Here is a 115,343-nt window from a genome sequence, read left to right on the forward strand (position 1 = left end):
CTGAACTTTGGCGAATACGGTCTGCAAGCTACGGAACCGGCTTGGATTACGAACCGTCAAATCGAAGCGGCTCGTATTGCGATGACTCGTTACATCAAACGTGGTGGTAAAGTTTGGATTAAAATCTTCCCAGACAAACCAATCACTCAAAAGCCTCTCGAGGTTCGGATGGGTAGCGGTAAAGGTAACGTAGAAAAATGGGTTGCAGTTGTGAAACCAGGTAAGATCATGTTTGAACTTGCTGGTGTACCGGAGGATATTGCTCGCGAAGCAATGCGTCTTGCCGCTCACAAACTGCCAATCAAAACGAAGTTTGTGAAACGTGAAGAATTGGGTGGTGAAGCAAATGAAAGCTAGTGAATTTCGCAACCTAACCTCTGCTGAAATCGAGCAAAAGATTGCCGGATTTAAAGAAGAACTCTTTAACCTCCGCTTTCAACTCGCTACCGGTCAGCTGGATAACCCGACTCGAATCCGTGATGTGCGGAAAGAAATAGCTCGTGCTAAAACCATTATCCGTGAAAGAGAATTGGGAATCGGTTAATTAGGGATCGGATGTCTAATCCGTCCGTAATCAGGAAGGAGGCCAACAATGAGCGAAGAACGTAACGCACGTAAAGTGCAAACAGGTAAAGTAGTCAGTGATAAAATGGATAAAACGATCGTTGTTGCTGTAGAAACTTACAAAAAACACGACTTGTACCATAAACGTATCAAGGTTACTAAAAAATTCAAAGCGCATGACGAAGAAAACACTGCGAAAATCGGTGACACGGTGAAAATCATGGAGACTCGTCCGCTTTCGAAAGATAAACGCTGGAGACTTACTGAAGTCGTAGAAAAAGCGATTATCATCTAATGCATCAGCAGCATAGCTGAAAGGAGGAATACTAAATGATTCAACCATTTACACGTTTGGCTGTGGCCGACAACTCCGGTGCGAAGGAACTGATGTGTATCCGCGTACTCGGCGGTACGGGACGTCGTACAGCTCAAATCGGTGATCTGATCGTTTGTTCGGTAAAACAAGCAACACCAGGCGGCGTTGTCAAAAAAGGTGATGTAGTTAGAGCGGTTGTTGTTCGTACGAAACGTTCTGTACGTCGTAAAGACGGTTCCTACATCGGTTTTGATGAAAATGCAGCGGTTGTTGTAAAAGACGACAGAAGCCCACGTGGAACACGTATTTTCGGACCTGTTGCTCGTGAACTCCGCGAGAAAGACTTCATGAAAATCGTTTCCTTGGCCCCAGAAGTTATCTAAAGCTTAATCTCGTGATGTTAGAAACAGGAGGTGTACGAAATGCCAAGAGTGAAAAAAGTTCTGGAATCCCATAACAATAAACTTCATGTTAAAAAAGAAGATACAGTTATGGTGATCAGCGGTAAAGACAAAGGTAAAAAAGGCCGTGTCATCGCTGCTTATCCTCGTGAGAACCGCGTCCTTGTGGAAGGTGTTAACATGATTAAAAAACACCAGAAGCCTAACCAGCAAAATCCGCAAGGCGGCATTATCGAGAAGGAAGCTCCGATTCACGTTTCCAACGTAATGCACATCGATCCGAAGAGCGGAAAAGTAACCCGTGTAGGTTACAAAGTGTTGGATAACGGAAAGAAAGTGCGCGTTGCAAAACGTTCCGGAGAAATTATCGACTAATTGAACCGAATGAGAAAGGAGGTCTATGATTCATGGCAGCAAGAATGAAAGAACGTTACCTTAACGAAATTGCTCCTGCTTTGATGCAGAAGTTCAACTATACAACGGTAATGCAAGTGCCGAAAATCGAGAAAATCGTTATCAACATGGGTGTGGGCGATGCAGTTCAAAACTCTAAAGTGTTGGATTCCGCAGTAAACGATTTGCAACTGATCGCAGGTCAAAAACCTGTAATCACTCGTGCTAAAAAATCTATCGCAGGTTTCAAACTGCGTGAGAACATGCCTATCGGTGTGAAAGTAACATTGCGCGGCGAGCGCATGTACTTCTTCCTCGATAAACTGTTCAACGTTACGCTTCCTCGTGTCCGCGACTTCCGCGGTGTATCGAGCAAAGCTTTCGACGGACGTGGTAACTACACACTGGGTCTGAAAGAACAATTGATCTTCCCAGAGATCGAGTATGATAAAGTAGACAAAGTCCGCGGTATGGATATTGTCATCGTAACAACGGCGAAAACAGACGAAGAATCCCGTGAATTGCTCACGCAACTCGGAATGCCTTTCGTAAAATAATGTTGCTATAACGTTTCCGGGTGTCTGGAAAGACTCCCTTTTCTCCGAAATTATTTAGGAGGTGTCAGGCTAAGTGGCAAAAACTTCGATGAAAGTTAAACAACAACGTACACCAAAGTTTAAAGTACGTGCTTATACACGCTGTGAGCGTTGCGGACGTCCACATTCGGTACTGCAGAAGTTCAAAATTTGCAGAATTTGCTTCCGTGAATTAGCTTATAAAGGCCAGATCCCTGGCGTGAAAAAAGCAAGCTGGTAAAAAGTCCTGAACGGGAAGGAGGTTAACTCACAATGACTATGTCTGATCCAATTGCAGATATGCTTACTCGTATTCGTAACGCGAACACAGTTCGTCACGAAACGGTAGAAATGCCTGCTTCGACAATGAAAAAACAAATCGCCGACATCTTGAAGCGTGAAGGTTTTATCCGTGACGCTGAAGTTATCGATGATAACAAACAAGGGATTATCCGTGTTTTCCTGAAATACGGTCAAAATAACGAGCGTGTTATTACTGGTCTGAAAAGAATCAGTAAACCTGGTCTTCGTGTTTACACGAAAAGCAACGAAGTACCTCGTGTACTTGGTGGTCTGGGTATCGCTATTATCTCGACATCCAAAGGTATCATGACGGACAAAGAAGCTCGTCAATCAAAATCCGGCGGAGAAGTCGTCTGCTACGTTTGGTAATATAACGTCACAAGATAGGAGGTGCAACATATGTCTCGTATTGGTCGCAAACCAATTACAGTACCAAGTGGTGTGGACATCACACTGGACAACACCGTTATTACGGTAAAAGGACCAAAAGGATCTTTGACTCGTGAACTTCATAAAGACATGAAGGTTACAGTTGAAAACAACGAAATTACAGTTGTGCGTCCTTCCGATAACAAAACTCACCGTTCTTTGCACGGCACAACGCGTAGCGTTGTAAACAACATGGTGAGTGGTGTTACTGAAGGATTCGCAAAATCTCTGGAGCTGGTTGGGGTCGGATATCGTGCAAGCAAATCCGGAGATAAAATCGTTCTGAACGTTGGGTACTCTCACCCGGTTGAAATTACACCGGAAGCGGGAATCGAATTCGAAGTTCCTTCGAATACGAAAATCATCGTTCGCGGAATCGATAAAGAGCGTGTAGGTGCTTACGCTGCTAAAATCCGTTCCGTTCGTGAACCTGAGCCGTACAAAGGTAAAGGTATCAAATATGAAGGCGAGCGTATCATCCGTAAGGAAGGTAAAGCCGGTAAGAAGAAATAAGATTTTTCTTACCGCCTTTGCGCGGTTTTCGGCTTGCTTGCTTCTTGTGTTTCTAATATACCCCGTGGCTTCCGGTTTGAAGCCAGCGAGGTAACCTGAAAGGAGTGAATCCCTGAGATGATTACGAAACAAGATAAAAACAAGGCTCGTCTGAAAAGACACCTGCGTGTTCGTAAGAAAATCCAAGGAACGGCAGCACGTCCTCGTTTGAACGTATTCCGTTCTGGTAAACATATGTATGCTCAAATCATCGATGATGTAGCTGGTGTTACGATTGCTTCCGCGTCTACTGTAGACAAAGAATTGAGCGGCGACATCAAAAACGGCGCATCTGTTGAATCTGCTCGTAAAGTTGGCGAACTCGTTGCTAAACGTGCAAAAGACAAAGGCGTTTCTAACATCGTATTTGACCGTAGCGGTTATCTGTACCATGGTCGTATCGCAGCATTGGCTGCAGCGGCTCGTGAAGCAGGACTTGAGTTTTAAGATATTTTTCAAAAGGAGGTTAACGACTTGCGTGTAGATCCGAATACTTTGGAACTGACTGAAAGAGTTGTAAATATTAATCGCGTAGCTAAAGTAGTAAAAGGCGGACGCCGTTTCAGCTTTAGCGCACTGGTTGTAGTCGGCGACGGCAACGGCTGGGTTGGAGCTGGTATCGGTAAAGCGGGCGAAGTACCTGATGCAATTCGCAAAGGTATTGAAGACGCTAAGAAAAACCTTGTACACGTTCCACTCGTAGGAACTTCGATTCCTCACTTGGTAACAGGTAAGTTCGGCGCAGGACGCGTTCTGTTGAAACCAGCATCTGAAGGTACTGGTGTTATCGCTGGTGGTCCTGTACGTGCGGTTCTCGAACTTGCTGGTGTAGGTGACATTTTGACAAAATCTCTGGGTTCTTCGAATTCCATGAACATGGTCAATGCGACTTTGGAAGGTTTGTCCCGTTTGAAGCGTGCTGAAGACGTGGCAAAACTGCGCGGCAAATCCGTCGAAGAGCTTCTGGGTTAAGGAGGGAATCTCATGGCTAAATTAGAAATTACCCTCGTCCGCAGCTTGATCGGACGTCCGGAGACGCAAAGAACAACTGTGAAAACATTGGGCTTGCGCAAAATCAACAGTAAAGTGGTTCAAAACGACAATCCTGCCATTCGTGGTATGATTAACAAAGTAAGCCACTTGGTCGCTGTTAAAGAAGTAGAAGCTTAAAAAAGGGTTAATCCCACAAATCTTTAAGGAGGTGCAACGAACGATGAAGTTACATGAGCTTTCACCATCTCCTGGATCCCGCAAAGAACGTAAACGTCTTGGTCGCGGTCCAAGTAGTGGTACAGGTAAAACATCAGGTCGCGGTCACAAAGGACAAAACGCTCGTTCTGGCGGTGGAGTACGTCCAGGCTTCGAAGGTGGACAAAATCCATTGTATCGTCGCTTGCCAAAACGTGGTTTTGTAAACCCAACTCGCAAAGAATATGCAGTTGTGAATACTGAAGACCTGAACAGTTTTGCTGCGGGTACTGAAGTAACTCCAGAATTCTTGATGACGAACGGCGTAGTTAAAAACGCTAAATCCGGAATCAAAATCCTGGGTAACGGTGATGTCACTGTGAAGCTGACTGTTAAAGCTAACAAGTTTTCTCAATCTGCTATTGAGAAAATTGAAGCTGCCGGCGGTACAACTGAGGTGATTTAATGTTCAAGACCCTAAAGAATATCTGGCGGGTTGAAGATCTGCGCAAAAGGGTATTATTTACCCTTTTTGTACTGATCATTTACCGCATCGGCTCCTTTGTCCCCGTACCGGGAGTTAACAAAGATGTGTTCGAAGCGACAAATTCTGCGGGTAAAGAAGTTTTTGGACTTCTCAATACGTTCTCGGGTGGAGCGCTCTTTCAGTTCTCGATATTTGCGCTCGGGATCGTGCCTTACATCACTGCGTCTATCATAGTGCAGCTGCTTTCCATGGACGTTATTCCAAAATTAGCGGAGTGGGCTAAGCAGGGGGAACAAGGTAAGAAAAAATCTGCACAACTGACCCGTTATTTAACGGTAGGTCTGGCATTGATTCAAGCGTTTGGTACGTCGATCGGATTCAACCGCTTGTACAATACAGAAATGGTGCCTAATGCAACATTTGCAGATTATATCTTGATCGCGATTGTACTTACGGCCGGTACTTCATTCCTAATGTGGCTTGGTGAGCAGATCACCGAGAAGGGCATAGGAAACGGGATTTCGATTTTGATCTTTGCGGGTATCCTATCAACGGTGCCTAACATTATCAAACAAACAATCGAATCTGACTTCATCCAAGCTGATCAACTGTTCATGAACATTCTTAAAGGGGTAATCGTTGCAATTGTTATTGTACTGATTATCATAGGTGTCATTTACATTCAGCAGGCGATTCGGAAAATTCCTGTACAGTACGCTAAACGCGTCGTAGGTAACAAAATGTACGGTGGACAGAACACACATATCCCGCTGAAGATTAATGCAGCAGGTGTTATCCCTGTCATCTTTGCTTCATCTCTGTTGATGTTCCCATCGATCATCGCCAACTTCTGGGCTGATCGTGCATGGGCACAGTGGATCGGAGCCAATCTCACTACTCATAAACCTCTGGGTATGTTACTGTATGTAGTGATGATTTTCGGATTCACATTCTTCTATACTTTTGTACAGATGAATCCACAGCAGATGGCTGACAACATGAAAAAGAACGGCGGTTACATCCCAGGCATTCGTCCGGGTAAAGCAACCGAGAAATATCTGACCCGTGTCATGACTCGTTTGACAACGGCAGGTGCCATCTTCTTGGCAGTAATTTCCGTTCTGCCTGTAATCTTGGGGGCACTTTCTGGTTTGCCTCAATCTGCGCAAATTGGAGGAACGTCTCTCCTGATCGTTATCGGTGTTGCGCTGGATACGATGAAGCAAATCGAAAGCCAATTGATCAAACGCCACTACAAAGGTTTTATCAATAAATAGGCAATAGGTACCGGTCAAGTTAAGATTTACTTGCCGGCACCTATTGTGCTGTTTGTTGATGTAGGGTAGTCTTGGAGGGAGTGACATAACGTGAACATCCTATTCATGGGCCCTCCGGGGGCAGGAAAAGGAACGCAAGCAGACGTCATTGTGAAAGAGTTCGGTATTCCCCATATTTCAACAGGCGATGCATTTCGTCTCGCGATTAAGCAGGGAACTCCCATTGGCCTGAAAGCCAAGGAATATATGGATCAAGGATTGCTAGTACCAGATGATGTAACGATCGGCATCGTTGAAGAACGTTTGCAGCAGCCTGATTGCAGAGAAGGATTCCTCTTGGATGGTTTTCCAAGAACCCTGTCTCAAGCAGAAGCGCTCGATGGTATTCTGGATCGACTGAACTCAGGTCTCGATCATGTAATCAACCTGAAAGTGGACCGCAACAAATTGCTCGCCCGTCTGACGGGTCGTCGCATTTGTAAGAACTGTGGCGCCACCTATCATGTCGTATTCAATCCGCCTAAGCAGGAAGGTATTTGTGATAAATGCGGCGGTGACTTGTACCAACGCTCTGATGATAATGAAGAGAGCGTAGGCACACGTCTCGACGAATATATCAACAAAACAGCACCACTCCTCACATTTTATGAGAACAAAGGCCTTCTTCGTCAAATGGACGGAGAGCAGGATATCGATCAAGTTTCTCATGAAATCGTGTCCCTGCTGCGAGGTTAATTGAATGATCATTGGTAAGTCCGAAACGGAACTGGGCTTGATGAGGGAAGCGGGGAGAATTGTTGCGGAAACGCATCGTCTCTTGGCAGAGCATATCGCTCCCGGTATTACGACTGGAGAACTTGACCATATGGCCGATCAATACATCCGCAGTCAAGGAGCTGTGCCGTCTTTCAAAGGTTATAACGGTTTCCCTGCCAGTGTGTGCGCTTCAGTGAATGAAGAGTTGGTGCATGGATTTCCCGGCAAACGAAAGTTGAACGAGGGCGATATCGTTACGTTTGACATTGGCGCGCAGTACCAGGGTTATCACGGAGATTCCGCCTGGACATATCCAGTCGGCCGTATTTCCGAAGAAGCCCGTCGTCTTCTGGACGTTACCGAGGCTTCGTTATACGCAGGTCTGGCGCTGGTTAAACCGGACGTTCGCTTGTTTACAATATCTCATGCGATTCAGAAATATATTGAAGATGAAGGGTTCTCGGTAGTACGTGAATATGTCGGTCACGGCATAGGAGCGGATCTGCACGAAGAACCACAGATTCCGAACTATGGTCTTCCTGATCGGGGACCACGGCTTAAAGCGGGCATGGTGCTGGCCATAGAGCCGATGGTTAACGCAGGCAGACGGTATGTGAAAACGTTGGAAGATAACTGGACTGTCGTCACTGTTGATGGATCGTTATGCGCCCACTTTGAACACACCGTAGCAGTTACACCAGAAGGCATGGAAATTTTCACAAAACTGAATGCGTAGGTGATAAGGCATGAACAATCAGTCTAATCCGCAGCTCGGTCAACTTGTGAAGATCCGTAAAGGCCGCAATGCGGACCAAGCCGCAGTAATTGTTGCTATAGCGGACAGCAGGTTCGTATATATTGCGGATGGAGACAAACGTAAGTTTGATCAACCCAAGAAGAAGAATATTCTTCATCTTGAACTCCAACCGATGATTAGCAGAGAGGTCGTAAACAGTTTAAACGAGAGTGGTCGGGTGACAAACGGAAAGCTCCGCTATGCGGTTCATTCGTTTCTGGAATCCACCAACATTCAAGCTGAAGAGAAAGGAGACTGACTAATGGCCAAGGAAGATGTCATTGAAGTGGAAGGTACGGTTCTCGAGCCGCTACCGAATGCAACGTTCAAGGTTGAGCTTGAGAACGGTCATCAAATTCTCGCTCACGTTTCTGGCAAGTTGCGGATGCACTTTATCCGTATCCTGACTGGAGACAAAGTGGTTGTTCAGTTATCACCTTATGATTTGACAAAAGGTCGTATAACTTACCGTAAATAGTAGTAGACAGTTGCAATGAACTGTGAAGCTTATGAAGCGGGTTTTGCCCGGCAAAACTTGCGAAAGCTTCGAAGCCGGTTCTATATTAGTAGAACAAGGTCAATGCTTACGAAGAGAGTTTTGCTAAGCAAAACTTTGAGGAGGTAATTCACATGAAGGTAAGACCTTCGGTCAAGCCGATTTGCGAAAAATGCAAAGTCATTCGCCGCAAAGGGAATGTTATGGTTATCTGTGAAAATCCGAAACACAAACAAAAACAAGGTTAAAGAAGGGGGTGTAGCGTAAAATGGCACGTATAGCTGGTGTGGATTTGCCACGTGATAAGCGCGTTGAGATCGCCTTGACTTATATTTTCGGAATCGGTAAAACGACTTCCCAGAAAATTCTGAGCACAACAGGCATCAATCCGGACACTCGTGTTCGTGATTTGACGGAAGATGAAGTCAGCAAATTGCGTGAAAGTATCGACAAAGAGGTCAAAGTAGAAGGTGACCTGCGTCGTGAAATCTCTTTGAATATTAAACGTTTGACGGAGATCGGTTGTTACCGTGGAGTTCGTCATCGTCGTGGTCTGCCTGTTCGTGGACAACGTACGAAAACGAATGCTCGTACTCGTAAAGGTCCTCGTCGTACTGTAGCGAACAAGAAGAAATAATAAGGGGGGATAAGAGAAAATGGCTAAACCGAAAAAAGTCGTACGTACTAAACGTCGTGACCGTAAAAATATTGAATCTGGCGTGGCACATATCCGCTCCACATTCAATAACACTATCGTTACCATTACGGACCCTCACGGAAACGCAATTTCGTGGGCAAGCTCCGGCGGCCTCGGATTCAGAGGTTCCCGTAAATCGACTCCGTTTGCTGCACAAATGGCTGCTGAGACTGCTGCCAAAGCTGCAATGGAACATGGGATGAAAGCCGTTGAGGTTATGGTTAAAGGACCGGGCGCAGGCCGTGAAGCAGCGATCCGCTCTTTGCAAGCTGCTGGTCTTGAAGTTAACCTGATCAAAGACGTAACTCCAGTCCCGCATAACGGATGCCGTCCTCCAAAACGTCGTCGTGTCTAATGAGATTTGCCCCTGCGTGTGGTATATTTCCGCCACAATCTGCTAATAATGGTTGTTTAGGCATACTACTACATGTTTTCGCAAGAGAAGGTAAATGTTTCATAGAGGACCGACGTTTTGAAGGAGGGGTATTGCAGTGATTGAAATCGAAAAGCCGAAAATTGAGACGGTAGACGTCAACGATGATGGCACCTATGGGAAATTCGTAGTAGAACCGCTAGAGCGCGGATACGGTACGACGCTTGGAAACTCGCTTCGTCGCATCTTGCTCTCGTCACTGCCGGGTGCGGCAGTGTCTTCGGTTCAAATCGATGGCGTTCTGCATGAATTTGCTACAGTTCCTGGCGTTATGGAAGATGTTACGGAGATCATCCTTAACCTGAAAGCTTTGTCGCTCAAAATTCACTCGGACGAGGAGAAAGTGCTCGAGATTGATGCTGAAGGCGAAGGAGCAATTACGGCTGGAGATATCCGTGCTGACTCCGATGTGGAAATTCTTAACCCGGATTTGCACATTGCTACGCTCGGACCAGGTTCGAGACTTCACATGCGTATTTTTGCCAATCGCGGTCGCGGCTACGTCCAGGCAGATCGGAATAAACGCGATGACCAGCCGATCGGCGTCATCCCAGTCGATTCCATCTTCACCCCGATCAGCCGCGTAAACTACGCTGTGGAAAATACGCGTGTCGGCCAAGTAACCAACTATGACAAGCTCACGTTGGAAGTTTGGACTGACGGAAGTATTCGTCCTGAAGAGGCTGTAAGCCTTGGCGCTAAAATTTTGACCGAGCATCTGATGCTCTTCGTGGGTCTTACAGACGAAGCGAAAGATGCAGAGATTATGGTCGAAAAAGAAGAAGACAAAAAAGAAAAAGTACTCGAAATGACGATCGAAGAGCTGGATCTCTCTGTTCGTTCTTACAACTGCCTCAAACGTGCCGGTATTAATACCGTGCAAGAGCTGACTACGAAAACAGAAGAAGACATGATGAAAGTCCGTAACCTCGGACGCAAGTCTTTGGAAGAAGTTCAAGAGAAGCTTGAGGAACTTGGTTTGGGACTCCGTACAGAAGAATAGACAGCCGAGTGCTTGAAGTGAAGGAGGGAAAACAATGGCATACCAAAAGTTGGGCCGTAATTCCAGCGCACGTAAAGCTTTGTTCCGTGACCTGGTAACCGACCTGTTCTTATACGAACGCATTCAGACAACTGAAGCGAAAGCAAAAGAGGTTCGCTCTATTGCTGAAAAACTGATCACTAAAGCGAAAAAGGGAGATCTTCATGCCCGTCGCCAAGTGGCAGCTTATGTTCGCCGCGAAACAATCGATGGTGAGCAAGATGCAATCCAAAAACTGTTTAGCGAATTGTCCGGTCGTTACGCTGAGCGTCCAGGTGGGTACACTCGTATCCTGAAACTGGGACCTCGTCGTGGTGACGCTGCGCCTATGGTTTACTTGGAACTGGTTGACCGCGCGTAGAACAGATGAGATGAGGAAAGGGGACAGAATCGTTGATTCTGGTTTAACCCTTTTTTTCTCTTCATTTCGGATTTCGTGCTGTAATAGAAGCTCCGAAAGGGGCTTCTTTTGCTGTTCGGGATAGGCACATGTATAGTATGGAACAAAGGTGTGGTATTGATGCGCAACTTGTGTATGACGTTAACTTATGATGGCACTGCCTATTACGGCTTTCAGGTTCAGCCGGGAGGGAATACCATTCAGGACCATCTTGAAGATGCCATTCGTGCTTTAACCGGTGAGAAGGTTAAAATTACGGGTTCAGGCAGAACGGATGCAGGCGTTCACGCACGCAGACAGATCTTCAATTTTCCTACGGAATCCCAGATCCCGATTGAACGATGGTGTATGGCGCTCAACTCCAGATTGCCATCCGATATTATCGTTATTGATGCGGTTGAAGTACCAAACGAATTTCATTCTCGCTATGCTGCGAAAAAGAAAACGTATCGGTATACCGTCAATGCGAATCAATTCCCGGACGTGTTTAATCGGAGGCTGCAATATCATCACCATGCCAAGCTGGACATTGCGGCAATGCAGGAGGGGTTACGTCATTTTATTGGTACGTATGATTTCACCTCCTTTGCTTCACGCAAGTCTCAGAAAGACAATCATGTACGTTCGGTATACGAAGCATGGATAGAAGTGGACCGTTCTATGTGTAGGGACCATCCGCGCGATCAGGGTGTCATTCACATCTATGTGAGTGGTAACGGCTTTTTGCAGCATATGGTTCGTATCATTGTAGGTACACTGCTGGAGGTCGGAGAGGGCAAACGGAAAGCCTCTGACGTACCGAATATGATTGCTGCTTGTAATCGTTCTGCTGCAGGACCTACTGCGGTTAGCTGCGGTTTAATGCTCTGGGACCTTGAATACAAAAAAGATTAAATTTGCGAAGTGAAATGCTTAATTAACACTTGCGATTTAAGCTCCTATCATGTAATATAAAAGTTGTGTTTTCTTAATGGCTTTCCCACAGCCCCAATTAAGAGGGTCACAATGAAAGAACTATCCAACAACACCTAAAGTTATCACTTAATGAATGAAGATAAATGAATATAATGATGTTGAACATTTTAAGGAGGAACTTTTCATGCGTACCACGTACATGGCGAAGCCTAACGAAGTTGAGCGCCAATGGCACATCATTGATGCCGAAGGCAAAACGCTCGGACGTTTGGCGAGCGAAGCAGCTGCTTTGATCCGCGGCAAACATAAGCCACAATTCACTCCACATGTGGACACTGGCGATTTCGTTGTTATCATCAATGCAGAGAAAATTGTATTGACTGGTAAAAAAATGCAAGGTAAAAAATACTACCGTCACTCGATGCACCCAGGTGGTTTGAAAGTAACTACTGCTGAAGAGATGGTTAAAAACAAACCGGAACGTATGTTGGAATTGGCTGTTCGCGGTATGCTTCCTAAAACTCGCATGGGCGAGAAAATGAAGTTGAGACTTAAAGCGTACAGAGGCACTGAGCATCCACATGCAGCACAAAAACCAGAAGTTTATGAACTTCGCGGTTAATTAAAAGGAGGACAGTTTCATGGCACAAGTACAATACTATGGGACAGGTCGTCGTAAACATTCGGTAGCTCGTGTTCGCCTTGTACCGGGTGAAGGACGCATTGTCATCAATAAACGTGATATTAATGAATACTTCGGTTTGGAAACACTCAAACTGATCGTAAAACAACCACTGAACCTGACAGAAACACTCAGCAACTATGATGTTCTTGTTATCGCTCATGGTGGCGGAATCTCCGGTCAAGCCGGTGCGATCCGTCATGGTATCTCCCGCGCTCTGTTGAAAGCAGATCCGGAATACCGTGCTTCCCTGAAAAAAGCAGGATTCCTGACTCGTGACCCACGGATGAAAGAGCGTAAAAAATACGGTCTCAAAGCCGCACGTCGCGCACCTCAGTTCTCCAAACGTTAATATGCATTACAAGCCTTTGGCCTCGGTCAAAGGCTTTTTTGTATTCTAGAGACCAATAAGTATAATAAATGCTCTTAACATCAGATGATGAATCAAAGAGGCTTCAGGTTCCTCTGTAACGGTTAAGGTTTCTTCCTCTAGGTAGTACTCCATTTAATTTACCTCTCCGTTATCCACTAATTTAATTCGCAGTTTAGAACCTCGTAATGGTTGTAATCATACATTTTTCATGATTAATTTCATCAGTTTTTCTTATGGTTTTGATAAATAGCCCTTACAATTGAAGAATTCGATTCCGCTTTTATTTCATTATTAGATCCTTCTCATTATTCTAAATTGCTTCGGTTATATAGAGATCTTCTATACCTCGTTTTATCAAATCGGCTCGATAAACCCAGTAGTAGCAAAGGATTTCAATGATGAGTGGATGATGACAGGGGGGGATTGATGATGCAACACATGGATGATTTTATCCACAAATCAATTAAATGCATTATTAAGACCAAATTATTTTTCAAGATGAACAGCAAATAAATGGGCTTAAACTGATGTATTTTACCATATGGCAGGCATTGACATCCCCCATGAAAGAATTATACTATACATAATTCATATTAGATTAGTCGGCTTTAGTGATTTTTGAAATGCAGAATGGGGGAAATGCAGACATGAACTTGTTGGAGAAAGAAGAACTTGCACGGACGAAAGCTGAGGAGTTGGAAAACGCAAGTCCAGAGGATATTATTCGTTACGCTATTGAGACGTTTCCAAATATCACTTTTGCATGCAGCTTCGGTGCAGAGGATGTTGTACTTGTAGATATGCTTCAGAAGATCAGCCCATCTACGGATATATTTTATCTAGATACCGATTTTCATTTCAAGGAAACTTACGAAACTCGTGACAAAATGAAGGAGAAATACAATCTTGATTTTGTACGTGTATCACCTAAAATTACTCCTGAAGAGCAGGCAGCTCAACATGGAGATGAATTGTGGAAGTCTGATCCTAATGCTTGTTGTAATATTCGGAAGGTTGAGCCGCTGACACGTATTCTATCCCAGTACGATGCATGGATTACCGGTATTCGGAGAGATCAAGCACCGACGCGTGCAAACTCCAAGAAGGTCGAATATGATGCCAAGTTTGGTCTGATGAAGTTCAACCCGATTGCCCACTGGACTTCAGAGGATGTATGGGAATACATTCGTACCAATAATGTTGTGTACAACCCGCTGCATGATCAGAATTACCCGAGTATCGGTTGTGAGTATTGTACACGTCAAGTTATGCCTGGAGAAGATCCACGTGCGGGACGCTGGTCTGGAAATGAAAAAACGGAATGTGGTCTTCATAAATAATTGAGTCAGAGTAAGTAGTGGATTTTATAATGCACTGAATTCATTCTTGATGTTATAAAAAATGGTGAAACAGGGAGCTGACAAGATGACTTCGATTCTGCCTCATGGAGGTACGCTGATTCAGCGTGTCGTACAAGGAGAGGAACGGGAACAACTATTACGAGAGAGTGAGAAACTGTCCTCTTTACGTATTAACAGCTGGACAATTTCGGATTTGGATCTCATTGGTGTGGGTGCATTCTCACCGCTTCAAGGTTTTATGAATGAAGAAGACTATCTTTCCGTTATATCTCGCATGCGTCTTGCAGACGGAACAGTCTGGAGCATACCCATTACGCTGGCTGTAGATGAGCAGCAGGCTACTTCACTCCAGATCGGTGAGACTGTCGCACTTATTGGTGATGATGATGGAATAACCTATGGATTGCTGGAAGTGAAGAGCATTTACAAAGTAGATCAGGGTGAGGAAGCACGTCGTGTCTTCAAAACGGATGATCCAGAACACCCGGGTGTGAAGAAACTGCTGGAACGACCTGCAACATATGTAGGAGGTCCAATTCAAGTCCTTAACCGCCCCAAGCCGGCCAAGTTCGAACAGTTCTATTATGATCCTGCTGAGACACGGAAAACGTTCCAGGATAAGGGCTGGAAGACGGTTGTCGGTTTTCAGACGCGTAATCCGGTCCATCGTGCCCATGAGTACATTCAGAAAAGTGCAATGGAGATTGTGGACGCGTTGTTCTTAAATCCGCTTGTAGGCGAAACGAAGTCTGATGACGTACCTGCTGATGTACGGATGAAGAGTTATCTGGTTTTGCTCGAGAACTATTATCCGGCTGATCGTGCATTCCTCGGCGTATTCCCGGCGGCTATGCGGTATGCTGGTCCAAGAGAGGCCATTTTCCACGCAATGGTACGTAAAAATTATGGTTGTACTCACTTTATTGTAGGCCGCGACCATGCAGGTGTGGGTGACTACTATGGAACGTATGAAGCGCAGGAGATCTTTACTAACTTCACCCCGGAAGAACTCGGTATCACACCTTTGTTCTTTGAACATAGTTTTTTCTGCACCAAGTGTGGCAACATGGCATCAAGCAAAACCTGCCCGCATGATAAAGAACACCACATGGCTCTGTCTGGCACCAAAGTACGTGGCTTGCTGAGAGACGGCCAATGCCCTCCACCAGAATTTACGCGCCCTGAGGTAGCTGAGGTGCTGATTGAAGGGATGGCGGAGCAAGTCCGCTCCTAACGGTATATTTGTCCATCTTGTCCCATATAGATGATTAGAGTCATTTATAGGGACGAGGTGGTTTTTTTATGCGTAAAAATATGGGGAAGCACTTTGTAATCTGGATTAGGTTACGCACCATGAAGAGGATCATGTTAAGCCTCTGTTTGCTGGCGATGTTTGTGGCAGTGGTGACGTATGAGTTGCCCTCCTCTAAAATGTCCGGTTACTGGGGGCTGCCATTAGCGGGAAAAGTCATAGCCATTGATGCAGGACATGGTGGGCCCGATGGGGGAGCAGTGAGTAAGCAGGGAGTCATTGAGAAAGATATCAATTTATCCATTGCGCTGTACGTACGAGATTATCTGCAGCAAGCAGGAGCCTTGGTTGTCATGACCCGAGAAATAGACACCGATCTGGCTGCTACAGACACCAAGGGCTACTCCAAACGCAAAACGGAAGACCTGAAACAAAGAGTAAGAAGAATCGAGGATAAACAGGCAGATCTCTTTATCAGCATCCATATGAACAGTGTTCCATCGAACCGCTGGAGTGGTGCTCAAGTTTTTTATACACCTAACCATCCTGATAATGAAGGGTTGGCCAATCTGCTTCAGCAAGAAATGATTCGTAATCTGGAAAATACAGATCGAATCGCAAAAACGGTAAATACCGTTTATTTGCTCCAGGCTTTAAAAATTCCCTCTGCACTGGTGGAGGTGGGTTTCCTTTCTCACCCGGAAGAGGCGCGTCTGCTTGCTGATGAGGCCTATCAGCGCAAAGTAGCTGCATCCATCTACAACGGAATTCTTCGTTATTCCTCAGGAGAACGTCCTAAAAGTTAGTCACAACGAGAAAGGTAATGATATAATTGGATTAGCATACCTAATTACATGCCAATAGATAAAGCTGAGGTGCTGTCTGATGTTATCAAAAGAACAGATACTTGAACTATTGCAGCCATTGCAGGAACCGCAATTGGGCTTAAGTTTGACTGAACTGCAGTGGGTCCGTGATGTCATGGTTAAAGAAAATCATGTTGCTCTTACTATGGTGACGCTGGAGAACCGCACAGAGGATACAACTGCTCTAAGCGATGCCGCGCGCAACCTGTTGTCCCAACACGGAGTGAATGATGTACATATTCGTCTGCGTGCAGCGTCAGAGCATGAGCGTGAGAGCCTGAACATCGGACAAGCGGATCATGAGGAAGACCAGGACGAAGTGCTTGTCAAAGGCCATGCAGCAGGTCTGGACGGACATGAGTTGCTAAGTCCTGAATCCGGCGTACGTTTTATTGCTGTTGCTAGTGGTAAAGGCGGCGTCGGCAAATCGACGGTAACCGTTAATTTGGCAGCGGCTCTGGCACGTCAAGGTAAAAAGGTTGGCCTAATTGATGCAGATATATATGGCTTCAGTGTGCCTGATATGATGGGCATTGAGGAATATCCAGTCGTTGAGGACGGGGTTATCCAGCCTGTTGAACGTTTCGGCGTAAAAGTCATGTCGATGGGATTCTTTATTCGGGAGAATAACCCAGTGATCTGGCGTGGACCTATGTTGGGGCGGATGTTGCGCCAATTCTTTACCGATGTAAATTGGGGAGAGTTGGATTATATGCTGCTTGATCTGCCTCCGGGTACGGGGGACGTTGCACTAGACGTACATCAGATGCTGCCACACAGCAAAGAAATCATCGTTACCACACCGCATGCAACCGCTGCTTTTGTAGCTGCACGTGCAGGTGCTATGGCTATTCAGACGGAACATGAGCTGCTTGGTGTCGTAGAGAACATGGCGTATTATGAATGCAGCAAATGCGGGGAGAAAGATTATGTATTTGGCCGAGGCGGTGGGGGTACTCTTGCCGAGAGTCTTCATACAGAGCTGCTTGCGCAGATTCCATTGGGAGCACCGGATAATCATATTTCGGAGCCGGATTTTTCTCCATCTGTGTATAAAGCAGAGTCAAGCATCGGAGCAATCTACGACGAGGTTGCCCAGTCTGTTGATGCCAAGTTTTAAATTTTCTATATGTGTAAAGTATAAAATGGCCCACATCCATGGATGCGGGCTTTTTTTCAACATGTGATATTTTTTAATTTTCAAGTATTATGGGCTTATGATCCTCCATTACTTCCGTCGCCGCCACTGTTACCATCACTACTACCGTCACTGCTACCGCTTCCGCCATCTCCATTCTCGCCTTTACCTCCCTGTTTGCCGCCCTGTTCTGTTTTAGGTTGTAATTCATCCTGAACTACCTTCTTAAGCAAAGTCAGTACTTCCATCCGAAATAAAGGATTCTGCATGACTTCTTGCATAACGGTCATCGTTTGTTTACGATACTCAGGAGTTTTGGTCATATCCATGAACATCTTGGATACTTCCGGAGATTTCATGACATCTTCAATCGATTTTTGATATGTTGGGTCTTTGATCAATTGCATATGCAGTTGTTTGCTTTGCGCATTGATTACTTTGGCGAATTCGCCTGCGAATTGAGGGTCTGTCATGATTTTCTCGAATTCCTTCTTGTACTCTGGAGCAGTGATTGTATCTTTTACAGCAATACGTATTTGTTCCGAAGATTGCATAGGCATTAACATTTTCATTCCCACTGATCCAGAGCCACCGCCTGCACCACCACCTTGGCCGGCGCCCCCACTTTCTCCCCCTCCGGAAGAACTTTGTCCTGTAAGAGCTTCTTCAACCGCTTTTTTTCCTTCGTCACTTTTGAGAATATCCACGACCATCGTTTTCATCTCTTTATAACCGCCCTGAGGAGGCGAATAATTCTGATCTGAGCCACAGCCAGCGAGCATGACGGATAGTCCAAGTACGACACAGCATAACTGCCACAAAGGCCGTTTCATGTGCACAACCCCTCCTTGATTAGATACTGGATGTAGTATGTGATGGGAAACCGCTAAATATGTTGAATGATGATGGTTTTTTGCTGTGAAGGTTGGTAAAATAAACTCTCGGGGGTGGAAAACATTTGAATTTACGTAAATGGTTTTTCCTATTTTGGTCAGCTTTGCTTATTGGGGCTGCAGGATCATTAGTGACGGGTCTAATTATGATGTTGGTTAATGGAGAAAAAACGAATGGGATGACCGATTTTTTAATTTATCTCCTGATCTTGTTTGGTTCCGGTATTATGATTAGCGTGTATTCGCAAATGGGTTTTTTCGCATACTTGATATTGAACTATATGGGCAAAGGTGTATTTTCGAAACGCAGTTGGCAGATTGTACAGATTGTTCTAACGGTTTTGGCATTGCTTGATGTCATGTTTTTACGTTTGTTTGTTGGTGGGGAACGGGAACGACTTTCCGATATTGTGCTTGGAATCATTATTTTGGCAGCTGGAATTGTTACCGCTTACGTAAAAGTGAAACAGACACATGTTTCGGCGCTGGTACCTACACTCTTTTTCATGGTGGCTGTTACCGTGGTGGAGACGATCGGTGTGTTGCGAATTGATGTAAATGCGGCTACCATCTTTATTGTGGTTCCACTGTTAATCTGTAATGCATACCAAATGCTGATATTGCACAGGCTGGTAGATGGGTCCATGGAGCAACGGGTGAGTGGGAAGACCGAGGTACAAGAAAGTCATGCGTAGCGATTATTTGAAAAAATAACGCCAAAAAGAGCTAACCTAGTTAGCTCTTTTCATTTATGGCGCTTCAGCACCTTTTTACAGGGCATGGGGAAGTTCAAAAGGTAGGTATGGAGTATTCCACTGCAATACCCTTAGTTTAACATTTACTGTACACTGGCTTGGTCGCGCACTTCCGTACCTTTGACACTTGAATGGTTAAGCAGCTCGGAAACCGTCACAAATTCATACCCTTGATTTTTTAACTTGTCGATTATGACGGGTAATGCTTCATGGGTTTGTTTCGAGGAATCACTGGCGTGCAGCAGCACAATGTCACCCGGATGTGCCTTGCTGACTACACGATCAACAATAGTCTGTACACCTGGGTTCTTCCAATCCTGCGAATCGGTGTCCCATTGGACTACTTGATAATTCAGACTGTTGGCAACCTGGAGAACACGTTTGTCAAAGTCGCCATTAGGCAGACGCAGCAATTTCGGTTCTTTTCCCGTTAAATCGGTTAAAATGCTATGAGCTGTCGAAATCTCCTTGCGGATCTCCTCTTCAGTTAGACTGCTGTAATTATCATGCTTGTGACCGTGGCTGCCGATTTCGTATCCTGCGTCTTTAATGGCTGTTACAATTTCGGGGTGTGTTTTACTCCAGGGGGAGGACAAGAAGAACGTTGCCTTCTGTACCTTATTATCTTGGAGGACCTTCAGAATAGGCTCTGTCCTTTTATCTCCCCAGCTAATGTCAAAGGTGAGTGCAATAACCTTCTTCTCGGTTGGAACGCTGTATACGGCGGATGGTGCATCCTCCGAGAATACAGAAATATTGCCGCTCTCCAGATAAATAATCCCGATAGCAAAGACGGCAGCAACCAGCACAATCAGGAAACGTTTGATTTTTTTGCCGCTAAATACATAGAACGAGTTCATTTCAATAAGCGCCCCTCTCCCATAAGAAATGCTTGTTTACTCTCCAATGTATGCTCGTACCTCGCAGTTATTCGTATCAGACGTTTGTTTGTCCAACATCTTGGTTTCACAGGAGGATATTATGTTAAAATTCAGTACATTTCTTAGAGCTTTAGGTTCCATTCGTGGTGCATTAATCTGGTCGATCGTATTGTTTGTTGTTGGAATAGGCACGGGATGGGTAAGTACAGGACCACTTGAGGATATATTGTTGAATCAGATCGGGGGACTGAGGGAGGTTAGTGAGCGGCTGGAGCAGGGGAGCAATGTGCAATGGAACTTCTTCCTCTTTATCTTTTTCAATAATGCCATCAAAAGTGTACTCGTAATCTATGCCGGTATTTTCTTTGGCATTCTGCCTGTCGTTTTCCTGCTAATCAATGGCATGGTTATCGGTTTTCTGGTACACACCACAATGAATTATGGGGCCAGCTTCTTTGATATTGTTGTGAAAGGACTACTTCCACATGGCATTATTGAGATTCCGGTAATTATTATCGCTTGTGCATTCGGTCTAAAGTTTGGTGGGTTGGTTCTTAAAAGTCTTGTTCAATTTGGCGGGGAGAAACGAAATACGATTGGCAGACACTGGAGTTCCTTTATGCGCACCACGGTAACTGCATCCTTCTGGATTGTTATTTTGCTTTTTGTTGCTGCGATTATCGAAAGTACACTTACCTACAGCCTCGTTCGTGGATAAATTTGTATGGGATGACATTCATAAATTTTCAGAAAGTTGACCATAACAATAAAACGGGTTTCAGTAGCAAGCACAAAAGGACAAACAAAGATGATCCTGGGTTTGCTACTAAAACCGGCGCTGTCCGATATATAGCCTGAATTAAAAGGGCACGAATATGACACACACTGGGACACGCCATTATCCATATGCAGAAAAAGGAGAACTCTAATGCTGGGTATGCTGTTTAACGAGAAGGAATGCAAGGAATTGGATTATGTATTGCGCAAAGAGCTCGATGAAATGTTGTTCGACTTAAGTGACAACCGTCTCGATCAAGAAATTAAATACGCCATTGCGAGTCGCTACAAGACTGTGTTCCGTATGTATGCACGCTTTGCGCCACCCAAAGAGCTATCCAAATATGCTAGAGGCGGTAAATTAAAAAAATCCAAGCCATAATGTTGTGGTTAGCGGGATACTAAAGTTCAATACTGAAGTTCACCATATAAGAGGTGCGGCCCGTAAGCGCTGTACCTCAGACACCATGAATCAGGAATAGGTAGAATAGGCGGCTTTGAAAAGGGATATGAAGCAATTTGTCGAAAAAGGGTTGACCTTTTTTGTTCAATATGATAAATTAATTTTCGTTCCTTTTTTAAGGAAAAGTTAACCGTAACAAGCGCTGGAATAAAGCGATTGAAAATAAATCGAAAAAAGTGCTTGCAAAGTAAACTTAAACATGATATATTATAAAAGTCGCCGCTGAAAATACGGTGACGAGGAAAATCGAGACAAATTGAATGTTTGATCTTTGAAAACTGAACAACGAGTGAGTAATGATCTTGCTTGCAAGATCGACGCTGAGAAATCGGTACAAGCCTTCGGGCTGTATGATTTCGAAGTAACAATGAGATTTTTAATCTCGTCAGTTTCAAAATGAGCTTATCGCTCTTTTCAATACCACCGATGATTTTCATAGCCTCTAACGATGCTTCTGAAATTCATCTTTATTGGAGAGTTTGATCCTGGCTCAGGACGAACGCTGGCGGCATGCCTAATACATGCAAGTCGAGCGGACTCGATGAGAAGCTTGCTTCTCTGATGGTTAGCGGCGGACGGGTGAGTAACACGTAGGCAACCTGCCCTCAAGCTTGGGACAACTACCGGAAACGGTAGCTAATACCGAATAGTTGTTTTCTTCTCCTGAAGGAAACTGGAAAGACGGAGCAATCTGTCACTTGGGGATGGGCCTGCGGCGCATTAGCTAGTTGGTGGGGTAACGGCTCACCAAGGCGACGATGCGTAGCCGACCTGAGAGGGTGATCGGCCACACTGGGACTGAGACACGGCCCAGACTCCTACGGGAGGCAGCAGTAGGGAATCTTCCGCAATGGGCGAAAGCCTGACGGAGCAATGCCGCGTGAGTGATGAAGGTTTTCGGATCGTAAAGCTCTGTTGCCAGGGAAGAACGCTTGAGAGAGTAACTGCTCTCAAGGTGACGGTACCTGAGAAGAAAGCCCCGGCTAACTACGTGCCAGCAGCCGCGGTAATACGTAGGGGGCAAGCGTTGTCCGGAATTATTGGGCGTAAAGCGCGCGCAGGCGGTCATTTAAGTCTGGTGTTTAATCCCGGGGCTCAACCCCGGATCGCACTGGAAACTGGGTGACTTGAGTGCAGAAGAGGAGAGTGGAATTCCACGTGTAGCGGTGAAATGCGTAGATATGTGGAGGAACACCAGTGGCGAAGGCGACTCTCTGGGCTGTAACTGACGCTGAGGCGCGAAAGCGTGGGGAGCAAACAGGATTAGATACCCTGGTAGTCCACGCCGTAAACGATGAGTGCTAGGTGTTAGGGGTTTCGATACCCTTGGTGCCGAAGTTAACACATTAAGCACTCCGCCTGGGGAGTACGGTCGCAAGACTGAAACTCAAAGGAATTGACGGGGACCCGCACAAGCAGTGGAGTATGTGGTTTAATTCGAAGCAACGCGAAGAACCTTACCAGGTCTTGACATCCCTCTGACCGGTACAGAGATGTACCTTTCCTTCGGGACAGAGGAGACAGGTGGTGCATGGTTGTCGTCAGCTCGTGTCGTGAGATGTTGGGTTAAGTCCCGCAACGAGCGCAACCCTTGATCTTAGTTGCCAGCACTTCGGGTGGGCACTCTAAGGTGACTGCCGGTGACAAACCGGAGGAAGGTGGGGATGACGTCAAATCATCATGCCCCTTATGACCTGGGCTACACACGTACTACAATGGCCGGTACAACGGGCTGTGAAGCCGCGAGGTGGAACGAATCCTAAAAAGCCGGTCTCAGTTCGGATTGCAGGCTGCAACTCGCCTGCATGAAGTCGGAATTGCTAGTAATCGCGGATCAGCATGCCGCGGTGAATACGTTCCCGGGTCTTGTACACACCGCCCGTCACACCACGAGAGTTTATAACACCCGAAGTCGGTGGGGTAACCGCAAGGAGCCAGCCGCCGAAGGTGGGATAGATGATTGGGGTGAAGTCGTAACAAGGTAGCCGTATCGGAAGGTGCGGCTGGATCACCTCCTTTCTATGGAGAATCGTTTCCTGTAACGGAAACATTCAAATACAAAATCTAGCCAGGTCGGCTAGTTACTCACTCGTTGCTCAGTTTTGAGAGCTCAAACTCTCAAACGTTTGGTGGCGATAGCGAAGGGGTTCCACACGTTCCCATCCCGAACACGACCGTTAAGCCCTTCAGCGTCGATGGTACTTGGACCGCAGGGTCCTGGGAGAGTAGAACGCCGCCAAGCGTAAACCCATTACGGGTTTCAATATGATATATAATGTGGGCCCTTAGCTCAGTTGGTTAGAGCGCACCTCTGATAAGGGTGAGGCCGGTGGTTCGAGTCCACCAGGGCCCACCATGTATACCTTAAAAATCTAATATGGGGCCATAGCTCAGCTGGGAGAGCGCCTGCCTTGCAAGCAGGAGGTCAGCGGTTCGATCCCGCTTGGCTCCACCAACAAGATTTTACAAGCTTGTTCTTTGAAAACTAGATATCGAAACGAAATTTTGCGATTTAGAACATTCCTTTTTAAGCTGAACTTGTGTAAACAAGTTTCAATAAATAGTGAAAACTGCATTGCGATGGTATCGAATGGGAGTGACTTTTGGCTTTGCGTAAGCAAAACAAGGGAAGCGAGCAGTCGAAACCGGAGCAATTATGGTTAAGCTACTAAGAGCACACGGAGGATGCCTAGGCGCTAGGAGCCGATGAAGGACGTGGCGAACAACGAAACTGCCTCGGGGAGCTGTAAGCAAGCTTTGATCCGGGGGTGTCCGAATGGGGAAACCCAGCTGGGGTAATTTCCAGTTACTCATAACTGAATACATAGGTTGTGTAGAGGCATACCAGGGGAACTGAAACATCTAAGTACCCTGAGGAAGAGAAAACAATAGTGATTCCGTCAGTAGCGGCGAGCGAACGCGGAGAAGCCCAAACCAGAGAGCTTGCTCTTTGGGGTTGTGGGACATCTCACATGGAGTTACAAAGGAGCCGGTTAAACGAAGAGGTCTGGAAAGGCCCGCCAAAGAAGGTAAAAGCCCTGTAGTTGAAAGCCTGCTCTCTCCGAGATGTATCCCGAGTAGTGCGGGGCACGTGAAACCCCGTATGAATCCGGCAGGACCATCTGCCAAGGCTAAATACTTCCTAGCGACCGATAGTGAAGCAGTACCGTGAGGGAAAGGTGAAAAGCACCCCGGAAGGGGAGTGAAATAGAACCTGAAACCGTGTGCTTACAAAAAGTCAGAGCCCGTTTTAGGGGTGATGGCGTGCCTTTTGTAGAATGAACCGGCGAGTTACGTTCCCGTGCAAGGTTAAGGTGAAGAGCCGGAGCCGCAGCGAAAGCGAGTCTGAATAGGGCGAATGAGTACGTGGACGTAGACCCGAAACCGGGTGATCTACCCCTGTCCAGGGTGAAGGTGCGGTAACACGCACTGGAGGCCCGAACCCACGCACGTTGAAAAGTGCGGGGATGAGGTGGGGGTAGCGGAGAAATTCCAATCGAACTCGGAGATAGCTGGTTCTCCCCGAAATAGCTTTAGGGCTAGCCTCGGAAAACAGAGTCGTGGAGGTAGAGCACTGATTGGGTGCGGGGCCCGCAAGGGTTACCAAGCTCAGTCAAACTCCGAATGCCATAGACTTACTTCCGGGAGTCAGACAGTGAGTGCTAAGATCCATTGTCAAAAGGGAAACAGCCCAGACCATCAGCTAAGGTCCCCAAGTGTGTGTTAAGTGGGAAAGGATGTGGAGTTGCACAGACAACCAGGATGTTGGCTTAGAAGCAGCCACCATTGAAAGAGTGCGTAATAGCTCACTGGTCGAGTGACTCTGCGCCGAAAATGTAACGGGGCTAAACACACCACCGAAGCTATGGCTTGATGCTTTGCATCAGGGGTAGGGGAGCGTTGTATAAGGATTGAAGGTGTACCGTAAGGAGCGCTGGACATTATACAAGTGAGAATGCCGGTATGAGTAACGAAAAGATCAGTGAGAATCTGATCCGCCGAAAGCCTAAGGGTTCCTGAGGAAGGCTCGTCCGCTCAGGGTAAGTCGGGACCTAAGGCGAGGCCGAAAGGCGTAGTCGAAGGACAACAGGTCGAAATTCCTGTACCACCGTAAGCCGTTATGAGCAATGGGGGGACGCAGCAGGGTAGTGACGCGGACTGATGGATGTCCGTCTAAGCAGTGAGGCTGATGTGTAGGCAAATCCGCACATCGTAAGGCTGGACTGTGATGGGGAGCGAAAATTATAGTAGCGAAGGTCATGATCTCACACTGCCAAGAAAAGCCTCTAGCCAGGTGATGGTGCCCGTACCGCAAACCGACACAGGTAGGCGAGAAGAGAATTCTAAGGCGCGCGGAAGAACTCTCGTTAAGGAACTCGGCAAAATGACCCCGTAACTTCGGGAGAAGGGGTGCCCCGGTAGTGTGAATAGCACGAGGGGGCCGCAGTGAAAAGGCCCAAGCGACTGTTTAGCAAAAACACAGGTCTGTGCGAAGCCGTAAGGCGAAGTATACGGGCTGACGCCTGCCCGGTGCTGGAAGGTTAAGGGGAGCGGTTAGGAGCAATCCGAAGCTGTGAACCGAAGCCCCAGTAAACGGCGGCCGTAACTATAACGGTCCTAAGGTAGCGAAATTCCTTGTCAGGTAAATTCTGACCCGCACGAATGGCGTAACGACTTGGGCGCTGTCTCAACGAGAGATCCGGTGAAATTTTAATACCTGTGAAGATGCAGGTTACCCGCGACAAGACGGAAAGACCCCATGGAGCTTTACTGCAGCTTGATATTGAATTTGGGTACGATCTGTACAGGATAGGTGGGAGCCTTTGAAGCGTGAGCGCCAGCTTGCGTGGAGGCACCGTTGGGATACCACCCTGATCGTATCTAGGTTCTAACCTGGTACCGTAATCCGGTGCGGGGACAGTGTCAGGTGGGCAGTTTGACTGGGGCGGTCGCCTCCTAAAGAGTAACGGAGGCGCCCAAAGGTTCCCTCAGAATGGTTGGAAATCATTCGAAGAGTGCAAAGGCATAAGGGAGCTTGACTGCGAGACCTACAAGTCGAGCAGGGACGAAAGTCGGGCTTAGTGATCCGGTGGTACCGCATGGAAGGGCCATCGCTCAACGGATAAAAGCTACCCTGGGGATAACAGGCTTATCTCCCCCAAGAGTCCACATCGACGGGGAGGTTTGGCACCTCGATGTCGGCTCATCGCATCCTGGGGCTGAAGTAGGTCCCAAGGGTTGGGCTGTTCGCCCATTAAAGCGGTACGCGAGCTGGGTTCAGAACGTCGTGAGACAGTTCGGTCCCTATCTGTCGTGGGCGTAGGAAATTTGAGAGGAGCTGTCCTTAGTACGAGAGGACCGGGATGGACGTACCGCTGGTGTACCAGTTGTTCCGCCAGGAGCACCGCTGGGTAGCTATGTACGGAAGGGATAAGCGCTGAAAGCATCTAAGCGTGAAGCCCCCCTCAAGATGAGATTTCCCAGTATGTAAGACCCCTTGAAGACGACGAGGTAGATAGGCTGGGGGTGGAAGTGCAGCAATGCATGGAGCTGACCAGTACTAATCGGTCGAGGGCTTATCCAAGATATGCAGGTTGTAAGTTGCAAATTTCGTTTCGGATCTAGTTTTCAGAGAATAAACTCTGAGATGTAAGCTAAGCTATGCGTTTGGTGGCGATGGCGGAGGGGTTCCACACGTACCCATCCCGAACACGACCGTTAAGCCCTCTAGCGCCGATGGTACTTGGACCGCAGGGTCCTGGGAGAGTAGGACGCCGCCAAGCGAACTCTTTCATCTTACATAGAAAACAGGCTCTGCATGTTAGCGTTGTATGATGAATTGCATTTGCCCTGCAAATGCATATTATTCCCTGATAGCTCAGTTGGTAGAGCACTCGACTGTTAATCGAGTTGTCACAGGTTCGAGCCCTGTTCGGGGAGCCATTTGCTCTCATAGCTCAGTAGGTAGAGTGCATCCATGGTAAGGATGAGGTCACCGGTTCGATCCCGGTTGAGAGCTTTGGAAATGGGGCCCGTTGGTCAAGGGGTTAAGACACCTCCCTTTCACGGAGGTAACAGGGGTTCGAATCCCCTACGGGTCATAGGATGGAGGCTTAGCTCAGCTGGGAGAGCATCTGCCTTACAAGCAGAGGGTCGGGGGTTCGATCCCCTCAGCCTCCACCACTTAACTTAATGGGGATTAGCCAAGCGGTAAGGCAACGGACTTTGACTCCGTCATGCATAGGTTCAAATCCTATATCCCCAGCCATTTTAATTTTTAGTTTGAGTCATTAGCTCAGTTGGTAGAGCACCTGACTTTTAATCAGGGTGTCGAAGGTTCGAGCCCTTCATGACTCACCATGATATGCGCGTGTGGCGGAATTGGCAGACGCACTAGACTTAGGATCTAGCGTCTTTGACGTGGGGGTTCAAGTCCCTCCACGCGCATCCTTTATAAGCGGACGTGGCTCAGCGGTAGAGCATCGCCTTGCCAAGGCGAGGGTCGCGGGTTCGATTCCCGTCGTCCGCTCCAATATTTTGCGCCCTTAGCTCAGCTGGATAGAGCGTTTGACTACGAATCAAAAGGCCGGGAGTTCGAATCTCTCAGGGCGCGCCATTATTTTCATAAGTATCGGGATGTAGCTCAGCTTGGTAGAGCACCTGGTTTGGGACCAGGGGGTCGCATGTTCAAATCGTGTCATCCCGATTTTTATTTGCGGGTGTAGTTCAATGGTAGAACTTTAGCCTTCCAAGCTAATAGCGTGGGTTCGATTCCCATCACCCGCTTCATGATTCATTGAAAAGCCTCTGTATACAGAGGCTTTTCTTTTATTTATTGAAACAACACCTCATTAAAATACCGATCTCCTCTATATTCAGATGATAAGTGCAATAATTCCTCGAACCTCTGCATTCATTTCTGCTAAAAGAAACAAAAAATTATAAATACACTCTTTAATTTATTGCGTCAGTGTGATAAAGTATACAAAAGCTTGCTTTGCCGGTCATGTTTCTTTATGTTTCGTCTGGTTTGTAACAATGGAAATCATGCAGATATGAATACATTCAGGTGCAATGAACATTACCAGTCTAACTGTATATTTATGAAAAATTAAGAATAGGTATGAGTTATTCGAGGTATGAAAAGTACGTGAAAAAGGTATCATGCGACAGCATTTGACCATTAATCGAAGCAGAACAAGAAAATGAATAATAAAGCGTGTTTTTGTGCTGTAAATCAGGGTAAATCCCCATTTTTACTAGTAGAAAAATAAAGATTTTCGTACCATTTTATTGTATGATGTTATGAAGGTGTCAAATTTACGTGTACGAATGGAACGATCAGATGGGAGGATAAGCATGACTGAAACTATGGTAACCGCCAGCAAAAGCCAATCCAACAACCTGCTTCGGCGAGACGTGCGGTTCCTGGGCAACATACTCGGAGAAGTTCTTGTCCATCAAGGAGGCACGGAGCTTCTCGATATCGTTGAGAAGATTCGGGAAACGAGCAAATCGTTGCGTGCAGAGTTCTTGCCAGAACTTTATGCAGAGTTCAAAACGATGATCCAGGAATTAGACTCGGAAAATCGCCATCAGGTGATTCGAGCTTTTGCGATTTATTTTCAATTAGTTAACATTGCTGAACAAAACCATCGGATCCGGCGTAAACGGGATTATGAACGTTCTGCAGGGGATGCTGTGCAGCCAGGATCGATTGAAAAAGCAGTACAAGATCTGAAGGAACGCGGATTGTCTCACACGGAAGTAGAGGATATTCTAGACGAGTTATCGCTGGAATTGGTGATGACAGCTCATCCAACCGAAGCCATGCGTCGGGTTATACTGGACATCCACAAACGGATATCCGAAGATGTCATGTCACTTGATAATCCTACGCTGACGTTGCGTGAACGTGAACAGTTGCGGGAGAAGCTGTTGAACGAAGTCATTACACTATGGCAGACTGATGAGCTTCGTGACCGTAAACCGACTGTGCTTGATGAAGTACGGAACGGAATGTATTACTTTCATGAAACGTTGTTCCATGTACTTCCGGATGTATACCAGGAGCTTGAACGCTGCCTGAATAAATTTTATCCTGACCATGACTGGCATGTGCCGACGTATTTGCGGTTCGGTTCCTGGATCGGTGGAGACCGGGATGGAAATCCTTCGGTAACTTCAGATGTAACATGGCAGACACTGTTAATGCAGCGTAAGCTCGCTTTACGTGAGTATCAACGGATTATGATTGAACTTATGGGACATCTCAGCTTCAGCACGAACATCATCCACGTATCGGATGAGCTGGTGCAGTCGATTGAGCAAGACCGTAGTTGTGTAACGTTGAAAAAAGTGGATATGTGGCGGAATGAAAAAGAGCCATATCGTATTAAATTGGCTTATATGATTGCCAAGCTGAACAATGTTCTGGATGAGAACAAAGTAGGACAGCCTGACCGCTATGACAGCGCTCAAGGACTGATGGATGATCTGATGATTATCGATCGCAGCCTGCGTCATCACTTTGCAGACTATGTAGCAGATACGACCATTCGCAAAATGATTCGTCAAGTGGAGCTGTTCGGTTTCCATACAGCTGCATTGGATGTGCGTCAGCATAGTAAAGAGCATGAAAATGCGATGTCGGAGATTTTGGCCAAAATGAACATCGTAGAAGATTATGCTCGTTTGACGGAAGATGGAAAAATCGATTTACTGGCTCGTTTGCTGGATGATCCTCGTCCACTGACTTCCCCTTATCATCAGTACACAGAGGGGACCAAAGAATGTCTGGATGTATTCCGTACGATCAAACGTGCTCAGAGTGAGTTTGGGGCCGGTTGTATCACAAGCTACCTGATTAGTATGACCCAAGGAGCAAGTGATCTGCTTGAGGTTATGGTATTTGCCAAAGAAGTAGGTTTGTTCCGCAAAGAACATAACGGTGAAGTGGTATCTACGCTTCAAGCGGTTCCACTGTTTGAAACGATTGATGATCTTCATGCCGCTTCGGAAATTATGGAGAAGCTGTTCAACCTTCCGGTATATCGCGCAAGTGTGAGCGGGCGGAATGAACTGCATGAAATCATGTTGGGCTACTCGGACAGCAACAAGGATGGCGGGGTTGTTACAGCCAACTGGGAGCTGCGTGTAGCGATGAATGCCATCACCGATGTTGGTAATAAACACGGCGTTAAGCTGAAGTTCTTCCATGGTAGAGGTGGGGCGCTCGGACGTGGAGGCATGCCTCTCAACCGCAGTATTCTTGCTCAACCACCACACACCATTGGTGGGGGGATCAAGATTACAGAGCAGGGTGAGGTTATCTCTTCCCGTTATTCCCTTCAGGGAATTGCATACCGCAGTCTTGAGCAGGCTACATCAGCTTTGATTACAGCTGCATTAAACGGTCTGGAGCCGCAAGAGTCGGCATCAGAGCGTCATTGGGATAGCATCATCAAAGATATTTCCGAAGTATCCCTGACCAAATACCAGGATCTTATTTTCCGTGATCCAGACTTCTTTACCTTCTTCAAGGAATCGACACCGCTGCCTGAGGTTGGGGAACTGAATATTGGTTCACGTCCATCCAAACGGAAAAACAGCGACAAGTTCGAGGATTTGAGAGCGATCCCTTGGGTATTTGCCTGGACCCAAAGTCGTTATCTGCTTCCCGCATGGTATGCGGCAGGAACGGGACTGCAAAGCTACTATCAGGATAAAGAAGAAAATCTGGTTGTCCTGAAAGAAATGTATGAAAACTTCCCATTCTTCCGTACACTAATTGATACGGTGCAGATGGCTGTTGCCAAAGCAGATCTGGTTATTGCGAAGGAATACTCAGCCATGACTTCCAATGAGGAAGCACGTGATCGCATCTATGGTCAGATTGAATCGGAATTCAAGCTCACCAAAGAGCTGATTCTGAAAATTACCGGAGAAGCTGAAATTCTGGATGATGTACCGGTAATTCAAGAGTCGATCCGACTGCGTAATCCGTATGTCGATCCTTTGTCCTACATGCAGGTCCAACTTCTGAGTGAGCTCAGAGACATGCGTGAGCGCGGCGAGGACGACACAGAGTTGCTGCGAGAAGTGTTGCTTACGATTAACGGCATTGCTGCAGGGCTTCGGAATACGGGCTGATCATTAACCTGCTTAACCATAAATGAAGTGAATTTTCCAGCCAAACAGATAGCAAAAAGCTTAATTCTCTCCTCAACTCGAGTGAGAGATGAAACGGGACTCCTTCGGGAGTTCCCGTTTTTACTGTTTTTGGCGGATATTTTCCGGCACAGTCTTGATTTTTGACCAAAGTTGATTTACGATTTGATTGGTGAATTACAAGTGTGGACGGGTATCAGAAGGCGGAAGACCCATCAGCATGTCTGGGGGAATAAGGGTGGACAATTTGGAGAACAGGCTTGTTAAGCTGGTACTGAAGGGTGACCAGCGGGCCTTTGCAGAAATCGTTGAATTATACAAGGACAAGCTGTTTCATCTGGCATACCGGATGCTGAACAATCGTCATGAAGCCGAAGACGTTGTACAGGAGACGTTTTTGCGTGTGTTTCGCAATATGGAAAAGTATGATCCGAATCAGAAGTTCTCAACCTGGATATACCGGATTGCAACCAATCTGTGTATTGACCGCTTACGGCGGAAAAAACCTTCTTATTCATTGGATGCAGAGCTGAATGATCAGGAAGGATCTGACGGTTATGCGATGCTTCCAAGCGATGATCGTACACCAGAGAGTGAAGCACTTTTGTCTGAAACACAGACACTAATCCGTGAAGCGATTGACAGTTTGCCGGCCAAGTATAAATCAGTCATGATTTTGAGATATTTACAGGACTTGTCGCTACAGGAAATCAGTGATGTGACAGGTATGCCCGTAACAACGATTAAAACTCGTGTTCATCGGGGTCGTGATTTTTTGCGTAAAAAACTGGAGTATAAGTTGTAAATGGTTAACGTCTTTATTTTGGGCGAAATTATTTGAAACATATCCGAAACGGATGCGTATGTAATGTATGCAAGTCTTATGCGTGCTTTTTGGCGATGCAAGGACTAAGTGATCTAAGAAAGGATTGGCTCTCATATGGATTGCAACTCGGCCGTCTCTTTAATGCATGAATGTTTGGATGAGTCGTTGTCCCCGGCCCAGAAGGTTGAACTGAAAAGTCACCTTGTGACCTGTCCGGATTGTCGCATGCGCTTTAAAGAGTTGGAACAGACGGAAATGCTACTCTTTGCCATGAAACACTATTCACCGTCTGCCTCGGATGAGCTGACCAATCGAATTATGAATGCTCTGCCCCAGCCCAAGAGACAGCAAGTATGGCTCAAATGGGTCAAAGGACATCCCGCGCTGACGGCGGCAGCCTTCTTTTTGGTCGTGATGCTCTTTAGCGCCTGGAATTTCTGGAATCAGAATAACGAAATGGTCGTTAAGGGAAATAATCTGGACCAGATCGTGATTGAAGGAAACACGGTTATTGTTCCGGAGGGCAAGTCCATTGCTGGCGATCTTACGATAGAGAATGGAACTGCTCAGGTATACGGTGATGTAAATGGCAATCTAACGGTCATCGACGGACAGTTGTTTCAGGCCTCAACGGCACATATTTCCGGTCAGGTGAAAAGTATTGATCAGGCGCTGGACTGGTTCTGGTACAAAATAACCAATATGGTAAATGAAGTGGCTTATCGCTAAAACAGGGTGAATTCTTCAATGGTATATACCAAGCAGGGTACCTCCAGATTGCTGGGGTACTCTTTTTTTATCTGATGAATTTGTAATTTATGGGATTTGTGTTGTTTCTGCGCAGTTTGTGACTCCCGTAACTTGCAACCTGAACGTTAACGTTATAACCTAGATACTAAAGAGAACATACTACTACATATAGATAAGCTTTTTGCATAAATCCAAAGAGCGTCTTTTAATCAGCAAAATATAGATCGAAATGATTCTATACGTCTATACGCTGGTTGGATCGGAGGCTGCTTCTTGGCCAACTTTTGTACTTGAGGACGAGCCTGAATGGATCATGCAAATGCGAAAAAAAAGGATTATTTAAATCCTAATGGGTTAATATGAGAGCAGGGTTTACTCATCAATGGGGATAGCGGGGGCTGGCTTATGAACTATTTTGCTGACTTAACGTGGAAAGAGTCCATTAAGGACGTTATCGATATATTGATCGTTACCTATATTATGTACAAATTGATTTTGCTTGTGCGGGGTACCCGTGCGGTTCAGCTGCTCAAAGGTATTTTGTTCCTTGTGGTGATCTGGGCACTAAGTACGTGGCTAAACCTCTATACACTCAAATGGCTGATGAACCAGATGTTTACGTTTGGTGTCGTTGCGGTCTTTATTATTTTTCAACCGGAACTGCGTCGTGGTCTGGAGCAATTGGGTCGTGGCAAGCTGTTTGGACGCTCGGCAGCAGCAAGTGATGAAGAATTAACGGTGTTAATTGGTGAGATTATTAAGTCCGTAAATTATTTGTCACGGCGTAAAATTGGTGCATTGGTTGTATTCGAACGGGAAACGGGTCTGAACGATTACACAGAGTCCGGCATCCAGATGCAATCACTGGTCAGCTCAGAGCTGATGATTAACATTTTTATTCCGAATACACCGCTCCATGATGGAGCCGTCATTATACAGGGCAAACAGATTTCGGCGGCAGCCTGTTATTTGCCTTTGTCCGAGAATCCGTTTATTAGTAAAGAGTTAGGAACGCGTCACCGTGCAGCAATCGGGATTACCGAGGTTGCGGATGCGATCTGTTTGGTTGTTTCGGAGGAGACAGGACAAGTGTCGCTTGCGATGAATGGACAGGTTGTTCGTGATATTAAGGAAGAATCACTGATCGCCAAACTATACGAAGAATTGCGTCCAACATCCAATCTAACTAAAAAGAATGGTTGGACTACCTTCTGGAAACGGAAGGGGGGACGTAAAAATGGATAAATGGTTCAACAACAACAATTTTGCCAAGATTCTTGCCCTGGCGGTGAGTTTGTTGCTCTGGTTCATGATACATCTGGATGAAGTACCAACTACGCCAACAATCTCGACGGGGACGACCAATAAGGTTGTGGAGCGCACTGTGCCTGTTCAGCCTTATGGACTCGACAGTAACTCCTACGTGCTCACTTCATTAAGTACGGATGAGGTCCGTCTGGAGATTAAAGGGCAGCGTTCAATGTTAACTTCGATTTTTACGAATGATGATTATAAAGTGCTAGTGGATCTTAGTCAGGTGAAGGATGGATCCAATACACTGCCACTGGTGCCTGATCTGCCTTCCGGGGTTGAGGTAGTCAGCATGGAGCCTTCCATGGTTACGGTCAACGTGGAAAAATTGGGCACCAAATCGTTTAATGTGAATATTGTACCCGAAGGAGAACCATCCGCCGGATACAACGCTGGAACGCCTGTTGTTGAGCCTTCAGGTCCAGTTAAGGTAACTCTGCCGGAAGGGCAGCTTGACGCCGTAGCGAAGGTTCAGGGCAGTGTGAGCGTGAAGGATGCGAAGGATGACGTGACGCAGAAAAAAGTGAAGCTTCAGGCGTATGATGCGGAAGGCAAGGTCATTGAAAATGCGATTGTTACACCAGAAACCGTAGAAGTCCGTATTCCGGTCAGTCAGCCCTATACAACTGTGCCCTTAAGAATCAAATATTCGGGACAGCTGCCGGAGGGAATGGTGCTCTCCACGGTTGAGCCAAGCGTGAAAGAAGTCTCGGTTTACGGAACTGAGGATGCGCTTGCGGGTATACAGTCCTACGACCAAGTAACCCTTGATCTTACACAGTTCGATGAGGCAGGGACGTCGACAGTTAACGTGGACTTGACGCCGCCTCCCGGTTTTGAGAAAATCGAGCCTAGTTCGATTCAGCTTAAGGTGACGGTATCGCCTTACGATGAGCTTCAGGAGACGACCAAAGTCTTTTCGAACGTACCTATCACGCTTGCTGGTGCGGGGAACGGGCTGGAAGGGGTACTGGTTACTCCCAAAAGTGGTGGCTTGAATATTACGCTTAGAGGATCTTCAACGATGCTTGAAGGTCTAAGTAGTGATGATATCAAGTTGACTGCGGATCTTGCTGGACTTGCGGTAGGCACGCATGAAATAAAGCTTGAGGCTGACTTGCCTCGTTTTGCCAAACTGGATGAGTCATCAGTTGATCTTAGTGCTACCGTCAAAATCAGCGAAAAAGCTGATGATACAACGGTTGCTCCCGGCGAAGATCCGAACGATGAAGGGACTGTGGGGCCTGAGCCTTCACCAGCCGAAGTCGAGAATGGAGATACCGAAACTGCTCCTGGAGAAGAAGAAACAGAATCGAATACGGACAATCAGGAGCAGAGCCAGCAGGGGAATAACAGTCGAGGTAACTCTAATAACAGCGGCAGCAGTAATAATGGCTCCAATCCGTAAAAGAACATGTTCAATTCAGAAATTTAAAAATAACGTTTATGCTCTTATATGATGCGAATAGAAGGAGTTAGATCATGGGGAAATATTTTGGTACAGACGGCGTAAGAGGTGTTGCCAATAAAGAGTTGACGGCGGAGCTGGCTTACAGCATCGGGCGTTGTGGTGGTTATGTGCTTGCAGGGGGTGTGGAAAGACCAAAAGTGGTTATCGGTATGGATACCCGAATCTCGGGGCTTATGCTGGAATCCGCACTGGTTGCAGGTTTGCTGTCCATTGGCGCCGATGTAATTCGTCTGGGCGTTGTATCCACTCCTGGAGTGGCGTATATTGCTCGTCTGCTGAAAGCCGATGCAGGGGTAATGATCTCGGCTTCCCACAATCCGGTTGAGGATAATGGAATCAAATTTTTTGGGGGAGATGGCTTCAAACTCTCGGATGAGACGGAGAACCGGATCGAAGAACTGATGGATGCAGAAACGGATCAATTGCCGCGCCCTGTAGGTGGTGGTTTGGGTACCGTTACTGTGGATGAAGAATCCCGTTATCGTTATTTGGACTATCTGAAAACTACGGTAAATGAATCGTTCTCAGGACTCAAAATTGTTCTGGACTGCGCTAACGGAGCAGCTTATGAGCTTGCACCCAAATTGTTCAGAGAACTTGGTGCAGAAGTCATTGCCATTGGCGCTGAGCCTAACGGCCTGAATATCAATGAGCAATGCGGGTCAACTCACCCGGAGCATTTGAAGCAAGAGGTGCTGAAACATAAAGCTGATCTGGGCCTTGCTTTTGACGGGGATGCGGATCGTCTGATTGCGATTGATGAGACAGGCGCTGAGGTCGATGGTGACTTTATTCTGTGTATCTGCGGTGATGCGATGAATCGTGCAGGCAAGCTGAAAGACAGTACCGTGGTATCTACCGTAATGAGTAACATCGGATTCTACAAAGCAACGGAGAAGCTGGCACTGAAAACAGCAAAGACTGCCGTGGGTGACCGTTATGTGATGGAAGAAATGCGCCGTGGGGGTTATAACCTGGGTGGAGAGCAATCCGGACATGTTATTTTCCTGGATTACAATACAACAGGCGATGGCATGCTGACAGCGATCCAGCTCGTGGACACGATGAAGGCTTCTGGTAAAAAACTGAGTGAACTTAAGGCGCTGATGACCCAGTACCCACAAGTATTGGTGAACGTGCGTGTTGAAGATAAGAGCAAATACGAGGGCAATTCTGCGATTGAGCAGGCGATTGCTACAGTGGAGCAGCATCTGGGCGATAATGGACGTGTACTTGTACGTGCGTCCGGGACTGAATCCCTGATCCGCGTTATGGCGGAAGGACCAGACAAGGATGAACTTGAACAATTCGTATCTCAAATTGCAGATGTTGTGCAAAAAGAACTGGTATAGGACCTGATCGATACGCCTTCCAAACACAGTTGTTTCAAGGGAATCACTGTCTCATAAGGTTTAATCTAACAGGGTTTATGCCATACAAACCCATATTCCTACGTCCCGGCCTAGTGAGACCATGGGTCTGTTTATACGGTCGGGATTGTGGGTAAATATGCCGAAATTGTCACAGGTACTTTGCTCCATTGCAAAATGAACCTAACGTGCATATAATGAGTGGAGTCGTCATTCAGACACAGAAAGTGAGGATCGTAAGGTATTAGTTACACAAGCGCCAGAGCTTGAAGTTGCGCGGGAAGGATTTTGATCGGTATGAATCTTGAAACAATGAAGATGATACTGAGCAAGATCGACGGCAATCAAGCTGACGAGGTGGAGGTGTTCGGATTGTTCGGCGGGGACCTCCCGGTGATGCACCAGAGCCGTAAATCGGATTGCGGAAAATGGATGGGTGACTGTCCACACAACGCGCCGGTAGGTGCAGAGTCAACTAAAATTCAAATGAATGTGCGCGAAGAGCGTGAACAGTGCGCGGACGGGAAAATGATGTACATTCATGATTGCATCTAATAACAGCTTATGACTGCGGGGCGGCAAGAGGCTGCTCTGATCATTGATAATTGAATAATTGAAAGTTTTCATGATACGTTAGGCAATCATTTTCATTTTTCCGATAGGCCGTGCCAGCCTGTTTCTCTTCGTGACACAGTATTCATATACAATCGGAGGAAATAAACTATGTGCGGTATTGTTGGATATATTGGTAATAAGAACACTCAATCGGTATTGGTCGAAGGATTGAAGAAACTTGAGTATCGTGGTTATGATTCTGCAGGTATCGCGGTATTCACACCGGAAGGTCTGCAAATCACGAAAGCTCTTGGTCGTCTTGCGAACCTTGAAGCCAAGCTGGATGGTGCACCACTGGTAGGTAATGCCGGAATTGGACACACACGTTGGGCAACTCACGGTAAACCATCGGATGAGAACTCTCATCCACACACGGATGGAAGCCAGAAGTTCTCTGTTGTGCATAACGGTATTATTGAGAACTATCTGGATCTGAAAGACGAACTGATCGCTCAAGGTCACACATTCACTTCGGAGACAGATACTGAGGTTATCTCTCACCTGATCGCACGTGAATACAATGGTGATATCGTTAAAACAGTGCAAAAAGTGATCACGTTGTTGCGGGGCGCATTCGCACTGGGTGTATTGACAGAGCATGAGCCTGAAAAGCTCGTAGCTGTGCGTCAAGCAAGCCCACTTATTATCGGTATTGGTGAAGGCGAGAACTTTATCGGTTCTGATATCCCGGCAATTCTGGAACATACACGCAATGTGTACATTCTGAATGACGGTGAGATGGCTGTTTTGACACATGATGCTGTCGAATTGATGACGATTGAAGGCAACTTTATTTCTCGGGAAATGATTCGTGTCGATTGGGATGCTGTAACTGCAGAAAAAGGCGGATTCGAGCACTTCATGCTGAAAGAAATTCATGAGCAACCAAAAGCATACCGTGATACAATGCTGGGTCGCATCGACAATGAAGGCAAAAAAGTTCAACTTCCTGAGTTGAAAATGACCGAAGAGCAAATTAAAAATATCCGTAACGTTCAAATCATCGCTTGTGGTACAGCGTACCATGCAGGTCTGGTTGGACGTACTGTAATCGAGCAATTGGTACGTATTCCGGTAGAAACAGATGTTGCTTCCGAGTACCGCTACCGTTCCCCGATCGTAAGCAAAGATACACTTGTGATCGTGGTGAGCCAATCAGGTGAAACGGCTGATACACTTGCTGCACTGCGTGAAGCACAGTCCAATGGTGCACATGTACTCGCCATCACTAACGTTGTAGGCAGCTCCATTGCACGTGATGCAGACGATGTGATTGCAACACTGGCAGGACCGGAAATTGCTGTAGCTTCCACTAAAGCGTACACTTCGCAATTGATCGCGTTCAACCTGCTAGGTCTGTACCTTGCACAAGTTCGTGGCACACAAACAGCAGAAGAGATTGCTCACACGCTGGCAGCAATGCAAGCATTGCCTGAGCAAGTTGAATCCATGCTGGAGCAAGCGGAAGCTATTAAAGGATATGCAGAACAAATCTCCAAACATGAACACCTCTTCTTTATCGGCCGCGGTCTAGATTATGCAGTAGCACAAGAAGGATCGTTGAAACTGAAAGAGATTTCTTATATTCACTCAGAAGCGTATGCTGCGGGTGAGTTGAAACATGGTACGCTCGCATTGATCGAAGAAGGTATCCCTGTCATTGCTTTGGCAACACAGGAGAACGTTCTGGAGAAAACCGTGAGCAACATTAAAGAGGTAAAAGCACGTGGTGCAGACGTACTGGCAATTACGTACGAAGAGCACGTAGCACCATTGCTGAAATCCGTTGACCAAGCGTTTGCAATTCCTAAGACGCTGCCATTGCTTAGCCCGGCTTTGTCTGTGGTTGCATTGCAATTGCTTGCATACTACGCTTCGCTGGCACTGGGTCACGATGTGGATAAACCACGTAACCTGGCGAAAAGTGTAACGGTAGAGTAAGGGGTTAATCTTTAAGCTTAATGCCGTGTTCATGTTCAGAAAGCAATATCAAGGAGTCCTGATGACTAAATGTCATCAGGACTTTTTTTAATTTGAGGAGGTATTCATTTGTGCACTATTGGCACATGCACAAGAGTATGCAAGATACAATATTACAGCCAATGTATGTCACGAGGCATCGTGCAGACAGAGGGAACGCAAAATCTATTACTGCTTCAATCCCATTGGGCAGAATTGGAGAAACAATGGACATTGCAAAAGTAGCGTTATTATAAGCAGCCTTTAATAAGTAGAACTTGTGTTGTTCAAGCTGGACATCATGTTATCTTGACCCCAACCTACAATCGATTCAATTAAAGGAACTAATTTCATTCCCGAAGGGGTAAGCGAATACTCCACTCTTGGTGGGACTTCATTAAATTGCTCCCTATGGACAATCCCATAATCTATTAATTCCTTTAAACAATTGGTGAGCATGGTACTCGTAATTCCATGAAGTCTTCTCTTCAGTTCATTATATCTGATCGTTTCATTTTCACTTAGGATTGCCAGGATTGGCAAGTTCCATTTCCCTCCGATTACATGGAAAGCGTAGGTCGCGGGGCACATTTTTTTTAAATCAAAGTCGTATTTCATCAGGTTTCCTCCATTAGTATACTTTTTAATGCTTAGTATGAAAAACAATTGTACTTGTTGAAGTTATTCTAAGTATTATAATCATACTATACAAAGGTAATTCACCAAAGACCCCTTTTGATAAAATCATAAAAAGAAAAATGACCAAATGCTTGATCAAGTAGTTGTATGGTCTGGTGCATTGAAACTTTGAGATAACAAACAAAACAAGGATGCACTTGGTGATTAGGGATGAGAGTTCATCGCTGATCTTTACATCAGAGAAATTCAGAAAGGCGGTAATGAATATGAGTGATCAAAATAATATGGTATGTGATCTTGAAACGGGTGTATGTGGTGTCGCTGAGGATGAACCAATGGAAGTAATTGATTTCAATCACAAAGAGAAAACAGTAACGATGTATTATGTTACAGACCCCATCTGTTCACACTGCTGGGCTCTTGAACCGGTATTGAATCGATTTGTTGAGGAATACGATCAATATTTTAAAACGGAAACATTAATGGGCGGATTACTTCCAAGTTGGCATGGGTTCTCGGATGGTGGAAATGGGATACAGAAACCATCTGATGTTGCAGAGCACTGGAAGGAAGTTGGGGAGCATTCTCGGATGCCAATCGATGGATCGCTTTGGTACTCTGATCCTATTCTTTCATCCTATCCTCCATCCAGAGTATTTAAAGTCATCCAGCAAAACCATGCAGGTAAAGAAATAGATTTTCTTCGGAATGCTCGGGAAGCTGTTTTTGCCTTCAATCGAAATATTGGACAAGACGATGTATTGATTGAAATTGTTAATAAAACAGGACTTCACGGAAAGGATATTGTAGAAAAGGCGAGTGAGCAATCGGCTCAAGATTTATTAGAAGAAGATTTTGATATGGTGGCAAAACTCGGTGTAAGAGGCTTTCCTACAATTATTTTGATGAACGAAGAGAACAAGGGAGTTAAGATTGTTGGTGCAAGATCTATAGAAATATATGAGGCTGCTCTAAAACAAATCCTTAACGAAGATCCTAAACCTAAAAAGAAAGCAAGCTTATCACGGTTGCTTAAACCAGGACATATCCTCTTTTCCAGAGAGATTGAGGTAATGTACGATATTCAACAAAGTAAAGTTACAGAATTTGTTCAGGAAGAACTGGCTGAAGACACATATCAACTTAACGAAATGATGAATGAAGTATATATTAAACGAAACTAAGAAAGAGGTGAAAAAATATGTCTTATGTTTTGCAAATAGATTTCAAATTTAAAGGTCCTTTTGGAGAAGCCATGTCAATGGAATTTGAGAAGTTGGCTGAAAGCATCAATTTAGAAAAAGGATTCATTAAGAAAGTATGGACTGAAAGTGAAGCAAGGACAGAAGCTGGTGGGCATTATCACTTTGAAACCGAGGAAGATGCAGAAAACTATCTGAAAATGCATTTAGAAAGACTCCGCGGGTTCGGGATAGAGGAGTCGAACGTGAAAATATTCAAGGTCAATGAGAAATTGTCTTTAATTAATAAGGGATTGAGTTAACCAACCAAAATAAATCGACTTGTGTCGATTTATTTTGCTTAGTTTGCACATAGGATGTACGTAATCGTACAAAGAGAAAGAAAAATCTATATACAAGATAGGACTACATACTTCCATGCTCAGAACGAATCAATAGAGTACAAACCATTCTGCAATGAAATGCTTCCTGCCCGTCCAGTTTCAACCTTTACCTCAGTGGCAAATACCCCAGGTTTGCGTCCGTCGGGGAACCAGGGCTTCTCTTTGTCGATTACAATAAACATGCCTTCTGCGTTACCGATCGGGGCAAAGTGTTTTCCGTCTCCCGCAAAGGGTTCAAGGTGATACTGTCCCTTCATTTTGCTTATGGTATGGGGTACATCATCGACAGGCAGACCAATCTCGCTAATGCATAGCAGCTGCCTGGAATCAAAGGCATCTTCGACTGCATTTTCCAACGAATGGTGAGCGATGAACTCCATCAAATTACCGCTTGGGTCATAGAAATAGAAAGCTGTTGCATCCCAGTAGGGAAAATAGAAATCATCCTTATCGTCCTTGGAAAGCAAAGAGATGTTTCGAGCTTGAATCCACTTCTTGGCTTCAGCGAGTTTATTCGTTGGAATCGTGAAAGCGACATGATAGAAGGGCTTTTCCTGACCAGAAGCTTGCTGAAATGAAAGGATCGAATTTCCTGTGCGAAGCGATATGAACGATGGATTCTCCTCCAATAGCTCCAACTCCAGTAACGTACCGTAAAACTGCTTCATGGCCTCCATTTGATGGGTGAACAAGTTAACCTCTTTTATTTGCATTCAAGTCACTCTCCCTCTGAACTTATCCTTGATTAAAATATTCAATGGTTTTCTCAATAAATGCTTTGGCAGATTGGGTCAGGTAACGGTCGGACCGATGAATGATCTCAAAGTGCCGGTAAGGAGCATCGTCCGAGATTCGGATGATGCGTAGTGCCGGTTCATTCATCGCCTTGATCAGTGGATATGGAAGTATCGTACCGCCAACGTTAGCTTTGACCAGACTAATAATAGAGGTTGCCGAACTAGTCTCCATGATCGTATTCAAGGTAAAGCCATATTTCCGGCAATAGCCATCAACCAGTTCTCTGCCTGTGAACCCTTCCGGAAACATTACGGTCTGAATATCGCGCAGTTCCCTGATGCCAATCTCATTTCGTTCAGCCCAAGCGTGGTTCTCCGAAACGACGAGTACGTATTCTTCACTACATAAAGGAATGCGGACAAGACGGTCATCAGAAATCGAAGTGAGCTCGATGCCGATGTCGACTTCGTTATCCAGCACTTGATTCAATACATAAATTGAAGATATAACTTTTAATTTTACTTTAGGAAAACGGGCATGAAAGTTAACGAGCAATGGAGTAAGACGGTAGTCCAAATCGGAGGGCAGGACTCCAATCACTAGCTTACCTCGCTGATCATTGCGGAATTCAGCTAACGCATCCTGGGTATTCTGTAAATGGCGAACCATTTGTACACAATGCTCCAGGAACAACGTTCCCGCCTGAGTCATCACAATCTTTTTGCCCACCCGGTCAAACAAGGGAACACCCAACTCATCCTCCAGCGCTCGAATCTGTTGACTCAAGGTAGGTTGAGAAATGCCGATTTTATCTGCTGCACGTGTGAAATGGAGTTCCTCACAAACGACGATAAAATTCTCCATTTGACGGATTTCCATATGCTTCCCCTCCGATCATTTGTTTTTATAATCATTTTAATAGAAACTATTGTATTGTTCAATCATTATAATAATTCTATACTAGTCTTGCACCACAAAAAGATCTACAGCCTGGATCATTAGTGAATGCAGCTATATAACAATACATGAGGTGATCCATAGTGAAACTGTTTTATATCGTTCTGGCGCTTATTCTGGCTTCATTGAATCTGCGACCACCCATTACATCCATTTCTCCCTTAATGAGTACCATACAAAGTGATCTGGGTATTAGCGGAATTGCAGCAAGTTTGTTAACTACGCTTCCCGTATTATGTATGGGTATATTCGCTCCATTTTCCGTAAAGCTAAGCAGGAGGTGGGGGAATGAAGGCGCGATCGTTTTGGCATTAATCCTCATTGGAATAGGTACGGCATTGCGGTTGTTCGTGGGTGCAGCACCTCTGATGATGTTTACTTCATTTCTATCCGGTGTAGGGATTGCATTGACTGGTCCGCTCTTGTCCAGCTTTATCAAACAGTACTTCCCTGGGCGAGTTGCTGCCATGGTGGGGATCTACTCTACAGCAATGGTTGTGGGGGCCAGCATTAGTGTTGGACTATCGGTTCCCCTTCAAAATCTCCTGGGGGGTTCGTGGAAGGGATCGTTAGCGATGTGGGCATTGCTCGCCGTCATTGCTTTGCCGATCTGGATGATATTAGCCTTGTCAGCACGAAAGGATCGACAAACGGGGCGGATTTCTACTGTGAACGTTGAAGCTCTTCCAGTGAAAAATAGTCGAGCATGGGTACTGACATTTTTCTTCGGATTGATGGCAGCGATCTTCTATTCATTGACTGCATGGCTTGCGCCTGCGATCCAGAGCCAGGGATATACGAAAGAAACTGCCGGCAGCATCCAAACGTTATTTACGTTAATTTCATTACCGTCTACGTTATTCATTCCAATGCTCGTTCACCGTTACCAAAGACGTGTATTCTGGCTTGTTGGATGTGCGCTAATGGAGTTAATCGGAGTCTTAATGCTGAACCTGTCCGTCAGTCCTTGGCTGGCCGCGATCCCACTCGGCATTGGGGCCGGGGGACTGTTCCCGATCGCGCTGATGCTGCCCATTGATGAGACAAATAATGCTCAGGAAGCCAGTGCCTGGTCAGCCATGACCCAATCGGGCGGTTACATTCTGGGCGCGCTTGGTCCACTGGCAATCGGTTGGCTCCATGATACCACGGGCAGCTTTGTTCAAGCATTCTATGGTCTGGCTATAATCATCGTGCTGCAAATCATGGTTCAGTTGGCGATAGGCAATAAAAAAAGCTCTCCAGCGGTTCATGATACATCAGAGTCCAGAGTTTGACGAAAAAAGATGAATATTGATGTAAGATCAAGATGAGGTCTCTTGAGGTATCATCGTTCCTGTTGCGGGCAAACATTGCAAGTGGTTAGTTGGCGGCGAGAGTTAAACATGGTCGAGTAAATCCAGATAGTGCTGTCTTAAGGATTCTCTTAAGGTATTGGGCTCCATGATCTTGATGGTCTTGCCGAAGCTGGCGAGATAACGAATGATGAACTCAAGCTCATGGGCTTCATACGACCCGACTAAATAGGCGTATCCAGTAAGTCCAGTATCAGTTCCAGATTCGTTAATGATCCGCATGGATGGAAACTGTTCTTGCTGGAACAGCTCAACCCCGGCTTCATTGATCAGACATTTAAATGGGATAGCGTTCTCTGAAGGTTTCCATAACGAGTGGGCATCCTGTAGATTGAGTTCATTAATATGTGGTATAGGTTCGATATCTGTCGCCTCGCATGAGGTGATTCGGTCACATCGGAACACACGGTACGCCTGTTTACCCAGATCATACGCCTGGCAATACCAGTAGCCTTTCATCGCATAGAGGGCGATGGGCTGAATGGTGCGTATGCCGGGCTTGGGTTTGTCGGGATTGGAATTGTTGTCTGGGCTACTGCTACTGCTGCGAATATGTCGATACGTAATCTGTATCACTATATTCTGAACAGCGGCCATTAATAGAAACTCCAGATGCTCACTATCCCGGATTTGCTCGGTGTGTCGAAAAGAGACTCGATGCTGGATTTGTTCAATATCCTGTCTCTGGTTTTCGGATAGGGCACTTAGAAACTTCTCGTGAATGGAGCGAAAAGAGACCTGAAAGGGCAGGTTGGTAAAGCTGCGCAATGCCTGCATGGCAAAGTAGAGCGCATGAAGCTCACTCGTATTAAATGAAATGGGCGGCAGCTGCATTTGCTGAAGCAAACGATATCCCCCATAACGTCCATATTCGGCATAAAGGGGAGCACCGATTTCTTCTAATGACGCGATATCTCGTAATGCGGTTCTCTTGGATATGTGAAACTCCTGCATGAGATCTTGCAGGGTGAAGTGCTGTTTTTGATTGATAAAGCGCAGCATCTGGTTCATGCGTTCTGATTTTTTCATAAACAAACCTCTCAATGGTGCCATAGATTGGCACCTTTTTTCGTTATAGTAATCAGTGTAAGCCAATCAAACGAAGGAGGCAACATAGATGAATTTTGAAGTGATCCCGTTTCTGTCGATGAATGGAGACGCTGCGGCAGCCATTGCTTTTTATGAAAAGTACCTGGGGGCTAAGGTGTTGTTCAAGAAAGATTACAAAGAGATGAAGGAAATGAATCCGGGGTTCGAGTATCCTGAAGGGCAGGATGAATATATTACACATTCGGTACTCCAGATCGGGGTAAACAAATTGATGATTGCTGAGGAAGAAATGGATACGAGTCGACCGTGGCAGCTGGGAAACAGCACGTCATTATGCATTCAATCGAAAGACAAAAGTACGATGACGGAGCTGTATCATTCGCTGGTTCAACATGATGAGGTTACGGTGTTGGTGCCTTATGAGCAAAATGAGTTTAGTCCGGGGTATGGAATTGTGCGTGATCCGTTCGGAATCGTGATTCAGCTTTGTGTGACGGTGCATGATTTTTAATGAGGTAAAAGTGAATCCGTAATGAGCCTGAAGGATGTATATCCTTTGGGCTCATTTTGAATCCTTTAGAAGTTATCGTTTTCTTTTCTCTAAACCTCCTGCAAACGGGTAGCGTCCAGTTTGGCAAGACGTTTCATCACTTTCTTCAGCATAACGGAGGCTTTGACACGGAGAGGAAGATCGTTGGATATTTCGATACTGTATGAACCGGCGAGAATCTGCTCTTTGAGCTCGGCGACCGATGCGCATGGACGATCCAGCACATTGAATACACTGCCGTATTGCAGACACTGGTGGGTATCGCTTCCGGCAGTGACCGGTTTGCCGAGGGACTGGGCGAATGGTTCAACCTGCCCGCGGCACGTCTCAATGCCGTATTGGTACATATCCTTGGCGTTCAGATCAAAAGCGTCCAAACGTCCCAACAAATCACGGTCCAGTTGATACAGCGGGGTGGATTCGCGGAAAGGGTGTGCGCCAATTTTGAGCAGTGGCCAGGCTTCGGCCAAATCCAAGAGTTCTGCAAAAGGAATGAATGAACCTTTGGCTGTATATGGTTCCAGGCCGCTGCGGACGGCAAGGATATGTTCTTTTTGACCCACCAGCAAAATATGTCCTGTCTCCTGAATATCCACTTCCATGCCGGGAAAAATGCGCAGTCCATCTGCCTCGTAGTACTCTCCGTTATATGGATAGAGACGATCCAGCGTCTCATAGACCTCGTAGAAGTTGCGGGTGTTAAAATGTTCAGTGAGCGCGAGGGCTTCGAGCCCGCTGGCTTTGGCTTCGTTGACCATTTCGGTGAAGTAATCAACCGAGAAATCAGAGTTTTTGGATAATTTGCCGTGAGTATGAAGATCAATGCGCATAGAAGACACTCCTTTATTCCATGAATGGTTAATGGTATGAATAGTTACTGCATTTTATTTTGAATTACAGAATCTCGTAATACCCGCCGAGCCAGAATAACAGTGCAACATAGATTGCCGATCCGGCGAGAAATCCGAGGTCACGTGAGGTGATTTTCAGATGGGCGAGCTTCAGGCGTTTGGACTCAGGATGCTTCATGCCGTACGAGAAACCGCGTGTCTCCAGTGCTTCCACCGTTGTGCGAGAACGTTTGGCGGTAGCCAGCATGAGCGGGAAGAAGGACACGACGAATAGCTTCATATAGTAGACAACGAGCCGCCAGTAGAGCCATCCGTGCCGGGAGGGAACCTGACCCCGCAGTCTGTAGGACAGCATGATGTTGCGGAATTCACCGAACAACACCGGCAATATGCGGTAAGCATAAGAGAGGCTGAAGGAGAACGTCGCAGGCATGCCGAGCGCAAGCAACCCATCGCCAATCCGTTCCGGGTCCATGCCCGAAAAGACGGTGATACTCGCCAGCGAGACAATCGACAGCTTCAGGGTAAGCAGCAGCAGGGGCAATGCAGATTCCAGATTGCCACCGAAGAACAGTGAGATGATAAACATCCACCCGACCTGACCGATCAACCCCAGGCAAAGAATGATAATGATAAAAGGAGCGGCTCTGGACAGTATGGTGGTAGTCACCATCAACAGAAACATGCCGAGCAGCACAGTCCCGTTATGAACAAACCAGGGAACGATGGCAAAAAAGAGATACCAGATCAGCATGACACGAGGATCAATCCGCGACAGGCTGGCATGCCCGCTGCCATATACAGTATTCATCAGCTCAAGCTGAATGCGTTCAATGGATATTTTGTCAAACCAGTTGCGGACAAGCTGCATGATGCATATCCTCCTTGGTGAGTGATTGAGTCAACAGGTTATCAACAAAAGCCTCGGTTGTCGGTGAAAGTGTCGGCAGTCCCATTCGATGGGAGAGCTCCATGATCTGTGTAAGCGCAAGTCCGGAGCGGCGCAGAAGGGATTCATCCGCAAACACGTCAGCAGGTGTGCCGTCTGCTTCCACCTGACCATGGTGAAGCACGATAACCCGACTGGCCCACTGGGTAACCAGCTGCATGTCATGCGTGGCAATCACGGTTGTTCGCACATGTTGGTCCAGCTCATCCAGAACACCTATCAGTTCCTCGCGAGTGGCAAGGTCCAGATTGGCGGTGGGCTCATCCAGCAGCATAAGAGAAGGTTTCATGGCTGCCCCGATGGCGAGTGTGACGCGTCGCTGTTGTCCACCACTGAGAAGCCGGGCATCCCGCTCTTGCAGCGGAGTAAGTCGAAAACGATCCAGTACATGTGCAACTTGCTGGTCAGCATCCGGGATGCGACGGTTCTTCAGGAAATACGCAACTTCTTTGCGAACACTGTCCTCGATAAACATTTCAGAAGAGTTCTGAAAAATATAGGCGACTTTACCCGCCAGCTGCTCCAAAGAGGAACGGTGCGTAACTTCACCCAGAACACTGACGGTGCCTTCCTGAGGCAGGCTAATACCAGCCATCAGCTTCAGTAAGGAGGATTTGCCGGCACCATTGTTGCCAATCAAGGCAATCCGTTCTCCTTCATGGAGTGAAATATTAACACCACGAATGACTTCATGTTCTTTTTTGCCCAGTCCTCTGTAACGCAGTCGGGTTTGATGAAACTGTACAATAGGGATCAACGGTTCAGCCGCAGAAGCAATCGTTAGGCGCTCGGAATTCACCAACTGATTGGGAACGTCGCGTGCCAAGTTCGAATCGGATGAAGGTTTATTTTGCAAAGAAACGGATGGAATGGATAGGTAATTGTCGGCAAAATAAACGTTTGCTTCTTCCACCGTAATTGGGAAGCGTTGTCCTGAACTTGACGGGTCCGCATTTGTTTTTATTCCCTGCGTTAACTCCGCAGCCTGGATAGAGGCACGTGTCACCTCAGGAGGTTGAATGCCCAGCTGCTCCAGATCAGTAATGCGATTCAAGCCTTCCCTAACAGGAAGATTCCACAAGACCCGGCCTTTGTCCATCAGTACCACATCTGCGCAAAAGTCAGCGATAAATTCAGTATGGTGTTCGATGACGATAATCGTCTTACCATATTCCATATTCAATCTGGAAAGGCACTCATAGATGAGTCTCGCATGCTGCGGGTCAAGCTGTGAGACAGGTTCATCCACGATCAGGATATCCGGGTCGAGCGACAGAGCTCCGGCCAGAGCGAGCAGATGTTTTTGCCCACCACTCAATTCCCAGATGAATCGGTTATGAATGGCATCCAGCCCACACATGGCAAGTGCGCGTTCACCGAGCTCCCGATAGTTGGGCAGTCCGTAATTGAGTGGTGCAAAGCAAGCCTCGTCCAAGACGGTGGGCCGTACGAGCTGGTTGTCGAAATCCTGATAGACGTAACCGATCTTTCTGGACAGGTCTGCAACACTTCGGCCTTCGGCAGACATGCCAAGTACATTAACTTCACCGGAGAAGTCTCCTGTGTAGAATTGAGGAATAAGGCCATTGAACAACTTGCACAGGGTGGATTTGCCGCAGCCGTTGCCCCCAATAATGGCTGTAAAACTGCCTCGTGGGAGTTCAAGCGAAGCTCCGTTCAGGACAGGCTCTTCCGAGCCAGGATACGTAAAGATGACATTTTGAATGGAAATGGCAGAATCCGATGGGGTAACAGAAGATGGTGTGGACATTTCATTATGCATAAGGGCTGTTCTCCGTACCAGGTACCGTTTTGTTTTTGCTCCGTTTAGCACGCATGACCAGTAATGTCACCACGGCAACCAGTGCGGCAGCTCCGATACTAATCCAGATTGATGCCGAACCATATTGATCTGCATAGTCCGTCTCCCAAACAGCGAAGTTGATATCCATTTCGGACAGGGATTCCGCTCCAAAGGCAAGTGCAAGCAGCAGCACACCAATCAGGATCAGTTTCGGACGGAAGAAGCCGATTCCTTCATATTTCATCCCTGGATTACGAGGTTTGATGCCGAGCAGGGGTTCAATTTTGCCATAGAGCAGAGGTACGAGATACAGCGTAGGCAGCAGAGCGAACAGGATGCCTGAGAACAGTACGTCATTCAGAAAGCCAACCCCTTCGATCAGTACAACACTTTCCGCAAGGCCAGGGACAGCTTCCAGCTGCTCTACACCAATCCACACTTTACCGATATCCACCAGTGAACTGAGGAACTGATGAATGACGACTCCCGTCATGGCTGCGATTCCGACCTGTCTGCGGTTGCGAGGATCACTGACCATACGCCCTGCGACATACATGGCAAAGGAAAAGGTAATGAATTTCTCCAGCTCGCCCAGTCCGCCGAATTGCCCCAGCATCAGCTCACCGAAGATCACTTCACCAAGAGCCGCACCAAGGGCAGCAATCATGGGGTGGAACAAAATGCAAAGTGTCAACGGAATGAAGGCAAAGTACTCAACAGACAATTCAATCGGTCCAAGTTGGAGCTTGGGAATAAGCTCTGTGAACATGTTGGACAAGCCGTACAGTGACATGGAAAGCACAAACACCATCATTTTCTGTGAAGACGTCAGCGTATAACGCTCAGTCATCTTCTTCATCGTTACATACCTCCCTGAAAGTTGGTGATCATCATAGCCACAGTCTAGGGGCGGAGTATTAACGGGAAAGAAGACATTTGTAAATCAAATGTAATTTTTATTACATAATCTAAAATTGATGAAAAAAATATTACAAACATAAACCACTTCTTATTCTCTCAACTGATATACTGAGTGCAGAGCGAGAAAAGGAGTGCATACGGAATGAATTTGTTTACTCATAAAGAACAGCTGTCTCCAGGCCATCTGAAAATTGCTGATTTTGTTGAACGCAATCCGGAAGAGATTCTGTTCATGACAGAACAAGAGATTGCCGACAGGCTGGGGGTCAGTATTGCGACCGTATCTCGTTTCTGGCGGGCGGTTGGATATGATAATGCCAAAGCGTTCAAAATCCGGCTTCGTACATCCGAAGACACTACACCTGCGCTCAAATTAAATAAAACCATATCCCGTATGGATACGGACAGCCTTCCCGTTCAGTTACTGGAGGCCTCCGTCAGCCATTTGCAGGAGACGTTGTCTCATATGAAGCATGGAGATCTGGAGCACGCAGCAGCCATCCTTGCAGAAGCACGAAGAGTATATGTATATGCTCCAGGACCTTCCGCTGGTTTGGCGGAATTATTGTCCTTTCGGCTATCCCGATTCGGATTGACCGTCATCCACCTCGCCGGAGGTGGTCATGAATTATTGGAATCACTGATGCACATGCAGCGGGAGGATGTTGTGCTGCTGATGTGCTTTACAAGGCTCTTGCCTGAGGCAGAGGTCATTTTGGATTATGCCAGAGATACAGGCAGCAAAGCCGTACTTGTAACAGATCGGGAAGACCTGTTGTATGGCTTGGCGACGGAGTTATCTTTTTACGTTAGCAGAGGGGAGCTTGGCGAATTTCATTCCATGGTTACTCCACTCCTGTTGATGGAACAACTGGTACTGGCGGTGGGTTTGAGGCAGAAGGAGCATGCGCTGTCCAAGCTGGAACGACTCGCTGATCTGCGCAGTCGATATGCAGACAAATTGCCGCGAGGCTGATAGATGAACAGAGCAGCTTAATGCACAGAAACGACTACAGATAACATCAGAGGTATGGAAGGTTATACCATAATTAGGGGCGGTTACTCCGCCTCTTTTTGTGTTAGAATTTCCTCATGAAAAATAATGTTTAGACGGTTAGTTTATTGGGTATAAAAAGGCAAACCGTAACCGCATTGTTAAAAATTGATTTGGGAGTGATCCAATTGACTGCAATTGGAGTATACAATAATAGAGTCGTCTCTATTCAGTTGGATACATAATTGCAATACAGCAGGAACTGCCAGAATGAGAACGGTTTAATCATGGGAAGAAGTCAGGGAGTGGGGATCGCTTTGCCTATAGTAGATATGGAAAAAAAAGATGTTGTCACCGATGCGTTGGTCATTAAGGCCATGGAGAAAAGTCTGGCTATCATTCGATTCGATATGGAGCGACGGGTTACGTATGTAAATGAAGTCTTTGCCCAGACGATGGGTTATACGGTAGGCGAGATGTATGGTATGCAGCATGAGCAATTTTGTTTCGATGAATTCGTGAAAAGCCCTGACTATAATGCGTTTTGGAGCAGTATTTTTAACGGTACCAGCTTCCAGGACAAGGTTGAACGCAAAGATGCAAAGGGAAATCCCGTATGGCTTGAGGCAACATATATGCCTGTCTATGATGAAATGAACCAGAACATACTAGGTGTGTCCAAAATAGCGACAAACATCACGACCCGTCAGAACAATATTTCAGCTGTAGTTAATGAACTGAAGACGATGTCACATGATTTGAACGAACATGCCGATATCGGTATTGAGCGAAGCCGTGAGTTGATGTCCAGTATCACGTATATATCTGAAGTTTCCGCCCACAATCGAGCGACACTGAATCACTTGCAAGAACAGGCTCGTTCTATCCAGGGAGTTGTCAAAACGATTCGCGAAATTGCGTCGCAGACCCAGCTTCTGGCCCTGAACGCTGCGATTGAAGCAGCTCATGCAGGCGAATATGGTCGCGGGTTCGATGTTGTAGCCAAGGAAGTACGGAAACTTTCGGCCATGGTCGAAAATTCCATTAATGAGATTCGGGATAGTGTGAATGGGATCACCAAAGAAATTACGAACATCTCTGGCGGGACACAGGAGGTTGAAGGTTACGTGGAGCGAAGTCAGCAGCAAATTGAGGTGGCGTTGAATGATTTTACAACCATTGCGGCGTCTGCACATTTACTGGATGCGAAGGCGCAACACGTAACCAAAATCGTATAGATATGATAAACTCCATAACTCTGTAGGGAAGCGGGTGCCAATAGAGGCATCTGCTTTTTTGTTGTTCAAAAAACGGGAATTATTGTGAGCAATCAAGGAAACAATACTCAGTGATACCAAGGAAGTCTAGATAATGGGGTGAGCCGGATGTGGTCAAAAATACTTTCTTATTTGCCGGACTGGCCTATTTGGGCACAGGCCTTTTTATTATTTTTGGTGCCGATATTGTGTATGAAAGGATACCAGTGGTTGCGATCATCCTTAAAAAAAGGAACCTTTTCAAATAATGTTCATTCCAATCAGGAGGAATCGTCCAAAACTTCTTCTAATGAAGAGACAGGAAGTTACGCAAATATTCGACTTACCGGGGATTATGCTAAGGATCTGATTAGTGTAAAAACTACATTTGGTCAAAATTCAGACGTATGTATACGGGAGTTTGCTATAAGAGGAACGAATACCCCAGCGGCTGTTATCTATGTGGAAGGATTGGTCGATCATGATCGGTTAGATACTCACATCTTCACGCCTCTAATGATTAGGGGGGTCCCCAACACAGAGCAGAATATATTTGAAGAACCGATAGAAGAAAATGAACTCAGAGCTTACGTCAGGCGTAGTCTTTTACCGGTTGGTGAACTACTGGAAGTCGAGACACTGCAAGAAGCAGCACAAGCAGTGCTTCATGGTAAAAATGCTCTGCTTATTGAAGGTATTTCCGGAGCTTTTATTGTTGGTTCAGCCAAGGGGAAAAGCCGCAGTCTGGAAGAGCCGGTCTCGGAGGCATTGCTTCGCGGGCCAAGGATCGGTTTTACCGAGCGGTTAAGCGATAATACCGGAATATTGCGGCAATTCGGAGGCAACAATGCCTTGTTTATGACCAAACACCAGGTGGGTACCAGGGTGAAAAGGGAACTGGTTATTGCGTATATTGAGGACATTGCCAATGCCGACCTTGTCGCTGAGGTGGAAAAACGAGTGCAGGACCTGGATATGGATATCATGCTGGAATCCGGATATGTGGAGCAACTGATTGAAGATGATGAGCTTAGCCCCTTCCAACAGGTACAGAATACAGAGAGGCCCGACCGCGTAGTCAGTGGGTTGTTAGAAGGGCGTGTAGCTATTTTACTGGATGGGACACCATTTGCATTAATAGTGCCATCGACTTTTAGCATGCTGCTTCAATCTCCCGAAGATTATTACGAGCGCTGGATTCCGGGGACATTTCTGCGTATGCTTCGTTTCTTGGCTGCTACGATTGCACTGCTAGCACCTGCTTTGTATATCTCCTTTATCTCATTCCATCCGGGTCTTATTCCGACCAAGCTAGCTTTAACCATTATTCAAACCAGACAAGGTGTGCCTTTCCCGTCTGTTATTGAGGCGCTGATTATGGAGACCTCGATTGAAATTTTGCGGGAAGCAGGCATTCGTCTACCCAAGCCAATTGGACCCGCAATGGGTATCGTAGGTGGTCTGATTATTGGGGATGCCGCAGTACAGGCCGGAATTGTCAGCCCGTTTCTGGTTATTGTTGTGGCAGTCACTGCGATTTCTTCGTTCTCCATCCCTACATATAGTGCCGGGATAACACTTCGTATATTGCGCTTTGTAGGAATGTTCAGTGCGGCGATCTATGGATTGTTTGGGGTAGTCATGTTTTTCTTGTTGCTCTGCAGTCATCTCGTTCGGTTAAAAAGCTTTGGAGTACCTTATGTCACTCCGGCTGTGCCTTACAGCTTATCGGATTGGAAAGATTTCTTTATTCGGGCACCTTTAGGAATGATGAAGAAGCGTCCAAGTATGATGCATCCCAAAGACCCTGATCGCAAAAAGTAGGCATATCGGATATTCAGGAGGTGAACCATGAATCGTAAACAAGACCAACTGACGACAGTTCAAGCCGCAGCCTTTATCATCAACTACATGTTGGGGGCAGGAATCCTGACACTTCCTCGAACCACGGTGACGGCTGCAGGTACGCCTGACGTATGGATTTCAATAATATTGTCCGGTCTGTTAGTTATGGTGATGGGTATAATCCTGGTGACTCTGTGCCGACGATTTCCAGGGAAGACGGTATTCCAGTTCACTGAGGAAATTACAGGCAAGTGGATCGCTTATATTTTGGGAATAACGATCATCGTGTATTTCATTATCATCGCTGCTTTTGAGATCAGGGTAATGGCTGATGTCACCGGATTATATTTATTGGAGGGCACCCCGGTATGGGCCATTGTCATGGTGTTTATGTGGGTCGGTTTTTATCTCATCACAGGTGGAGTCAACTCCATGGCTCGCTTGTATGAGATCATTTTACCCATTACGCTTATTCTTTTTGTGCTGGCCATTTTTTTGAGCAGTGAATTGTTTGAGATCAACAATTTGAGACCTGTGCTGGGAGATGGAATTATGCCTGTTGTTAAAGGAATTAAACCTACGACACTGGCGTATACGGGGTATGAAATCATGTTTGTGATTATGGCTTTTATGAAAAACCCGGAGAAGGGGAAAAAGGCCATGGTCTGGGGCATCCTTATTCCTATGGGGATCTATTTCATCACCTTGGTTATGGTCATTGGCAGCTTATCCATTGAAGGCATGAAAACAAGAACGTGGCCAACACTTGACTTGATGCGAAGCTTTGAGATTGAGGGATTGGTCTTTGAACGATTTGAATCCTTGCTGCTGGTGATCTGGATTATGCAGATTTTCTCTACGTTTACCATTACCCATTATGCCGCTTCTCTCGGATGTTCGCAATTGTTTAAGAAAAAGCAGCTGTCTTGGATGATCATTTTGCTTCCCATCATTTACATCATTGCTATGTTACCGGATAATGCGAACGACACGTTCAAACTGGGAGATGCGGTCGGGAATGTGTCCATTTATCTGTTTGGTGTCGTACCGTTATTACTTTTACTGTTGAGCATGATCCGAAAAAAAGGAGGGAAACACAATTGAGCAGATTCAGAAGACAATTAACCATTGGGTTATCGGGGTTGCTGCTAATGTTTACCTCAGGATGTTGGAGCAGTAAAGAGATTGAAGATCTAAGCGTTTATGTGGGTGTGGGACTGGACGTGGCTGAGGAATCGAAATTTGAAAAGAGTATTAATGAACAAGGAGGCCATTATCCCAAAAACAACAATTTAACGGCTACCGTACAGATTGTTCCACGAATCGGCCCCAAACAGGATACTCAAAAAGGCACAGGTGCTTCCGAAGGGCAATCTTTTTTGAATGAAAGGTTGACTGGAGATTCCCTGTTTCAGATCTTTCGTCAGTTTGCTCTAAGAAGAGACCGTCCACTCATTGGTCATCATTTAAAGGTCATCGTTGTTTCTCATGAGTTGTCCAAGAAATATAGTTTGGAGCAGCTGCTTGACTTTATTTTGCGTGATAATGATATCCGCCCCAGTTGTCTGGTTTTAGTAAGCCATGGAACAGCTCACGAAGCTCTTAGTTCTATAGAGCCGGGAGAAGTTCCGGCCTTTTATTTAAAGGGAGTGGTAGGGAATTCGTACCGTTCCAACAAGATCCTTCCTCCTGTGTCTCTTGCGAAGCTTGACGGGAAAATGCAGTCCGGGTCAAGCTTTTTGTTGCAGAATGTCCTTACAGCCGAGGGTGAGCATAAATTCTCAGGGGCAGGGATCTACAAAGGAGAGACGAAAAAATGGATCGGCTCTATAAATCAGATTGAACTCGAAGGATTGTCATGGATCACAGGGAAGGCCCAGCAAGGAGCTGTTAAATCATACGCTCCACCCAATGGCCATACGGTAACCTATGAAATCAAGTCTACCAAGAGTAAAATCATACCACTGGTTCAAGGCAACAACATCTCTTTTCATGTAAAGATTGAATCAGAAGGCCAACTCATGGAAGATTGGAGTTCCCCGGAAATCCCTTCAACGGACAAGTATATTCGTAAATTGGAGATACAGTTTGCGGATACAATCAAAGAACAAATACAGCAGGTTATGAATAAAATGCAGCGTACCTATCGGGTGGACGTGGCCGGATTTGGTGAAGAGCTGAGGATCAAATATCCGAAGGTGTGGAAAAAAGTGAAAAAAGATTGGGATGAAACATTCAGTCACGTTCCCGTAACCTATGATGTGAAACTGAATATTAAAGATTCTGGATCATCGACGGATTAATCACAAGGAATAAGATTCTCTTTACTCTACAAAGTGGATGATGATATTTAATAGTTGACACAAACATGATAGATCGCTATATTTATAAAAAATCATTTTCTTATCCAGAGAGGTGGAGGGACTGGCCCTTAGAAACCTCAGCAACAGATCTGAAGGATACTGTGCTAATTCCAGCGGGTGAACAGCCTGATAGATAGGAGCGTTTGTTTTTATTTGTCAGTAACGGCGCACTCTTCAGGAAGAGTGTGTCTTTTTGTTTTGTTGTTTTCTGGATGAAGAAGTAGGGGAGCAGGCATGAATAACAACAAAGATACGGGGCATTTTCAGCGTAAAATGCAGGCACGGCATGTAGTTATGCTCTCACTCGGTGGAGTCATCGGTACAGGGTTATTTCTAAGTTCGGGCTATACCATCCAGCAGGCAGGACCGATCGGTACTATTCTGTCTTATCTGATCGGAGCGATTGTCGTCTATCTGGTCATGCTCTGTTTAGGTGAACTTTCTGTTCATATGCCAGAGACAGGGGCGTTTCATAGCTATGCGGCAAAATACATCGGACCAGCAACAGGATACACAGTAGCCTGGTTGTATTGGCTAACCTGGACGGTTGCCCTCGGTTCCGAATTTACAGCGGCCGGGCTGTTGATGCAGCGCTGGTTCCCTTCAGTGAATGTTTGGATCTGGAGCGCATTGTTTGCGCTTATGATCTTCCTGTTCAACGCGCTGACTGTCAAATTTTTTGCGGAATCGGAGTTCTGGTTTTCCGCAGTTAAAGTCCTTACAATTGTAGTCTTCATTATTCTTGGGGGCGCAGCCGTATTTGGTATTATTCCAATGGCAGATTCGGAACCTGCACCGTTTCTATCCAATATTACAGCATCGGGTTGGTTCCCCAATGGGGCTACTGCGATACTAATGACGATGCTTGCCGTAAACTTTGCGTTCTCGGGTACCGAATTGATTGGGATTGCTGCCGGGGAAACAGAGAATCCGGAGAAGACGATTCCAAAAGCGATCCATACCACACTGTGGCGTTTAATTATCTTTTTCATCGGAACAATTGTCATTCTCTCGGCACTGCTTCCGATGTCGGATGCGAGTGTGCTCGAAAGTCCGTTTGTGGCGGTCATGGAGCGGGTGGGAGTACCCTATGCAGCAGACATTATGAACTTTGTTATTTTGACGGCGATTCTGTCTGCGGCTAATTCGGGGTTGTATGCATCTTCACGGATGCTCTGGTCTCTGGCTGATAAAAAGACGATCTCCCCATGGTTTGCCACATTGACCAAACGTGGTGTGCCGCTGAATGCGCTCTTGATCAGTATGGTTGGGGGCGGTCTGGCTTTGCTGTCCAGTATCATTGCGCCAGGTACCGTATATATTACACTGGTTTCCATTTCAGGTCTGGCTGTTGTTGCGGTATGGATGAGCATCAGTGCTTCACAGTATATGTTCCGCAGACAGTATATCCGGGAAGGACATGCGGTCAAAGATCTGGTCTACCGCACACCACTGTACCCGGCGGTACCGATTATTTCATTTATATTGTGCCTGGCTTCATGTATAGGCATTGCTTTTGACCCGACACAGCGAATAGCGCTGTATTGCGGAGTTCCATTCATTGCAGTGTGTTACGCAGTTTATTATCTGACAGAACGTGTGAATAAGAAAAGAGGACAAGTACATGACGCAAGTACAACAGACTAATCCCATAGAACAGATTCTGCGTGAGTATCCGGTCATGATTCTGGATGGGGCGCTGGCAACCGAACTGGAACAGCATGGCTGTGATCTGGATGATCCGCTCTGGTCTGCACGTGTGTTACTGGAGAATCCGGACGTGATCCTTCAGGTCCATGCAGATTATTTTCGCGCTGGAGCCGACTGTGCGATTACATCCAGTTATCAGGCGACGGTGGAAGGCTTCGGCAAGCGAGGCATCGGAGAGCAGCAGTCGCTGGAGCTGATTCGCAAGACGGTGGAGCTGGCTGTGCAGGCGCGAGATGATGTCTGGGCAGAAGGGCAAGGTGAAGCCGCAGAGCATGTATCCGGCAATGATTTAAACGGTAAAAAACAAACGGCAGTTGCCATGGGAAATAGGGCATCGGCTCGTCCAAGACCGATTGTTGCTGCATCCGTTGGACCGTACGGCGCATATCTGGCAGATGGCTCGGAGTATGTCGGTCACTATGGTGTCTCGGACGAGACGTTGAGCGCGTTTCATCGTCCACGGATCACAGCCTTGCTGGAAGCAGGGGCGGATATTCTGGCCTTTGAGACGATCCCATCCTTGCAGGAAGCACAGGTACTGATCGATTTATTAAAAGAATTTCCGAACGCCTATGCATGGCTCTCCTTCTCATTAAAAGACGGGACAGCGATCAGTGAAGGCACGCCATTGGAAGAGTGTGCACAATTGTTAGGAGCTGAACCTCAGATTGCTGCGATTGGGCTGAATTGTGCTCCCATGGAACTGGTAACGGAAGCGGTAGGTATTCTGAGCCGTGCCAGCGATAAACCGATTATTGTATACCCGAACTCGGGTGAGGTATACGATCCAGTAACGAAGACATGGAGTGGTCACGGTATATGTGGCAGCATGAGCGATGCTTCAGAGCAGTGGGTGGCGGCAGGTGCGAAAATTATTGGCGGCTGTTGCCGCACTACGCCACGTCAGATTGAAGAACTGGCGAAAAAGTGGCGGAGTCAAAGATGACTTTCTGAAATGTGAGTTATATCTTGTACAGGAAAGAGCCCTCTCTATCCGTTAACGGATTTGAGAGGACTCTTTTTGCGTCTTTTTCGAAGGACTCAAGCCCAGAATCTCTTCGCTGGATTAAAGATAAACGGATTGCCATCAGCTATTGAGCATATCCAATTATTTGTTCTCCACTGAAATGGAACCCAAGGAAGTCTGTAAGGAGAGCAAAGGTCCGCCGCCATTAATGTCTGTTTTTCCTTTCGCCGCACCCGAGACTTTCCCCAAATCTGTCGCTGTTTTCAACGTGTATGCAAGGTTGGCTGGGAGAATGGCTGTGACCGTGCCTACTTCTGTTGAAGCTTTGAGCTGGCTTCCTTCGGCAAGGTTGTTCAGATCGAGACGAATAGTGCCTGCATCGGATGTAATCGATGATTTTCCGTCCACTTCAACTTCGGCAAGTTCAATCGATCCCGTATTGTTGGATACATCATAACTGCCTTTCAGACCGGTGAGTGAAATAGTGCCTACCTCGGTGGATATCTCATACTCCGCGACTTGGGCAGGAACTTCCACAACATAGTTAACAGTAAAATGGGAGTTCCCCAGATTTTTGTTGGCCCAGGACCATATATCCGTTCCATCCTGTCCTTTGGCTTGAAGCTGGACGGACGTCCTCTTCCCTTTGGTTATCAAGGAGACTTCCGCATTCTGGCCGAGTTCTTCCAGCGTAGATTCACCAGAACGATTGTTTAATGCCTGAAGGGTTGTGCGGACATGAAGCCCGCTGTCTTCACCGCGACGTATCTCAATATTTCCAACGGAATTTTCAATAATCAGTGTATTGGAAACCTCTTGCAGGCTTGCTTCAGCAAGCTCCTTGTCTATGGCGTTGCTGCTAATCAACTTCATCCATCCGGACTCTGCACCTTGTGAAGTGCTGCCTTCGGATGGTGATGTGATGGGGTTATTCGTGCATGCAGCCAACAGACTGACTGAACTCAGGGCAACCAGAAGCTTTTTGTATACTCTTCGCATGTTCTTGTCTCCTTCATCCTTCATATGTTCATGTGTTATTCAACGACCAGGATACGTGGGGATGCATCTCGGATCACTCTCGAGGATACCCAGGAGCCAAGAGCTGCGGCAAGAATACTCAAGCAGGCAAATAATATGATTCCTCCCCAATTCAGGATAAGGGGAATCTGTACAATCCCGTATCCCGATAGGACTTTTTCAAGCAGACGCGGCAGCACGTACACACCGACAACGACTCCAAGTACTGCGCCGATGGTGGATATAGCTGCAACGCCCATGGCAACGGACAATCGAATTCTTCTAGAAGTCATGCCTATGGACTTGTAAATACCGTAGGTTTTGCTTTCTTTACGAATACTGATTCGGCAGGTACTAAAAATGATGATGAACGTAACGAGAATAAACAACAGACCGATGAGAGCCATGGGGTAAACGAAAATGCTTGCAGCTTCAGCATATACGGAATCAAGCAGGGTTTTCTGCGTGACGATGGAAGCAGAGTCTTTGAATTGTTCGTTTAACTGCTGCGCAATGGTCTCTGCCTGCGATGGATCATTGACATTGATAAAGGCTACATTGACATCCTCATAATTGGGGTTCACACTTCGCACAGCATCAACGGTAATACGCCCAGATACAGACAGGTTGGAGATAGCCTGGTAGACGCCTGTGATCATGAACGTACGCTGTTCACCCTCGATATAAAGGTCGATCAGGTCGCCCAAATCCTTGTTCAACATGCGTGCAACACCTACACCAATCGAAATTTCATTTTCACGTTCAGGATTGGTACCTCTCAATGTTTCGAATCCAAGCTCTTTGTAATTCCCATCAAGTACACTCAGGTAGAGACTGGTGGATTGGCCGGCCATTTTCGCTGATGACTCGGGACTGACGACCCCTGTGATGTTCCCTTGCCAGCCCACATTTTTGATGCGAGGGTCCTTTTCCAGCACCTGCTTTAACTCATCCTTGGGGAAGGTAGATTTGTTCACCACGACGGCGGCAATATTAGCATTGTCATAACCCCATTTGGCCGCCGTCTGATAAATTCCGGTAATGCTCGTCAGTACAACATATCCAAGGACAAGCACAGAGGCAGCCATCGTGGTTAACAGCAGCATCAGAACAGAGCTCTTGGTATTCTTGATCAGATTTCGAATGCCAATGACGGCGGCTACTGGCAGCCTGGCAAATCCAACCCGGTTGGCTAGAGGCGAATTCATTCGTCGGGCCAAGCGGGTATTTTCTGTTTCCGACATACCGTAGCGGATGGCTTGAACAGGCTCGATACTGCGCGCCTTTTTGGCGTATAACACAACGAATAATATTACCAGCGCAAACAGCAGTATGCCGACTAACATGGCTGCTCCGATGCCTTCCATCGGTACATCTCCATTGCCAGTTCGCAGAGAAGACACAGAAATGTTGATAATGAATTTGGATACAAACACGCTCAGCGCCAGTCCTGGAATAACGGCAATGATGGACAGCAAAGCATATTGAATAACATAGGTACCGATTGTTCTCCCGGAGGTCAATCCCAGTGATTTCAGAATCCCTATTGTTTTGTAGTTGGCCAGAATGGCATCCGAAATGGTAAATCCAATGGTGATGAGAGCGATAACCATCATGACAGCACCCAGGAAAATCATAATGAATCCAATAATCTGATTGATAATCAGATAGAAGGAAGAGATACTCTCAAACTCCATCTTGGTTTCCAAGAAAGGGGTATGGGTCTCACTGTTGTAACGATCCCAATAGCTGGAGTTGGTTCGATAATCATCAAAATGGATACCCATCATATAATTATCTTTTCCTGCGAGTGCCTGGAAGTCATTCTGGTAGTCTGTACTGTTCATCCAGATCCTTGCCGCATTGGTGAATGGTGCACCGTAAGGTACATCGACTACAATCGCGGATACCCGAAGATCAAGCGCGGAGGACCCTGTTTTGAAATTAACGGTATCTCCTACGGCTATATCATAGGCATTCGCCATTGAAGTGGGAATCCATACGCTCCCTTGTTCGGGAGCCGAACTCTGCGCACCACTCGAAAAGATCAGTTCATCGACGGCCCAGGGCGGCTGAGGGGTATTCATCATGTACAGATAAAGGTTGGGAATGTCCATGCCTTTGAAGGCGATTCCGGATAAGGTACGATACGTGAGCAAAGGTGAAACCTCAACTCCATCCTGTTCAGCCCACCAGTCATAGACGGCTTTAGGGTCATTCAGTCCTTTATCAAACGTCAATATTTGATGGGACCCGTTGGTCCGGGTGTGCATTTCGTTGAACAGATTGCCCGTGTTGGCCAGAATAATAACCGCAGTAGATACCAGTAGTGTAGATAGCAAAATGAGCAAGGTGATAAACAGATTCTGTGTCTTATTTTTGCTCAGGTAGGAAAGGCTCAGTTTCAACATAGCAGCCATAAATTACTCCTTTCCCGACACAAACGCGAAGACCATCGATTCCCGATCTTGGATCTGGTGTTCGTCATATTTGTCAAACTCGAGAATACCTCCAACCTTGCCATCCCGGATAAAGATCAGACGATCCGCCCGGCAGGCTGCCTTGATATCATGCGTAACCATCACAACAGACTGTCCCTTTCGGTTGATATCGGTCAGGATATCCAGCACGGCTTTCCCGTGCTCATAGTTGAGGCTTCCCGTGGGTTCATCTGCAAAGATGATGTCTGGTGAATTGATCAGCGCACGTGCAATAGCTGCTCGTTGCTGCTGGCCACCCGAGGTTTGGGAGGGGAGACGGCTATTCTGTCCATCGATATCCATTGCCTTCATGAGGTGGGTGGAACGTGCCTTGACCTCACTTTTTTTGCTTCCGGCAATGTAACCTGGCAAAGCGATGTTATCCTGGATGGAAAGATCGGGCACCAGATTGATACTTTGGTAGATGTAGCCGATTCTACGAGTACGGAATTCGGACATTTCCCGCTCACTATAGGCGTCAATACGCTGATCCTGAAAATAAACCTCGCCGGCTGTTACTTGGTCCAGTCCGCTTAACAGATAGAGCAGCGTTGATTTGCCTGATCCGGAATTACCCATGATGACGGTGAAATCCCCTTCATAAATATCAAGATCAACATTGCGTATGGCATGATATTGTTCGCTTCCAGTATTATATGTCTTGCATAAGTTTTGAGCGCGGATAATGGATGTTTTGGTCAAGCAGATCACTCCCCATGACAGTATACGATTCATTCTAATAGGGGGATGTTGAGAAAGACTTATCAAATTATGAATAAAGTATTACAGCCCTATTGGTAAATGGATTGAGATGAAAAGAAGGTTGGAAATGAACTTCTATGCTCAGCAGATTGGAAGAGTAAACTGAAACAGGGTGCCCTGACCCTCTTTGCTGGAAAAGGAAATATGTCCTCCATGGGCTTCGATTATACTTTTGCAGATGGACAAACCGAGACCGGTACCTTCATGTATATTCCTTGCGGAAGGTGAGGCATTTCCCCTGAAATATCGTTCAAATACAAAAGGCATATCTTGAGCTCGGATTCCCTGCCCTGAATCGGCGATACTAATCCTCAATTTACCTAAATCAAGTTCCGCGTTAATCCGAATAGAATCTCCCGGGACGGTATGTTTAAGCGCATTGGAAACCAGATTGGACAGAACCTGTTCAATTCGTATAGGGTCCATTCGGATAAGAACATTGGGAATGTGCTCCGGCTCCTCATATATCAGACTGTTCATTCGTACGATATGTCCAATAGGGTTCAACATCGTTTCAAATGCGGATCGACTGTAAACCTCACGCGGCTCCACAGAAATCTGCCCCAGCTCCTGTAATGCATGAACAAGCAGGTCCTCGACAAGACGGGCTGTTTTGTCTGTATGTGTACGCATGATCTCCATATATTCCTTCAGCGTCTCCTCATCAGAGCACAGTCCTTCAAGAATGGCTTCTATGTATGCTTTTACCGTTGTAATCGGGGTTTTGAGTTCATGGGATATATTCGTAATCAGTTCTTTTTGTGCTTTTTCTTGTCTAATACGCTGCTCACTCAAATGCATGATTTCCGTGCGCATCAAATCCAGCATGGCATAAAGTTCGCCCATCTCATCCATCCGGTTATACTGAATCTGGTCATTATACTGCCCTTTGAGAATGGATTCCGCATGTTGTTTCAACTGATGGATGGGGGACAACATCCGTTTTCTGATCTTACGCTTCATGAATATGAGGAGGAATCCTAGGAGGATAGAGATGATAACCAGGGTTCCCAGAACGAAAAAAGTGAATGTAGAGGACTTTTGGACGATGACAAGTGATTGTGGAATCGTAAAAATGGCATTGCCAATCTGCCCGCCACCCGGTCCATCCATCACAGGGAAGGCAAGGTTCAGCGACTGGCTTCCGTCCATGGCCACCAATGCATGATTCAGATCATAATGCAAAGCAGATCGCAAATTGATCTGTGTTCCCTCGGAGGAAGGAGAGGAGGACAGTATCACCATTCCGTCCAATCCGACATAGTCGAAGTCAAGGCCGCTTTTATCAGCGATGAAGCGCAGTTGATCTCGAAGATCCGGCTCATTTAATCGTTCATGGTTTTGCTCCAGTTGAAGCAGAATCGGGTTAACCCTGAGACGAACCTGATTTATGGCCAGATTTGTCTCACCTGAGTGTCTTCCAATGAGCAAATTAAGAAAGAAGACAAGGCTGCATCCAATCAGAATAACTAGGAGAGTCAATGAAGTTTTGAGCCAGCGTTTGGTCCAGGTGGATAATGACATGTAGTGGTCTCCATTCCTGCTTATTCATAATTGAATTTGTATCCGACGCCCCACACCGTCTTCAGAACAGAAGGATGGGAAGGGTCTGCCTCAATTTTCTCTCTTAATCTGCGTATGTACACAGTAACGGTATTCTCATCGCCGTAGGCGGCATATCCCCAGATCGCATCAAGCAATTGGGATTTGGAAAAAACCTGATTTTTGTGATTTGCCAGATGAAACAGCAATTCAAACTCCTTAGCGGAGAGAGAAACCTCATTCCCGTCGACGGTGACCTTATAGGCTTTCTTGTCAATTTGGAGGTTACCCAGACGCAGTATATGGGTGTGATCTTGTTCTGTGCTCACACTATCATATCGTCTGAAATGAGCATTGATGCGGGCGAGTAACTCGCTTAGGGAGAATGGTTTGGTCATATAGTCATCCGCCCCGAATCCAAGCCCGAGCACCTTATCCGTATCACTTCCCCTCGCACTCAGAATGAGAATGGGGATGTTATTTCGTCTCCGAATTTCGCGGCATACATCAATGCCATCCATATCCGGAAGCATGATGTCCAGAATGATATAATCCGGCTGCAACATTTCCATCATCTGCAGGCCGTCCTGGCCATTACCGGCTACTGCCGCTTCATACTGATTCTTCGTCAAGTAGTCTCGTAGAATACGCGAGATATCGTGCTCATCCTCGATAATGAGAATTTTACGTTTAGAATTCATGTTAAATCGCTCCAGATAGTAGAGTGGTAGAGTATAAGACTAACCTATGTATGAAATTGTAAGAATACTATATTTTAACTATACAGGTTTGTTCCCATGAAGTCATGGGAAGTGAAAGAGGTTTTGGGAAGAAGTTTCGGAAAAAGAAAGCAGCCGATTGAAAATCAGCTGCTTTCATCCTGAAATAAGGAGAGAATTTGAAATTCAATGGCACCTAGACATGCTCCAAATCGATGGATTGATGGGCCTGGGATTTGAGATATTCAGCCGGGGACATTCCAAAATGGGATCGGAATACCCGATGAAAATAGGAATAGCTTGCAAAGCCGCATGTTTCGGCAATATGCTCCAAGGTCATATCGCTGTACTTCATACGCTCTAAGGCAGCGTTCAGCCGAATCTCAATTGCATACTGAATCATCGTTTGTCCATAGTGCTCCTTAAACAATCGAACTGCACGAGACAGGCTAAGTCCTGCGTAGCGGGCGGCTTCTTCGAGTTTAAATGTGACAGTAGCATGTTCTTCAATGAATCGTTTCAGCTTCAGTGTCGAGGACACAGAACGATCCGTCTGGATATTCTCCTTGATGGCCCGATCGATATACAGGCACAAACCGCGCAGCAGTGCATCACTCAGTTCTATATTTTCCTCCAGCGGTCCACGCCGTTTCTCCAGGAGCATATTGCGCCAGAGGCTGATCAATTTATCATCCAGTCCGATGTGGCTCACCGTGGATCGATGGTGACGCTTCCACCAGCTATCAATCCATTCCCCTTCACAGAACAAGTAATAGTCTCCGCTGGACAACCTGCCCTCCTTGTGAGGCTCTTCTACCACAAGGTGATAATCGTCCCCGGGTTTGAGCAGCAGTAAATCCCCGCCAGTCATCTTAAATTCTTCATCCTGCACATATACCTTGCAAGAACCTTCAGTTTGCAGACGGAACAGATAAGTCTGCAACTCGCCCTTCATATTATGGTTGAACGCCTTGTAATGATATGAGTAATCACAGATCAGCACTGAGGTTTCCAAATGATGTATCCTCCAAATTTAAAAATTTGATCAGATAGTTCATGTTCTGACGATATTGTATATGTTCATTCTAGCCTGTTTTGCGTTAGGATGATACCAGATAGAGCAATGAAAGCAAATTTGAGAGCAGAGGTGCATCTATTATGAAAAAACTTAATATTGGTTTGCAATTGTTTACACTCCGTGATGAAACTGCAGCAGATTTCCGTGGAACGTTGCGCAAAGTAGCAGAGCTTGGTTATGAAGGTGTTGAATTCGCCGGATATGGTGACATTCCTGCCGAAGAAATGAAAGCGCTATTGGATGAGCTTGGACTAAAAGGTTTTAGCAGCCACGTTTCATTGCATGCCATGCGTGAAGATTTGCAACAACAAATCGATTACCTCAAAACGATTGGGGCTCAATATATGATCTGCCCTTACCTGATGCCTGAAGATCGTCCAGAGAATGCAGAAGGCTGGACCAAACTGTTCAACGAATTGCAGCAATATGGTGCTGAAGCGACTAAACAAGGTCTGATCTTCGGTTATCATAACCATGATTTTGAATTCCACGGTCAGGTTGGCGACGAAAATGCCTTTGATGCGATGTTTGCTCAAACGACACCTGAAGCGGTTCAAGTGGAAATGGACGTATGTTGGGTACAATTTGCCGGACAAAATCCGATTGAGTATATCAACAAATATGCAGGCCGTCTGCCGTTGCTTCACTTGAAAGACTTCAGCAAAGATGAACAGGGCCAGATGAAGACATTGGAACTGGGACAAGGTTCCGTTAATCTGCCAGCTGTCATTGAAGCGGCTACAAGTGCAGGTGTAGAATGGCTGATCGTGGAACAGGACGTTTGCCAGAATCCACCGCTTGAAAGCGTAGCCAACAGCCACAACTGGTTGAAGCAAAATTACTTGAACCAATTCTAATTTAATTGTCAAAGGAGACATTTATACATGAGTAAAATTAAAGTTGCTGTATTCGGCTGTGGTGCTATTGCCGAGCGCAGACATATTCCAGAGTATGCTGCCAATGAGAACGTAGAACTTGTCGCATTTGCCGATCCGATCGTGGAGCGTGCGGAGAAGATGGCCGAAACTTACGGCGGTAAAGCTTACTCCAGCTACGAAGAATTGCTTGCAAACGAAGAAGTGGATGCAGTCAGCGTTTGTACGCCGAACTATCTGCATGCCTCGATGGCCATTGCTGCTGCAAATGCCGGTAAACATGTACTGGTGGAAAAACCGATGGCGGTTACAACCGAAGAAGGCGAGCAAATGATTGAAGCTGCCAAGAAAAACGGTGTGTATCTGATGGTTGGACACAACCAGCGCTTGATGCCTCCACACGTGAAAGCCAAAGAAATCTTGGACTCCGGCAAACTTGGCAAAGTCCTGAATTTCCGTACTTCCTTTGGTCATCCGGGTCCGGAAGGCTGGAGCGTAGACGGTGCAGAAAGCTGGTTCTTCCGCAAAGAAGAAGCGATTATGGGTGCCATGGGTGACCTGGGCGTGCACAAATCGGACTTTATTCGTTATTTGTTGAATGACGAAGTATCCGAAGTTGCTGGTTTTATCAGCACATTGCACAAGGAAAACACCAAAGTTGACGATAACGCGACATGCTTGCTTCGTATGAAGAGCGGTGCAATCGGTACGCTGGTAGCGAGCTGGACACAATACAGAGCAGGAGATAACAGTACGGTTCTGTGGTGTGAAAATGGTGTGATGAAGATCGGAACGGTAGAAGGCGACGAGGTTATTGTTGAGCTGACTAACGGTACGGTTGAAACATACAAAGTTGGCGCAATGGCTACCAACGAGAAACAAGTACCGAGCGGCGTTATTGACGCATTTGTAGAGTCGATTGTAACGCAAACACCGCCAAGCATTTCCGGTGAAGAAGGTCTGCGTTCCCTGCAAGTGATTCTGGCAGCATTCGAATCCGAAAAAACGGGTCAGATCGTGAAGCTGTAATCGTAACGATATCATCGTCATTACTTTAATTCGTTTGACTATCTAATATTAAAAAGGGGTTACCTCCAGAGAAATATTTCTGGCGGGTAGTCTCTTTTTATTACTTTTCTCATGACAACCAGGATGGCTTGAATACGTAATGATGTTAAACCGATAGTTGGAATCTCAAAAGGGACTGACCACCGCGACATTGCGGATAAGTCAGCCCCTTAACCTTTAAGGTTGGGTCACAAAGCATATTTAAATTTAAACGCTTGGCTTCACATGACTGCCCAGGTCCAGCCAATCCAGTTCCTCACGGGTTAATGTGATGCGAGAACCTTCGTCACAGGAGAGCAGTTCCGCCCGATTTTGAGCGCCAATCAGCGCACATGTCGGGAAGGGTTGGTTCAATACATAAGCAAGTGCAATCTGAATTGGCGTGGTATTTTTCGACGCTGCCAATTGTTCCGCCCGGTGCAAACGTTCCCAGTTGCCGTCACTGTAAAATACACGAACAAGATCTTCATTATCCCGCACTTCAGGTGTGAATCGTCCGGTAAAGAAGCCGCGAGCCTGGGATGACCAAGACAGCAATGGAAGCTTGGTGCGCTCATGCCATGCCAACGTTTCTTCGTCTGCCGATACACATCCTGCCCAGAACGGTTCGTTTGCTTTGGCAAGACTGAGGTTAGGACTGCTGAATGTGAAACCTTTCAGACCGTTAGCTGCAGCATAAGCGTTAGCTTCCTCCAGCCGCTGCCAGGTCCAGTTGGAGGCGCCAATCGCGCCGATTTTGCCGGATTCAATATGTTCATTCAACGCTTCGAGAATTACGCCAACCGGAATGTTGGGATCGTCCCGATGCAGGGCATATAGCTCCACATGTTCCGTTTGCAACCGTTCCAGACTGGTAAGAAGGTCGCTGCGGATAGCATCAGCGTTAACGCGTGGGCCGTTCTGGTCATGATGCGCACCTTTGGTCAAAATAACGATCTCGTTACGGTTACCCCGTTCCTGCATATAACGTCCGAGCACTTCTTCACTCTGCCCGCCACAATAAATATGCGCGGAGTCAACGGTATTACCGCCAATCGCCAGGAATGCATCCATGTTCGTAGCTGCTTTTTCATAGGCATCATGGTAGAAATAATCGGTTCCTTTAATTAATCGGGAGATAGGTTTGCCTGCACCAGCAATTTCAATGTATTCCATAATTCAGTTCATCCTCTCTTTTTATAGTGTAATTCGTGTACGTTCTTCTGCTGAACGAAGACAAGCTTCGAGTACTTTCATATTGGCTACAGCATCGGATGGAGCGAAGCGCAGAGCTTTACCTTGAAGTACAGCTCGTGCCATGTCGTCTCCCTGGAGGGAGTAGTGATTCACCTGTGGAACTTCAATCTCCTTACGCTCACCGTCAACAGTTACGAAGAAGTTGGAGCCCCGGTCCGGATTGCTGATATAAGCAGAAGGAACCTCGATGATGCCATCTGATCCAAGCACTTCCAGTGTGTTGCGGAAGGCTGCCCACATGCTGCTGTCAAAGGTTACGCCAATATGATTGTCAAACTCAAGCAGGCCGGAAGCCATCATATCCACATGACCATGCTCAGGGGAGAACATGCCAATGACGGTTGCCGCGGATGGCTCTTGGCCAAGCAGCAAGCGTGCTGCACTGATGGAATAACAGCCGATATCATACAGTGAACCGCCGCCCCAATCACGCCGGAAGCGAACATTACCTGTCGCACCGGAACTGTTGAACGAAAATGTACTATGAATGCCGCGGATCTCACCAATTTCTCCGCTGGCGATAATATCTTTAATTTGATCATAACGTGGATGGTGTCGGTACATGAGAGCCTCAGCGAGATGCACACCAGCGTCTTCGCAGGCTTGCACCATCTCCTGAGCTTCCTGCTCCGTCAGTGCCAGTGGCTTCTCACACAAAATATGTTTACCGGCTTCTGCGGCACGGAGTGTCCATTCCCGGTGCAGATGGTTCGGAAGCGGAATGTAGACCGCATCAATGGAATCGTCAGCAAGTAAAGCTTCATAGCTGCCATAGGCTTGAGAAATGCCGAGTTGGTCAGCGGTTTGTTTCGCTTTTTCTTCATCCCGGCTGGCAATGGCGGTTACTTCATTCAACTCGGATTGCTGCAAACCTGGAATAACGGATCGCACGGCAATGCTAGCGCTACCAATAATTCCCCAGCGCAATTTTCGATCTGAATTCATTTGTTGTTTCCTCCTATGAATGAATGTATATTGTGATTATAAGTAATAGATGAATGAATGAAAATGATAATATATTGAAATGAGTTAACACAATATTGTTGAGAAAAGAGAATAGGCTATGATGAGACAGACTGTATTGCTAACCCTACAGGATATTCCGTATTTTTGTTATCCAGAATCCGTTGGACTTTATGTCGACCACCCCGAGCACACTGTATTACGGGAGGCTGGCGCACTGAACAACTTCAATATCCACTATGTTGCTGCGGGCAAGGGGTACGTGGAAGTGGATGGGGTAGTGCATGAGCTTCGTGCGGGTCAGGCTGTACTGTATTTCCCGCAGCAGCGGCAGCATTACTACAGTAGTGAGGATGATCCATGGGATGTGCGATGGGTTCATTTTTACGGTGAACGTCTGCATGATTATATGATTGAGCGGGGGTTGCATCGCAATCTGTTGTGGACGCTGCGGCAGCAGGCTCCATGGGAAGAAGCACATATGGCTCTACTAAATGAAGCCGAGCAGAACCGGATGCTGCGTCCTGCCCAACTATCTACCCTGACCTACGCTGTGCTGGCCGAGTTCGTACAGCATGCGGTTCCACTGAAAAGCACACGCACAAGCAAGGCTGAGAGTCGTATCCTTGCACTGCTTCCACAGATGCAGCAGGAGGCATGCCAACCGTTTTTGTTACAGGATTGGGCGGATATGGCGGGTGTGAGTTCGTATTACTTTTGCAAAATGTTTAAGAGTGCTGTGGAGATGACCCCGATGGAATTTATAACCCGTTCGCGGTTACAGATGGCAAAGCAGTGGCTGCTGGAACGGCCTACGGCCAACATTGGACAGATCGCAGATGAGGCGGGGTATCCCAATGCCAGTTATTTTAACCGCCAGTTCTTGGCCCATGAAGGCATGACTCCAACGGAATATCGCGGGCTTTACCACATTTAGATGTAATGATGTTCATTTATTTGATTATGCGGGAACTTACGACGTTTGACAGAGCGTTCAATCAAGTCTATTATAGATAAATTAAATCCGTATATAATGAGGTGCCCTCATGAAATATTCGAAAGCTACAAACTATGCCCTGCATACCATGCTTTTCCTGGTTGCGACCGAACCGGAACAACTGGTCAGTGTACATCAGTTAGCTGAGATGCAGAAAGTATCTCCAACCTACTTATCTAAAATATTGACCAAGCTGGTCAAAGCCGGCATGATCGAATCAACTTCGGGTGCCAATGGTGGCTATCGGCTTAGCCGGAAGAATCCGGACCCTTCATTTCTGGAGATTATCCATGCCATTGAAGGACAGGCTTCCCTGTTCGAATGCTCGCAGGATCATAATGAAGGCTGCCTGATTCAGCAGGTGATGGTTCGTGCGGAAGAAGAGATGGAGAGCTATTTGCACAATAAAAAAATGTCTGAGCTGGCTGCCCAGATGAAAGCTGCACATTCTTTATAACCTAAATCAGAGGTCCAGTTGCCTCTCGCTGCGCCCGATGAAGCGCGAATTTCAAATCCTTCTCTTCCCTGTTTAAGGGAGTTGGAAGGATTTTTTTTGCTGTACTGTGATGAGGATTGAAGAGATTGTACCGAATATGAGCGGAATGGTACAATAAGGAAGGAAGTTGTTAATACATATTTGCTTACATCTTAGATTTCTGGAGGGACAACACATGAGCCAATCAACCATCACAGAACTGGAACAACTGCTTGCACTGGAAAACATTCGGAACACAAAAGCGCGTTATTGCCGTTATATTGATACGAAGCAGTGGGATACATTAGGTGAAGTGTTCGCTCCGGATGCCGTAGCTGATTTCAGTACAGAAGGCAATCCAATCCCGGTATTAACCGGCCGTGACACCATCGTTCAAATATTCCGCGATTTGGTGGATGTAGCCGTAACTGTGCATCACGTACATAGCGCCGAAGTTGAATTTGTATCCGAGAATGAAGCCAAAGTCATCTCTCCAATGGAAGATTGGGTGACGTTCCCTGAAGGCAATGACAATAAATCCTTTCACGGATTTGGACACTATCATGAGACGTTTGTCAAAATCGATGGTCAATGGCTCATCCAGCATACCAGCCTGAAGCGTCTACGTCTGGATCTGTTTGAATAGTGTTCTCTTATTCATATAAAGAAGATTACAACGATGATAACCAAAGCCCCAAGAGCGCTATAGCTGCGTCCTTGGGGCTTTGGTATGTTCAAGCTTTTACTTTTACTCAGGCTTGCTTCCGAGGATCTGATTAGAGTGAAAGGGTCTGACGCTTTTCTTTTGACAATTGTTGAGTGATAACAAGCATGCCTAACGAAAGCAGAACGAGCATCAGACACACCCAATAAGCATTCCGATACCCCCACGCTCCGGCTGTCCATCCCCCCACCAAGCTGCCAAATAATCTTCCCAACGTGGAGGCATTGGAATAGAGTGTTGACGCATAGCCGGGCATGGACGGAAGCAGATCCTGCATGTAACTGATCCCGATAGCAGAGATGACGGCGACAAAGAATGCGAGCAAAAGTTGTCCGGCCAGCAAGTGCCACAGTTCCGTGGAGAACAATACTATTACATAATAAGCGGCACCCATCAGAGCGCCCCATAACATGAGTGTGCGGTTGGGATATCTTGAAGCGAGCAGACCCAAGCCTAACATAATCGGAATTTCAAGCCCCGCGCATAGACTGGAGATCCAGCCAACTTCCCGGGTTCCCCCGCCCAGATGGTGAATAATGAACAGTGATGCATTCAGATTGTTCATCCAATGTGCCATATACAGGAGTGTAGTAATGAGAAAAGGCATATAGATTCTTGCATCCTGATGCAATTTCATATGTATGCCACCTGTTGATGCACGGAGGGTAGAAGGCTCGGGAGCCTTTTGTAAGAGAAAGAAAAATAATAACGCATTGATCAAAAAAATAATACACGTTGAACTGAAGATGCCGGTGTACCCAATATATGCAATCAGTAAAGTCCCGAGTAAAGGTCCCGTAATAAACCCCAGTGAAAACGCGGAGCGCAGGGTTGAATTGGCTACAGCATGATCGACGTTCGTTGCGGTATTGACCGCTTCTCTTGCAGCTGCAAACAATTGTGGCATGGCGGGAGATCCGAGTGCAGTCAGCACCGTCATATAGATGAATAATAAAGTGAAGTCGTGAATCCACAGATACCCGGCAAAAGCAAGAGCATTGCAAATCATGGCAGACACCAGAATTTTTTTGCGAGCCCCGGGTTGATCCGATCGTCTGGCGATCCAGGTACTGAACAACACACCCGCCATAAGTGTTACTGCAGTGAATAATCCGAATGTAGCGATGGATACTTCGAGACGGGTTGTAAAGTAGACCGCCAGAAAGGGAGCGCTGATTGAAATCGCCATGCCTTGCAATAACATACAAACGAGAAACAGCCGGTATGTAGGGATACGAAATAGTGAATTAAACTTTTGAAGCTTCATATGTGAGTAGACATCCCCTTGGTTTTATCATTTTCAAAATATATATACGATCTGGTTATAATATAAGAATAACAGAGATAAAGTAATATTTATTGATTTCTTTAAGTCTAATAACAAACAGAAAAAGCGAGAGATCAGACTCTATCGGTCCAATCCCTCGCTTTTTTGTATGAAGAGTCTATTAAAAGTAAGATCCTTTGAAACCTGTTTAGTGTGAAGCGACGGTTTTCTTCCGTGACTGCATTCTCAGATACACCTGGGAGAAAATAATGGATGCCAGAGCAACTACGGTCATACCCCAGAAAATGTTGGTGTACGCCGAGGCTAATGGCAATTGCTGCATGGCTGTCAATGCCACGCCGGTTACCGCAACACTAAATGCACCGCTGAAGAACTGGCTGAGCTGGAACAGTCCCATGCCAGCACCAACCTGATCCATCGTCAGATTGCCCGACAACTCATTGGATACACTCGTTGTTAGTGCAGAGAAGCCTACGCTAAGCAGAATGTATACGGCCATAATGGCATAGATGCTGTCGTCTGCAAAAAGAGCAAACAGTCCGGCAGCAGCGAGCAGCAACCATGGTGCGAACTTGAGCAGTTGAGTATTGCCGTGTCGGTCAATCATGCGGCCAATCCGATTGGATAACAGCATGGACACGATTGCACCCGGAAAGATGACAAGCCCTGACTGGGCCGGAGTCAGGCCATACAGATGTGCCAGAATTTGCGGCAGCAGGAACAGCGTCGAGAAGTTGTTAATGTACGATACAATCCCCAGGGAGCTGAGCATCATATATTTTTTGTTTTTGAACAGGGCCGGTTGGACAAAGGGATCAGCCGCACGGCGAATTCGTAACCAGAACAGAACCAGTGCAGCCGCACCAATAACGAGGGTTATCCATTCACGCGAAGTCAGGAATAGCAGAACGCCAGTTGTTCCGATCGCCAGTAACAGTGCGCCGAGCAAGTCGAATGAACCCTTTTGCGGCATCTCACTTGGAAGCAATTTGAAAAATACAGGGATCAGAAACAAGGTTAGTCCGGTAACGATGAACAGATCATGCCATCCGAGAAACTGTGTAATACTGCCGCCGATCACAGGCCCGAGTCCAAGACCCAGTGAACTGGCCGACATGACAACAGCCATGGATTTACCCCGGCGGTCACTTGGAATGTAACGAGTAATAAGAACGATAGCTAGCCCTGGTACAGAAGCTGCACCCGCAGCCTGAATCAGACGTGCAATGAGCAGAAGGATAAAATGGTTACTGAAGAAACCAAGAACGGATGCCGCACCAAGCAGTGTAAGACCGGTCGTAAACAGGGTGCGAATCGGAATAAAATCCGATAGACGTGAGAACGTGATCGAGGAAATGGCAAAAACGATAGAATAACCGGTGACAATCCAGGAAGAAGAGACAGATGAGAGCATAAATTCAGCTGCAATTTTGGGCAGGGCCAGATTGAACATCATCGTATTCATAACGACAAGCACAACCGTGAAGCCAAGCAGACTTACGATTAACCCTTCCTGTATTCCTGCTGTCCGTTCCCCAGATGATGCAGTTGCGGTGTTGTTCATAAAAACCTCCTAGATTGATGTGTATTTCGCAACATTTCAGAAACGGTGTGTAACATTTGCAAAATGTGGTATAGAGTGAATCCCATGCCTGACAGCAGGGGATACATAAACGAAATAGATTTGTAAGTTCGATTGGTATCGAACATTAGAAATATATCATGGAACTGTGCTAAAATACAATGGATAGTCTGAAAAAAAGGAGACTACAACGATGAAAATTTTGCACCATCCTCAAGTGGAGGATATTGAACTTTCTTCCGTATTGTACGCTTTAAGTGATCCCATTCGTCTTGGGATCGTAACAGAAGCAGCCAGAAATGGTGAGCAGCCCTGCAGTCATTTTCGTGCACCTGTTGTGAAATCCACGATGTCACATCATATTCGGACCCTGCGAGAAGCCGGAGTCATTCGGGTGAGAGTGCAAGGTACACAGCATTTCCTGACGCTAAGATCCGAGGATCTGGAAGTGCGTTTTCCTGGTCTGTTGCATCCGTTGTTACAAGCGGCAGCTCAGTCTGAAATACATGAATCCTAAAAAATGTCCTTTCTTCAAGTTGAAGAGGGGACATTTTTTATGTTTGGCATGTTCCATACTGCTGCGACATTCTATGTCGTACCACTTCCTCTATAATAACGGGGAAACACACAAACCATATCGAAAAGAGGTTCACAAACGTTGGCAAAAACAAAAAGAGGACGCGTCCTGTGGAATCTACCATCCCGAGGAAGAGGAACTTGCCCGGTGTGCAGCAGCACCCGGATTAAATTGTTGTATTCGCAAACGAAAACAGATGGTACGAGTCTGAAAGTATGCAAGAAATGTTCCAAAGCTGTGCAGTCCAGAGTGGATAAGGCAACCGTATAACATAACAGGCCTGTTCTTCGGAACGGGCCATGTCTTTTGGTATAATATAATTACGAAATACGGAATGAGCCAGGGGGCGGGGAAATGAGTAATATGCATCGTATTCACTGGTTTGACGAGCAGATTCGGAGTGGACGTTTTCCGAACAGCAGCTGGCTTGCACGTGAATTTGAAATATCCCGGCGCCAGGCCCAGCGTGATATTGAATATATGACGATTTCTCTGCGTGCCCCTCTGGTGTATATCGCAAAATATCGGGGGTATTGTTACGAGGATCAGACCTACCGGCTGCCCCATTTATATATGACGGAAGAAGAACAGCGGGTGCTTAAGTATCTGGCGCATCGTTATCGGCATTACAATTATGATCAATCAGATGCGGTAAAGCGTGTGGCGCATTTACTGGAGCGTTTTACGCTCGAGGAACAGCAGACAGGAAGCAGTCAGCTTCCGGTGTTTAAAGCAGATCCGCAGCAGCTTCAGTTCTTTGAGATTTTGTCCCATGCGATTACCGAATCCCGCAAAGTACATATCCATTACAGAGATCATGCCGGAGAACGGCAATTTACCTGGTGTCCATTGAAGATGCTGTCCCAGTTCAACGCAGATTACGTGGTTGGTTATGAAATGGACCCTTTACAGCAAACGGCCATCCGGCTGGAGGGCATGATTCATGTGCAGATGACGAACGAGACGTTTCAGTGTCAGACAGACGGGTTGCTGGGTTCATGGGAAGAGGCGCTGCCTGTCCGTAAACCGTTTGTCGCTGAGATAAGACTGAGAGAAGTGCGGCAAACAGAGCTGTGGCATGGATATCGGATTCGAGAGAAGCAAGGTCAGGTTCACTGGATTGAATTTTATGATACGGATGCTTTCCTACAGCATTTGTTCATTAGCGAGTGGGAGGAACTGTTGTCTCCAATGTGGCTTAGACGAAAGTTTCAGCAAAGTGCTGAAGGAATAATCGACAGGCTTGCCATAAGCGCAAGGCAAACGTGAATTAGAACAACCATGGAGAGGGGATTTTTTTTGACTGAAGTTGTGTTAGACAACCTGATCATGAAGCGGGAGTCCAAATCATATGTGGATAGCCTACACGCTATATTGACCCATGCGGGTCTGTTTCAGGGTTCCAAGTATGTGCTCGCTGGGTATACAGGTATGGCATTCAAACTTTCAGTGCATCGCAGACTACTGCCCATGTCGGTTACAGCCTATGGTCAATGGGGAGAATCTCATCGCCCTGGGATCGACAACTTGGGGATATTCACGATCTGGGATGGGGGACGGACACGTCATCCCACATTTGGGTATTACCAGCGGGATGCGGTGAATTGGGTGAAACGTAGCCTGGATGCAGGCATCGGGGTAATCTACTGGCTTCCGGAATTTGGCGTTATTCATGGGTATGATGACTGTGATCGCATCTTTTATGTGCAAGATGGTTGGAGCAAGGAATCACAGATTTTGTTGTATGACAATTTCGGATTAAACTTCACCGGGTTCTGGTATTGTCAGGTCTTTGGTGACCAGGTACATATCCCTGAACAAGAGAAGCTATTGGAATCATTGAGATTAGCAATTGAGGATTGGGATATCCCTTATCGTCTACTGCCTGATCGGAATATCATTTCGGGCAGAATGGCTTATGATGTGTGGGTGCAAGCCCTTCGGGGTGAAGATTACGATGCATCGGGTGCTGTGTATATTTTGGAATCCTATTGCCAGTCCCGAACTGAAATTCAGATGTATTTGCAGGATGTGCGGGGGATATGGCCCGAACTGGACCAAGCCTATGCATGTTATGAACAGCTTGGAGCATTGATTATACAGATGAAGGGATGCATGATTCAGGAACATAACAGAAGGATTATGCAGGCAGACGCCACAGAGAAGCTGGCACAGGTTTTATTGGAAGCGAAAGCATTGGAAGAGCAGGCTGTTGATTATTTTCGTTTGATCTCCTCGAAGTATCCTGATCGTAAACGCAACACTGTACCACGGTGGGGAGCACATTCAGCAAGGTAGGGGGAGGGAGGATAAGGTGATGAGGAGTAAAATACTGCCGGATTTGATTCGTTTTCCACAGACTGAGAATTTGGCAGATGAACAACGATCCTGGAGCGGTGCAGGCTCGTACATCGATGCGATGTATCGCATTCTGATGCACAAGCAGTGGACGGATTTACCGCGTCACATGATTGCGGGTATGACCGCAAGTGTGTTTCGATTAGTGGTAGATCGGCGTCTAACGACAGAATCGATCTCAGCATACAACTGGATGGCCGAGAACTTTGTAGCTTCTGATTTCATTGGCGTCACGACCGGACAACACGGGGGATTTTCGTTCGAGCCGACCTTTCCGCTCTATCAGAAGCAGGCCCTGCTGGATATCAAGGCTTCTATTGACCGGGGTGTGGGCGCTATTCTGTGGCATGATCAGTTTGTTATTTGTGCTGGATATGATGATGGGGAGCAGATGCTGTTCATTTGTGAGAGTCAAGAAAATGAAGTCATTTGTCTGCCCTATGATTCTTTTGGTCGGAACAGTACACCATACTGGTACTATCAGGTGCTTGAATCCCATACAACCGTAGACATATGGGAAGTGTGCAAGGAATCATTAATTCAGGCTGTGTACAAATGGGAGACCCATGATTACATGCTGCCACCTCAGGATTACGCCTGCGGAGCTGCTGCATATGCAGCCATTGCTGATGCCCTACAATCTGGTGCATATGAAACAGATCAAGCTGCCATGGTTTTGCGCTATTATGCTAATTCAAGAAAGGATATGGCTTCTTATGTTGCAGAGCTTAAGCATTTGTCCATTCAGATGAATCATGTGGTCCAGGAGTATGCGTTACTCGCAGACCTATATGCTCAGATGATGGAGAAGGTTGAGGATTCAACAGCATGGGATGCGAAGGAACCAGGGCATCTGTTAAGGGTGATCCATCTGATTGAGCAAGCAGGGGAAACGGAACAGCGTGCCATTGATGCCATTAAGCAGGCCTTCCCAGAGACGATTGGCAATCGTTTTGAGGACATTGGATTAAGATGAATGGAGCAGTGTACATAGTTCAAAATGGAAAAAGTACAGATAAAATAAAACCGGAAAAGACCCTGAATGCGGTCGTTTCCGGTTTTATTTGCGTTTAGCTTAGCCACATCTATGGCCGTAATGACGCCCTCATACATTAGCTGCCCTAGCATTCATAGTCTCGCATGAGCTTCAATTCGAGTTGGCTCAGATGATTTGCGGCGGGGCCAACATTCTGGCTACGTTGTCGAAGTTTGTCTGCCAATCGGCCGTGATGATGCTCCCGATGTAACCATCTGGGCGAATCAGGACCAGCGTGTCGCTGGTAATGCCGTAGGTACGGGTCAATTTGCCGCTGGAGTCATGGAGGACGTTCTGATTGGATTCGTGTGCGGTACCAACGACGTAGCAGTGTAATTCGGCACCGCTGGTTGGCCAGTTCAACTTGGGGAGTACCTTGGCAGCGTTAGGGCCAAAGGCAAGCAAAGTGAAGTGAGGCCCTTGATAGATGTCGAACAGACAACGTTCCCCACTAGGACCGGTGCAAGGAGCATCTGGCGCCCGGTCACCTACATGAAGGTTTTTTGTAGCCGATTCTTCGCTAGATGCGAGCGGCCCACCATGGTACGAAAGTCTAAGCTGTCGCTCCTCGTCTCCACGCTTGAGGCTAGCCAGGCGATTTTTATCTAGACTGGCGTACAGCTCGCTGGATTTGCTGAGGACACGAGCGGCAATCGGTTGACGCTCAGCCTCGTAGCTGTCAAGCAGACGATCGGGTGCCCCAGCAATGACCTGCCCTATTTTCCAACCGAGGTTATAGGCGTCCTGTATACCCGTATTGAGACCCTGTGCTCCGGCCGGGGTGTGCACATGAGCAGCATCGCCTGCAATGAAGACGCGACCAGACCGATAGTGCTCAGCCAGCCGAACGTTGGGACGAAACACCGAACTCCAAGTGATGTGGTGGAGACGCAAACCTGTGAGTTTGTGGAATTGAGCGGCCAGTGAGGCTTCGTCAAGGTTAGGCTTTTCATCTGGTGCCAGCCTGATCATGACTTGGAACTGGTCGGAGTGTGGCAGCGGGCAGGCTCCGACAAACGTGCCACGTGTGCGTGGCCACATATGCCACCTATTGCGAGACAGTTTGTCGATCGAGCCGTCCACGATGAGTGTGCGGTCAGAGTCGGTAGTCTCTCCAATAAATCGGATACCTGCCCCTTTGCGAACGATGCTCGAACCTCCATCTGCTCCGACGAGATATCTGCTGCGCACCTTCTCCCCGGAAGAGAGAGTCACCGTCACTCCATCGGCATTCTGTTCGAATTGCTCCAACCCGTTGTTAAATTCAATGGTTAAGCCGAGACGTTTGAGCAGGCGATGTAAGATGGCATCCGTTCGGTGTTGCGCCAACAGGAGAATGTTTGGATACGGATCGCTCGGTGTTGGTTTATTTTGCTGCTGCATGCGCCAAGGCACAGTTAACGGTCCAATATGAAAACCCGCAAGCGGGTAAATACTTCCCTCTGACTGAGCCTCTTCCAGCACGCCGAAGTCTCCCAAAACCTCCTGGGTTCTTGGTTGAACTCCCTTGGCACGGGAGCCTTGAAAGGCGTGAGGGGATTTGTCAGCCAGTCGAACATGAAGGCCGCGTCGTAGCAGGTCGATTGCAAGAGCGGAGCCAGTCGGGCCAGCTCCAGCGATGAGTACGTCAATATCGTAATGTTGGGTCAGTTGAATCTCCTCCTGATCACCCATATCGCAATGGATTAGATATCATATTCGGTTTAATGTTTCTTGGAAACTTTTTAATTTCCTATGAAACAATCATAATTCAACCCCTTACTGCTGTCAATATTGTTTCCAAGAAACTTTAATTGTCGAACATACCCTGATATACTGGTGTTAAGCTAACAATCGTTGGAGGAAAATGGAATGATCAACCCATCGGAAAATCAAAATAGAGATCAATTAATCCAAGAAGTATTGGAAGCAGTGAAAGATATACAGATCAGATTCCAAGCAGAAGAAGATGAAGAAAAACAGTGGCTGATCCAAAATAGTCCTAATTCGGCTGTTGAAGAGCTAATCAAAGAAATGACGGTGACGATGCTGCATGTGCTGGATGCTATTGGTACACTCGAGCCAGTAAACGGCATAACCATTTCAAAGCAATTCGGTTTCTCCAAAGGGACAGTCTCCAAGATTACGAGAAGACTCGTGTCTCAAAACATCATCGTAACCGAGTCACTTCCGGATAACAAAAAAGAAGTTCTGTTCCGTACCACAACGCTTGGAAAAGAGATTTATCGTTTGCATCAGGGCCTGCATCATCAAATTGATCTTGGGGTTCATCATTTCTTGCAACGGTATACCGAAGATGAGTTACAGTTTCTCGTCAACACCCTCAAGAAGATGCTGCATACATCATGGATTCATTTGGAGACAGAGGAGGACGAGGCTATTGAATCCGCCCCAAGAGATGCACCTACAAGCAAGGTTTCAGAAGCTTATAAGGCTAATCACTCTTCTTCATTGACCGATGAAATGAACGAAATCATGTCTATGCTCAACAAGTTGGATTCCCGTAATTTGAAGAAAGCCAAAACGATTTTGAATGATGTTTTTTTTGCAGATTATGAGGACTAGCTAGCAGCAGCTTATTTCATATGGAATTGGCCTGAAGCCTGAAGGATTCTTCGAGCAAAATGTAGCTATAACAAAATACCGGATAAGGCTGATAAGCCTATCCGGTATTTTTTCGTATTTTGCACCATCTGACTCCATAGCTCATCCTTATTTCAACCTGGACAAGAAAAAATAACCATAAATTTGATTTTTGGGGTAATGTGCAGCTCCCTTTGTTCCGAATATTATAATAGATGGTCTTTTTTGGATGGAGGATATTGAAGGACAACAGGGGGCGGGAGTATGGTGCATAATCCGGAAACCATTCAGGAATGTATCGAAAAGGCACGACAGAGGCTCTACCAGATTGCAAACGCTCATAAAGAACTTTGGCATCCGGAGGTCATTCGTCAATCGATGGTTCTGGATGAACTCATTAATCAATATAACAATGCCATTCGCGGAAAATCATCCCGAAGTAAGTAACGGCGCGTTATAAACCTCGGGATGAAATGATGATGCGAATGCATTCAGGTTCAGTAAACGTACGACCCCTATTCTTTTACAGCCCCAAGCACAATTCCTTTGACAAAGAATCGCTGCAAGAATGGATACACGAGCAGGATTGGCAATGCCCCGATAAAGATCTGGGCTGCGTTAACCGTACGCTGCGACATGTTCTGAAGCTGCGTTGCATCAACATTCATATTGGAGAAATCCTGCTGCACGATAATGGTCTGCATTAACGTAGCGAGTGGATATTTGGCTGCGTCATTCATATAGATCAAGCCGTCGAACCAGGAATTCCACTGCCCCACCATGGTGAACAGGGAGATCGTAGCAATGGCCGGCATGGACACAGGCAGATAGATGCGGAACAATGTGGTGATATGGTTGGCACCATCGATGAACGCCGCTTCTTCGAGCTCTTTCGGCACGTTACGGAAGAAGTTCATCATGAGAATTAGGTTCCAGACCGCCACAGCGCCAGGTAAAATCAGAGCCCACAGGGTGTTGATCAGTCCCAGCTTTTGAATCAGGATATAGGACGGGATCAGTCCGCCGCTGAACAGCATCGTGAAGATGAAGAACCACGCGTACAGCGAACGTCCCTTGAAATTCAGACTTTCCTTGGATAAAGGATAGGCCGTCAGGATGACCAGCACCATACTGAGCAGTGTTCCGAACACAGTACGTTGCACCGAAATCCAGAGCGCGCTGAGAAAGTTGCTGTTACCAAACGTTTTGGTATAGGCGTCGACTGTAAAATCAATCGGCCAGAGCGTTACCAGATTGGCGGAAGCTGCCGCTTTACCGCTGAAGGAAACCGCCAGAATGTGGATAAGCGGCAGCACACACAGCAGCGAGACGGCCGCGATGAAGAACAGGTTGAAGCCGTTAAATATACGGTATCCGGTCGTTTTGTGATACACCTTAATTCCTCCTTAGAAAATGCGGTAGTTGGCGATTTTGTAAGCCATCCGGTAGGCCGTAATAACGAGGAACATGGCGACAAAGGATTTAAACAAACCAACCGCAGTCGCGAAGCTCATTTTGCCATTCAAAATACCCATCCGGTAAACAAACGTGTCAATAATATCGCCTTTATCATATACAAGTGGATTGTACAGGTTGAAGATCTGGTCAAATCCGGCATTAAGAATGTTCCCCAGTGATAGTGTTCCCACCACAATAATCATCGGCACGAGTGCAGGCAGCGTAATGTGCAAGGTCTGCTTAAGCCGTGTTGCCCCGTCAACTTCGGAAGCTTCATACAGAGCAGGGTTGATACCCGCGAGAGCTGCAAGAAAGACAATGGTACCAAATCCAAATTCCTTCCATACATCACTAATGACTACGGTTACACGGAACCAGTCGCCATCTCCCAGAAAGAAGATTGGTTCAATGCCAACAGCCGCCAGTACTTGGTTAATCAGTCCACCTTCGGGTGAAAGCATGTCTAGCAGGATGCCGCCCAGTACAACCCAAGACAGGAAGTGGGGCAGGTATACCAACGTCTGTGAGAACCTTTTGAACGTGGAGTTCCGTACTTCATTCAGTAAAATGGCAAACACAACTGGGGCCACGAGTCCGGCCACAATTTTCATGGCAGCAATCAGCACGGTGTTCCAGATGACCTGAACACTGTCCGGATATTCGAACATGAATCGGAAGTTATCCCATCCTACCCATTTGGAGCCGGTGAATCCCAGCCAAGGTTTGAAATCCTGAAAAGCAATAATAATGCCGCCCATAGGCACATAGGCGAACAGCAATGTGAGCAGTACCGAAGGCAGCAGCATCAGATGCAGCGGCCAGTTGCGTTTGAAATTCCAGCGGGTACGTTTGCGTGGATTGTGTGTTGCCTGCCGCACCGGCGTATTGGTCGTTAGTGGTTGTTCCATAGCCATCAGGTCCCTCCTTTATATCGTCCAGCCTCTGCATAATGAGGCCAGTCAGCCTCTGCAAGTAGTGGAGCAACTGAATTATAGCAATGGAAACGGGCGGGCTATAGAACAACATTTCAAGGCGGATGTTGATTTATTAACTTGTTGAAAACGTATACCGAATAGTGACTCATTTGAAATTCAGTATAGATATGTAAGGGGTTTCAATATAAAATAGGACTTCGATATGGTTCTTTACTTTAACCGGGACAGGGTGAAGCAATGAAATTTACAGTATTCTCAAAAACAGTTATGCTGCTGGTCTGCTTGCTGGTACCCATTTTGCTGCTCTATACCTACGCGAATCAGGCGAACGTGGACATGATCGTGGAGGAGAAGCAGCAGTCCAGCTTGAACCAGTTCAACTATTTTAGCTCTCAGGTGGATAAAAATATTGAGCAGCTTTCGCTCTACGGCCTGACTTTACTGCGTGATCCAAGCATTTTACACTATCGTTACATGACAGAATCAACCAGCCAATATGAGAAAAACAGCATCTATCTCGATATTCTCGACAAATTGTCACTATACCAGTCCACCAGCCGTTGGAAGAACGATATTACCATTGTGCTTCCTCAGGCAGAGTTGGTATTGTCCACCATGTCGAACCGGACGGTCTTTAATGAGAAGATGTTGAAGTTCCCACAGCCAGGCCGATGGCAGTTGAACAAAGGCAGCTTTACTTATTTCTTTACGGATAACTACGAGTGGAATGAAAAACCTGTGACCACGGATGTACGGACGGTGATGGAGATTAATTTTGATCCGATGAATATTGTTGCCATGCTGGATGATTTCAAAGAGGCACAGGGAGGAGATCCATTTCTACTCGTCCCGGGCAACGAGCCTCTATTAAATCGCAGTGCGGACCCCGAGCTAGTAGAAGCCGTAATGCGGGACATGCCACTAACCGAACTGGATAGTGAAGGCAACCATCAGCTGGAGGTGGGGGGCAAGAAGTACTTGGTCAGTTATGTGCTCTCCAAACAGCTGAACGGAATCTATGTTAACCCGGTTGTGCTGGATGACTTGCTAACGCCTATGGACAAGAGCCGAAATATGTTTATAACCTCGATTTTGCTGCTGCTCGTGCTCAGTATTGGCGCTGCACTGTTGTTATACCGAAAGGTACAGGTGCCGATACAACGTCTGATGAGAGGGCTGCAGCAGATTCGCAAAGGACAGCTGTCCACACGAATTCCGGTCGATCACTCCCGTGATGAATTCGCGTACCTAACTCAGAGCTTCAATCACATGGCCGAGCAGATTCAGGAGCTGATCGAAAAGGTATATGAGGAACGCATCCGTTCACGGGAAGCGACGTTGAAGCATCTGCAATCACAGATTAATCCTCATTTCCTGTACAATTGTCTGTTTTATATTAAAAATATGACGCAGCTCGGCAACCGCGAAGCGGTTATTGCCATGTCGCTCAGCCTGGGTGATTACTATCGCTACATCACACGTGATGAGAACGATATGACCACCGTGGAAGAGGAAATTAGGCTGCTGGACAATTATTTGTCCATCCAACAGATGCGCACCAACCGTTTGTCGTATGAGATCGCCGTACCGCAGGAACTGATGCAGCAGCACATTCCAAGGCTGCTGATCCAGCCTATCGTGGAGAATGCTGTCATTCACGGCATTGAACCGATGGAGGGCAGCGGTCACATTGTGGTTACAGGCATGGCAGTACAAGAACAAATCGATGGAAGGAACTTCACACGATACAGTCTGTTTGTCGATAACGACGGTGTTACTTTGACGGAGGAAGAGATCGCCGGTCTAGAACGGGAGATCAATGAACCGATGGGTGAAGAAATTGGCACGGGCACCTGGAATGTACACCAGCGGCTCATTACACGATATGGTCATTCTTCGGGGCTTCATTTTGGAGCGATCCCATATGGGGGTCTCAGTGTGGAAATACGATGGTTTGAGGAGGAATACCCTAATGATGAATCTAATGGTCGTGGATGATGAACATTCAGCGGTGGAATCGATTGCATCCTCCATACCGTGGAGGGAACATGGGATTGGACACGTATACAAGGCGTACTCGGTGAAAGAGGCATTACAGCAAATGACGGCACATCAGGTCCATATTATCATCACCGATATTCGTATGCCGGGCTTGTCCGGTCTGGATCTGGTAAGTCATATTCGGCAAAAGTGGGAGCGGACCAAATGTATCATTTTATCCGGACACGCGTCCTTTGATTATGCGAAGCAGGCACTCCGTCATGGAACAGTAAGTTACCTGCTGAAGCCCGTACGGGATGAGGAGCTGATCGAAGCGGTGCAGCAGGCCTCCGTCCAGATTCGGCTGGAGGGAGAGAAACAGTTGATGCATCAGCGCGCCATGTATTCGGTGAGGGAACATTTACCCGAGAAGCGGGCGGGATTAATGAAGGATGTACTGCTTGGACATAAATTTGCAGAGAGCGAACTTGTGGAGAAGCTGGAGCAATTGGAGATTGGATTCCGTCCCCAGGATAAAATGCAGCTGCTGCTCATCCGCTATGATGACCCACAGCCCACACACAAGGCATTCCGTCTGATGAAATACGCCATCTCCAACGTGGTGGAAGAAATTTTTGGCAGCAGCTATCATCTCTGCCATACGGATGATGCGTATGATGATCTCGTCTTCATGGCAAGTCCGAAACAGGCACAGTCTGAACCTGAACTGCTGATGGGGCGGCTCGGAGAACGGCTGCTTCACAGTGTGAAGCAGTATTTAAACGCCACCATTTCACTGTCAGTCAGCCGGATAGGCCGTTTTCCGGATCAGGTTCCACAATTATATCATCAGGCTGTAAGTGCCTTGCGCAAGCAGGCGGAAGCGGGCAAAGGACTGCATCTCAATGCGGCTGCCGACTCCCATGGAGCAACATTGAAATCACTTTCGGCGCTCTATGAGCCACCCGGACTGACCGCACTGCTGGAAGCAGGACGGATGGAGGACGCGAGTAACAAGATTGATTCGATTTTCGCCGAGTTATCGGATAGTGTGTTCCCGGAGCATGTCTATGTTGCTTTTCACTATCTCGCAGCAGCCTTCTCGTACATGGCTCATCGGGAGGGCAGGCAGTTGTCCGATGTCCTCGGTGAGCAGTATCAGCAACTGTTGAAGGACGGCTACGGCGTGTCACTTCGGAGTCTGGAAGCCTGGACCCGTAGCGTGATGGAACAATGGGCTCGAAGCACAAAGGACACAGGCCAGGAAAATGGATCGAACATGATCAGACAGGTCCAGCAATGGATTGACCACCATCTGGGCGAAGATCTTTCCTTGCAGGTTATAGCCGGGGAAGTGCATCTGCACCCGGTTTACTTGTCCAAAATGTATAAACAATCGACGGGTGAAGGCATCAGTGATTACATTATCCGTTCCCGAATGGAACGTGCTGTTCACTTGCTGAAGCACACGGCTATGAAGATTTATGAAGTCGGTCAGGAAGTGGGATATAACAATACCCCTTATTTCATTCAAGTCTTCCGCAAACATTATGGCCTGACCCCGCAGGATTTTCGGAACGGTTAACAAATCAATATGAACATTGAAATTGTGATATATGTTTGCTTCCCCGGCTGCACTATCCTTTTCATGTAAGGGCATTCAAAGTGATTGAGGAGGGGTTTCATGTATAGAAAAATGATGACTGCATTGCTTGCACTGACGATGGTTGCCGTAACGGCATGCAGTTCGGGGGCAAAGGAAGAACCATCCAAGGAAGCGGCTGCGCCACTTGCGCTGCAAGACGGTAAGTATGAACCTGCGGTTCAGATGAGCTATTTGCGAGCCTGGAATGATGATACAAAGTTCAAGAACGGAGAGACTGCACAGAACAACGTGCACACCAAATGGGCCAAAGAGCGTCTGGGCATCGACCTGACCACGCCTTGGGCTGTGTCCGTGACCAATGATGCTTTTTATACGAAGCTTCGTCTCTCCCTGTCGGCTAACGAGGAGATGCCGGATATCGTCTCCATCCGTGGGGACTACAATCTGGTGCGTGAGTTGATTGAGTCGGGTAAATTCGCCGATGCAGGTGAACTGTTCGACAAGTATGCATCCGACACATGGAAAGGGGCTGCTGAATCCGCACCGGAAGAGTGGTACCCGTACATGTATGAAGGCAAACGGTATGGTATTCCGATCTTTGACTATGCTTACAACGGCGACCCGGTTATGTTTATCCGTGAAGACTGGCTGAAGAAGCTGGGACTGGAAGAACCCAAAACGATCGATGAGCTCGTGACGGTGATGGATGCATTTACGAATCAGGACCCGGATGGTAACGGTAAAAAGGATACGTACGGTCTGACGGTCGGCATGAAAAATGCCCTCAATACCTGGATGACTGAATCCGGCTGGATCTTCGGCATGTACAACACGATGCCAGGACAGTGGAATCTGAATGCAGAAGGAACACTGGAATACGGCTCGGTTCAACCGGGTGTGAAAGAAGGACTTGCAACGATGAAAGACTGGTTGTCCAAAGGCTATCTGCCGAAGGAAGCCGGCGTATATGATGAGATCAAGGCAGCTGAACTGTTTACAGCAGGCAAAGCCGGAATCATTGTGGGACCACACTGGATGCCGAACTGGCCGATCGATGATGTGAAGAAAAATGTGGACGGCGCTACCTACAAAGCCATTGCCCTGCCAACCGGACCGACTGGCGAGAGCCATCACCACGGTTCAGGTGCCAGCAACGGGGTTGTGTTGATCAACAAGGATATGGCAAACCCAGAAATTTTCTTCACATATCAAAATTATTTGTTCGATAACTTCGCTAATCCAGAAGTGGGTGGGGAGTTCGAACATGGCTTTGCCCAAGGATATGACTTTGATATCGTAGATGGTAAAGTGCTTGGTGAAGCTGAAGTGAAAGATGGGGTATCCCCCCTCAAATACACAATTACGTATGACGGTGCACGGATTCCGAACCTGATGATGGATACATTGGCAGAACTCGCTACAGGCAAGCAGCCTGAAACACCATTTGAGAAAAATACAAAAATTGCCAACAAACCTGAAGTGTTCGCTGCGGCTCAAGTCGTGGTAGCTCATAAGGATGATGCAATCAAGAACAAATTCACGGGTGCACCGACGGATACGATGAAGATGAAAAAAGATGCACTCGACAAGTTGGAGAAAGATACGTTCAGCAAAATCATTTATGGTCAGATTGGCATCGATGAATTCGACGCGTTCGTAACGAAGTGGAAATCCATGGGTGGCGATCAAATCACAACGGAAGTCAATGAATGGTTCAAAACAGTCAATTAATACCGTGAATGGTTTACGAGATGAATCATACTAAAGTAATACAAGAAGGAAGAAGTATTTCGTAAATACACCGGATTTGGGCGGGAAATCGCCTGAATTCCGGTGTTTTTATTTTGCGTGGGGGATGCATAGACATGTATGGAAGAGCTTATCCATTCATTTCTTGACGTACAACCGTACGTAAGACTTATTGTTTCGCAGATGCGCGAGAGAGTAGAATAATAAGTAATATACGAACATCAATACGTATTTTTAGCATAGATGGTTTGAGCAATGATCTGATTAATGGGAAGGCGGTCGAAGCATGAGTACACGCTATGATCAGGCAATGGAAGAGATGATTGAGGTAATTGAACAATGGTTTGATGAACAGTTGAAGCGGGAAGACCTGGAAAAGGCAGTGAAGCGAACAACGCTGCAAATGGGAATCTTTAATGATATTTTGCTGGATTACAGACCTGGACGGACTACGTTAGACAGTGTGGACCTTGGATTGGATGAAGGATTGAAATCAAAGAATGCAGGCCCATTTACCGAGGAACAGGTGCGGAATGAAATTCAGCCCAAGCTTATAGAAGTGGTTCAAGGAAAATTAGACAAGCTGGCGGATACACCCTTGATCGACTATCGGTTTACCTTTCGCGGGAAATTCCCAACGACAGAAGGAAAGCTGCAAGTGACCATGCTCGAATATATCAACGAAGGGAAAAGGCAGCAGTTGCTTGAGCGCATTCATACATACGTAGACCAAAAGCTGCTGAATGGTACATATCCAACAAAGCCGTTGGAATCCTTTTTTTTGACGCGTCACCTGCTTGACCCGAAATTGTTCCCTGAACTGGACGTAGCGTGGACTATAGCGCAATATGATCGTATTCAGGAGTTAAATAAAGGACGTCAGGAAGCCCTGGCGGAGCATCGTGGTGATATTATTCGCGCAATAACGTCATGGGCAGAGCATTATTTTTTGCCACGCTACTTTGATGTACAGCCTTCTGCGTACAGCACCAATGTATATACACTTAAGCCAGGTGCTTCTTTGGAGGAGGACCAGCTTCAGAGTGAGCATGGGCATCATGTGGTACAGCCTATTGATCTGCTGCTGTATGCAGCCGTGATGATTCTTCGATATGAGCCTAGTTACAGTAAACCGAAAGGCCTCAACTTCCTGGAGCTGGCGAAACAGCTTGGCAGTAACCGAGCAGCGCGCATGATGACGGAAGGTAGCGGAACCTATGCCAAGGAAGATATCTATTTGAAAAATGAGCATGTGGAATGCACAGCCAACGATGTGTTCTCGATCATTACCATCATCATTCGCAAGGAAGAAGCAGCTGCCTACGAACAAGCCATTGCTTTTATCACCCGTTTGCTGAAGCAGGGTTTCCCCAAGAGTTACAAGATCAAGCTCAAATCCAGCGTGAAGCAGTATCTGCCTATTAAAGGTCTCGCGAAGTCGGATACGCATCGATTTTTCGCAAACCTACTTGAGTACCCGGAGCTGCATCCGCTGCTTGAAGAATATGCACGTGCAGCAATCGAAGAGTTCGAATTTTATGCGGATACAGAGGGTGAAAAGAACTGTATGCCAGGCAGTTACGCAACCTTCGGACTTGGACTGGCAGATGAACGGTATTTCCCGTTGGTTGAATATTACATGGGAGAAGTGGATGATGAGCACCAGTTGGTACAGGATAAATTCACCGCTGCCTTTGCTGAGACACAAGGTGTAACGGCAAGCACGGTACCTGCATTAGTTGCCTGTTTGCTTCGTTCTACGGATTCTTTGAAGCTGAAGATTCAGCCAGAGTTGGAGAATGAGGATAAGCTTGAACTTTTGGTCCAATCGTTGCATGGGATGGAAACCTATGAAGTGGAGCGTGTGCTGTATCCGATTTGGGGGAAGGTAGAGAAGCTTGCAACGCTGGCACGCAAGGCGGATGGTAGACGGAAAGAGTTGCTGCTAGAGCTGTTAAAAGCTGCAGGGAAATAAGGATATATCCGTGAGGACTTTTCAAGGTTAATGTGATGTATGAGGATACAGGTAAAGGTGGGTGAGTATATGGGGCCATTGAATCGGGATGCATGGAAAGGCTTATCTGCTCAGGAAAAAGAGAAGCGGCTGCGTGATTTGGTCAATCATTTTCCCAAAGGTATGAAGTATGAGGGATTGGAGACATTTGAACGATTCGGTCAGCGAATCGAGACAGGTGTATTTTCGTATGATGAGCAGCGATTTGTGTTTGTGCCTGGTGATCGGGTGACACTTGGATGGGATCGTTGGCAGGATGGGATGAACGAGGAGACTTCCTCAGATTTTCTGGAGACGGTCAGTGAGTATGGTGTGGAGGATGTGGATTCTTTTTTAAGTAGCCAGATGTCTCCGGTTAGGGACGTGCACATTGCTCCCATGCTGGTGGAGTGCAGCAGCCATTCCCTTGGTTGGATTGAAGTGACGGAAGCTGAAGCGATGGCGCAGGAGAATGCCTATTTTGCAGAAGAATTGGAGAAGTTTAAGTTGTCCGATCTGAACCAGTATGAACTGCATCAAGAGTTCCGTCTGGTTCGTCAAAATGAGGCAGTACAGATATTTTGGTTCAATGAAGATTTGACGCTGGAGTACCTCATCGATGAAGAAGAAAAAGCAGGTTTTGGTTTGCTTACTGAAGATGAGTGGGAGTATCTGTACGGAGGGGGCTGCCGCACGTTATTTCCATGGGGAGACAGCTTCGACTACACGTTGAAATTGAAGCATTTTGGAAGCCTCGAAGAGGTGGAGGGAATTGTGGATGAATCGATAGAGCCGGACCCTTCCCTATTCGTCGAGAATGACCGTCCGTATGATTTGGAGCTGCCCAACTTTTTTGGTGTCCAGTTTGCTGGAGATCCCTATAATTATGAGCTTACGCTTGATGGATCTGGAAACATGATGCCCAAAGGTGGCGACGGTGGCGCGATGATCTGTGGTGGGATGGGACCGTTGGTCGGCTTCCTACCGGCTGCGGCCGTATACTATCGTGATGGTAATGCAGGTGAGTTGGACTGGGAGGATATGATCGATTACATGAACTATCGGAGAGTGATTCGTTTAACTGACTTGGCAAGGGAATTTTGAGTGTTAATAAATTAGTAAGGGTACAGCAGCATTTGCTGTGCCTCTATTCATTTTTTGGGTAAATATAATCAGGTTGATCATCCCAATATCAGGAGCGTGGGCGCATTGAGCACAGCTGCATATCCTTTTACAATAAAATGATAGACTTTTACATAACATGTTCAATCTTATATTAAGGAAAAGGGGAATGACTTTGCCTTCATATACATCGTTTGAATGTTCTGGCCGAGAGGCCTTGTTTCTGTTTCAACTGATGAATATTCCCGAAGCAGAACAGCTTCTCCGGGATCTCAATAATCCTTCCTTGGAGGGTGAGCAGGCGGAGGGTATGTATAAACAAGTTGTTAACCGTCTGGTTAAAGATAGTGTCATTGAAGTAGAGGATGGGCAAGTCACTATAGATCGGCAAGTACATAACCTGCTGATGGGGTGTAAGCTCAGTAGTGCAGTTATCCGGCTTGAACTGCATATCGTGGATGGTGAATCGTCCGTGACTTATGGTTTTTTATCAGGCATGCAAATTGTGGAATGGGTATGGATGCCCGCACGGGATCAGGCGGTACTGTCTTCTTTCAAAGAATTACAGGATCTGTTCCAACTCATGGGGAACCGGATTGAGTTGCCCAATACGGCAGAGGAAATGTTGCGCACAGCCATTCAGGCAGAAACGTTGCAGCAACTATTCGCGTTACCGATCGGATCAGACGTCGAGTCCACTCAATCGATTTTACAGCAGGACCATCACCTCAATGAGTCGTTGATCAACGAGTTATCCCATGCTTTCGTGACGATCTTAAGACAGGGGCAGTTTGATGTGTACACTCGCGGGACGGAGGGCAAGCCGCAAACCATTTATTTTCTGGGCAGTACCGGTGGCAATTGGTTATTCCTTGAAGGGAAAGATACAGATCTGACCGCATTCAAGGTGACCGAAGAAGAGGTGGTGCAGAGTCTATTTTTGCTAACGACACGTTCATTATCTATGTTGCCTCTGGTCTAAACCACGTGTAATCATCTACGCAAGTCGAAGGAGGAATTCCAATTGACCAAAATTATCATGAAAGCGGACTACCTGAACTCCCTCGCACAGCAGATTGAACAGGTTACCGCACAACTGCAGCAGGTGGATGGCGCTCTGCAACGTTCCATTCAGGGTGCAGTCTGGCAGTCGGGGAATCGTCAAACTATCATCGGTTTATACCAGACACACCAGCAACGGTTTCAGAACGCTGGACAGAATATGCAGCAACTGGCGGCATTTGTGAAAACCACCCGTGAGCGAATGGAACAGGAGGATCAATCAGGTGGTACATTTGGGCTGACCGGAATTAATCCAATCGCTCCATTTGACGGACCAGGAAGCACGGTAGGAACACTGACGGGAGCCGCGGCTGTTGCCCGGTTGGGATATCGCGTGAAAAATGGCTACATGGTCAAGCCGCAGCTGGACCGGAATACGCCGCGTATTTTGGTTCGTGAAAGTTACGATTCGGTCAAAGATAACAAGATTGTGAACGGAAGACCAAGAGACTACAAAATTCATTATGTCCGTGACATCGAAGCCAAACTTACTAATGGAACCGCTACCCCGCAGATCAAGGAAATAGCCTCTATGGTCAAGCCGGGTTATGCGGTCAAATCTGCATTAACGGACAAATTGGGATGGGCAAGTGTTGGCATTGATGTTTTCACTGATACCCAGGAGAACATTAGCCATAATGCGTCTAGTGACAAAGTTGCTGGCGATATCATCGGTAACGTTGTTGTCGGCGGGGCAACAACCGTTGGCGCGACACTTCTGACAGCGGCTATTCTGCCTGCAGCAGCACCTGTGTTGGCAGTAGGCGCAGTTGGTTTAGGCGTATCCGTAGGCCTGACTTATCTTGCGGAAGGGATAACCATGAATATGGATTTGGATGGCGATGGGAAGGATGATTCTGTGAAGGATGTCGTTAAGCATGGTGCAAAGAAAGCCTGGTCTACAGTAGCGGGGTGGTTTAAATAAATGGCAAGCAAAAAACGTAAAACTTCAACGACCAGCGCCTCGGTTTCTACGATGTATGAAGGAACGTCCTATCATCGGGATACATTCGAAAATTATCTGGCTGTATATGCGGTAGATGGCATTCGATTCAGTGCGGGTACGCTGGTGCTTTTCTTTCTTAATATATTCCTGTTAATTCCCGTGTTCAGTGCTCCGTTCCAATCCGCATACGCCTATATTCTCCTACCGTTGCTAGCGGTGATGAATGTGTGGGCCATCGCGTTGATTGTGGCACCACGAAGGTTGCAGGTGAATTATGTCCTGTTTCGGGGTGTGTTTGGGATCGTCTGTTCTTTGGGTTTTATGGTCATTGTGCAAAAGTTCGCATACGGCATGTTAGGCCTTACAACGCCGTGGTACGCCATTGGATCATTTGTTTTATATGGATTTGCATTATATCAGTATGCGAAGTTTCACTTGCGTAAACTGCAACAGTATCCTCAGCGGAAAAAAGGGGATAAGGGCGCTAGAATGCCAGTAGCTACGCTAACGATGTTAACGGGGGGTGGATATCTTCTGGCTAACATTTCACTGGCGTTTGTTACGCAGCAGACCGTAGCTGTCGTGCTCATCTGTGTCTATATTATGCTGGCTTTTGTTGTATTTCACTTTATTATGGATGTGCACCGATACTACTGGCTTCGCCAGGTGTTGAACAAGTCTGATGAGGTTCATGCCAATAATAAAAACATAAAATGATAAAGGAGGACAATCACTATGGAAAAAGAAACATCCACTTTATTGCCTACTGGCTCCGTCATCCTTTTAAAAGAAGGCACCAAAAAGCTGGTCATCTATGGACGCAAGCAAATGTTGATGACGGAACCACCACGTCAGTTCGATTATATTGGCTGTTTGTACCCGGAAGGGTATATCAATGCGGATTATACCTATGTATTTAATCATGAAGATATCGAAGAGATTATTTTCAGGGGTTATGCAGATGAGGAAGAAGAGGCGTTTGCTGTAAGTTTGAGTGAATCATAGAAAATGCAAAAAGCCATGGCCTTGAAGGAATGATAACTCATCTTCGGGTACATGGTTTTTTTAAAGCAATGTGATGTGGCATGTGCTTTTGCCTATCGGGACTGATCCGCTTCACGAAAACGGGTCGCCGTCTGCTGAAGACTATTGCTTGTTTCCTGCAAACCACGCAAATAATGGCTCACAGACGTCAGGCTATCATTCATTCGTTGTAGAAACTCACGCTGACGCTCACCTTCCCACTGACCCTCAGACTGATCAATCATCGTTTTGAGCTGCGTAAGGATAGCATGCCCGTTCTGCGAGGCCTTGTTAAATTCACCTGCAAGTTGCTGCAGTTGCTCCGGGGATAAATCGATCCGTTGGTTCATGAAGTACACTCCTTATCTTTTCTTCTGTTAGATGCAGTATACTTCATTATAACGCTATTCATTATGAAATGAATCCGGACGAAAGCAGTGTTTTCAGAATCATAGCAATCATCTTGTATAGGACAAAACACACATTGAATCTGTCCCTGACCACAGGAAGAACAGAATGATGTGTGTTTGTTAGTTTTATGATTTTCAGTGTGTTTCTATGATTCTAGCTGCGAAATTATTTCACTTTTTGTACAGATACAGCCATTTGCTCCAGCTGTGTATGAGTCAAAGCGTTATTTGTTGAGCTGAGGGTCACATAGCGATCATCCAGTTTGAATGTCAGCATGTCGGTTTGATCCGGTGTGTACCATTTGGCGGTAACTCCGTTGGGCAATTTAACATTTTTGCCATCATAGCTGAAGGAGAAGTCTTTAGGCGACACCGTGACATTCATGTGATTGAAGACAAAGTTTACACCATCGCCACCTGCAGCCACACTTTTGAATGAATCCCCGGCAATCATGTGTTGTGGTGCGTACGCAGTCTCAAATCCTTGGAATTTCGCAAAGGCTTTGCGGATGGCAGCTGATTGTTCTTGGGTATATTTCACATCAGCGAAGCCCGTAACGCCTTGATCATTGCCTTGAACCTTTTGCACAGATACAGCCACTTGCTGCAACTGAGCCTGAGACAGCTTATGGTCAGGTGAGCTTATTGTGACGTAACGATCATCCAGTTTGAACGTGAGCATACCCGTTTGATCCGGTGTGTACCACTTGGCTGTGACGCCATTGGACAGTTTGACATCTTTGCCATTGTAACCGTCCGAATAATCTCTTGGAGACACATCCACTTTCATATGATTAAATGTAAAGCTCACTCCATCGCCGCCAGCACCTACACTTTTGAACGTATCACCTGCAATCATCTGCTCAGGAGCGTATGCTGTCTCGAAGCCATCGAACTGTGCAAATGCCTTTTGAATGGCTTCTTTTTGCGCTGCGCTATAGGTTACATTGTTCAATGTGGAAGGATTGCTTATAGCTTCTCCGATGATCACCTGTCCTTTTTTACCGTCATACGATACAGGTACATGCAGCGCATCAGCAATGGCACGTACAGGCAGATAAGTTGAATTATTGTAAGTGATTGGAGCCAGTTTGTTGCCATTGCCATCCGTTGGTGAGTACGCCGCACCGTCTACATTGAAGCTGATCCCATGGTTGAGATATGCCGAGATTTTCTCCAGCTGAGTGCCTGCGAACACGCCCGTTGCTCCTGTTAATGTCATGCCCAGTACCATCATCGTTGCTGCGGATTTCTTCAAGTTTTTCTTCATGTGTATAACTCTCCTTTAAATTGTGTTTTTTATAATGGCTTGCTGTCCTTATGGCTTTATATTACCCGCGGAACATATCCAGAATAATTCTGAATTATCTCGAACTTGTAAACATGTGTAAGGATTTTTCATTTGGAATTTGTTGTTTAGAGGAGAGCATTCACATTATTGATGTTGGAGAAGCAAGGAGAGGGGATATTCATTTCGATCAGGCAGCCGCGCTGACTTCCTTCATTCCCACATCTGTTACAGAGAGAGAACTGTCAGAGATTGCAGCTGATTTTGAGCAGGGATATACACAGGAAGGTAATTCTTTCAGCAGGAAAAGTCTTTATGAACAAATGCATATGTGGGTGATACGTGGACTCTTGGCCATCCTAAGAGAGAAGGGAATGGTTCGCCACACCATCCCATATGTACAATGAAACCTTAAATTACTCGAAAAGTTCAGACATGTACTTTACTTTGCTGAGATTAAGGGCTCTTCAATTCACTAAATACAGGATGAAACCGCCTATACCGAGAACGATGGCACCAACGTATACATAGGTAAGTTTGCTCAGATTTTGCCTGGTCCTGCGATCATACTCGGGGTTGCTGGTCTGATTCGCTTTTGAATTCCCGATGATCATGGTAGCAATTCCACCGAATAGGGCAATGCCAACAATTAAAATATAGGGCAGCAATGTCATGCGATGACCTCCTTCATTGAAATCAATCGTTCTTTTCATTGTACTTCAAGTTTACCTTGGATGTAAGTTTTTATTGATAAATAAAGGAAAATAAAGTCCTTCTCTTACAGTATGTATGCGGTGCTAAATGGAGCGGATCACTATAATTTTAAAATTTTAAATTTGAGATAAACCTTGTTGTGACGCGTATTTGCGGCTTTCCTGAGCGGAGGCTGCAATTTTTTTTGCCCAGAGAGTGATCCAGATTGAAGAACCCTGCGTTATACCCTATGAAGACGACGACGAGGAAACAAAGGATAAACAAAACTAACCGAGGAGTGACACGTAATGAAAATGAAAATGAAGAAATTTATCGCACCGATGCTGAGCTTGACGTTATTAATGCCGGGAATCGCCGGGGCTGCTGCAGCACCACAGACACCAATGACTACAATGAAGGCAAGTGTCAATACACCTGCTGCTGACCTGAGAGCGAGCCTGGATCACCTGTTATCCGAACACTTTGCACTCGCAGTAACCGCAATGGCGAAGGCATATGACGGAGCAAAAGATGCAGACGCAGCTTACAAAGCACTCGACCAAAATGCATTGGACATGCAGCCGGCAATCGCTTCCCTTTACGGTGATGCAGGAGCCAAAGAATTCGAACGTATCTTCCGCGCTCATAACAAATATACAGATGATCTTGTGAAAGCAACTAAGATGGGTAACCAGGCTGGAATCAAACAGGCTCAGAATAATATCAACGGTTTTGTAGAAGAATTCTCTACATTCCTCAGCACCGCAACGGAAGGCAAATTGCCAAAAGAAGCAGCCAAAAATGCTTTGAAAGTACATGAAGATCTCGTGCAAAAAGTATTTGATGAATATGTAGCAGGTGACTACACCGATGCATACAAAGCTTACCGTAAAGGTTTCAAAGAAATGTTCGACGTGAGTAAAGCACTTTCCACAGCAATCACAACACAAATGCCTGAGAAATTCGAGAACAGCAAAGCGGATACACCAGCAGCTAATCTGAGATCTGCACTGAACCACTTGGCTTCCGAGCACTTCGCTCTGTCGGCTCTGCAAATGCAAGAGCAATACGATGGCCGCACAGCAGCATCCAATGCACTGGTTACAGCTGAAGCTGGAAACACAGCGGATTTCAAGGCAGCGATTGCTTCCATTTACGGTAATGACGGTGCCAATGCGTTCGAGAAAATTTGGGTAACCAACCACGTGAATGCACAAAGCGACTATGTAACAGCGGTTAAAAACAATGATGCAACAGCTCGTGCAGCTGTGGAGAAACGTATTGACGGATTTACAACGGAGTTCGCGACGTTCCTGGATTCCGCTACAGCGGGTAACCTGCCAAAAGCTGCCGGACAACAAGCATTGACGACACATGAGAAGCAAGTACAACAAGTATTGGATCAATACGCTGCGGCTAACTACGAAGGTTCGTACACGACTAACCGTGAAGGATTCAAAGTTATGTTTGGTGTAGGTCAAGCCCTGGGTAATGCAATTGTGACTCAATTCAATGATAAATTCCAAGAGCAACCCACTACACCGACAATGCCCGAAACAAGTACAACAACTGTATGGATGCAGCTGAACAGCAAAACGCTGAAAATCAATGACAAAACAACCAACATGGACACCAAGCCAATGCTTTGGAAAAACACAACCTATATTCCACTGCGCTTCCTGAGCGAAGGAATTGGTGCAACCGTGAAATGGGATAAAAAAGCACAACAAGTAACGGTAATGGCTGGCAATGATACATTGAAGTTCTGGGTGAACAACAACGTTATGGAAGTGAACGGCATGAAGAAAAATGTGGGTGCAACGGTCTTTGTTAACAAAGATGGACGTACACAAGTGCCACTGCGTTTCATCGCTGAGCTTCTTGGGTGGGATGTAAAATGGACTCAAAAAGACGGCTCCATCACATTAACTAAATCCATGTAATTACTATCTATAAAAGAAAAATGAAAAGAGCTGCCCCATACGGCAGCTTTTTTCATTTTCATTTTAGTGTGTATTCCTTATCTTATCTTATCTTATCTTACTTTGGGAATCAGCAATCCAATCTGTATTACATGGACGCAAAAAGGCCACATCAAAATATTCAAATATTTGGTATAATCAAGGCAGTCAGCAACCTCGACACGTGTTTTTGCTCACGGTACGGTGGTGGACTGTACATAATTGTATTCATTAGCCCGTTGGAGTCATGTATGTTGTATTATTATTCGGTATGATCAAACAAGAAAAGGGGGTTCAAGCGGATGGACACAGCTTCAAAGCCTGAGCGACGGGCAAAACATATTGATACCCGTCTGTTTATTGCCTGGGCCGTATCAGTCATTGCGACTGGAGGCAGCCTTTATTTTAGTGAGATTAAGGGATACATCCCCTGTGATCTGTGCTGGTTCCAACGGATCTTCATGTATCCGTTAACGATTCTACTCGGCATTGCCTACTTCAAGGATGACGTGGGCATTACCAAATATGTTCTTCCGCTTAGTTTCATCGGAGGTGGAATCTCGTTATACCATGTAACAATTCAGCGTATCTACTCGGCTACAGGAAGTTCAGTGGCATGCGGACAAATTCCGTGTTATACCGATTATTTGAACTGGTTTGGTTTTATCACCATTCCGTTACTTGCACTGATCGCATTTATCATCATTATTGTTATGCTGTGGGGAATTGGCAAAACACCAAAATCTTCTTCATAAGAAAGGACAGATCATTGATGAGCGGACAAGTCCGTTGGTTCATGCCCTTCATCATTCTGACCCTCCTGATTGCGGGATGTTCGGAACAGAAGCAGTCCCAGTCAGGTGAGATGCCGGAGATGATTAAGGTGAAGCTCATGGTCCCTGACAAGGCTTCCCTCCATAAGCCCGTGACCTTGCAGGTGAAGCTCACTCAGGGTGATGTCCCGGTAAGCAATGCGGATCAAGTTCAATTCCAGATCTGGGATGAGCTTGAGGATGCCCCAGCAGTCTCGCCTGAATTAGGAATGATGACTGAGGAGAAGCTGGAGGAACAAGGCGCTTTGAAGGCAAGCGAGGTTGAGAATGGTCTGTATGAGGTGCAGTATACTTTTGAGCAGCCAGGTACGTATGTGGTGCAGGCCCATGTGACACAAGGGGCTATGCACAGTATGCCCAGAGCGAAGATCCAGGCGAAGTAAAGCGAAGACGGGCGTGGGGATTGGTTCCGGGCTGGAAATACGTATATAATCATTAAGATATGAAGAATGTTGTAGGAAAAGAGGTTGTTATGGCAACAATTCATGATGTTGCACTCAAAGCAGGCGTTTCCGTAACTACCGTCTCGCGTGTATTAAACAATCGGGGTTACATCAGTCAGAAGACCCGGGATAAAGTGTATCAGACCATGAACGAACTGAATTATCGTCCCAATGAAATTGCCCGTTCTCTGCTGCGTAAGCAGTCCAATGTCATCGGCTTGATTATTCCTGATGTGTCACATCCGTTTTTTGGTGAACTGGCGAATTATATTGAGTTTCATGCATACCGGAACGGGTTAAAAATGATGCTGTGCAACTCACACATGGACCCTTCCAAAGAGCGAGAGTATGTGGAAATGCTCAAGGGTAACCGGGTCGACGGAATTATTATGGGAAGCCATACGCTCGAAGTGGATGAGTACATGAATCTGCATTCTCCCATTGTTACATTGGACCGGCAGATTGGTACCGACATCCCGTTCATCTCATCTGATAATTATCAGGGCGGGGTTATGGCAGCCGAATTACTGCTCTCCAAAGGCAGACGACACGTTGCGCATATCTGCGGCAATCTAGGGCTGCAAATGCTGTCCAATCGCAGAACGACAGGTTTCACGGACACACTGAAGGCACATGGAATCCAGCCGGTCATGATTCATGAAACCGACCTTAATGTGTTCAGTCAGCATCAGTACACTGAATTGGTCGGAAAACTGCTTGCTGAGCATCCCGAAGTGGATGGACTGTTCGTCACCAGTGATCTGATGGCCATTCATGCCTTGAAGCAGATCGTGCTTCAGGGTCGCAAAGTTCCCGAGGATATCGCAATTGTTGGTTATGACGACATCCAGGCGGCGGGTTATGCGATGCCAGGCATTACAACCATAAGGCAGCCAATGGAGGCCATGGCTGAGCTTGCAGTCGAATTGATCCGAAGTCAGATCGCTGAGGAAGAGATCGGGATGGAGCATATTTTACCAGTCACACTGGTGGAGAGGGAGACGACCTGAGCAAGGTCGTTTTTTTTGCATTCTTTGATTCGTCTAAAATATTGTAAAAATCAATAGGGAAGGAAACTTGTTTATTTTTATGTCAAACGATTGACATGTCAAACCTTTGACATTATAATCTGTTTTGTAAGCGTTTCCTTTTATATTAATGAACGGGGGCCATGACAGATGAAAAGAGAGCAGAAATGGATGAAATTATCGGTATTATCTTTAATTATGGTTGTGATGTTATCCGCATGTGGCGGTGCGAAGACAGAAACAGGCTCAGGATCATCCTCATCGGACGGTGAGGTCAAAATCACGCTTCTGAATTCCAAAGCGGAGATTAACAGTCAGTTGGAACAGGCAGCCAAGGATTTTCAGTCCGAGAATCCCGGTATTACGCTGGAGATTGTGCCTGTAGGCAACGGTCAATCCCCATTTGAGAAAGCCTCGGCGCTGTATGCATCCGGTAACCCGACAACGATGATGATGCTGGATACAGGGGATGTTGAGAAATTCAAGGATCGCGTTCTGGATCTCACTTCAGAGAAGTGGATGAAGGATGCTGTCGAGAACAGCACATCAGCTACCACATTTGATGGCAAAAACTATGCATTTCCTTTCTCCATTGAGGGATACGGTTTCATCTACAATCAGCAAGTGCTGGATCAGGCTGTAGGTGGCACATTTGATCCTCAATCCGTACAGACCACTGATCAGCTTGAGCAGCTGTTCCAAAAGATTGCAGCCACTGGAAAGTCACCTTTGATCGTCTCTCCGATGGATTGGTCGCTCGGTGCCCACTACCTTGGGCTTGCGTACGGTGGACAGTCCCCGGATCGCGCCAAGGTTGATCAATTCATTAGTGACCTCAAGGCAGGCAAGGTGGATTTGGCTTCCAACACCGTCTTCAATGGCCTGATGGATACGTTTGACCTGATGAAGACTTATAACATCGACAAAGCTTCCCCGTTATCCGGGACGTATGAGCGTGGACCCGAAGTGCTGGGCAAAGGGGAGGTTGGCATCTGGTTCCAGGGGAACTGGGCTTGGCCTCAAATTCACAGCTTTGATACAGCGGATGGAAAATATGGCTTCCTGCCGGTTCCTGTGAGCAACAATCCGGACGATTTTGGCAACACGCAAATTTCGGCAGCCGTATCCAAACGCATTCTGATCGACAAGGAAAAGAGCACACCTGCGCAGCAGGAAGCTGCCAAGAAATTTCTGGACTGGATTGTCTATGAGGCCAAAGGGCAGGATTTCCTGGTGAATCAGGCGACCATTATTCCGGCATTTAGCAATATCACTCTAGAACCGGCTGATCCGCTCGGCAAGTCGATTGGCGATTACATTAAGGCAGGTAAAATCGAGGAATCAATGAGCACACTTCCAGCCGACCATTGGTCCAAACTGGGTGCTTCCATGCAGAAATATTTGGCTGATGTTATTGATCGGGGCGGACTTGCCAAGGAAATTCAAGACTATTGGACCAAGGTAAAATAAATTCAACGTCAAAATAAACCAGAGTAGCTCAGGGCACAGGCGAGGAACATTTCTTACCTGCTGCCCTCCGGGCTTCTGTTGTTGCACATAGAGAATGGATGGTATGCCGGGAACAAGAGGTGGGGCGATGAGGATTTTCGAACTGCCATTCCCGTCTACGGCTAACCGGCAGTCAATACAGTTGGACAGAGTGGAGGATGACAATGCTGACCGAAAAAGGATTATGGACCCGTCTACGTACCCGACTGATTTTTACCGGACCGACGCTGTTTGCGTTCGCTACCGTCATGATTATTCCGTTTTTGTACGGCATCTATTTGACGTTTACGAACTGGGATGGCATTGCTGTGGAGCAAAGTCTTGTGGGTTGGGACAATTATGTCGGCGTGTTCAAGGACACCGTGTTCTGGACATCATTCGGGATGACGCTGGAATACGTATTTATTACGGTAGTACTAACCAATGCGGTTGCATTCCTGCTTGCCTACGCGGTAACACGGGGCATGAAGGCGCAGGGCTGGTTCCGAGCGGGCTTCTTCCTGCCTAATCTCGTCGGTGGAATTGTGCTCGGCTTTATATGGCAGTTTATTTTTAATCAGGTGCTGGTATTTGCCGGACAGAAAATGAACATCCCGTTGTTCGCAGCCTCATGGCTGTCAGACCCCGACAAAGCTTTCTGGGCCCTGATCGTCGTTACCGTATGGCAATATGCCGGGTATATGATGGTCATATATATTGCAGGGCTGATGAATGTGCCCAAGGATGTGATGGAAGCGGCCAGTATTGACGGGGCAAGCAACCGCAAGATGCTCGCACGGATTGTATTGCCGCTGATGGTGCCTTCGTTTATCGTGTGCGTGTTCCTGTCACTCCAGCGGGGCTTTATGGTCTATGATCTCAACGTCTCTCTAACCAGCGGCGGACCGTTCAAAAGCACGGAAATGGTGTCCATGCATGTATATGAACAGGCTTTTCTGGCTCGTGATTACGGGCTTGGCCAAGCAGAGGCGTTTGTCCTGTTTATCCTGGTGGCCACCATAACACTGCTCCAGGTGTATTTCAGCAAAAAACTGGAGGTGGAGGCATAATGGCTGGACAATCTCGAATTTTTGGATGGGCTAAGCTGCTTTCATTAATGGTAGCGCTCGTGTTGTTCATTTTTCCGTTTTTGCTGCTCATCACGAATTCGTTCAAGGCCAATCAAGCCATCACATCGGACCCACTAGGTCTTCCAGCGTCCTTTCAATGGGATAACTACGTTAGCGCCTTTGATAAAATGGGATATATATCGGCATTCGGGAATTCGTTGCTGATTACAGTGGCAGGTGTACTGCTGATCGCCCTGCTCGCAGCGATGACGGCTCATTATTTTGTACGGCATAACAGCAAACTGAACCAATATCTTTTTTTCCTGATGGTAGCGGCCATGATTATTCCTTTTCAAGCCATTATGATCCCATTGGTGAAAATATACGGTTCACTCGGTCTGCTGGATAACAAATGGTCGCTCATTTATATGTACATCGGCTTTGGCAGTCCACTGGCTGTATTCATCTATCATGGCTTTATCAAGAGCATCCCGCTGGAGTTGGAAGAAGCAGCATTAATGGACGGCTGCGGCAGAGTGCAGACCTTCTTTCGCATCGTATTGCCAGTGCTGCTGCCTACAAGCGTGACGATAGCCGTGCTAAACGTCCTGTGGATCTGGAATGATTTCTTGCTTCCTTCCCTGGTATTGACTTCTTCCGAGCAGCGTACGCTCCCGTTATCCACCTTTTATTTCTATGGGACCTATACGGTCGATTACGGCCCATTGATGGCTGGTCTCGTGCTGACCCTGCTGCCTGTGCTGGTGGTGTATCTGTTCGCGCAAAAGTATATCATTCAGGGTGTGATGCAAGGGTCCATTAAATAATCGGTTTGAGGCAAATTGCGGTAGAGAGACAGGAGTGATAGACATATGAATCAGGAACCGAACGTAAGACAGGAAACAAACATAAAAAAGCATTCAGACATAAACAAGGGTTCACAAATTAAAACGGATTTAGACCTCAAACAAAAGTCAAATTACGAACAAGAGTCAGACGGCGCATTGCCAGATACACAGCCTCAGACGCAGGAAAGCTATACACTTGCCCGGGCGGATGTTTACATCCAGGAACACCGGAAACAGGTTAATCCGACCTATCGAATGGCGTATCATTTGATGCCTGAAGTAGGCTGGATGAACGATCCGAACGGTTTTGTATACTACAACGGAATGTACCACATGTTCTATCAGCATTATCCCTATGCCCCGGTATGGGGGCCCATGCACTGGGGGCATGCCGTCAGTCATGATCTGGTCACGTGGTCGTATCTTCCGGTCGCACTCGCACCGGATCAGAGCTACGACAGCGGAGGATGTTTCTCTGGCAGTGCGATTGTTCAGGATGGCAAGCTGCTGCTCATGTACACGGGACATGTCGTGACGGGACCGGACAAGGAGAACGATTACCGACAGACGCAGAATATTGCTGCTTCGGACAATGGGGTGGATTTTGTCAAAAGTGCCCTGAACCCGGTCATCCGTCTGGATCAGATTCCGGAACACACGAGTCCGAAGGACTTCCGGGATCCCAAGGTGTTTGAGCGCAATGGCGTCTACTATTGTGTACTGGGTTCCAATGATACGGAAGGCGGTGGCTTAATCCTTCTATATCGTTCGACCAATCTGCAGCAGTGGAGCTATGTTAATATACTCGCTCAAAGTGACGGCACACTCGGGGACAACTGGGAATGTCCGGATTTGTTTTCTCTCGGCGGCCGGGATATTCTGATCATGTCTCCGCAGCGAATGCCAGCCCAGATGGACAACTATCGCAATTTGCACTCCACCGTTTACATGATTGGCACACTGGATGAATCGCGGGGCATATTGGAATATGAGCAATATCATCCGCTGGATTACGGATTTGATTTTTATGCGCCACAGACAACGGATGATGAGCAGGGACGCCGTATTATGGTAGCGTGGATGGAGACATGGGAGACGGATATCCCAACCCAACAGGGTCACCACTGGGCAGGGGCGATGACGTTGCCGCGCGAGATTGTTCTGAAGGGGGAGCGATTGTTCTTCCTGCCAGTCCCAGAGCTGGAGCAATATCGTTCGAATGAGGTTGAACAACATGACATCCGCTTGAACGGCACACGGGACTTGGGGATGGAAGGAGATCGATACGAACTGTTTGCCGTCTTTGAAGCAGATCGGGCAGACCAATTCGGACTGAAGCTGCGTACAGGAGAAGGCGAAGAGACAGTCATCTCCTATCAAGTAGGGGAGCGCAGACTTTGTCTCAATCGGGATCATGCAGGAGCCGGGCCCGGGGGTGAACGTGCTGCTGAAGTGCAGCTGCATGACGGTAGACTGGAGCTGCGAATTTTTGTGGACGTCTCGTCGATTGAAGTATTTATTCAAGGTGGGGAGAAGGTCATGACAGCTCGTATTTATCCAGGGCCGGAATCCACCGGGATCACAGCGTTTTCCTCAGGAGAGTGTACCTTGACTGAAGTTCGCAAGTGGGATCTGAAGGTATAGCATTTTTCGAGCTCTGTAGAGATGCTTGCTTAAATTGTATTAGAAAGAACTGTTTAACGTGGATGTATTCGATCCAAAACAGTTCTTTTTGATTTAAACGAAATTTGTTTAAGATATTGTTTGATTTATCGAAATTCAGATCAAAATATACCTTGACCTTGAAGTATACTTCAAGGTTTATCCTTGTTGTATTACAACAAGTTGGAGGTAAAATCAATGAGAATTTTGGAATGGATGTTGGTCATTGTGACGGTTATTAGCGCAGTAGTCATGTTAAGTTCACCCAAACGCCGGGCAGTGAAAGTGGGTACGTTGTCGGCACTGGCACTGGTTGTCCTATTGCATGGGGTAATCGATCATTTTCGTGTGCAGCTGCTGCCCACCTATATCGTAGTCCTTGTTTTACTGATTGTATTGGCTTTTCAACTGTGGAAGTCCGGACGCCGTATGCAGAACATACAAAAACCGAAACGTCGTTCGTGGTTTAAAACCATCTTGGCATCCATTCTGGTGCTAGCTCTCAGTGCAGGTTCAATGGTGCTCACGTCGCTTTTCCCTGCATTTACGATGCCTAAACCGACAGGTTCATTCGCCATAGGCACCTATTCGCAGCAGCTAACGGATGAATCCCGCGAAGAAACCAAGACGGCTGAAGCGGGCGACAAGCGGGAACTTATGATTAATGTCTGGTATCCTGTAGATCAGGAAACAGCCAAAGGATTACCGCTGGAGCATTATCCTGCCGAGTTGGGAGAGGCGATCAGTCTCGTATTTGGCATTCCACCAGTGGTGTTCAGTTACCTTGATACGATTCCCACGCATGTGGTTAAAGGCGCTGAGGTGTCTGCCGCACAGAGCAAGTATCCAGTGTTGCTGTTCTCACCTGGCGTACGCTCAGCACGCTTTCAAAGTATGACCGCGATTGAGGAACTGGTAAGCCACGGCTACATTGTTGTTGGGATCGACCATCCGTATACTTCTGCTCAAGTGACATTCCCGGATGGACATGTTGCTTCGTATGAGCCGGATCCTGACTATCCAACGTCAGAGGAATTATATCAACATAATATTGAAGGTGTTGGCATTCGTGCAGCTGACGCAAGCTTTGTACTGGATACGCTCACCCGGTGGAATTCACATGATCCGAATCAATTGCTCGCAGGCAAGCTTGATCTGGATCATGTCGGTATCTTTGGTCACTCCTACGGAGGTGCGACAACAGCGGAAGCGCTGGCACAGGATAGCCGTTTCAAAGCAGGACTCAGTTTGGAAGGCGGATTCTGGGGGACCGTATCCACGACAGCCTTGAAACAGCCGTTTATGTATATCATGTCAGGTGAAACAGCCAAAAGTATGGACCCGAACGCCACGGAGAAGGATAAAGTATTCTATCCCGAGTTTGAACCGGATTTGGACCGGGTGATGACAAGCAGTCTCAACGACACGTATTATCTGACCGTGGATGGCTTCTTCCATCAGAGTTTTACCGATATTTCCTTAATCTCACCCAAGATGTTTGCCAAGGGTATAACACCAGAGCATAATGTGGACATTACCAGATCATATACATTGGCATTCTTTGACCGTTATTTGAAGGGAGAAGAGCAGCAGCCTTTGCTGGAAGGGCCGTCAGACCGTTTTTCCGAGGCAACTTATGACACCAAGTATACCAAGCTGCGGAGCAATCAGGCAGAATAACGCGGAGATGGATGGAGGCGTAGCATGAAAACCATGACAAGAGGAGAGTTAGCCAAACGTACAGGGGTGAGCATGGCAACGCTCCGGTATTACGAGGACAGTGGAATTCTGCCTGTTCCTCGTCGTTCGTCTAACGGATACCGTGTGTATACCGAGGACTATCTCGTTAAGGTCAAATTCATTAAGGATGCTCAATCGCTGGGATATTCCTTAAAGGAAATACAGGCTACATTGCAACTGCTCAGTCAGGAGGACATGGAAAGTGAAGCGCTAAAAACACTTGTACGTGACCGAATTGAAGAGATTCAGCTGCATATTGATAACTTGCAGCGGATGCAGACTCTTCTTGCCGGGTTGCTCCTGACGCCAGAGAACGATATTCACAATTACATTGAATCTTTCCGAATCAACAATCAAGATGGCAATTGATAAGATAACCCTTTAACCAATAAACACCTTCCAAGATCATCCCTGACGCGTTTGGCGTGAGAGATATCTTTGAAGGTGTCTTTTATGTTTCCGCCTGTTCATAACGATTCAAAGCAATTCATAGCAATCCTGCTTCGCGCAGGAAATAGTTCACAATTTCCGTCTGATACTTGATCCGGTCTGATCGGTTCAGACTCCAGCAGGTCTCTACGGTAACCGAGCAGGCTTGAAGCAGGCGGGCTGCGGCTGTTCGTGCTGAACCGGGTAACTCATGCTGCTTCAGATTGAAGTGCCTGTCACGAATGGGAATCGAACGGTTCATTCGCCCTATAATTCGTTTGCATACCGGTACAGCCTTGCTGCCTGGATTGGTAATCAAGGTTTGCCCCAGTACCTGTGAGCTGCGTTGGGATAATCCGTTGGCTTCATGGAGGTCCAGCCACCAGGCAGGTCCATATTGACGGGCAAGCCGAAAGACAGCGGAAGCAAGCGGATGTTTGGCTTTGCCAGAAATATGCCGCGGGAACGTGCGATTTAAATCAGGTTTTCCTCGGCTTTTGTTTCGGTATGCGTTCTGATTCACTCGTGGAATAATAATGAGGAGTCCACGAACCACGTGTCGACGCCCTGCCATGCAGTCATTAGCCAGCTTCTGCGCAGCGGCCATGCTGGCGGTTTCATTTCCGTGAACGCCCGATGTAATCATGATGACGGGTCCGGGCTTCGTTCCTCGAATGAGGTAATAGGGAGTGGCGTGTGCACTAGATGCAGCAAGTGTATGTTTGGTAACAAGCATGACACTTCACCTCCGCTATTACAGTACGTCATGTCCTTCCCGCATGTAACAACATTCGAACAGGCCCTCATCCAGTTCTGAATAAAATAGGCCAGTCAGTACACGCGATGAATAATATCCTCGAAATCCGGTTCTTTCATCTCGACATCCTCAATCTCGCCCCATTGTTCGAGCTGCTTCAGAATGTCCATCGTGCTCCACTCTTTTCGATTGACCTCCACAGTGACGATCTGGCTCTCTGCCCCTGTGATCTGAATGGCGGAGGATATAGCATCCGGGATGTGATATGAACCGCGATACGTAACGCGAATAAGTGTTGGCAGACCGATGGTGTCACGCAGAGATGGGATGGAGCCGTCATACGTAAGTTGACCATGATTGATCACCATCACCCGACTGCATAGCTGCTCAATGTCGTCCATGTCATGGGTGGTTAGCAAAATCGTTTTGCCAAACTCTTCATTTAATGTACGAAGGAATTGACGAATGTTCCGCTTCGCGTTCACATCCAGTCCAATCGTCGGTTCATCGAGAAAAAGCAGTTCCGGGTCATGCAGCATGGAAGCTGCCAGATCAGCACGCATCCGCTGTCCAAGCGAGAGCTTACGGACAGGCGTAGCCCAGAATGATTCTAGATCCAGCAGCTCGGCGAACTGGGCTAATCGTTTCGTTTTGTCCTCGGCCGGAACTCCGTACATCTCGGCCAAAATATCATACGAATCCTTCACGGGCAGATCCCACCAGAGCTGGCTGCGCTGTCCAAACACGACACCGAGGCGTCCAACTGTGCGCCGTCTTTCCTGGTGTGGATTCATACCACCGAGCAATACCTCACCTGAGGTCGGATGAAGGATACCCGTCAGCATTTTGATCGTGGTGGATTTGCCAGCCCCATTGGGGCCGATATATCCAACAAATTCTCCTTTGCCAATATCAAAGCTAATGTCTCGAACCGCTTCCTTGGACAGATACTCACGTGAAAACAAGGTACGAAGCCCGGAGAACCGGCCCTCACGTACCACAGGGGTTTTGAACTCCTTTTGCAGATGCCGCGCTGTAATCATAGTCATGTCGATATTCTCCTCCTTAGCTACCTGTACTTTGATATTTGGTTAACCCGAATTTCCAGAAACGCAGACTTGCGGCCAGACTCAGGACGGCCACAACGACAATGGCACCAAGAACCCATGCACCTAATTCGCCGCGAAGCAGATAGAGTGACGGAACATAGTTAACGAAACCCACCGGGGTTACGGTCAGCAGAATGCCAGACATCCATTTGGGATACAACGTCAGCGGATATTGGGCAGCTGTTCGCGCCGCATCCTCGGTGATGGTCTGCAGTTCCTCAATACGTGTGGTCCAGAATCCAAGCGTTGCCGTGGCAAGCCCGATTGAAAATAGAATAATGGCTCCGGTCAGGATAACGAGCAGAGAGAAGGGGATGACAGTCCAGCCGATCTGTCCGCTATGCATCATGCCTGCCAGAGACCAACAGAGAATAAACCCGCCTTGCAAAACTTCACCAGCCATGATGCGGAAATTTTGTGGCAGTAAGGCCAGCAATACGGGCATCGGACGGGTTAACAGTTGATCGAGTTCGCCGCCGACCAGATATTTTTCGAGATGATGCACTTCGTTGCCAAACGATCGATATAGTGTCTTGGATAGGGTCATGATCGCGAAGAGGTAACCGATTTCATGAAGGGACCAGCCTTGAATGGCTCCGAATTTGTGCAGCACCAGAGCAACCATCAGAAACTCGGAAATTTGAATCAATGCGGCCAGAACGGAGGCCATGACGAAATTGAACTTGTATTGCATCCGACTGCGGATGCTTGTTCGAATGAGCATTTTATATAAAGTGAACCAGGAAGTTGTTTTCATCCGCCCTGCACCTCCACTTTACGGCGCAGTACCTGGGTGATCGCCAGACAGACGAATGTCATGAGGACGCACCAAATCAAGGTTCCCCATAATAAGGAGCCATTTTCATAACCCAGATAGATTCGGGTCGGAACATAGAGCAGGAAAGGATAGGGAGATAGCCAGGCGATTCGTTCCAACCAGTCTGGCAGCCATTCCAGCGGAATGAAGAAACCAGCGAGCAGATTCATCATGGCGTGATTGCCCCAATGCAGCCAGGAGGACTCCGTCGTCCACATCGCGGTGGCGCCAATAATGTAATTCATACAGATGGATAAATAGGATGCGCCGGCAAGACCAATTGCGGCAAATAACAGGGTTGAAGCTTCTGAGGGCCATTGCAGAGAAAATACGATGGAGAAGAGCAGGTAAATCGGAATGCTTTTGTACACGAACTGGTAGGCAATCTGCCCCCATTCACGTGCCATCAGGTGGGTGAACAGATGAACCGGCCTCATGAGATCAAGCGCGATCTGCCCTGTCCTGACCGTAAGTGGAATACCAAGTCCATTGGTGAGAAAACCCGAGATCCAGAGCGAGGATTGCGTAAACGCAATGTAACTGATCATCCCCTGTGTCCCGTATTCTCCGAGAGAGTGATCGGCCCCGATGCCAATCCAGAGACAGGCATACATGTAACCGAACATGGCGCTTGCCAGGTTATGTACCATGTGGGCCCCGCGGTATTGCAGGTTCCGGGAGTAGGCTTTGGAAGCCAGAGTGAAATAAAGCATGTGACACCTCCGATAAGTTGGTTGAACGGCGTTTCCGTTCACTTCAGTCAAGGCGAAAAAGAGAGAAGGACAACAGCATACCAATATATTCCTTCACAGGCAAGACATTTTTTTGGCATATACCGGAAGAAATGAGGCTGTTCAACAATGCGCCACAAGACAGCGGTTTGTCCGTTCCTTTATAATTGGGGAGCAAGAACGCAAACGTTTACAATATAAACTATTCAAATTTTAAATAATCCGCCGGGCATGTGCCTGACGATTGAGGATACAGCTTCAACAATCCGGCAAGAGAGAAGGTTGGAATGAGGAAAATTGCATGGGTCACGGACAGTACGAGCACACTCGATCCG

Annotated in this window: 114 protein-coding genes, 13 tRNA genes, 4 rRNA genes and 1 riboswitch (2 of these 132 cut by a window edge); of the genes, 101 read left to right on the forward strand and 30 right to left on the reverse strand. The window is 46.7% G+C overall.

From position 1 onward, the window contains the following. From rplP to HW560_RS09455, 30 genes are all read left to right on the forward strand, one after another. A protein-coding gene (gene rplP, locus HW560_RS09310) for a 50S ribosomal protein L16 (RefSeq protein WP_076292170.1) crosses the window boundary here: on the forward strand, positions 1-357 show its 3' portion. It extends 78 nt beyond the left edge of the window; only the last 357 of its 435 coding nucleotides appear in the window; its start codon lies beyond the left edge, outside the window; the stop codon is at positions 355-357. Further along, positions 347-544 carry a 50S ribosomal protein L29 gene (gene rpmC, locus HW560_RS09315; RefSeq protein ID WP_017692083.1) on the forward strand — a complete coding sequence of 66 codons (198 nt, stop codon included), beginning with the start codon at positions 347-349 and terminating at the stop codon, positions 542-544. Before rplP ends, rpmC begins: the two co-directional genes overlap by 11 nt. A gap of 48 nt (positions 545-592) precedes the next feature. Then, on the forward strand, positions 593-859 hold the full coding sequence (gene rpsQ / locus HW560_RS09320) for a 30S ribosomal protein S17 (protein ID WP_024633580.1): 267 nt from the start codon (positions 593-595) through the stop codon (positions 857-859). 35 nt (positions 860-894) lie between these two features. Beyond that, positions 895-1,263, forward strand: coding sequence for a 50S ribosomal protein L14 (rplN, locus tag HW560_RS09325; protein ID WP_090905289.1), 369 nt, complete (start codon positions 895-897; stop codon positions 1,261-1,263). Positions 1,264-1,302: 39 nt separating this feature from the next. Continuing rightward, entirely contained in the window at positions 1,303-1,656 is a 354-nt protein-coding gene (gene rplX, locus HW560_RS09330) for a 50S ribosomal protein L24 (RefSeq protein WP_024633578.1), read from the forward strand. Positions 1,657-1,688: 32 nt separating this feature from the next. Further along, positions 1,689-2,231, forward strand: coding sequence for a 50S ribosomal protein L5 (rplE, locus tag HW560_RS09335; RefSeq protein ID WP_062329467.1), 543 nt, complete (start codon positions 1,689-1,691; stop codon positions 2,229-2,231). Positions 2,232-2,304: 73 nt separating this feature from the next. Then, positions 2,305-2,490: a type Z 30S ribosomal protein S14 gene (locus HW560_RS09340; RefSeq protein WP_013312154.1), complete on the forward strand. Its 186-nt coding sequence runs from the start codon at positions 2,305-2,307 to the stop codon at positions 2,488-2,490. Between the two features lie 32 nt (positions 2,491-2,522). Further along, complete coding sequence (rpsH, locus tag HW560_RS09345; RefSeq protein ID WP_017692088.1) at positions 2,523-2,921, forward strand: 30S ribosomal protein S8; 399 nt, start codon at positions 2,523-2,525, stop codon at positions 2,919-2,921. 30 nt (positions 2,922-2,951) lie between these two features. Next, entirely contained in the window at positions 2,952-3,494 is a 543-nt protein-coding gene (rplF, locus tag HW560_RS09350; protein ID WP_024633576.1) for a 50S ribosomal protein L6, read from the forward strand. A gap of 117 nt (positions 3,495-3,611) precedes the next feature. Then, complete coding sequence (gene rplR / locus HW560_RS09355; protein ID WP_062329465.1) at positions 3,612-3,980, forward strand: 50S ribosomal protein L18; 369 nt, start codon at positions 3,612-3,614, stop codon at positions 3,978-3,980. 27 nt (positions 3,981-4,007) lie between these two features. Then, positions 4,008-4,505, forward strand: coding sequence for a 30S ribosomal protein S5 (rpsE, locus tag HW560_RS09360; RefSeq protein ID WP_017692091.1), 498 nt, complete (start codon positions 4,008-4,010; stop codon positions 4,503-4,505). A gap of 12 nt (positions 4,506-4,517) precedes the next feature. Continuing rightward, positions 4,518-4,703: a 50S ribosomal protein L30 gene (gene rpmD, locus HW560_RS09365; protein WP_017692092.1), complete on the forward strand. Its 186-nt coding sequence runs from the start codon at positions 4,518-4,520 to the stop codon at positions 4,701-4,703. Positions 4,704-4,746: 43 nt separating this feature from the next. Then, positions 4,747-5,187 (forward strand): 50S ribosomal protein L15, encoded by a 441-nt coding sequence (gene rplO, locus HW560_RS09370; RefSeq protein WP_062836188.1) that lies wholly within the window; start codon positions 4,747-4,749, stop codon positions 5,185-5,187. After that, positions 5,187-6,485, forward strand: coding sequence for a preprotein translocase subunit SecY (secY, locus tag HW560_RS09375; protein ID WP_062329461.1), 1,299 nt, complete (start codon positions 5,187-5,189; stop codon positions 6,483-6,485). Before rplO ends, secY begins: the two co-directional genes overlap by 1 nt. A gap of 90 nt (positions 6,486-6,575) precedes the next feature. Next, a complete protein-coding gene (locus HW560_RS09380; RefSeq protein ID WP_024633570.1) occupies positions 6,576-7,220 on the forward strand; it encodes an adenylate kinase in 645 nt (214 codons plus the stop codon). A gap of 4 nt (positions 7,221-7,224) precedes the next feature. Then, entirely contained in the window at positions 7,225-7,977 is a 753-nt protein-coding gene (gene map / locus HW560_RS09385) for a type I methionyl aminopeptidase (RefSeq protein ID WP_024633569.1), read from the forward strand. 10 nt (positions 7,978-7,987) lie between these two features. Continuing rightward, positions 7,988-8,296: a KOW domain-containing RNA-binding protein gene (locus tag HW560_RS09390; protein ID WP_090905291.1), complete on the forward strand. Its 309-nt coding sequence runs from the start codon at positions 7,988-7,990 to the stop codon at positions 8,294-8,296. A gap of 3 nt (positions 8,297-8,299) precedes the next feature. After that, positions 8,300-8,515, forward strand: a complete 216-nt coding sequence (infA, locus tag HW560_RS09395; RefSeq protein WP_017692098.1) for a translation initiation factor IF-1 — start codon at positions 8,300-8,302, stop codon at positions 8,513-8,515. A gap of 152 nt (positions 8,516-8,667) precedes the next feature. After that, positions 8,668-8,781: a 50S ribosomal protein L36 gene (gene rpmJ, locus HW560_RS09400; protein ID WP_003333770.1), complete on the forward strand. Its 114-nt coding sequence runs from the start codon at positions 8,668-8,670 to the stop codon at positions 8,779-8,781. A gap of 20 nt (positions 8,782-8,801) precedes the next feature. Continuing rightward, entirely contained in the window at positions 8,802-9,170 is a 369-nt protein-coding gene (rpsM, locus tag HW560_RS09405) for a 30S ribosomal protein S13 (protein WP_062329455.1), read from the forward strand. 19 nt (positions 9,171-9,189) lie between these two features. Then, positions 9,190-9,585, forward strand: coding sequence for a 30S ribosomal protein S11 (rpsK, locus tag HW560_RS09410; protein WP_017692100.1), 396 nt, complete (start codon positions 9,190-9,192; stop codon positions 9,583-9,585). 136 nt (positions 9,586-9,721) lie between these two features. Next, positions 9,722-10,666 (forward strand): DNA-directed RNA polymerase subunit alpha, encoded by a 945-nt coding sequence (locus HW560_RS09415; protein ID WP_024633566.1) that lies wholly within the window; start codon positions 9,722-9,724, stop codon positions 10,664-10,666. Between the two features lie 34 nt (positions 10,667-10,700). After that, complete coding sequence (rplQ, locus tag HW560_RS09420) at positions 10,701-11,066, forward strand: 50S ribosomal protein L17 (protein ID WP_017692102.1); 366 nt, start codon at positions 10,701-10,703, stop codon at positions 11,064-11,066. Between the two features lie 159 nt (positions 11,067-11,225). After that, positions 11,226-11,999 (forward strand): tRNA pseudouridine(38-40) synthase TruA, encoded by a 774-nt coding sequence (gene truA, locus HW560_RS09425; protein WP_090905293.1) that lies wholly within the window; start codon positions 11,226-11,228, stop codon positions 11,997-11,999. A gap of 205 nt (positions 12,000-12,204) precedes the next feature. Next, positions 12,205-12,642: a 50S ribosomal protein L13 gene (gene rplM / locus HW560_RS09430; RefSeq protein ID WP_024633564.1), complete on the forward strand. Its 438-nt coding sequence runs from the start codon at positions 12,205-12,207 to the stop codon at positions 12,640-12,642. 19 nt (positions 12,643-12,661) lie between these two features. Continuing rightward, positions 12,662-13,054, forward strand: coding sequence for a 30S ribosomal protein S9 (gene rpsI, locus HW560_RS09435; protein ID WP_024633563.1), 393 nt, complete (start codon positions 12,662-12,664; stop codon positions 13,052-13,054). A gap of 668 nt (positions 13,055-13,722) precedes the next feature. Continuing rightward, positions 13,723-14,415, forward strand: coding sequence for a phosphoadenylyl-sulfate reductase (locus tag HW560_RS09440; RefSeq protein ID WP_090905295.1), 693 nt, complete (start codon positions 13,723-13,725; stop codon positions 14,413-14,415). An 85-nt stretch (positions 14,416-14,500) separates the two neighbouring features. Beyond that, the gene (gene sat, locus HW560_RS09445; RefSeq protein WP_090905297.1) at positions 14,501-15,670 is read left to right on the forward strand and encodes a sulfate adenylyltransferase; all 1,170 of its coding nucleotides are present in this window, start codon (positions 14,501-14,503) and stop codon (positions 15,668-15,670) included. A gap of 68 nt (positions 15,671-15,738) precedes the next feature. Then, positions 15,739-16,494: an N-acetylmuramoyl-L-alanine amidase CwlD gene (gene cwlD, locus HW560_RS09450; protein WP_090905300.1), complete on the forward strand. Its 756-nt coding sequence runs from the start codon at positions 15,739-15,741 to the stop codon at positions 16,492-16,494. A gap of 79 nt (positions 16,495-16,573) precedes the next feature. Continuing rightward, the gene (locus HW560_RS09455) at positions 16,574-17,674 is read left to right on the forward strand and encodes an Mrp/NBP35 family ATP-binding protein (RefSeq protein WP_179262881.1); all 1,101 of its coding nucleotides are present in this window, start codon (positions 16,574-16,576) and stop codon (positions 17,672-17,674) included. Positions 17,675-17,769: 95 nt separating this feature from the next. Here the strand turns inward: HW560_RS09455 and gerD are convergent, their stop codons facing one another. After that, complete coding sequence (gene gerD / locus HW560_RS09460) at positions 17,770-18,525, reverse strand: spore germination lipoprotein GerD (protein WP_090905304.1); 756 nt, start codon at positions 18,523-18,525, stop codon at positions 17,770-17,772. Between the two features lie 125 nt (positions 18,526-18,650). Here gerD and HW560_RS09465 point away from each other — a divergent pair, with 125 nt between their 5' ends. Beyond that, the gene (locus tag HW560_RS09465; RefSeq protein ID WP_090905306.1) at positions 18,651-19,280 is read left to right on the forward strand and encodes a KinB-signaling pathway activation protein; all 630 of its coding nucleotides are present in this window, start codon (positions 18,651-18,653) and stop codon (positions 19,278-19,280) included. 143 nt (positions 19,281-19,423) lie between these two features. On the opposite strand, the gene pdaB is transcribed toward HW560_RS09465, so the two are convergent. After that, complete coding sequence (pdaB, locus tag HW560_RS09470) at positions 19,424-20,200, reverse strand: polysaccharide deacetylase family sporulation protein PdaB (protein WP_090905308.1); 777 nt, start codon at positions 20,198-20,200, stop codon at positions 19,424-19,426. A gap of 121 nt (positions 20,201-20,321) precedes the next feature. On the opposite strand from pdaB, the gene HW560_RS09475 reads away from it, so the two are divergent. The 27 genes from HW560_RS09475 (at position 20,322) to glmS (ending at position 39,915) form a co-directional block, all read left to right on the forward strand. Continuing rightward, positions 20,322-20,939: a stage II sporulation protein M gene (locus tag HW560_RS09475; protein WP_090905310.1), complete on the forward strand. Its 618-nt coding sequence runs from the start codon at positions 20,322-20,324 to the stop codon at positions 20,937-20,939. Positions 20,940-21,149: 210 nt separating this feature from the next. After that, on the forward strand, positions 21,150-21,380 hold the full coding sequence (locus HW560_RS09480) for a hypothetical protein (RefSeq protein ID WP_017692114.1): 231 nt from the start codon (positions 21,150-21,152) through the stop codon (positions 21,378-21,380). Between the two features lie 548 nt (positions 21,381-21,928). Continuing rightward, a 16S ribosomal RNA gene (locus tag HW560_RS09485) occupies positions 21,929-23,480 on the forward strand. A 106-nt stretch (positions 23,481-23,586) separates the two neighbouring features. Beyond that, positions 23,587-23,703, forward strand: a 5S ribosomal RNA gene (gene rrf, locus HW560_RS09490). Positions 23,704-23,740: 37 nt separating this feature from the next. After that, a tRNA-Ile gene (locus tag HW560_RS09495) sits at positions 23,741-23,817 on the forward strand. 23 nt (positions 23,818-23,840) lie between these two features. Then, positions 23,841-23,916: transfer RNA gene (locus HW560_RS09500), tRNA-Ala, on the forward strand. 203 nt (positions 23,917-24,119) lie between these two features. Next, positions 24,120-27,045, forward strand: a 23S ribosomal RNA gene (locus tag HW560_RS09505). 82 nt (positions 27,046-27,127) lie between these two features. Next, positions 27,128-27,244, forward strand: a 5S ribosomal RNA gene (gene rrf / locus HW560_RS09510). Together the 16S, 23S and 5S rRNA genes with 13 tRNA genes alongside form the textbook arrangement of a ribosomal RNA operon. A gap of 84 nt (positions 27,245-27,328) precedes the next feature. Then, positions 27,329-27,404, forward strand: a tRNA-Asn gene (locus HW560_RS09515). A gap of 3 nt (positions 27,405-27,407) precedes the next feature. Next, positions 27,408-27,480 (forward strand) — tRNA-Thr (locus HW560_RS09520). A 10-nt stretch (positions 27,481-27,490) separates the two neighbouring features. Beyond that, positions 27,491-27,562: transfer RNA gene (locus HW560_RS09525), tRNA-Glu, on the forward strand. Positions 27,563-27,568: 6 nt separating this feature from the next. Then, a tRNA-Val gene (locus HW560_RS09530) sits at positions 27,569-27,644 on the forward strand. Positions 27,645-27,654: 10 nt separating this feature from the next. Beyond that, positions 27,655-27,729: transfer RNA gene (locus HW560_RS09535), tRNA-Gln, on the forward strand. Positions 27,730-27,745: 16 nt separating this feature from the next. Continuing rightward, positions 27,746-27,821 (forward strand) — tRNA-Lys (locus HW560_RS09540). Positions 27,822-27,827: 6 nt separating this feature from the next. Continuing rightward, positions 27,828-27,908 (forward strand) — tRNA-Leu (locus tag HW560_RS09545). Positions 27,909-27,918: 10 nt separating this feature from the next. Further along, a tRNA-Gly gene (locus HW560_RS09550) sits at positions 27,919-27,993 on the forward strand. A 7-nt stretch (positions 27,994-28,000) separates the two neighbouring features. After that, positions 28,001-28,077 (forward strand) — tRNA-Arg (locus tag HW560_RS09555). Between the two features lie 16 nt (positions 28,078-28,093). Further along, positions 28,094-28,167, forward strand: a tRNA-Pro gene (locus HW560_RS09560). A gap of 9 nt (positions 28,168-28,176) precedes the next feature. Continuing rightward, positions 28,177-28,247: transfer RNA gene (locus tag HW560_RS09565), tRNA-Gly, on the forward strand. A gap of 573 nt (positions 28,248-28,820) precedes the next feature. After that, complete coding sequence (gene ppc / locus HW560_RS09570; RefSeq protein ID WP_090904591.1) at positions 28,821-31,613, forward strand: phosphoenolpyruvate carboxylase; 2,793 nt, start codon at positions 28,821-28,823, stop codon at positions 31,611-31,613. 256 nt (positions 31,614-31,869) lie between these two features. Further along, positions 31,870-32,436: an RNA polymerase sigma factor SigW gene (sigW, locus tag HW560_RS09575; RefSeq protein ID WP_017692117.1), complete on the forward strand. Its 567-nt coding sequence runs from the start codon at positions 31,870-31,872 to the stop codon at positions 32,434-32,436. 135 nt (positions 32,437-32,571) lie between these two features. Continuing rightward, the gene (locus HW560_RS09580) at positions 32,572-33,186 is read left to right on the forward strand and encodes a zf-HC2 domain-containing protein (RefSeq protein ID WP_090904592.1); all 615 of its coding nucleotides are present in this window, start codon (positions 32,572-32,574) and stop codon (positions 33,184-33,186) included. Between the two features lie 426 nt (positions 33,187-33,612). After that, complete coding sequence (gene cdaA, locus HW560_RS09585) at positions 33,613-34,452, forward strand: diadenylate cyclase CdaA (protein ID WP_063567044.1); 840 nt, start codon at positions 33,613-33,615, stop codon at positions 34,450-34,452. After that, the gene (locus tag HW560_RS09590) at positions 34,445-35,926 is read left to right on the forward strand and encodes a CdaR family protein (RefSeq protein ID WP_179262883.1); all 1,482 of its coding nucleotides are present in this window, start codon (positions 34,445-34,447) and stop codon (positions 35,924-35,926) included. Before cdaA ends, HW560_RS09590 begins: the two co-directional genes overlap by 8 nt. Before the next feature lie 74 nt (positions 35,927-36,000). Next, entirely contained in the window at positions 36,001-37,341 is a 1,341-nt protein-coding gene (gene glmM, locus HW560_RS09595; protein WP_090904594.1) for a phosphoglucosamine mutase, read from the forward strand. Between the two features lie 315 nt (positions 37,342-37,656). After that, complete coding sequence (locus tag HW560_RS09600; RefSeq protein WP_090904595.1) at positions 37,657-37,914, forward strand: hypothetical protein; 258 nt, start codon at positions 37,657-37,659, stop codon at positions 37,912-37,914. Positions 37,915-38,082: 168 nt separating this feature from the next. Next, a complete protein-coding gene (glmS, locus tag HW560_RS09605; RefSeq protein ID WP_179262885.1) occupies positions 38,083-39,915 on the forward strand; it encodes a glutamine--fructose-6-phosphate transaminase (isomerizing) in 1,833 nt (610 codons plus the stop codon). A 282-nt stretch (positions 39,916-40,197) separates the two neighbouring features. On the opposite strand, the gene HW560_RS09610 is transcribed toward glmS, so the two are convergent. Then, positions 40,198-40,551, reverse strand: coding sequence for a winged helix-turn-helix transcriptional regulator (locus tag HW560_RS09610; protein WP_090904597.1), 354 nt, complete (start codon positions 40,549-40,551; stop codon positions 40,198-40,200). Between the two features lie 287 nt (positions 40,552-40,838). Here HW560_RS09610 and HW560_RS09615 point away from each other — a divergent pair, with 287 nt between their 5' ends. Next, on the forward strand, positions 40,839-41,756 hold the full coding sequence (locus HW560_RS09615) for a DsbA family oxidoreductase (protein WP_179262887.1): 918 nt from the start codon (positions 40,839-40,841) through the stop codon (positions 41,754-41,756). 17 nt (positions 41,757-41,773) lie between these two features. Next, positions 41,774-42,076 carry a monooxygenase gene (locus HW560_RS09620; RefSeq protein ID WP_090904598.1) on the forward strand — a complete coding sequence of 101 codons (303 nt, stop codon included), beginning with the start codon at positions 41,774-41,776 and terminating at the stop codon, positions 42,074-42,076. A 119-nt stretch (positions 42,077-42,195) separates the two neighbouring features. On the opposite strand, the gene HW560_RS09625 is transcribed toward HW560_RS09620, so the two are convergent. Together HW560_RS09625 and HW560_RS09630 are read right to left on the reverse strand one after the other, a co-directional pair. Next, positions 42,196-42,870 carry a VOC family protein gene (locus tag HW560_RS09625; protein WP_179262889.1) on the reverse strand — a complete coding sequence of 225 codons (675 nt, stop codon included), beginning with the start codon at positions 42,868-42,870 and terminating at the stop codon, positions 42,196-42,198. Positions 42,871-42,892: 22 nt separating this feature from the next. Further along, positions 42,893-43,774 carry a LysR family transcriptional regulator gene (locus tag HW560_RS09630; RefSeq protein ID WP_179262891.1) on the reverse strand — a complete coding sequence of 294 codons (882 nt, stop codon included), beginning with the start codon at positions 43,772-43,774 and terminating at the stop codon, positions 42,893-42,895. A gap of 161 nt (positions 43,775-43,935) precedes the next feature. On the opposite strand from HW560_RS09630, the gene HW560_RS09635 reads away from it, so the two are divergent. Further along, positions 43,936-45,129 (forward strand): MFS transporter, encoded by a 1,194-nt coding sequence (locus HW560_RS09635; protein ID WP_179262893.1) that lies wholly within the window; start codon positions 43,936-43,938, stop codon positions 45,127-45,129. 102 nt (positions 45,130-45,231) lie between these two features. On the opposite strand, the gene HW560_RS09640 is transcribed toward HW560_RS09635, so the two are convergent. Continuing rightward, a complete protein-coding gene (locus tag HW560_RS09640) occupies positions 45,232-46,236 on the reverse strand; it encodes a helix-turn-helix transcriptional regulator (RefSeq protein WP_179262895.1) in 1,005 nt (334 codons plus the stop codon). Positions 46,237-46,324: 88 nt separating this feature from the next. On the opposite strand from HW560_RS09640, the gene HW560_RS09645 reads away from it, so the two are divergent. Further along, positions 46,325-46,768 carry a VOC family protein gene (locus HW560_RS09645; protein ID WP_179262898.1) on the forward strand — a complete coding sequence of 148 codons (444 nt, stop codon included), beginning with the start codon at positions 46,325-46,327 and terminating at the stop codon, positions 46,766-46,768. 89 nt (positions 46,769-46,857) lie between these two features. On the opposite strand, the gene HW560_RS09650 is transcribed toward HW560_RS09645, so the two are convergent. From HW560_RS09650 to HW560_RS09665, 4 genes are all read right to left on the reverse strand, one after another. Beyond that, positions 46,858-47,637: a PHP domain-containing protein gene (locus HW560_RS09650; protein WP_179262900.1), complete on the reverse strand. Its 780-nt coding sequence runs from the start codon at positions 47,635-47,637 to the stop codon at positions 46,858-46,860. Between the two features lie 64 nt (positions 47,638-47,701). Further along, entirely contained in the window at positions 47,702-48,529 is an 828-nt protein-coding gene (locus tag HW560_RS09655) for an energy-coupling factor transporter transmembrane component T family protein (RefSeq protein WP_179262902.1), read from the reverse strand. Further along, positions 48,504-50,390 carry an ABC transporter ATP-binding protein gene (locus HW560_RS09660; protein ID WP_179262904.1) on the reverse strand — a complete coding sequence of 629 codons (1,887 nt, stop codon included), beginning with the start codon at positions 50,388-50,390 and terminating at the stop codon, positions 48,504-48,506. The genes HW560_RS09655 and HW560_RS09660 overlap by 26 nt, the downstream gene beginning before the upstream one ends. Then, the gene (locus tag HW560_RS09665; protein ID WP_090904607.1) at positions 50,383-51,270 is read right to left on the reverse strand and encodes a DUF8171 family membrane protein; all 888 of its coding nucleotides are present in this window, start codon (positions 51,268-51,270) and stop codon (positions 50,383-50,385) included. The genes HW560_RS09660 and HW560_RS09665 overlap by 8 nt, the downstream gene beginning before the upstream one ends. A gap of 204 nt (positions 51,271-51,474) precedes the next feature. Here HW560_RS09665 and HW560_RS09670 point away from each other — a divergent pair, with 204 nt between their 5' ends. The 7 genes from HW560_RS09670 to mmuM all read left to right on the forward strand — a co-directional run bounded on the left by HW560_RS09670 (position 51,475) and on the right by mmuM (position 60,446). Beyond that, a complete protein-coding gene (locus HW560_RS09670; RefSeq protein ID WP_090904608.1) occupies positions 51,475-52,308 on the forward strand; it encodes a MurR/RpiR family transcriptional regulator in 834 nt (277 codons plus the stop codon). A gap of 305 nt (positions 52,309-52,613) precedes the next feature. Continuing rightward, entirely contained in the window at positions 52,614-53,564 is a 951-nt protein-coding gene (locus HW560_RS09675; RefSeq protein WP_373564979.1) for a methyl-accepting chemotaxis protein, read from the forward strand. 147 nt (positions 53,565-53,711) lie between these two features. Beyond that, a complete protein-coding gene (locus HW560_RS09680) occupies positions 53,712-55,406 on the forward strand; it encodes a spore germination protein (RefSeq protein WP_179262906.1) in 1,695 nt (564 codons plus the stop codon). 27 nt (positions 55,407-55,433) lie between these two features. Then, a complete protein-coding gene (locus HW560_RS09685) occupies positions 55,434-56,531 on the forward strand; it encodes a spore germination protein (protein ID WP_090904610.1) in 1,098 nt (365 codons plus the stop codon). Further along, on the forward strand, positions 56,528-57,730 hold the full coding sequence (locus tag HW560_RS09690) for a Ger(x)C family spore germination protein (RefSeq protein WP_090904611.1): 1,203 nt from the start codon (positions 56,528-56,530) through the stop codon (positions 57,728-57,730). The genes HW560_RS09685 and HW560_RS09690 overlap by 4 nt, the downstream gene beginning before the upstream one ends. A 97-nt stretch (positions 57,731-57,827) precedes the next feature. Continuing rightward, positions 57,828-57,930: riboswitch (SAM riboswitch) on the forward strand. A gap of 94 nt (positions 57,931-58,024) precedes the next feature. Beyond that, positions 58,025-59,437, forward strand: a complete 1,413-nt coding sequence (gene mmuP / locus HW560_RS09695) for an S-methylmethionine permease (protein ID WP_090904612.1) — start codon at positions 58,025-58,027, stop codon at positions 59,435-59,437. Continuing rightward, positions 59,415-60,446 (forward strand): homocysteine S-methyltransferase, encoded by a 1,032-nt coding sequence (mmuM, locus tag HW560_RS09700; protein WP_179262908.1) that lies wholly within the window; start codon positions 59,415-59,417, stop codon positions 60,444-60,446. The genes mmuP and mmuM overlap by 23 nt, the downstream gene beginning before the upstream one ends. A gap of 162 nt (positions 60,447-60,608) precedes the next feature. Here the strand turns inward: mmuM and HW560_RS09705 are convergent, their stop codons facing one another. The 6 genes from HW560_RS09705 to HW560_RS09730 form a co-directional block, all read right to left on the reverse strand. Next, positions 60,609-61,466, reverse strand: coding sequence for a DUF4097 family beta strand repeat-containing protein (locus HW560_RS09705; RefSeq protein ID WP_179262910.1), 858 nt, complete (start codon positions 61,464-61,466; stop codon positions 60,609-60,611). A gap of 35 nt (positions 61,467-61,501) precedes the next feature. Then, positions 61,502-63,904, reverse strand: a complete 2,403-nt coding sequence (locus HW560_RS09710) for an ABC transporter permease (protein WP_179262912.1) — start codon at positions 63,902-63,904, stop codon at positions 61,502-61,504. Positions 63,905-63,907: 3 nt separating this feature from the next. After that, positions 63,908-64,666, reverse strand: a complete 759-nt coding sequence (locus HW560_RS09715) for an ABC transporter ATP-binding protein (protein WP_177185904.1) — start codon at positions 64,664-64,666, stop codon at positions 63,908-63,910. Positions 64,667-64,807: 141 nt separating this feature from the next. Beyond that, entirely contained in the window at positions 64,808-66,250 is a 1,443-nt protein-coding gene (locus HW560_RS09720) for a sensor histidine kinase (RefSeq protein ID WP_179262914.1), read from the reverse strand. Between the two features lie 20 nt (positions 66,251-66,270). Further along, positions 66,271-66,969 (reverse strand): response regulator transcription factor, encoded by a 699-nt coding sequence (locus tag HW560_RS09725; RefSeq protein WP_090904617.1) that lies wholly within the window; start codon positions 66,967-66,969, stop codon positions 66,271-66,273. Between the two features lie 214 nt (positions 66,970-67,183). Continuing rightward, positions 67,184-68,002: a helix-turn-helix domain-containing protein gene (locus HW560_RS09730; RefSeq protein WP_090904618.1), complete on the reverse strand. Its 819-nt coding sequence runs from the start codon at positions 68,000-68,002 to the stop codon at positions 67,184-67,186. A 143-nt stretch (positions 68,003-68,145) separates the two neighbouring features. Here HW560_RS09730 and HW560_RS09735 point away from each other — a divergent pair, with 143 nt between their 5' ends. Continuing rightward, on the forward strand, positions 68,146-68,922 hold the full coding sequence (locus HW560_RS09735) for a sugar phosphate isomerase/epimerase family protein (RefSeq protein ID WP_024631488.1): 777 nt from the start codon (positions 68,146-68,148) through the stop codon (positions 68,920-68,922). Positions 68,923-68,949: 27 nt separating this feature from the next. Then, entirely contained in the window at positions 68,950-69,969 is a 1,020-nt protein-coding gene (locus HW560_RS09740) for a Gfo/Idh/MocA family protein (RefSeq protein WP_090904620.1), read from the forward strand. A gap of 246 nt (positions 69,970-70,215) precedes the next feature. Here HW560_RS09740 and HW560_RS09745 read toward each other — a convergent pair whose 3' ends face one another. Both HW560_RS09745 and HW560_RS09750 read right to left on the reverse strand, forming a co-directional pair. Further along, the gene (locus tag HW560_RS09745) at positions 70,216-71,163 is read right to left on the reverse strand and encodes an aldo/keto reductase (RefSeq protein ID WP_090904621.1); all 948 of its coding nucleotides are present in this window, start codon (positions 71,161-71,163) and stop codon (positions 70,216-70,218) included. A gap of 21 nt (positions 71,164-71,184) precedes the next feature. After that, positions 71,185-72,189, reverse strand: a complete 1,005-nt coding sequence (locus HW560_RS09750) for a Gfo/Idh/MocA family protein (protein WP_090904622.1) — start codon at positions 72,187-72,189, stop codon at positions 71,185-71,187. Positions 72,190-72,307: 118 nt separating this feature from the next. Between HW560_RS09750 and HW560_RS09755 the strand changes: the two genes are divergently transcribed. The 3 genes from HW560_RS09755 (at position 72,308) to HW560_RS09765 (ending at position 74,325) form a co-directional block, all read left to right on the forward strand. After that, on the forward strand, positions 72,308-73,144 hold the full coding sequence (locus HW560_RS09755) for an AraC family transcriptional regulator (RefSeq protein ID WP_179262916.1): 837 nt from the start codon (positions 72,308-72,310) through the stop codon (positions 73,142-73,144). A gap of 109 nt (positions 73,145-73,253) precedes the next feature. Further along, on the forward strand, positions 73,254-73,661 hold the full coding sequence (locus HW560_RS09760; RefSeq protein ID WP_090904624.1) for an Rrf2 family transcriptional regulator: 408 nt from the start codon (positions 73,254-73,256) through the stop codon (positions 73,659-73,661). 214 nt (positions 73,662-73,875) lie between these two features. Continuing rightward, positions 73,876-74,325, forward strand: a complete 450-nt coding sequence (locus tag HW560_RS09765) for a nuclear transport factor 2 family protein (RefSeq protein ID WP_179262918.1) — start codon at positions 73,876-73,878, stop codon at positions 74,323-74,325. A gap of 130 nt (positions 74,326-74,455) precedes the next feature. Here the strand turns inward: HW560_RS09765 and HW560_RS09770 are convergent, their stop codons facing one another. Both HW560_RS09770 and HW560_RS09775 read right to left on the reverse strand, forming a co-directional pair. Continuing rightward, the gene (locus tag HW560_RS09770) at positions 74,456-75,670 is read right to left on the reverse strand and encodes a sugar efflux transporter (protein WP_090904626.1); all 1,215 of its coding nucleotides are present in this window, start codon (positions 75,668-75,670) and stop codon (positions 74,456-74,458) included. Positions 75,671-75,878: 208 nt separating this feature from the next. Further along, positions 75,879-77,255 carry an MFS transporter gene (locus HW560_RS09775; protein WP_090904627.1) on the reverse strand — a complete coding sequence of 459 codons (1,377 nt, stop codon included), beginning with the start codon at positions 77,253-77,255 and terminating at the stop codon, positions 75,879-75,881. Between the two features lie 211 nt (positions 77,256-77,466). Here HW560_RS09775 and HW560_RS09780 point away from each other — a divergent pair, with 211 nt between their 5' ends. The 5 genes from HW560_RS09780 to HW560_RS09800 all read left to right on the forward strand — a co-directional run bounded on the left by HW560_RS09780 (position 77,467) and on the right by HW560_RS09800 (position 81,184). Further along, positions 77,467-77,790 carry an ArsR/SmtB family transcription factor gene (locus HW560_RS09780; protein WP_179262920.1) on the forward strand — a complete coding sequence of 108 codons (324 nt, stop codon included), beginning with the start codon at positions 77,467-77,469 and terminating at the stop codon, positions 77,788-77,790. 141 nt (positions 77,791-77,931) lie between these two features. Further along, positions 77,932-78,120 (forward strand): hypothetical protein, encoded by a 189-nt coding sequence (locus HW560_RS09785; protein WP_076291183.1) that lies wholly within the window; start codon positions 77,932-77,934, stop codon positions 78,118-78,120. Between the two features lie 84 nt (positions 78,121-78,204). Further along, entirely contained in the window at positions 78,205-79,119 is a 915-nt protein-coding gene (locus HW560_RS09790) for a helix-turn-helix transcriptional regulator (protein ID WP_179262923.1), read from the forward strand. Between the two features lie 30 nt (positions 79,120-79,149). Further along, positions 79,150-80,148 carry a BtrH N-terminal domain-containing protein gene (locus tag HW560_RS09795; RefSeq protein WP_256222497.1) on the forward strand — a complete coding sequence of 333 codons (999 nt, stop codon included), beginning with the start codon at positions 79,150-79,152 and terminating at the stop codon, positions 80,146-80,148. Between the two features lie 19 nt (positions 80,149-80,167). Then, entirely contained in the window at positions 80,168-81,184 is a 1,017-nt protein-coding gene (locus HW560_RS09800) for a hypothetical protein (protein ID WP_179262924.1), read from the forward strand. A 186-nt stretch (positions 81,185-81,370) separates the two neighbouring features. Here the strand turns inward: HW560_RS09800 and HW560_RS09805 are convergent, their stop codons facing one another. Further along, complete coding sequence (locus HW560_RS09805; RefSeq protein ID WP_256222498.1) at positions 81,371-82,918, reverse strand: FAD-dependent monooxygenase; 1,548 nt, start codon at positions 82,916-82,918, stop codon at positions 81,371-81,373. Positions 82,919-83,095: 177 nt separating this feature from the next. Between HW560_RS09805 and HW560_RS09810 the strand changes: the two genes are divergently transcribed. Then, on the forward strand, positions 83,096-83,809 hold the full coding sequence (locus tag HW560_RS09810; protein WP_090904631.1) for a MarR family transcriptional regulator: 714 nt from the start codon (positions 83,096-83,098) through the stop codon (positions 83,807-83,809). Between the two features lie 282 nt (positions 83,810-84,091). After that, positions 84,092-84,274: an aspartyl-phosphate phosphatase Spo0E family protein gene (locus HW560_RS09815; protein ID WP_076291186.1), complete on the forward strand. Its 183-nt coding sequence runs from the start codon at positions 84,092-84,094 to the stop codon at positions 84,272-84,274. Positions 84,275-84,342: 68 nt separating this feature from the next. Here HW560_RS09815 and HW560_RS09820 read toward each other — a convergent pair whose 3' ends face one another. Then, a complete protein-coding gene (locus HW560_RS09820) occupies positions 84,343-85,221 on the reverse strand; it encodes a carbohydrate ABC transporter permease (RefSeq protein WP_090904632.1) in 879 nt (292 codons plus the stop codon). Positions 85,222-85,233: 12 nt separating this feature from the next. Continuing rightward, the gene (locus tag HW560_RS09825) at positions 85,234-86,193 is read right to left on the reverse strand and encodes an ABC transporter permease (protein WP_024631474.1); all 960 of its coding nucleotides are present in this window, start codon (positions 86,191-86,193) and stop codon (positions 85,234-85,236) included. A 264-nt stretch (positions 86,194-86,457) separates the two neighbouring features. Here HW560_RS09825 and HW560_RS09830 point away from each other — a divergent pair, with 264 nt between their 5' ends. The 9 genes from HW560_RS09830 (at position 86,458) to HW560_RS09870 (ending at position 97,683) form a co-directional block, all read left to right on the forward strand. Further along, positions 86,458-88,218, forward strand: coding sequence for a sensor histidine kinase (locus HW560_RS09830; RefSeq protein WP_090904633.1), 1,761 nt, complete (start codon positions 86,458-86,460; stop codon positions 88,216-88,218). Continuing rightward, complete coding sequence (locus HW560_RS09835; protein ID WP_179262926.1) at positions 88,193-89,785, forward strand: response regulator transcription factor; 1,593 nt, start codon at positions 88,193-88,195, stop codon at positions 89,783-89,785. Before HW560_RS09830 ends, HW560_RS09835 begins: the two co-directional genes overlap by 26 nt. Positions 89,786-89,884: 99 nt before the next feature. Beyond that, positions 89,885-91,537, forward strand: a complete 1,653-nt coding sequence (locus tag HW560_RS09840) for an extracellular solute-binding protein (protein ID WP_179262928.1) — start codon at positions 89,885-89,887, stop codon at positions 91,535-91,537. Between the two features lie 304 nt (positions 91,538-91,841). Beyond that, positions 91,842-93,530, forward strand: coding sequence for a DUF6138 family protein (locus tag HW560_RS09845; protein WP_179262930.1), 1,689 nt, complete (start codon positions 91,842-91,844; stop codon positions 93,528-93,530). A gap of 69 nt (positions 93,531-93,599) precedes the next feature. After that, the gene (locus HW560_RS09850; protein ID WP_090904637.1) at positions 93,600-94,652 is read left to right on the forward strand and encodes a hypothetical protein; all 1,053 of its coding nucleotides are present in this window, start codon (positions 93,600-93,602) and stop codon (positions 94,650-94,652) included. A 187-nt stretch (positions 94,653-94,839) separates the two neighbouring features. Then, positions 94,840-95,652 (forward strand): hypothetical protein, encoded by an 813-nt coding sequence (locus HW560_RS09855; protein ID WP_090904638.1) that lies wholly within the window; start codon positions 94,840-94,842, stop codon positions 95,650-95,652. Positions 95,653-95,694: 42 nt separating this feature from the next. Further along, positions 95,695-96,657: a hypothetical protein gene (locus HW560_RS33780; RefSeq protein ID WP_256222499.1), complete on the forward strand. Its 963-nt coding sequence runs from the start codon at positions 95,695-95,697 to the stop codon at positions 96,655-96,657. A gap of 51 nt (positions 96,658-96,708) precedes the next feature. Beyond that, positions 96,709-97,395 (forward strand): hypothetical protein, encoded by a 687-nt coding sequence (locus HW560_RS09865; RefSeq protein WP_090904753.1) that lies wholly within the window; start codon positions 96,709-96,711, stop codon positions 97,393-97,395. 18 nt (positions 97,396-97,413) lie between these two features. Next, a complete protein-coding gene (locus HW560_RS09870) occupies positions 97,414-97,683 on the forward strand; it encodes a DUF4176 domain-containing protein (RefSeq protein ID WP_090904639.1) in 270 nt (89 codons plus the stop codon). Between the two features lie 92 nt (positions 97,684-97,775). On the opposite strand, the gene HW560_RS09875 is transcribed toward HW560_RS09870, so the two are convergent. The 3 genes from HW560_RS09875 to HW560_RS09885 form a co-directional block, all read right to left on the reverse strand. Continuing rightward, positions 97,776-98,051, reverse strand: a complete 276-nt coding sequence (locus HW560_RS09875) for a WXG100 family type VII secretion target (protein ID WP_111620624.1) — start codon at positions 98,049-98,051, stop codon at positions 97,776-97,778. 226 nt (positions 98,052-98,277) lie between these two features. Beyond that, the gene (locus HW560_RS09880) at positions 98,278-99,381 is read right to left on the reverse strand and encodes a stalk domain-containing protein (RefSeq protein ID WP_179262932.1); all 1,104 of its coding nucleotides are present in this window, start codon (positions 99,379-99,381) and stop codon (positions 98,278-98,280) included. Positions 99,382-99,866: 485 nt separating this feature from the next. After that, entirely contained in the window at positions 99,867-100,073 is a 207-nt protein-coding gene (locus tag HW560_RS09885) for a hypothetical protein (RefSeq protein WP_090904643.1), read from the reverse strand. A 327-nt stretch (positions 100,074-100,400) separates the two neighbouring features. On the opposite strand from HW560_RS09885, the gene HW560_RS09890 reads away from it, so the two are divergent. The 10 genes from HW560_RS09890 to HW560_RS09935 all read left to right on the forward strand — a co-directional run bounded on the left by HW560_RS09890 (position 100,401) and on the right by HW560_RS09935 (position 111,534). Continuing rightward, positions 100,401-102,035 (forward strand): copper amine oxidase N-terminal domain-containing protein, encoded by a 1,635-nt coding sequence (locus tag HW560_RS09890; protein ID WP_257031831.1) that lies wholly within the window; start codon positions 100,401-100,403, stop codon positions 102,033-102,035. A gap of 320 nt (positions 102,036-102,355) precedes the next feature. Then, positions 102,356-102,808, forward strand: coding sequence for a disulfide oxidoreductase (locus HW560_RS09895; RefSeq protein ID WP_076291195.1), 453 nt, complete (start codon positions 102,356-102,358; stop codon positions 102,806-102,808). 17 nt (positions 102,809-102,825) lie between these two features. Further along, positions 102,826-103,269, forward strand: coding sequence for a FixH family protein (locus tag HW560_RS09900; RefSeq protein ID WP_090904644.1), 444 nt, complete (start codon positions 102,826-102,828; stop codon positions 103,267-103,269). Positions 103,270-103,358: 89 nt separating this feature from the next. Further along, positions 103,359-104,339 carry a LacI family DNA-binding transcriptional regulator gene (locus HW560_RS09905; protein WP_090904645.1) on the forward strand — a complete coding sequence of 327 codons (981 nt, stop codon included), beginning with the start codon at positions 103,359-103,361 and terminating at the stop codon, positions 104,337-104,339. Between the two features lie 168 nt (positions 104,340-104,507). Further along, complete coding sequence (locus HW560_RS09910) at positions 104,508-105,827, forward strand: ABC transporter substrate-binding protein (RefSeq protein ID WP_218834990.1); 1,320 nt, start codon at positions 104,508-104,510, stop codon at positions 105,825-105,827. A gap of 203 nt (positions 105,828-106,030) precedes the next feature. Beyond that, positions 106,031-106,915 carry a carbohydrate ABC transporter permease gene (locus HW560_RS09915; RefSeq protein WP_090904646.1) on the forward strand — a complete coding sequence of 295 codons (885 nt, stop codon included), beginning with the start codon at positions 106,031-106,033 and terminating at the stop codon, positions 106,913-106,915. After that, positions 106,915-107,742: a carbohydrate ABC transporter permease gene (locus HW560_RS09920; RefSeq protein WP_090904647.1), complete on the forward strand. Its 828-nt coding sequence runs from the start codon at positions 106,915-106,917 to the stop codon at positions 107,740-107,742. Before HW560_RS09915 ends, HW560_RS09920 begins: the two co-directional genes overlap by 1 nt. Before the next feature lie 45 nt (positions 107,743-107,787). Beyond that, entirely contained in the window at positions 107,788-109,407 is a 1,620-nt protein-coding gene (locus HW560_RS09925) for a glycoside hydrolase family 32 protein (protein ID WP_179262934.1), read from the forward strand. Between the two features lie 216 nt (positions 109,408-109,623). Beyond that, positions 109,624-111,105 (forward strand): alpha/beta hydrolase family protein, encoded by a 1,482-nt coding sequence (locus HW560_RS09930; protein ID WP_179262936.1) that lies wholly within the window; start codon positions 109,624-109,626, stop codon positions 111,103-111,105. A 24-nt stretch (positions 111,106-111,129) separates the two neighbouring features. Next, complete coding sequence (locus HW560_RS09935; RefSeq protein ID WP_090904650.1) at positions 111,130-111,534, forward strand: MerR family transcriptional regulator; 405 nt, start codon at positions 111,130-111,132, stop codon at positions 111,532-111,534. Positions 111,535-111,652: 118 nt separating this feature from the next. On the opposite strand, the gene HW560_RS09940 is transcribed toward HW560_RS09935, so the two are convergent. The 4 genes from HW560_RS09940 to HW560_RS09955 form a co-directional block, all read right to left on the reverse strand. Continuing rightward, entirely contained in the window at positions 111,653-112,330 is a 678-nt protein-coding gene (locus HW560_RS09940; RefSeq protein ID WP_179262938.1) for a M14 family metallopeptidase, read from the reverse strand. 95 nt (positions 112,331-112,425) lie between these two features. Then, positions 112,426-113,394, reverse strand: a complete 969-nt coding sequence (locus HW560_RS09945) for an ABC transporter ATP-binding protein (protein WP_090904756.1) — start codon at positions 113,392-113,394, stop codon at positions 112,426-112,428. Between the two features lie 22 nt (positions 113,395-113,416). Then, complete coding sequence (locus HW560_RS09950) at positions 113,417-114,217, reverse strand: ABC transporter permease (protein WP_179262940.1); 801 nt, start codon at positions 114,215-114,217, stop codon at positions 113,417-113,419. After that, complete coding sequence (locus HW560_RS09955) at positions 114,214-114,990, reverse strand: ABC transporter permease (RefSeq protein WP_024631448.1); 777 nt, start codon at positions 114,988-114,990, stop codon at positions 114,214-114,216. The genes HW560_RS09950 and HW560_RS09955 overlap by 4 nt, the downstream gene beginning before the upstream one ends. Positions 114,991-115,295: 305 nt before the next feature. Here HW560_RS09955 and HW560_RS09960 point away from each other — a divergent pair, with 305 nt between their 5' ends. Then, positions 115,296-115,343 carry the start of a DegV family protein gene (locus HW560_RS09960; protein WP_090904653.1) on the forward strand. It continues 795 nt past the right edge of the window, so 48 of the gene's 843 nt are visible here — the first part of the coding sequence; its start codon is at positions 115,296-115,298; the stop codon falls past the right edge of the window.

The sequence above is a fragment of the Paenibacillus sp. E222 genome (assembly GCF_013401555.1).
Lineage (GTDB): Bacteria > Bacillota > Bacilli > Paenibacillales > Paenibacillaceae > Paenibacillus.

Excerpts from the sequence above, each read along its gene's own strand:
- rpmC (WP_017692083.1), top strand. The coding sequence starts at position 347 with ATGAAAGCTAGTGAATTTCGCAACCTAACCTCTGCTGAAATCGAGCAA.
- rpsQ (WP_024633580.1), top strand. The coding sequence starts at position 593 with ATGAGCGAAGAACGTAACGCACGTAAAGTGCAAACAGGTAAAGTAGTC.
- rplN (WP_090905289.1), top strand. The coding sequence starts at position 895 with ATGATTCAACCATTTACACGTTTGGCTGTGGCCGACAACTCCGGTGCG.
- rplX (WP_024633578.1), top strand. The coding sequence starts at position 1,303 with ATGCCAAGAGTGAAAAAAGTTCTGGAATCCCATAACAATAAACTTCAT.
- rplE (WP_062329467.1), top strand. The coding sequence starts at position 1,689 with ATGGCAGCAAGAATGAAAGAACGTTACCTTAACGAAATTGCTCCTGCT.
- rpsH (WP_017692088.1), top strand. The coding sequence starts at position 2,523 with ATGACTATGTCTGATCCAATTGCAGATATGCTTACTCGTATTCGTAAC.
- rplF (WP_024633576.1), top strand. The coding sequence starts at position 2,952 with ATGTCTCGTATTGGTCGCAAACCAATTACAGTACCAAGTGGTGTGGAC.
- rplR (WP_062329465.1), top strand. The coding sequence starts at position 3,612 with ATGATTACGAAACAAGATAAAAACAAGGCTCGTCTGAAAAGACACCTG.
- rpmD (WP_017692092.1), top strand. The coding sequence starts at position 4,518 with ATGGCTAAATTAGAAATTACCCTCGTCCGCAGCTTGATCGGACGTCCG.
- rplO (WP_062836188.1), top strand. The coding sequence starts at position 4,747 with ATGAAGTTACATGAGCTTTCACCATCTCCTGGATCCCGCAAAGAACGT.
- secY (WP_062329461.1), top strand. The coding sequence starts at position 5,187 with ATGTTCAAGACCCTAAAGAATATCTGGCGGGTTGAAGATCTGCGCAAA.
- map (WP_024633569.1), top strand. The coding sequence starts at position 7,225 with ATGATCATTGGTAAGTCCGAAACGGAACTGGGCTTGATGAGGGAAGCG.
- HW560_RS09390 (WP_090905291.1), top strand. The coding sequence starts at position 7,988 with ATGAACAATCAGTCTAATCCGCAGCTCGGTCAACTTGTGAAGATCCGT.
- infA (WP_017692098.1), top strand. The coding sequence starts at position 8,300 with ATGGCCAAGGAAGATGTCATTGAAGTGGAAGGTACGGTTCTCGAGCCG.
- rpmJ (WP_003333770.1), top strand. The coding sequence starts at position 8,668 with ATGAAGGTAAGACCTTCGGTCAAGCCGATTTGCGAAAAATGCAAAGTC.
- rpsM (WP_062329455.1), top strand. The coding sequence starts at position 8,802 with ATGGCACGTATAGCTGGTGTGGATTTGCCACGTGATAAGCGCGTTGAG.
- rpsK (WP_017692100.1), top strand. The coding sequence starts at position 9,190 with ATGGCTAAACCGAAAAAAGTCGTACGTACTAAACGTCGTGACCGTAAA.
- rplQ (WP_017692102.1), top strand. The coding sequence starts at position 10,701 with ATGGCATACCAAAAGTTGGGCCGTAATTCCAGCGCACGTAAAGCTTTG.
- truA (WP_090905293.1), top strand. The coding sequence starts at position 11,226 with ATGCGCAACTTGTGTATGACGTTAACTTATGATGGCACTGCCTATTAC.
- rplM (WP_024633564.1), top strand. The coding sequence starts at position 12,205 with ATGCGTACCACGTACATGGCGAAGCCTAACGAAGTTGAGCGCCAATGG.
- rpsI (WP_024633563.1), top strand. The coding sequence starts at position 12,662 with ATGGCACAAGTACAATACTATGGGACAGGTCGTCGTAAACATTCGGTA.
- HW560_RS09440 (WP_090905295.1), top strand. The coding sequence starts at position 13,723 with ATGAACTTGTTGGAGAAAGAAGAACTTGCACGGACGAAAGCTGAGGAG.
- sat (WP_090905297.1), top strand. The coding sequence starts at position 14,501 with ATGACTTCGATTCTGCCTCATGGAGGTACGCTGATTCAGCGTGTCGTA.
- cwlD (WP_090905300.1), top strand. The coding sequence starts at position 15,739 with ATGCGTAAAAATATGGGGAAGCACTTTGTAATCTGGATTAGGTTACGC.
- HW560_RS09455 (WP_179262881.1), top strand. The coding sequence starts at position 16,574 with ATGTTATCAAAAGAACAGATACTTGAACTATTGCAGCCATTGCAGGAA.
- gerD (WP_090905304.1), bottom strand. The coding sequence starts at position 18,525 with ATGAAACGGCCTTTGTGGCAGTTATGCTGTGTCGTACTTGGACTATCC.
- pdaB (WP_090905308.1), bottom strand. The coding sequence starts at position 20,200 with ATGAACTCGTTCTATGTATTTAGCGGCAAAAAAATCAAACGTTTCCTG.
- HW560_RS09475 (WP_090905310.1), top strand. The coding sequence starts at position 20,322 with ATGTTAAAATTCAGTACATTTCTTAGAGCTTTAGGTTCCATTCGTGGT.
- HW560_RS09480 (WP_017692114.1), top strand. The coding sequence starts at position 21,150 with ATGCTGGGTATGCTGTTTAACGAGAAGGAATGCAAGGAATTGGATTAT.
- ppc (WP_090904591.1), top strand. The coding sequence starts at position 28,821 with ATGACTGAAACTATGGTAACCGCCAGCAAAAGCCAATCCAACAACCTG.
- HW560_RS09580 (WP_090904592.1), top strand. The coding sequence starts at position 32,572 with ATGGATTGCAACTCGGCCGTCTCTTTAATGCATGAATGTTTGGATGAG.
- cdaA (WP_063567044.1), top strand. The coding sequence starts at position 33,613 with ATGAACTATTTTGCTGACTTAACGTGGAAAGAGTCCATTAAGGACGTT.
- HW560_RS09590 (WP_179262883.1), top strand. The coding sequence starts at position 34,445 with ATGGATAAATGGTTCAACAACAACAATTTTGCCAAGATTCTTGCCCTG.
- glmM (WP_090904594.1), top strand. The coding sequence starts at position 36,001 with ATGGGGAAATATTTTGGTACAGACGGCGTAAGAGGTGTTGCCAATAAA.
- HW560_RS09600 (WP_090904595.1), top strand. The coding sequence starts at position 37,657 with ATGAATCTTGAAACAATGAAGATGATACTGAGCAAGATCGACGGCAAT.
- glmS (WP_179262885.1), top strand. The coding sequence starts at position 38,083 with ATGTGCGGTATTGTTGGATATATTGGTAATAAGAACACTCAATCGGTA.
- HW560_RS09610 (WP_090904597.1), bottom strand. The coding sequence starts at position 40,551 with ATGAAATACGACTTTGATTTAAAAAAAATGTGCCCCGCGACCTACGCT.
- HW560_RS09615 (WP_179262887.1), top strand. The coding sequence starts at position 40,839 with ATGAGTGATCAAAATAATATGGTATGTGATCTTGAAACGGGTGTATGT.
- HW560_RS09620 (WP_090904598.1), top strand. The coding sequence starts at position 41,774 with ATGTCTTATGTTTTGCAAATAGATTTCAAATTTAAAGGTCCTTTTGGA.
- HW560_RS09625 (WP_179262889.1), bottom strand. The coding sequence starts at position 42,870 with ATGCAAATAAAAGAGGTTAACTTGTTCACCCATCAAATGGAGGCCATG.
- HW560_RS09630 (WP_179262891.1), bottom strand. The coding sequence starts at position 43,774 with ATGGAAATCCGTCAAATGGAGAATTTTATCGTCGTTTGTGAGGAACTC.
- HW560_RS09640 (WP_179262895.1), bottom strand. The coding sequence starts at position 46,236 with ATGAAAAAATCAGAACGCATGAACCAGATGCTGCGCTTTATCAATCAA.
- HW560_RS09645 (WP_179262898.1), top strand. The coding sequence starts at position 46,325 with ATGAATTTTGAAGTGATCCCGTTTCTGTCGATGAATGGAGACGCTGCG.
- HW560_RS09650 (WP_179262900.1), bottom strand. The coding sequence starts at position 47,637 with ATGCGCATTGATCTTCATACTCACGGCAAATTATCCAAAAACTCTGAT.
- HW560_RS09655 (WP_179262902.1), bottom strand. The coding sequence starts at position 48,529 with ATGCAGCTTGTCCGCAACTGGTTTGACAAAATATCCATTGAACGCATT.
- HW560_RS09660 (WP_179262904.1), bottom strand. The coding sequence starts at position 50,390 with ATGCATAATGAAATGTCCACACCATCTTCTGTTACCCCATCGGATTCT.
- HW560_RS09665 (WP_090904607.1), bottom strand. The coding sequence starts at position 51,270 with ATGAAGAAGATGACTGAGCGTTATACGCTGACGTCTTCACAGAAAATG.
- HW560_RS09670 (WP_090904608.1), top strand. The coding sequence starts at position 51,475 with ATGAATTTGTTTACTCATAAAGAACAGCTGTCTCCAGGCCATCTGAAA.
- HW560_RS09675 (WP_373564979.1), top strand. The coding sequence starts at position 52,614 with ATGGGAAGAAGTCAGGGAGTGGGGATCGCTTTGCCTATAGTAGATATG.
- HW560_RS09680 (WP_179262906.1), top strand. The coding sequence starts at position 53,712 with ATGTGGTCAAAAATACTTTCTTATTTGCCGGACTGGCCTATTTGGGCA.
- HW560_RS09685 (WP_090904610.1), top strand. The coding sequence starts at position 55,434 with ATGAATCGTAAACAAGACCAACTGACGACAGTTCAAGCCGCAGCCTTT.
- mmuP (WP_090904612.1), top strand. The coding sequence starts at position 58,025 with ATGAATAACAACAAAGATACGGGGCATTTTCAGCGTAAAATGCAGGCA.
- mmuM (WP_179262908.1), top strand. The coding sequence starts at position 59,415 with ATGACGCAAGTACAACAGACTAATCCCATAGAACAGATTCTGCGTGAG.
- HW560_RS09705 (WP_179262910.1), bottom strand. The coding sequence starts at position 61,466 with ATGCGAAGAGTATACAAAAAGCTTCTGGTTGCCCTGAGTTCAGTCAGT.
- HW560_RS09710 (WP_179262912.1), bottom strand. The coding sequence starts at position 63,904 with ATGGCTGCTATGTTGAAACTGAGCCTTTCCTACCTGAGCAAAAATAAG.
- HW560_RS09720 (WP_179262914.1), bottom strand. The coding sequence starts at position 66,250 with ATGTCATTATCCACCTGGACCAAACGCTGGCTCAAAACTTCATTGACT.
- HW560_RS09725 (WP_090904617.1), bottom strand. The coding sequence starts at position 66,969 with ATGAATTCTAAACGTAAAATTCTCATTATCGAGGATGAGCACGATATC.
- HW560_RS09735 (WP_024631488.1), top strand. The coding sequence starts at position 68,146 with ATGAAAAAACTTAATATTGGTTTGCAATTGTTTACACTCCGTGATGAA.
- HW560_RS09740 (WP_090904620.1), top strand. The coding sequence starts at position 68,950 with ATGAGTAAAATTAAAGTTGCTGTATTCGGCTGTGGTGCTATTGCCGAG.
- HW560_RS09745 (WP_090904621.1), bottom strand. The coding sequence starts at position 71,163 with ATGGAATACATTGAAATTGCTGGTGCAGGCAAACCTATCTCCCGATTA.
- HW560_RS09750 (WP_090904622.1), bottom strand. The coding sequence starts at position 72,189 with ATGAATTCAGATCGAAAATTGCGCTGGGGAATTATTGGTAGCGCTAGC.
- HW560_RS09755 (WP_179262916.1), top strand. The coding sequence starts at position 72,308 with ATGATGAGACAGACTGTATTGCTAACCCTACAGGATATTCCGTATTTT.
- HW560_RS09760 (WP_090904624.1), top strand. The coding sequence starts at position 73,254 with ATGAAATATTCGAAAGCTACAAACTATGCCCTGCATACCATGCTTTTC.
- HW560_RS09765 (WP_179262918.1), top strand. The coding sequence starts at position 73,876 with ATGAGCCAATCAACCATCACAGAACTGGAACAACTGCTTGCACTGGAA.
- HW560_RS09770 (WP_090904626.1), bottom strand. The coding sequence starts at position 75,670 with ATGAAGCTTCAAAAGTTTAATTCACTATTTCGTATCCCTACATACCGG.
- HW560_RS09775 (WP_090904627.1), bottom strand. The coding sequence starts at position 77,255 with ATGAACAACACCGCAACTGCATCATCTGGGGAACGGACAGCAGGAATA.
- HW560_RS09780 (WP_179262920.1), top strand. The coding sequence starts at position 77,467 with ATGAAAATTTTGCACCATCCTCAAGTGGAGGATATTGAACTTTCTTCC.
- HW560_RS09790 (WP_179262923.1), top strand. The coding sequence starts at position 78,205 with ATGAGTAATATGCATCGTATTCACTGGTTTGACGAGCAGATTCGGAGT.
- HW560_RS09800 (WP_179262924.1), top strand. The coding sequence starts at position 80,168 with ATGAGGAGTAAAATACTGCCGGATTTGATTCGTTTTCCACAGACTGAG.
- HW560_RS09805 (WP_256222498.1), bottom strand. The coding sequence starts at position 82,918 with ATGGGTGATCAGGAGGAGATTCAACTGACCCAACATTACGATATTGAC.
- HW560_RS09810 (WP_090904631.1), top strand. The coding sequence starts at position 83,096 with ATGATCAACCCATCGGAAAATCAAAATAGAGATCAATTAATCCAAGAA.
- HW560_RS09815 (WP_076291186.1), top strand. The coding sequence starts at position 84,092 with ATGGTGCATAATCCGGAAACCATTCAGGAATGTATCGAAAAGGCACGA.
- HW560_RS09825 (WP_024631474.1), bottom strand. The coding sequence starts at position 86,193 with ATGGAACAACCACTAACGACCAATACGCCGGTGCGGCAGGCAACACAC.
- HW560_RS09830 (WP_090904633.1), top strand. The coding sequence starts at position 86,458 with ATGAAATTTACAGTATTCTCAAAAACAGTTATGCTGCTGGTCTGCTTG.
- HW560_RS09835 (WP_179262926.1), top strand. The coding sequence starts at position 88,193 with ATGATGAATCTAATGGTCGTGGATGATGAACATTCAGCGGTGGAATCG.
- HW560_RS09840 (WP_179262928.1), top strand. The coding sequence starts at position 89,885 with ATGTATAGAAAAATGATGACTGCATTGCTTGCACTGACGATGGTTGCC.
- HW560_RS09845 (WP_179262930.1), top strand. The coding sequence starts at position 91,842 with ATGAGTACACGCTATGATCAGGCAATGGAAGAGATGATTGAGGTAATT.
- HW560_RS09850 (WP_090904637.1), top strand. The coding sequence starts at position 93,600 with ATGGGGCCATTGAATCGGGATGCATGGAAAGGCTTATCTGCTCAGGAA.
- HW560_RS09855 (WP_090904638.1), top strand. The coding sequence starts at position 94,840 with ATGACTTTGCCTTCATATACATCGTTTGAATGTTCTGGCCGAGAGGCC.
- HW560_RS09865 (WP_090904753.1), top strand. The coding sequence starts at position 96,709 with ATGTATGAAGGAACGTCCTATCATCGGGATACATTCGAAAATTATCTG.
- HW560_RS09870 (WP_090904639.1), top strand. The coding sequence starts at position 97,414 with ATGGAAAAAGAAACATCCACTTTATTGCCTACTGGCTCCGTCATCCTT.
- HW560_RS09875 (WP_111620624.1), bottom strand. The coding sequence starts at position 98,051 with ATGAACCAACGGATCGATTTATCCCCGGAGCAACTGCAGCAACTTGCA.
- HW560_RS09880 (WP_179262932.1), bottom strand. The coding sequence starts at position 99,381 with ATGAAGAAAAACTTGAAGAAATCCGCAGCAACGATGATGGTACTGGGC.
- HW560_RS09885 (WP_090904643.1), bottom strand. The coding sequence starts at position 100,073 with ATGACATTGCTGCCCTATATTTTAATTGTTGGCATTGCCCTATTCGGT.
- HW560_RS09890 (WP_257031831.1), top strand. The coding sequence starts at position 100,401 with ATGAAAATGAAAATGAAGAAATTTATCGCACCGATGCTGAGCTTGACG.
- HW560_RS09895 (WP_076291195.1), top strand. The coding sequence starts at position 102,356 with ATGGACACAGCTTCAAAGCCTGAGCGACGGGCAAAACATATTGATACC.
- HW560_RS09900 (WP_090904644.1), top strand. The coding sequence starts at position 102,826 with ATGAGCGGACAAGTCCGTTGGTTCATGCCCTTCATCATTCTGACCCTC.
- HW560_RS09905 (WP_090904645.1), top strand. The coding sequence starts at position 103,359 with ATGGCAACAATTCATGATGTTGCACTCAAAGCAGGCGTTTCCGTAACT.
- HW560_RS09910 (WP_218834990.1), top strand. The coding sequence starts at position 104,508 with ATGAAAAGAGAGCAGAAATGGATGAAATTATCGGTATTATCTTTAATT.
- HW560_RS09915 (WP_090904646.1), top strand. The coding sequence starts at position 106,031 with ATGCTGACCGAAAAAGGATTATGGACCCGTCTACGTACCCGACTGATT.
- HW560_RS09920 (WP_090904647.1), top strand. The coding sequence starts at position 106,915 with ATGGCTGGACAATCTCGAATTTTTGGATGGGCTAAGCTGCTTTCATTA.
- HW560_RS09925 (WP_179262934.1), top strand. The coding sequence starts at position 107,788 with ATGAATCAGGAACCGAACGTAAGACAGGAAACAAACATAAAAAAGCAT.
- HW560_RS09930 (WP_179262936.1), top strand. The coding sequence starts at position 109,624 with ATGAGAATTTTGGAATGGATGTTGGTCATTGTGACGGTTATTAGCGCA.
- HW560_RS09935 (WP_090904650.1), top strand. The coding sequence starts at position 111,130 with ATGAAAACCATGACAAGAGGAGAGTTAGCCAAACGTACAGGGGTGAGC.
- HW560_RS09940 (WP_179262938.1), bottom strand. The coding sequence starts at position 112,330 with ATGCTTGTTACCAAACATACACTTGCTGCATCTAGTGCACACGCCACT.
- HW560_RS09945 (WP_090904756.1), bottom strand. The coding sequence starts at position 113,394 with ATGATTACAGCGCGGCATCTGCAAAAGGAGTTCAAAACCCCTGTGGTA.
- HW560_RS09950 (WP_179262940.1), bottom strand. The coding sequence starts at position 114,217 with ATGAAAACAACTTCCTGGTTCACTTTATATAAAATGCTCATTCGAACA.
- HW560_RS09955 (WP_024631448.1), bottom strand. The coding sequence starts at position 114,990 with ATGCTTTATTTCACTCTGGCTTCCAAAGCCTACTCCCGGAACCTGCAA.